Genomic DNA, 113222 nt, shown 5'->3' with positions numbered 1-113222 from the left:
GGCGCTTGCCACCAAGGCCGCGCGAGGGGCCGGCATGGACTGGGGGCAGGCCGAAGAGGCGGGTTTTGCCCTTGGCTGGCTGACGGCGCGTTGCCTCGGTTGCACCGCGCAACTGCTGGAACACCTGCGGGCCGCCGGGAACGGGATATGGTTCGAGCGCAGCCCGCTGGTTGCGCGCGGGCAGTGGCAGGCTGCGGGACGTAAAGCGCTATGCCCGGTCGCCCTCGGCGCAGCGCTCTGCGACCACGCCGGTCTGCCGGAGGGGCTGGGCGCAAAGGATCGGTTGACCGCCGGGCCGGTCAGCTGGCCGGTCCTGCTGCTGCCCTTTCTGGCGACGCTGGCAGGATCGGCCCGTGCAGATGCGCTGGCAGGCGGGGATGGTGCAGGCCGGCCCGGATGGCCGGATCAGCGGCGACATCGACGCCGTGACCGGGCTGGCGGAGGCAACGGTTCATCTCACCCTTGGCGGCGATGCGCAGCACGCCTCGGCCCGACGCGCGCCCGTGCCGGTCTGCCGCGACACCATGGCCGGGCTGACCGCGCTGGCGATGAAAACCACCGTTCCGGCCACCGCTGCATCGCGTGATGCTGCCGGCGCCGGAACCACCGACAATCACTGAAAGGCGAGAGACGACATGACCATGACCCATCTGAAACCCGGCAAGCGCATGAGCGAGGCCGTCTGCATCGGCGATATTGCCTTCCTTGCGGGTCAGATCCCCGAGGATCTGAGCGGCGATATCGAAGCCCAGACCCGCGAAGTCCTTGACGCCATCGACGGCGTGATGGCCGAACTGGGCGGCAGCAAGGCCGACATCGCCTCGGTTCAGGTCTGGCTGAGCGACATGGACGATTTCGCCGGCATGAACGCGGTCTGGGACGGCTGGGTCGATCCCTCGGCCCCGCCGGCCCGGGCCACCTGTGGCGTCAGGCTGGCGCGCCCCGGAATGCGGGTCGAGATGATTGCCGTTGCCCGGCTGGCGAATGCTGCCAGGGCAGCAAGTTAGACAGGCTTACTCGGTGCAAAACCTGCTTCGGCAGTGACAGGGTCGGTCAGGTTGCGCGGGCCACGGGCAGGTTTCCCTGCCCGTGGCCCGACGCGTATCCGGCTGTGGTGGGTTAAAGCCGGATGAGGGTGATCAGCCAGCCAGGATCGGCGCCAGATCGGCGAGCGATGTCAGGTAATGGTCTGGCGGCAGATCGAATTTCTCCTCGCGCATGCGCAGGATCTTGAACATCGTGGCCGGGCCGACCGTCCCGGCGCTGCGCACCTCACCGCGCAGCGCCGCGGCGGTCACCCGTTCGATCCAGGCCACGCGGAAGCCGTAATTCTTGGCCGCCGTGGCGTCGAACGAGTTCGAGGACACGAACAACACCTTGTTCGGTGACAGGTCCAGCCCGGTCCCGACAAGGTCATAGGCGCGCGGGTTCGGCTTGAAGACACCGGCATCCTCGACGCTGATCACCGCCTCGAGATGATCGGCCAGCCCGGTATTGGCCACCAGCGCGTCCAGCATCTGCTGGTTGCCGTTCGAGAGGATCGCCCGGCGGCGTCCCTTCAGGGCCTCGAGCGCAGGGATCGCCTCGGGGTAAGGGTCGAGATGCAGGTATTTGTCCATGATCCGCTCGAAGGCGGCGTTGTCATAGGGCAGCCCGACCGCGTCCAGCGTGAAGGCAAGCGATTCCCGCGACACCTCCCAGAAGCTGCGATAGCTGTTCATCTGCGACCGCAGCCAGGTGTATTCCAGCTGCTTGATCCGCCAGACCTGGGTGATGATGTCACCGTGGCCGGGAAATTCCTGCTCGGTCACGGCAGAGACGGACTGCACGTCGTAAAGCGTGCCGTAAGCGTCGAAGACAACGGCTTCGATGGCCATGTCGGTTTCCTCCATTCGGTTCGTTTCTCAGGCGGCGAGCGTGAAGATGCTTGCAACGAAGATGACGGCTGCCGCGACCGGCAGCGCCGCGCGCAGCCCGCCCCAGCCGGCCGCCAGCGACAGCTGCCGCACCAGAAGCGCAAAGAAGGCCAGCCCGGCCAGCATCGCAACGGCAGCGGCCGGCCCGGCCCTACCGGCGGGCGCGGTAAGCCACAGGGCCGCGGCAGGCAGGGCGACCCAAAGCGGCAGCGCCGCCCGCGACACCAGTTCCATCACCCGCAGCAGCGGCAGCCGGCCACCGGCAGCGCGGACCATGGCCCAGGTCACCGCCGAAAAGCAGGCCCAGAGCGCCACGGTCTGTGCAAGCCCACCTGCCGTGATCAGCGTGATCGAGCCGGGGCCATCCAGACCCTGCTGGGCAAGCAGCGGCTGCCGGGCGGTCCAGACCCCGAGGCTCCAGCACAGACCGGCGACGGGGATGCCGATCAGCGCCAGCAGGGATGAGCGCTGGTCCTCGATCACGGCGACCATGGCATCATCCCCCAGACCAGTACCGGCAACCACAGGGCGCAGAGGATCAGCAGCCAGCGGCTGCCGTCATAGCGCTGGCGCGTGACCGTCGCCCAGCCATGGATCCGCTCGACCAGTTCCTGCGCACGCGCGCGCTCGGGCGCGGCCAGATCGGGCAGCATCCGCTCGGCCAGCAGCGAGACCGCGATGGTCAGGATGAAGCCCACCGGAACCGAGATCAGCGCCACCGAATAGCCGAGGTTGGCGATGATGCCGCTGCCGATCGACAGGCCGGGGAAGACATAGGGCGACAGCAGGATATAAAGCAGGCCCGCAACGGCACTGCCCGTCATCGCGCCCCAGATGTTGATCCGCGTGGACCAGACACCCAGCACGATCATCGGCGTGACCGCCGTCGCGCAGAGACCGAAGGCCCAGAAGATCGAGGTGATCAGGAAGGCCGGCGGGTTCAGCGAAACCAGCAGCGACACGATCCCGGTCCCGGCAAGCGCCAGGTAGCCATAGCGCAGGCGCTTGATCTCGGACAGATCGGGGCGGAGCGAGCCGACGATGTCATGGCCCACGATGGTCGCCACCCCGATCATCAGCCCGGCGATGGTCGATACGCCCGCCGCCAGAACGCCCGCGATGACGAAGGCCGACACCCAGTCCGGGTTATAGGCCAGGTTCAGGAGCAGCGTGGTCTTGTCGGCGGCCTCGGGCGACAGGTCCTGCCCGATCAGCGCGAAGTGATAGACCCCCGCGACGCCCATCGCATAGGTGCCGAGGAACATCAGCCCGACCCAGAGGCAGAACCACGGCACCACCCGCCGGGCCGAACGGATGCTGTCCGAGGTCAGCACCCGCTGCGCCAGTTGCGGCAGCCCCAGCGTGCCGATGGTCAGGGCGACGAACAGCGCCAGGTAGAAGCGCGGCTCGAATTTCAGGTCGAAGAAGGTCGGGATGCGCTCCAGCAGGACATCGGTCAGATCGCCATAGCCGAGCGGCGGAAACCAGTAACCCGATGCCCCCATCGCCTTCAGGATCGCCGCCAGTGGCACCAGCAGGGCCAGCATCATGATCACCATCTGGATGGCGTCGTTATAGGTCGCGCCCTTCATGCCGCCGATGGTGATATAGCCGGTGATAACCAGTGCCGAGATGATCAGCGACGAGGTATAGGGCAGGCCCAGCAGCACCTCGAAGACCTTGGCGACGCCGATGAACTGGCCGACCATGTACATCAGCATGATCAGCAGCATCCAGCCCGCCGCGAGATAGCCGGCCCGCTGGCCATAGCGCTGCTGGACGAAATGCACCGAGGTGAACGCCCCCATGCGGTAAAGCGAGGCCCCGTAGAGCAGCACCAGAAGCGGCACCGACAGGATCAGTTGGATCCACATGTAGACGAAGGGAAGGTGCAGCTGCTGGATCAGCGCCACGACACCCAGGAAGGTCGCCACGCTCATCCAGGTCGAGGAAGCGGCCAGCGAATTGACCAGCGGGCCGACCGAACGCCCCGCGAGGTAGAGATCAGCCGAGTCATGGGTCTTTTGCCGCGAGAAAAGCGCAACGAGGTAGTAGAGCGCGAAGACCGCCAGCGTGATGCCAAGGCCCAGCCAGATGTTCTGGATCTGCCAGTCGGATTCGGTCATTTTGCGATGCTCCCGGCGGGCTGGGTGGCAAGGCGGTTCTCGGCCTCGATCTCGTCCTCGAGCCGGTCGGCGGACCTGTTCCAGAAGATCGACACGATCAGCACGCCAAGCGACCCCAGCACCAGCGCCACGGCATAGTGCAGCGGAAAGCCGAAGAGGCGCAGGTCGTTGTCGGTCCCGAGGAGCCAGGCGAAGAGGCCGGTATGGGCCATCAGCACGTAAAGCGCGCCATAAAGCAGCGTCTGGCGCCATTCCTTTTGGTAGGCAGACATTCAGTTTCCCTCCCTTGCGAGGGTCGGCCGACCCAGCTTGCCTGGGCAGGGCAACCCTAAACGACCGTTTTCCGGTGCTTATTCTTGAATATGAATTCAGAAATATTCTTGAATGTCAATTCAGGAATAATTCGGGTAGGACTTGATCAGGGATCGCACGGCGGGCAAGACAGGGATCGCAGCAAGGGAACGGTTTGGCGTCATGGCGAGGCATCGCGAGTTCGACGAGGAAAAGGCCCTGAAAGGCGCGATGAACGTCTTCTGGCAGCGTGGCTATGCGGGTGCGGGCATGCAGGAGCTATGCACCGCGATGGGCCTCAACCCCGGCAGCCTCTATGCCGCCTTCGGCAGCAAGCGCGAGCTGTTTTTCCTGGTGATGCGCCGCTATCTCGAAACGGTCACGCAAGAGGGCATCGCTCGCATCCAGGCCGCCGACAGCGGCAGTGCCGGCATCCGCGCCTATTTCGCCTATCTCGTCGACGGGATCGTCGATGGCCGCCGCCAATGGGGCTGTCTCGGGACCAATGCCTTTCTCGAGCTTGGCGATCGCGACGAAGAGGTCAACGCGATCATGACCGCGCATTACAAGCGGCTCGAGACGGCCTTCCTGACCGCGATCCAGCGCGATGCCCCCGACGCCGATGCGCATCGCGCCTCGGAGCGTGCGACCTACCTGGTCTGCGTGGCGCAAGGGCTGAACGTGCTTGCCCGCACCCGCCCCACTCGCGCGATGCTGAGTTCGATTGCCGAGCAGGCGACGGGCGATCTTGCGGACCGTGCGGCCTGACGAGGCCGGCTCGCGCCGTGCAGGGCCTGCGGATGGAACAAAGCCCGCGGTTTTTCTTCCGCGGGCCTGTTTGTGTCTTTTTTCTGTGGTCTGATCAGAACTTTGCGATGACGTTGAGGAAGAGGCCCTTGTCGTCGCGGGTGAGGTCGGCGAGGTCGTCGGAATAGTCTCCGAAGTTATAGCCGACCCCGACTTCCATATTGTTGCCAAAGTGGCGGTAGGCGGCGGCAAGGACGCCAAGCTCGGTGGTTTTCGCCTGTTCGAGATGCAGGGCGCGGGCTTCCAGCAGGATGTCCCAGTTGTGCACCAGGTGGTAGCGGGCATTGACCACCGCGAGCCAGGCGTCATTGTCATAGAAGCCCGAGGAACTGGTCGAGGCGCTTTCCGACAGCCGCCCGCCCAGTTTGCCACCGAGCGACCACTGCTGGTTCAGGTCATATTCGGCATCGACGGTGAAGATATGGCTCTTCTGGCGCGGGCCACGATTGTCGGTGCCGTCGACGGTCTGGCCATACATGTCGTAGTAGTAGCGATACTTGAACAGCATGTTGAAGCGGTCATTGGTCACCGGCCGCACCGCATAGCCCACGACCACATCGGTCAGCCGCCCATCGCGGATCGAGCTTTCGTCGGTATCGGTATCGGCGAGATCGACATAGCCCAAGAGCGTGCGGGACTCGTCGATCTTGTAGGTGGCGTTCGCGGTCAACAGGATGGTGTCGGCATCGCGGTCATCCACGCGGGGGGGGCACGATCTCGTCACCCCGCTCGCGGCGGAATTCGAGCCGGCCCGAGGCGGTCAGCTGTTCGTCCTCGTACTTCGCGCCGAGACTGATGGCATGGCGCTTGAAATCGCCGCTGCGATCATCGCGGATCTGGCCCACATCCAGCCCGAAGCTGTAGGTCAGGAACTGGTCGGGGCTGTAATCGACGCCATAGCTGCTGGTCAGCGAATCGCGGTCGCTCTCGATGTCATAGGTGTTCTCGCCATAGAAGGCGGTGGTGTCGTTCACCTGCCGGCGACCGCCGAAGACGAACTTGCCCTTGCTTTCGCTCAAGCTGTCGAAGGTGCCGGTGCGGTCGAAGTCATCCGGATCGAGCTCGTAGCCAAAGTAGAGGCTGCTGCCATCCTCGCGCTCGTATTCGGCGCGGATATCGGCACCGACGCCAAGCGTGCCGTCCGAGACCTCGCCGGCCACGGTCCAGCCATTGCCGAAGTCGCGCTCGACCCCGACGCCAAGGCGGTTGTTCCGCTCGAGCCCCTCATGGGCCAGGGTGGCTTGCGCCAGAAGCGACCAGCTGAAGCGCGGGGTGACCTGGCGGGTATAGCGCAGCGCCATGTCGGTGCGGTTGCCGGTCTCTTCGGGGCTGCGGCGGCGGACATGCTCGACGCCGAGCGCCAGCGTGTTCACGCTGTCCGGGCTCCACAGCACTTCCGCCCCGGCCTCGCTGTCGCGGCGGTCCTGATCGTTGCGGAAATCCTCGGCATAGACCCGCCAGGCCAGCCGCTCGGAAGCCTGGATATCGACGTCAAACCCCCAGAGCCGCTCGCCGGTGCCGACGGTATAGTCAAGCGAGGTGAAGCCCGCCTGCCGGTCCTCGAAATAGGCCGAGACCGTGCCTTCGGTTGTCAGCCCCAGTTCCTGCAGGTCCAGCTCGGTCTCCAGCCGGAAGGCCCGTCCGGTGCCGTCATCGGCATCGGTCGTGTCATAGATGAGCCCGCCATCGGTCGAGCTGCGGAAGCCATAGCCCGGCCCCTCGCTTTTGGCATACTCGGCCTCGACATAGCTGTTCTCGCCGAGGCGATAGTGCAGGTCGGCACCGAAAGCCTTCTGATCGGCGGTGCCGGTATCCTCTTTCTGGGCGGTGGCGCCGAGACGCAGCTCATCCGTCACCCAGCCCTCGACCCGCCCCCCCAGCGTGGCACCCTCGACCGAAAGCCCGACCGGGGTATATTCGTATTGAACCACAAGGTTCAGTTCGGCATCGCCGCCCGGATTGGTGACGACCACGCCACCGCCCGAGGAAGATTGCAGCGGTTGCGCCAGGCGTATGCTGCCCTGCAGGTAATTCACCTCGTAATCGGTGCCGGCCACCAGATAGCGGCGGTCGATCACCCGGCCGCTATCGGGATCACGCAGCTCGACGCTGACCACCTCCGAGCCGCGGGTGATGTCCTGCCGGCTGAGGAAATAGATCGAGCCGCCGGTGCCGCGCAGCACGTCGCGCTGCGGCAGGTTGTCGGGGCGCGCGGCATAGAACGTCGCCTGCGCACGGGGCTCGCCATGGCTGGTCTGGGCCTGCGATTCCCAATGCGCATTGGCACCATAGAGCACGCGTTCGTTGCGCAGGTATTCGGTATTCTTCAGCTCGGCCTGCGAATTGCCCCAGACGGCGTAATTCTTGTCCTTCTCGACCCGGACATAGATCTTGCCCTGGGTCGGGGCGTCCTCGACGATGGACGAACCGTCGCCATAGGTCGGGTAATATTCATTGGGATCGATCCGGCGCAGCAGGCTCGAGGGGTCCTTCTCGTCGAAGCTGGAGAAGAGATCGCGGATGTCATTGTCACGGGTATCGGCAGCGACGGTGAACTCGACCCCGTTGGCATTGTAGCCGTTCACATAGAAGGCCAGCCGCCCCTCGGTATAGGTGTCGCGGCTGCCGTCGATATCCTTCACCCCCACCGTGGCATCGGTCAGGGCGGTGTAGAACATGTCATAGCGCGGGATCTCGATATCGCGCGAGAAGCTCAGCTCCTGCACCGGATCGACGACCTTGACCTCGATGGCATGCTCGCCCACCGGCAGGATGCGCTGCAGGGCAAAGTTGCCTTTGGAGGCAGGGCGGATCGCCTCGCCCAGGGCATAGACGGTGCCGTCGGGATCGACATTCTCGCCCGAGACGGTGACCGCGCCGCCCTGCACCGGGATGGCGCGGCGGGCGGTGGCGTCGGTGCCTTCCTCGGCCAGTTCCGACAGCCCGCGATCATCGGCGATGGACAGCGGGATATCCACGGTCTCGTCATAGCGGCCACGTGCGTCATAGACGCGGTGGACGATGACGATGCGGTCGCCCTCGGGCATGGCGAAGCTGGCCTGGCCGTTCGGATCGATCGGCAGGATGGCCAGCGTGCGCCCGGACGAGCCGCGACCGGCGCGGTCGATGACCCGGATCTCGCCCTTGCTGACATAGGCGGGATAGTTCAGCCGGCTGGTAACGGTGACCGTCTCGCCCGGCTCCAGCGGGCGATCGGAATCGCTGCGCTGCACATCCAGCCGTTTCTTGGCGCCGAGGCTGTCGAAGCTGACCTTGATGTCGGCTGCGTCCAGCGCCAGGTCGGTCTGCCGGATGACGTCCTCGACATCGGGATCGCCCGAGACCGGGGCGCCATCGATGACGATCTGGAAGCCGGTGCCCCCCATCGAGGGCGGCGGGCCGGCGACCATCTCGGTATTCTCGCCCGCCGGCATGGTGACGGCGGTGCCGGCCTCCGGCCGCTCGCAGGCTTCGGGCAGCGTACCGCCCGCCAGTGAGCAGTCGGCATCGGGGATCGGCTGCGCCAGCACGCCGCTTGCCATCAGGGTCAGCAGGGCAGTGCCGCAGAGCAGGCGCGTGATCATTCTGGGGTTCAACATGTGCCGTGCCTCACTGAATCTGCTTCGAGGTGCGCTCGATATTCAACTTGTAGCGCCCGCGATCCCGCCACAGATCGGTCAGCAGCTGCTCGACCGCATCCAGTCGCGCATCGATCAGCCGCCGGTCCTCGCCCCGGTGGTAATAGGAGAGGCGGATCATTCCCGGTGTGCTGCGGATGCTCTCGACCAGTTGGGCGATGCCATCGCTGAGCGGTCGGGTCATCTCGGCCGAGCCGGGCTGGAAGGCGGCATCCATCAGGTCCACATCGGTAACCTTGCCGATCGAGACGCCGAAGTTGATGCGCACCATCTTGCCCGCCGTCGCCCGCACCACGCGCGGGTTTTCCGTGGTGACGCGATAGCCCGTCGGCAGCGAGCGGGTGTCGAGCTTCAGCGAGATGTTCTCGCCGGTGCCGCCCGGCAGCGCCGCGCAGGGCAGGCTGAAGCGGCCATGCTCGTCGGTGGTGATCAGCTCGCCCGCCAGCGTCACGACCCGGGCGCCGGCAATACCGGTCTCGCCCTCGTCCTGATAGCCGTCCATGTCGCGGTCGTCGAAGACCTTGCCGATCACATCGCTGCAATCGAACACATGTTCAGCGCGCCGGGTGATCTCGGCCTCGGCCACGTCCGAGATGGTATTGCCCTCGTCATCGGTGGCCCAGGTCCGGTTCACCGCCGTCTCGCCGGCCTCCATCGTGGTCACCCGCGCATCGAAGGTGATGACCAGGCTCTCGCCCAGGGCGATGTCCACGGGCGACCAGACCAGGCTGCGGCCAGCGACCACGGGATCGACCTCCTCGCCCGCGATCCGGGCGCTGTCGGGCACGTATTGCACCGCCGGCGGCAGCTCGTCGAGGATCCGGACGTCGATGGCATCGACCGTGCCGGTATTCTCGAAGGTCAGCGTATAGGTGATGATCTCGCCCATTTGCGGGTTCTGGTTGCTGACCGATTTCGAGGCATCAAGCTCGGGATCGTCGGTGATGAGCAGCATCACAGTCGGCCCGTCGGGGCCTGCATCCGGGTCGGTGGGGTCGTGGGACAGGTCGGTCACGCGTGCGCCCTGCGGATCGGTGCCCGAGGCGGTCGCGATGTTGTCGACACGGCCGCGATCGAGATCGGCCTGGGTCAGCGCATAGACAGCGGTGAAGGTGGTCTCGTCGCGGTCGCCCGGGGCCATGCTCGCGATCGGTCCGCCGGTGACGGCGACCAGATCGTCATCAATGCTGACATCGGTCAGGGTGACATTGCCGGTGTTGATGACGGTGAAGCTGTAGCTGATGGTATCGCCCAGCTCGGCAATGCCATCGCCGCCATCGTTCAGGGTCGCGCTTTTCTCGACCGACAGTTCGGGCATGGCGGGCAGCAGGACGATGGTCGGATCATCCGGGTTGCCATCGTCATCGGGGTCGGCATTTGTGGGGTTGGCCGGGTCGTCCGAGACATCGGTATAGGTCACGCCAAAGGGATCGATACCCGAGGCGCTGGCCGAGTTCTCGAACCGGCCGGCATCCAGGTCTTCCTGCGTCAGCACATGGACGGCACTGAAAGTGGTGCTATCCGTGGCCCCTGCCGCCAGGCTGGCGATCGGGCCGCCGCTGACCGTCACCAGCGGGTCACTGACGGTCACATCGGTCAGCGGCACGGTGCCAGTATTGCGGACGGTGAAGGCATAGGTGATGCGGTCGCCGACATTGGCCACCCCGTCCCCGCCATCATCCAGCGTCGCGATCTTGTCGAGCATGATCCCCGATTCGGTGACCAGGATGGTCGCCGTCGCGGTCGAACAGTTCTCGGGGTTCAGGTTCTCGCAGATCGTATACTCGTAAGTATAGGTGCCGGCGGTGGTCCCGGGGTCAATCGTGATGGTACCGTCCGGGTTCATGATGATCCTGCCGGCGGCCGGCGCCGGCGCGGTGCCCGGGGTCAGGGTGATCAGCGCCGGATCGACCGCCACGCCGTTCAGCGTGTCATTCAGCAGAACCGAGGGCAGGTCGCCGCCGCCCTCGCCCGCGACGGGCTGGTCGGACAGTTCGTCGTCCACCGCTTCGATGATCGACATGCCAACGGTTACGGTCGCCGTCGCGGTCGAGCAGTTATCGGGATTCAGGTTCTCGCAGATGGTATAGGGGTAGCTATAGGTGCCGGCGGTGGTGCCGGGGGCGACCGTGATGCTGCCGTCCGGGTTCATGGTGATCGAGCCGGCAGCCGGCGTGGGTGCCACGCCTGGGGTCAGGGTGATCAGTGTTGATTTCCACCCAGAACTGACCCGGGTTGGCGCGTAATTTCCATTGAGATTTGACCCATGTGACCCTTCCCCAACGCGATCAGCGGCGGGGAGCAACGGAGTGATCCACATGGGACTTTTGAATATCATCCGGCGGATGGCGCTGCGTGAGAAGCTGCCGATCCGCGAGATAGCCCGCCGGACCGGGCTATCTCGGAACACCATCAAGAAGTATCTGAACGCGGGCACGATCGAGCCGAAGTTCTCGGTGCCTGAGCGCCCGAGCAAGATCGATCCGTTCGCCGAGAAGCTCGCGGCTTGGCTGAAGACTGAGACGACGAAGTCGCGCAAGCAGCGCCGGACATTGAAGCAACTCTACGCCGATCTGGTCGCGCTCGGCTATACCGGTTCCTACAATCGCGTCGCCGCCTTTGCTCGTGACTGGCGCGCCGACCGGCAACGCGAGCAGCAGACCACGGGACGCGGTACCTTCGTGCCGCTGGCCTTCCGCCCGGGGGAGGCCTTCCAGTTCGACTGGAGCGAGGATTACGCGGTGTTGGGCGGAGAACGCACCAAGCTGCAAGTCGCCCATATCAAGCTGTCACACAGCCGGGCTTTCCTGGTTCGCGCCTATCTGCTGCAAACCCACGAGATGCTGTTCGACGCCCATTGGCATGGCTTTCGCGTCTTCGGCGGCGTTCCTGGGCGGGGAATCTACGACAACATGAGGACCGCTGTGGATCGCGTTGGCCGCGGCAAGGAGCGTCAGGTCAATATGCGCTTCCTCGCCATGGCCAATCACTATGTCTTCGAGCCGGAATTCTGCAATCCGGCGTCGGGCTGGGAGAAGGGACAGGTCGAGAAGAACGTCCAGGATGCGCGCCCGCGGCTGTGGCAGCCAATGCCCAACTTCCCGGACCTGGCAGCCCTGAACGCCTGGCTGGAGCAGCGCTGCATGGAACTGTGGCGGGAGATCCCACATGGAACCCGTGCCGGCAGCATCGCCGATGCCTGGACCGAGGAGCAGGCCGCGCTGATGGCCCTGCCGCCTGCCTTCGATGGCTTTGTCGAGCAAAGCAAGCGCGTCTCACCGACCTGCCTGATCAGCTTCGAGCGCAATCGCTACAGCGTGCCGGCGTCTTTTGCCAATCGCCCTGTGAGCCTCAGGATCTATCCCGAGCGCCTGGTCATTGCCGCCGAAGGGCAGATTTTGTGCGAGCATGAGCGGGTGATCGAGCGCTCGCACCACCTGCCGCCGCGCACCATCTACGACTGGCGGCATTACCTCGCCGTCATCCAGCGCAAACCCGGTGCCCTGCGCAACGGAGCCCCGTTTGCCGAGTTGCCCGCTGCCTTCAAACGGCTGCAGGAGCAGATGCTACGGCGGATTGGCGGTGATCGCGAGATGGTCGATATCCTGGCCTTGGTCCTGCATCACGACGAGCAAGCGGTGCTGACCGCGGTCGAACTTGCCCTGTCCGAGGGCGTCGCGACCAAGACCCATGTGCTGAACATTTTGCACCGCCTGATCGACGGAAAGACCGACGGACCACCCATCGACACGCCCCAGGCTCTGCATCTGCGCCGAGAGCCCAAGGCCAATGTCGAACGCTATGATGGCTTGCGCGCGCACATGACCGGAGGCCGCCATGCGTCATGATCCTGCCAGCGGCGCCATCGTGATCATGCTCCGCAGCCTCAAGATGCATGGCATGTCGCAAGCCGTCACCGATCTGATCGAGCAAGGCGCACCAGCCTTCGAAAGCGCCGTGCCGATCCTCACCCAACTGCTGAAGGCCGAAATGGCCGAGCGAGAAGTTCGCTCAGTCGCCTATCACATGAAGATCGCCCGCTTTCCCGCCTATAAGGACCTGTCAGGCTTCGACTTCTCGGCCAGCGAAGTCAATGAGGCGACTGTGCGCCAGCTGCATCGCTGCGAGTTCATGGGCGGCGCCGAGAACATTGTCCTGATCGGCGGCCCAGGCACCGGGAAGACCCATGTCGCAACCGCCATTGGCATTCAGGCCATCGAGCATCATCGCCGTAAGGTCCGGTTCTTCTCGACCATAGAACTGGTCAACACGCTCGAGCAGGAGAAAGCGAGAGGCAGGACCGGCCAACTGGCTGAAACCCTGATGCGGCTGGATCTCGTGATCCTGGACGAGTTGGGATACCTGCCGTTCAGCGCATCAGGCGGCGCATTGCTCTTTCACCTGCTGAGCAAGCTTTACGAACGCACAAGCGTCATCATCACCACCAATCTCAGCTTCAGCGAATGGGCGACGGTCTTTGGCGATGCCAAGATGACCACCGCGCTACTCGATCGCCTGACCCACCGCTGTCACATCCTGGAAACCGGCAATGACAGCTTCCGCTTCAAGGCAAGCTCGGCTGCTGCGACCAGAAAAAAGAAGGAGACCTCTGATGTCTTGACCCGGTCATGACCCGACCAACATAATCTCAAGGTGGGTCAATTCTCGATGGAAAACCCGGGTCAGTTCTGGGTGGAAATCAACAATCTGTGCCGAAGCCGTGTCCGCCGTTCCCGCGAGCCCCCCCACCGCAATCAGGGCGGCGGCGGCAGCGCGGCGCAGGGCCGAGGCGTGACGGCCAAGCGCGGCTGACCAGCCAGCGCGCTTCGTGGTGGGCTCGATCTCGGCGGGGCTGTCGGTGCGAGAGCTGGAACGCAAGAATTTACCGATGGACATGGCTCAGCTCTCCGACGCGGCCGGCGCGGTGCAGGGCACGGCCGGGTAGATCTTCTTGGACTCTATGGTGAACGTCTCGCCGAACTGGGTCTGGTGACGAGGCTGGCGAAGTTGGGGGTGACCCTCGGACAGGACAGGATGCCGCATGGCGATCCGGCAGCCCTGCGGATACAGGGTCAGCGCATCTGTGCCGGCGACTGCCGGTTCAAGCGCGGTCTCGCGCGGCCAGAACAAGGGCCGCTCCTGCTGCGTCGGCGAAGCGGCGCAACCTGAACGGGTATTATTCGGTCCGTCGAAGCCGCAGCTGACGCCAAGGTCAGTTGCTGCCAGCAAAATAGTTACCCCGTCCCCCGGTGTCCGCCGGCTCGCGGCGGACCAATCAACAAAAAGTTAACCATGTTGAGGTGCTTTGAGCAGGTGTTTGCCGAATTGCCTACTTGGCTAAATAGCCAGTGTTGCAGTCCTGCACCTCTGCACAGAGTGCAAATGGTTAATATTGCTTGATAAAAAATCGTTTCTTAACAAACGATTAAAATTTCCCTGGCGACTTGACCCTCGTTTCATGCCGTAACGTCACCTGCCCCTCGATACTGTTCCGAGGGTAGGAAACTGTCGGTCGCCGGTAACCTGCCTTGCCATGTAGCAGCCTGACCACAGTGCTTATTGCAACCAAAGGATGTATCGTTAGGCTGATTCGCACAGCCGAGAAATTGTTGCGCTGCTGGGCCATAAGTAGTCCTGGGCAGGTAATCGTGCAGCCCTGTTGGAGCACCCCCTGCGACATCGGACAGCGCGCCTACCCGGGGCGTTCTGTCTGGGTGTCTATGACCTCGCCTGCAAGAAAGGTCCTCATTCTAAACGCTCAGTAACTGGCAGGCAGCCCGCGTTGGCATAAGGGTTCGGACGGCAGCTGCGATAAGGGTGCGTGCGATGCCCGATCTCCTGCAGGCGCAACGCTACCTTGCCATGCGTCTTGCTGCCGCCCCTCCCCTGCCCCATGCCGGGACTTGCCGCAGCCCTCACCGCTCGGCGCGCTGGCTCAACCAGTTGCGATACTGGCGGTTGCGAAGCCGCGTGCGGATCTGGTCGCGGATCACCACGCCGGGTGCCCATGCACTGAAGGTCGGCGCGCGGCCCTTGCCCATGCGTTGCAATTGCAGCTTGGCCAGCGCCATGGTGGCAAGGCCGGCAAGCGGTTTGCTTTTCCAGCGCACCACCGGCACGTCCACCACGCGCTCGGCCCGGCGCCACTGCTTCGGCAGGTCGGGCGCATAGGCCATCGCCTGCGCGATACCGACCATCGCCACACCGGCGCGACCGTCCTCGGGCGCCAGCGCATCGTCGGCGGTGGCGAGGCGCCGGATGCCCCCGGTCACCATGATCGGCATTTGCGCAACCGTCACGATGTCGCGGGCGAAATCGACGAAATAGGCTTCGCGCGCCCGGGTGCTGGCGCTGGCGGGCCGGCCTTGCATGGCCGGGCTTTCGTAACTCCCTCCCGAGATTTCCACGAGGTCCACCGCCTCACCGTTCAGCAGCTGCACCACGGCCACGGCATCCGCCGCCTCGAACCCGCCCTTCTGGAAGTCGGCCGAGTTCAGCTTGACCCCCACCCCGAAGCCGGGGCTGACGCGGGCGCGGGTGGCGCGAACTATCTCGATCAGGATGCGGGCGCGGTTTTCAAGGCTGCCACCCCAGCGATCCTCGCGCTGGTTGGTCAGCGGCGACAGGAACTGGCTCAGCAGATAGCCATGGGCGGCATGGATCTGCACCCCGTCGAACCCGGCCTTTTCAGCCAGTGCCGCCGTCTCGGCAAACTGGCCAATGACGCGGGCTATATCGGCCTCGGTCATCGCGCGGGGCTTGGTGAAAAGCTTGGAATAGCCCGCGATCTCAACCGGAACGGCAGAAGGCGCGATGGCTTCCGGGTTGGTGGCGACATAGACCTGCCGGCCCGGATGGTTGATCTGCATCCACATCCGCGCGCCATGGGCCTTGCCCGCTTCGGCCCAGGCCCGGAACGGGTCCAGCGGCTGGCGCGCGTCGAGGATCACCCCGCCCGGCCCGGTAACGGCATCGGCGGCCACCATGACATTGCCGGTCATGATCATGCCCGCCCCGCCCTCGCCCCATTGCCGGTAAAGGCCCAGCAGGTCGGCGCCCGGCAGATGCCGGCGGTCGGCCATGTTTTCCTCCATCGCCGCCTTGGCGATGCGGTTGGGGATGACCTGGCCGTTGGGCAGGGTCAGCGGGTCGAAAAGCGTCGGGTTCTGCGAGAAATCCAGCATGGTTGCGATCCTTGATCTCGGTTCGCAGCCTATATAGGGTTTGAACCTAGGTTTAAGGTCAAGGGCCCTCGCCATGAAAATCGGAGAAATCGCGAAAGCCGCGGGCGTCACCACCTCGCGCATCAGGTTCTACGAGCGTGAAGGGATCATTCCGGCGGCAGAGCGCGGTCCGAATGGCTACCGCGACTATGACACGAGGCTGATCACCCTGCTGCAGTTCATCGAGCAGGCGCAGAGCCTTGGCTTCACCCTGCGCGAGATCTCCGATGTCGAGATCGGCACCGGTGAGCATATCGTCTCCTGTACCGACGCGCTGGCGCTTCTGGGCAAGAAGCGCGAGGCGATCATCGCGCTGATCGCCGAGGCTAGGGAGCGCAAGCGCCGGATCGAGGCGCTGATGGCCGAGTTGGAGGCCGGCCGGACAGTCCAGCCGGTGGGTTGAGCCGACGGGGGGAGAAACGATCCTGCGAGCCCATTGGAAATTTGCGGCTGGCCTGCCTACATATCCGGCAGCGAACAACAAGGGGACCAAAGATGAGCTACACGAAATCCGACGACGCCATTTCCCGCCTGACCCCGGAACAGTATCGCGTGACGCAGGAGAACGGCACCGAGCGCGCCTTTACCGGCGAGTATGACCATCACTTCGAGCCGGGCATCTATGTCGACATCGTCTCGGGCGAGCCGCTGTTTGCGTCCTCTGCCAAGTTCAACTCGGGCTGCGGCTGGCCGTCGTTCTCGAAGCCGATCGTCGAAGCCAACGTGAACGAGTTGCGCGACACCACCCATGGCATGATCCGCACCGAGGTCCGTTCGGCCCATGGAGACAGCCATCTGGGCCATGTCTTCCCCGATGGGCCGCGCGAGATGGGCGGACTGCGCTATTGCATCAACTCGGCCAGCCTTCGTTTCGTCCCGAAGGACGAAATGGTGGCCGAAGGTTACGGCGATTATCTCGATCAGGCGGAGGGCAAGTGATGAGCGAACGTGCTGTTCTGGCCGGGGGCTGCTTCTGGGGCATGCAGGATCTGATCCGGCGCCTGCCGGGCGTCACCGCGACTCGCGTCGGCTATACCGGCGGCGATGTGGCGAACGCGACCTATCGCAACCACGGCAGCCATGCCGAGGGGATCGAGATCCTGTTCGACCCCGCGAAGACCAGCTATCGCGCATTGCTGGAATTCTTCTTCCAGATCCACGATCCGACCACCCGCGACCGGCAGGGGAATGACCGCGGTACCAGCTATCGCTCGGCGATCTATTACACATCGGAAGACCAGCACCGGACGGCGCTGGACACGATCGCGGATGTCGATGCCTCGGGTCTCTGGCCGGGCAAGGTGGTGACCGAGGTCGAGCCGGTCGGCGCCTTCTGGGAAGCCGAGCCCGAGCATCAGGACTATCTCGAGCGCATCCCCAATGGCTATACCTGCCACTTCCCGCGCCCGAACTGGGTCCTGCCCAAACGCGCTGCGGAATAGGGCACCAAGACATGAAGACGCCGGGCGGAATGGCCCGGCGTCTGTTTATCCCGCGAGAAGAATCCCGGTGGCGATCCAGCCAGGGCGGCCCTAGGGAAAGAACGGGAACAGGATCGGCAGCAGGATCATGGCGACGACCGTCGAGACGAGGATCAGCGGCAGCCCGGCCTTGGTGTAGTCCATGAAGGTATACCTGCCCGGCCCCAGCACCATGACGTTGGCCGGCATCCCGATCGGCGTCGCATAGGCCAGCGATCCGCCGATCACCGTGGCCATCAGCACGGCGCGCGGGTCGGCACCGATCTGGGCCGAGATCGACAGGCTGATTGGCACCAGCAGCGCGGTCGTCGCGGTGTTCGACATGAAATTCGTCATCACCACGGCCAGGAGGAAGATGACAAGCAGGAAGACGAACATCGGCGTCTCCGGCCCGGTCACGCCCAGCACGGTTTCGGCAATGACCTGACCCGCCCCGGTCTTTTCCATCGCCGTCGCCAGCGACAAGATGCCGCCGAAGAGGAAGATGGTCTTGGCGTCGATCGAGCGATAGGCCTGTTCCTCGCTGATCACCCCCAGGAGGATCAGCACGATGGCCCCGATCGCGCCCGTGATATGCAGGCGAATGCCGATCTGCGCCTCGAAGATCATGCAGAGGATGGTGACCACCAACACGACCAGCGAGGCGGACTTCTTCCATTGCGGAACAGCGGCCGTCGCCGCGGTCTGACTGTCCACGGCCATCTCTTCGACCTTGTGATCGGGCAGCAGGCGGAAGCCGATGGTGGCGACGAACAGGATGCCCGCCAGCAGGATCGGCAGGCCGACAAGCCCATATTCGAAGAAGCCGAAGCTGAGCCCACTTTCCTGCAGCGCCGCCTGCGCGATCATGTTGCCGGGTGCGCCGATCAGGCTGAGATTGCCACCCATGGCCGCCGCGAAGACAATCGGCATCAAGAGGCGCGAGCGCGCGAAACCGGACCTCGCGGCAATGCCGATCACCACCGGGATCAGCACGGCGGCGGTGCCGGTATTCGACAGGAAGCCCGACATCAGCCCAGTGATCAGCATGATGGCCACGACCAGCTGCCGCTCGGTCCGGGCAAAGCGCGTGACCAGCCCGCCGATCTTGGCCGCCATGCCGGTCTGGAACAGCGCCCCGCCGATGATGAACATGTCCACGAACAGGATGACATTGCTGTTGACGAAGCCGTCAAAGGCCTCGCCCGCGTCCAAGACGCCTGTCAGCACGAGGGCGACGCAGACGATCATCGCTGTCAGGGCAAGGGGAATCCGCTCCCACACGAACATGATGATCGCGAAGAGCAAGAGCAGCAGGGTGATGGTTGCAGGGTCCAAGGTTTCCTCCCGAGTTCCGGTTCCGGCCCCCGCGACAGGGGATGGATCGTCACCGGCTTAGGCAGGCGGCTTCCGGCAGGGAATCTGCCAGAAATTATATTATTATCCGTGATAATTGCGGATCGCGCCGCGCCTCAGGCGGTCTCTTCGAGAGCCTGCAGGTTCTCGTCCAGCACCGCCAGCAGCGCATCGCGCTGCTCGTCGCGGGTGCCTCGCGCCCAGGCTGCGGCCAGGATCAGCTTGCCGCGCATCGTGCCCTCGGGCAGCAGCAGCGGCACGAAGCGGACCCCGGGCACGGCAATGCGCGAGGCCCATTTCGGCACGATGGCCAGCCCCGTTCCCGTCGCCACCAGATTGACAATGGTGTGCTTTTCCTCGGCGATCTGGGCGATCCGCGCGGTCAGCCCGGCATCGGTGAACAGCTTGATGGTGAGGTCGTGGGAATGCGGACGCGAGCGGCGATCGGGGACGATCAGCGGCACGTCGGCCAGATCCTCGACCGTCAGTTCGGCACGACCTGCCAGGGGATGCGTCTCGGGCAAGGCAACGACCGCCGTTTCAAAGAACAGCGTCTGGAAGTGGATCTTCGGGTCGCGGATATCGGGCGGGCGGCAGAAGGCGATATCCAGACTGCCGCTGAGGATGCGGGGCAGCAGGTGCATGGTCTTCTGCTCGACCAGCTGCACGTCGATCTCGGGACGGTGCGCGCGCAGCAGTTGCAGCAGTTGCGGCATCAACCCGGCGGCGGCGCTGTCTATGGCCCCAACCTTCAGCACGGCGGTTTCGCTGCGCCTGACCGCCCGGATGCGCTGCTCGAAGCGATCGGCCTGCGCGACAAGGGCGCGGGCATCGTCAAGGACGGCCATCCCGGCCTCGGTCAACGCGACGTTGCGGGTGGTGCGCTGGAACAGCCGGGTCTCGAACCGATCCTCGAGCAAGCGGATCTGCCGGCTGAGCGAGGCCGGCAACATGTCCATCGCCTGCGCCGCGCGCCCGAAATGCAATTCCTCGGCCACGGCGAGGAAACACCTGATCTGCTGGATATCCATGATCGCCTCCGCCGGCAGATTATCTCACTTCTGTATATAATTCCACGCAAATTGAGGAATCGCCGTGCCGGGCGCAGCTTCGTCTCATGAACCCGAATGAGGACAGAGAGATGAAGACCTACAAGATCGCCGCCATTCCCGCCGATGGCATCGGCCCCGAGGTCATCGCCGCCGGGCTGCAGGCGCTGGAGGCGCTGGCCCGCCGCGATGGCGGCTTCGACTTTGACGTGACCGAGTTCGACTGGAGCTCGGACCGCTACAAGAAGACCGGGGCGCTGATGCCCGAGGATGGGCCCGAGCAGCTGAAGGCCTTCGACGCGATCTTCTTCGGTGCAGTCGGCGCGCCGGATGTGCCGGACCATGTGACCCTCTGGGGGCTGCGCCTGCCGATCTGCCAGGGTTTCGACCAATACGCCAATGTGCGGCCAACGAAGATCCTGCCCGGCATCACCTCGCCGCTGGCCGGGGTCGGACCGGGCGATCTGGACTGGGTGATCGTGCGCGAAAACTCGGAAGGCGAATATTCCGGCCATGGCGGCCGCGCCCACAAGGGCCTGCCCGAAGAGGTCGGCACCGAGGTCGCCATCTTCACCCGCGCCGGCGTCACGCGGATCATGCGCTACGCCTTCAAGCTGGCGCAGTCGCGGCCCCGCAAGTTCCTGACCGTGGTGACCAAGTCCAATGCCCAACGCCATGGCATGGTGATGTGGGACGAAATCGCCGCCGAGGTGTCCAAGGAATTCCCCGATGTGACCTGGGACAAGATGCTGGTCGATGCGATGACGGTGCGGATGGTGAAGAACCCGGCCTCGCTCGACACCATCGTCGCCACCAACCTGCACGCGGATATCCTGTCGGATCTGGCCGGGGCGCTGGCCGGCAGCCTGGGCGTCGCGCCGACCGCCAATATCGACCCGGAAAAGCGCTTCCCCTCGATGTTCGAGCCGATCCACGGCTCGGCCTTCGACATCACCGGCAAGGGCATCGCCAACCCGGTCGCCACCTTCTGGACCGCCGCGCAGATGCTGGAGCACCTGGGCGAGCCGGCGGCTGCCGAACGGCTGATGCGGGCGGTGGAAAAGGTCTGCGCCGATGGCGTGCTGACCCCGGATGTCGGTGGCAGCGCCAATACCCAAGAGGTCACCGATGCGGTCTGCGAAGCCATTCGCCGCGAGAATGTCTGAGGTCGCCATGCGGGACGCGGAAGCACAGGCGCTGCTGCGGCAGATGCTGGATGCGGCGATCGCGGCGGCGGATCCCGCCACGGTCCTCGCCCGTCACCTGCCCGAAAAGCCCGCCGGTCGCTGCATCGTGGTGGGGGCCGGGAAAGCCGCCGCCGCCATGGCGCGGGCGGTGGAACGGGCCTGGCCGGATGTGGACCTGTCGGGCGTGGTCGTGACCCGCTATGGCCATGGGGTGCCGACCGAGCGGATCACGGTGCGCGAAGCCGCGCATCCTGTTCCGGACGAGGCCGGGCACAGGGCTGCCGTCGAGATCCTCGAGACCGCGCAACGGGCCGGGCGGGATGATCTGGTGCTTGCGCTGATCTCGGGCGGCGGCTCGGCGCTGATGACATTGCCCGAGCCGCCGTTGACGCTGGAGGACAAGCGCGCGGTCAACCGGCTGCTGCTGGCCTCGGGCCTGACCATCGAGGAGATGAACCGGGTGCGCCGCCGCCTGTCGCGGATCAAGGGCGGCAGGTTGGCGCAGGCGGCGGCACCGGCGCGGCTGGTGACGCTGGCGATCTCCGACGTGCCGGGGGACGACCCGGCGGCGATCGCCTCGGGTCCGACGGTGCCCGATCCTTCGGCGGGCGAGAACCTGTCGCCCCTGGTGGCACGGCTGGGGCCGAACCTGCCCCTTGCCGCGCGCGAGATCCTGCTGCGCCCTCCGGTGGCTCAGCCGGCGTTCACCCCCGATTGCCGCATGATCGCCACGCCGCAGATGTCGCTGGAGGCAGCGGCGGATGTCGCCCGCGCCGCCGGGATCACGCCCCTGCTGCTGGGTGACGCGCTGGAGGGCGAGGCGGCGCAACTGGGCATCGTCCTGGCCGGGATTGCCCGTGCCGGCGCCCTGCATGGCACGCCGGTCAAGGCGCCCGCCGTGCTGCTCTCGGGCGGTGAGGCGACCGTGACCATCGGCGACAGGACGCCCGGCCGGGGCGGACGGAATACCGAGTTCCTGCTGAGCCTCGCACTCGCGCTGAACGGTCATCCGGGCATTCATGCACTGGCCGCCGATACCGACGGCATCGACGGCACCGAGGACGCCGCCGGGGCGATGATCGGGCCGGATACGCTTGCCGCGGCGGGCAAGGCCGGGCTGAGCCCGCGCGATCATCTGGACGGCCATGACAGCTACAGCCTCTTCGACCGGCTCGGCACGCTGATCCGTACCGGACCGACGCTGACCAATGTGAATGATTTCAGGGCGATCCTGCTGGGCTGATCCGGACAAGGAAACCGAGATGCTGCGCCGCGATACCCACTTGCGTCTGGCGGTCCATCGACGATGGCGAACCGCAGCAGGGCGAAGGCACCCGCGCACACGGTAATTTCACGGGCCCCCTCGCCCTGCGGCAAACCCGGTGCCATGAGCCCTCTGCCTTGCAGTATCCAGCCTTTTCCGCGAACAAGGTCGCAGGGACAGGGCAGGCCGCAGGATGGACAGGCAGTGACCAGCTGGCGCGACAGGGGATGGATTCAGCGGCTGCGCGAGCAGCTGCGCAAGATGTGGGTGCGGGTCATCCTCTACAGCCTTGCCGGGGTGGTGCTGGCACTGGTCGCGCCCTTCATGGGCCGGGTCCTGCCCTATGTGCCGCAGATCGACCTGGCATCGGGGTCGGTCGACGAACTGCTGAACATCATTGCCACCTCGATGCTGGCAGTGACCACCTTCTCGATGTCGATCATCGTCGGCGCCTATGGCTCGGCCACCTCGAACGCCACGCCGCGCGCCACCCGCCTGCTCGAGGAGGATCGCACCGCGCAGACCGCCGTTTCGGTCTTCATCGGCTCGTTCCTGTTCAGCATCGTCGGAATCATCGGCCTGTCGGCGGGGCTTTATCCGGACAACTCGCGGGTGCTCCTGTTCGTGGCGACGCTGGCCGATATCGCGCTGATTGCCTGGGCGCTGGTGCGTTGGGTTACCCATCTGAACGATTTCGGCCGCATGAGCGACATCATCGCCCGGATCGAGGAAGCGGCGAAGCCCGCCGCACGGCTCTATCGCGACCACCCGGCCCTTGGTGCGATCCCGCGGGCGGATGCCCTGCCGGACGGGCTGCCGCTCGTCTCGTCGATCCTGTCGGGCCATGTCCGCCATGTTGACCTGCAGAAGTTGCAGGCCCGCGCCGGGCAGTGTGGCATCAAGGTCCAGATCCTGCGGATGCCCGGGAAATATGTCCACCGCGGCGAGGCCCTGCTGCGCCTGACCGGCCCGGTGGCCGAAGCGGATCACATCGCCCTCAGGCAGGCCTTCTCGCTTGGCGAGGCGCGCAGCTTCGACCAGGACCTGGGCTACGGGCTGACCGTTCTTGGCGAGGTTGCCAGCAAGGCGCTGTCGCCCGGCATCAACGACCCTGGCACCGCCATCGAGGTGCTGCGCGCCGGTACCCGTGTGCTGGAAGTCCTCCACGAGCAGCGCGCGACGCGGGATCAGGTCACGTTCGACCTGGTCTATGCGCCGCCGCTGGATCTCGAGCGGCTCTATGCGGTCTTCTATACCCCCATCGCCCGCGACGGTGCCGGCCTGCTGGAGGTGCAGGAAAGCCTGCAGGACTGCCTGGCCGCCGTGGCCCGCTTTGGCGACGCGCCCGCCGCCCGCCGCGAGGCCGAGCGGGCAAGGGCACGCGCAGAGGACGCGCTGACCGAGGATTGGGAACGCAAGGCGCTTGCGCAGGCCTGATCTGCACCGGCGCAGGCAACGATTGAGCCAATCGGTTGGTGGCGCTGTGCCGCAGGCGGTGCGAGTATCGCGTCTGACGTCTGAGGAAAAATATTGGCGCACCCGAGAGGATTCGAACCTCTGGCCTCTGCCTTCGGAGGGCAGCGCTCTATCCAGCTGAGCTACGGGTGCAGCGAAGGTGTCAATAACCGGGCTTGGCGGGCGGTGCAACGGGTAATGCGGCGATCAGACATGCAGATAGCGGTCCTTCACCGCATCCGAGGCCGCCATCTCGGCGTTGCTGCCGGTCCAGACCACGCGACCCTTCTCGATCACCACGTGGCGGTCAGCGAGGCGGGTCAGGGCATCGACGTTCTTGTCGACGATCAGGATCGCCTCGCCCTCGGCTTTCAGCGCGGCGAGGCAGGCCCAGATCTCGTCGCGGATCAAGGGCGCCAGCCCCTCGGTCGCCTCGTCCAGCACCACAAGGCGCGGGTTCGTCATCAGCGCCCGGCCGATGGCCAGCATCTGCTGTTCGCCGCCCGAAAGCTGGTGGCCCATATGCCCGGCACGCTCGCCAAGCCGGGGAAACAGCGCCAGAACCCGGTCCAGCGTCCAGGCACCCGGGCGCGCGGTGGCGACCAGGTTCTCGCGCACGTCGAGCCGGGGAAAGATCTGCCGTCCCTCGGGCACCAGCCCCAGCCCGGCCTGCGCGCGGCGATGCGGCGCGGCGCGGGTCAGATCGGTGCCGCCCACACTGACCCGGCCGGCGCGGGCCGGCAGCAGGCCGAAGATGGTGCTGATGGTGGTGGTCTTGCCCATGCCGTTGCGGCCCAGAAGCGTGACCACCTCGCCCGGATCGACATGCAGGTCGATGCCGTGCAGCACCAGGCTTTCGCCAAAGCCCGCCTGCAATCCCTCGACCCGCAGCATCAGGCGTCCTCTCCCAGGTAGGCGCTGCGCACCTGCCGGTCGGCGCGGATCGCCTCGCCGGTGCCGGTGGCGATGAGGCGGCCATAGACCAGCACACTGATGCGATCCGCAAGCGCAAAGACCGCGTCCATGTCATGCTCGATGAGCAGCACCGTCACCTCGCCCTTCAGGCTGCCGATGACCCGGATCAGCCGCTCGGCCTCGGGGCCCGACGTGCCGGCCAGCGGCTCGTCCAGCAGCAAGAGGCGCGGATTGGTGGCCAGCGCAATCGCCAGTTCCAGTTGCCGCTTCTCGCCATGGCTCAGCGATCCGGCGCGGACCTCGGCCCGGCCCTCCAGCCCGACGCGGGCCAGAGCGGCGCGGGCCTGATCGTTCAGCGCGGTCTCGGATGCCACCGGGGCGAAGAAGCGGAAGCTGCTGCCTTCGCGGGCCTGAACGGCGGTAGAAACATTTTCCAGAACCGAGAAGGCCGGCAGGATTGAGGTGATCTGGAAGCTGCGCGACAGTCCCCGCCGCACCCGTTGCGGCATGGCCAGCCGGGTGATGTCGGCGCCGTTGAAGCGGACTTTGCCGCTATTGCTGGGCAGTTGACCGGACAGCTGCGAGATCAGCGTGGTCTTGCCGGCGCCGTTCGGGCCGATGATGGCGTGCAACTCGCCCTCCTCGACCGAGAGGCAGACATCATCGGTGACGGTCAGCGCGCCATAGGATTTGCACAGGTTCTGCACTTCGAGCAGGCTCATTTCGCGCCTCCGATCCGGCGGATCAGCCCGCTAACGCCATCGCGCGAGGCCAGCACCACCCCGATCAGGATCAGCCCGAAGAACAGCGGCCAATGCTCGGAAAAGCGTGACAGAAATTCCTCGAGCAGCAGCGCGATCACCGCGCCGCCAACCGCACCGATCAGGTTGCCGATGCCGCCCAGCACCACCATCACGATCAGCTCGCCCGAGCGGTGCCAGTTCATCAGCGCAGGCGAGACGAACTCGGTCTGGTTGGCCAGCATCACCCCTGCCACCGCCGCCAAGCAGCCCGAGATGACATAGGCGGTCAGCTGGAAGCGGAAGGGTGAATAGCCGATGGCCTGCATCCTCACCGGGTTCTCACGCGTGCCGGTCAGCACCCGGCCAAAGCGCGACTGGGTGATCCTCAGCGCCAGCAGATAGATCGCGAGCAGCAGGCCGAGGGTGACGTAGAACAGCACCCGGTCATTTTCCAAGAGCGGCTCGCCCAGCAGCGTCGAGCGCGCGGCCAGCGTCACCCCGTCATCGCCGCCATAGGCCGAGAGCGAGACGAAGAAGAAATAGGCCATCTGAGCGAAGGCCAGCGTGATCATGATGAAGTAGACCCCGCGCGTCCTCAGCGAGATCGCCCCGGTGACGAGCGCGAAGGGTGCCGCCGCGACGATGGCGGCCAGCAGGTGCAGTCCCAAATCGGTGATGCCGGCGCGCTGCAGGATCGCCACCGCATAGGCTCCGATCCCCAGATAGGCGGCGTGGCCAAAGCTGACCATGCCGCCATAGCCAAGGATCAGGTCCAGCGCCAAGGCGGCAATGGCGAATGCCAGGATACGGGTCGCGATGACGATCAGGAAGCTTTCGCCCAGCATCCCGGCCAGCAGCGGCAGCAGGGCAAAGCCGCCAAAGATAACGATCGCGGCGATATTGCGCAGGCGCGGGCTCATGTCTTCTGCCCGAAAAGGCCTGCCGGCCGGATCGCGAGGATCAGCGCCATCAGGATATAGACCAGCATCGGCGCCAGCGTCCGCCCGGCCTGTGCGGCGGCGGACGGGTCCATCACCGCCTTCAGGAGGATCGGGCCGAAGACGCGGCCCACCGTGTCGACGACGCCGACCAGCAGCGCCCCGGCGAAGGCGCCCTTGATCGAGCCGATGCCGCCGATGACGATGACCACGAAGGCGAGGATCAGCACGCTTTCCCCCATGCCGGTATCGACGGCAAGGATCGGCGCGACCATCGCCCCGGCAAACCCGGCCAGCATCGCGCCAAAGGCGAAGATCACCGTGAACAGCCTGCGCACATCGACGCCAAGCGCCGACAGCATGGCCCGGTTCGAGGCCCCTGCCCTGAGCCGCATCCCGATCCGCGTTCGGGTGATCACCAGCCACAGGCCAAGCGCGGTCAATAGACCTGCCGCGATGATCGCCAGCCGGAACACCGGATAGCGCAGCGGCCCGATCAGCGGGACCGAGCCCGACAGCGCCTCGGGCATGGAAACGGTCAGCGGCGCCGCGCCCCAGATGATCTCGACCGCCTCGGTGATGACCATGACGAGGCCAAAGGTCGCCAGCACCTGATCGAGATGACTTCGGTCATAGAGATGGCGGAAGATCAGGAACTCCAGCACCAGCCCGATCAGCAGCGTTGCGGGCAGCGTCAGCAAGAGGCCAAGGCCGTAGCTGCCGGTCAAGCCCGCAAAGGTGACGACCAGATAGGCGCCGATCATGTAGATCACGCCATGGGCGAGGTTCACGAAATCCATGATCCCGAACACCAGCGTCAGTCCGGCGGCGATCAGGAACAGCAGCACGCCGAACTGCAGCCCGTTCAGCAATTGCAGGAGCAGAAGATTGGTCATGCGCGCCTGCTCGGCCGAAATGGCTGGGGTGCGGATCTTGCGCCCGCACCCCGCCTCTCCCTGATCACTTCATCTGGCACTGGGATGCATAGGTGTCGGCGTAGTCATCGAAGATCGCCTTCACGACAGAGGTGGCGAACTGGCCATCCTCGCGCTTCTTAACCTCGGCCAGGTAGAAGTCCTGCACCGGGAAATGGTTCGGGCCAAAGGCGAAATCACCGCGTACCGAGGGGAAGTCGGCGGTCTCCAGTGCCGCGATCAGCGCATCCTTGTCGGCGGTGCCGCCGGCCGCGCGAACGGCCGCGTCGATCAGCTTGGCCGCGTCATAGCCATGCGCGGCATAGCTGGCCGGCACCTTGCCGAATTTGGCCTCGAAACCCTCGACGAAGGCCTTGTTGGCCTCGTTGTCCAGGTCCGGGGTCCAGTTGGTGCCCGAGAAGAAGCCGACGGCAGCATCCTGCTGCGCCGGCAGGGTCGATTCGTCCACGGTGAAGGCCGAGAGGAAGGGGATCGTCTCCAGCCCCGCCTGCCGGTATTGCTTGACGAGGTTCACCCCCATGCCGCCGGGCATGAAGGCAAAGACCGCGTCGGGCTGGGCGGCGGCGATCTGCGCCAGTTCCGCCGAGAAATCGAGCTGCCCCAGCTGGGTGAAGACCTCGCCCGCCAACCCACCATCATAGCTGTGCTTGAAGCCCGCCAGGCTGTCCTGCCCGGCCTGATAGTTCGGCGCGATCAGAAAGACGTTCTTGAAGCCTTGCTCCTTGGCATAGGCGCCCATCACCTCGTGGTTCTGGTCGTTCTGGTAGGAGACCGAGAAGAAGGCCTTGTTGCACTCGGCCCCGGCCAGATTGGACGGACCGGCATTCGGGCTGATCACGATCGCGCCGGCATCGGTCACCGGCTTCACGATGGCACCGGCAATGTTCGAGAAGATCGGGCCGACAACGATATCGGCACCGTCGCGTTCCACGAGTTCGCGCGCCTTGTTGGCGGCGATATCCGGCTTTTGCTCGTCATCGACGATGATGATCTCGGTCTTCATGCCGCCGATCTCGCCGATCTCGTCGGCGGCCTGCTGAAAGCCGTCCCGCGCCATCTCGCCCAGCACGGCGGCGGGGCCGGAGAGGGTCAAGAGCACGCCGATCTTCAGCGTGTCATCCTCCTGCGCGGCGGCGGGGCCGGCAAGGCAGGTGGTGGCGGCAAGCAGCGTGAGGATCTTGCGGGTCATGGCAGGTCAACCTTCCTGTTGGGGGCGCCCGTTCGCGGGGCCTTCGCCGTTACTCGGCGATTGCCCCTAACACGCACCGATCAGGCGGCCCGAGTCAAGAAAATTGTTTCAGGCTTGAAATAAAATCGCGGGTGACCGGCGAAGCGCGCGGAAGATCCTCCGATGCGGTCAAAGCGACGAGAGGGAGAGCGCCGGACCGCGCATCGGGCGGGGTCAGCGGGTCCAGCCCTCAGCCGAACAGTTCCCGGCAGAAGCCCAGACCATCGATCAGCGCATCCACCTCGGCCTCGGTGTTGTACATGGCAAAGCTGGCGCGGGCGCTGGCGGTGATGCCATAGAAGTCCATCAGCGGCATGGCGCAATGGCTGCCCGCGCGCACCGCGATCCCCCGCTTGTCGAGGATGGTCGAGATGTCATGCGCATGCGCGCCCTCCATCGTCATCGAGAAGATCGCGCCCTTGCCCGGCGCGTCGCCCTGCACGTTCAGCCAGTTCAGCGCGCGCAGCTTGTCACGGGTGCGGTCGCGCAGCTTCTTCTCATGGGCGGCGATGTTCTCCATGCCGATATCCATCAGGTATTCCAGCGCCGCGCCCAGACCGATCTGGTTGACGATGCCGGGTGTGCCGGCCTCGAATTTCAGCGGCGGGTCGGCATAGGTGACTGCATCGCGCGTCACCGTCTTGATCATGTCTCCACCGCCCATGAAGGGGCGCATCTCGCTCTGGCGATCCCGCGCGATCCAGATCGCGCCCGACCCCGAGGGACCATAAAGCTTGTGCCCGGTGATGCAGTAGAAATCGACGCCAAGCGTCTTGAGATCGACCGGCATGTGAACCGAGGCCTGCGAGCCATCAACCAGCACGGGTACATCGGTGCCGCGCGCGATCGCCGCCACATCAACCACCGTGCCGGTCACGTTCGACATGTGGGTAACGGCGATCAGCTTGGTCTTCGGCCCCACCGCCGCCAGCACCTTTTCCGGCGGCAGGCTGCCATCGGGCTCGGGCTCGACCCATTTCAGCACCACGCCCTGCCGCTCGCGCAGGAAGTTCCAGGGCACAATATTGGCGTGATGTTCCAGCACCGACAGCACGATCTCGTCGCCCGCCTGCAGGTTCGGCGCGGCCCAGCCATAGCTGACCAGGTTGATCGCCTCGGTCGCGCCCGAGGTGAAGATGATCTCGTCCTCGCGCGGGGCGTTCAGGAATTTGGCGATGATCGCCCGCACCCGCTCGTAATTGTCGGTGGCGAGGTTCGAGAGGAAATGCAGCCCGCGATGGACATTGGCATATTCGCCCTCATAGGCGCGGGTGATGGCGTCGATCACCTGCCGGGGCTTCTGGGCGCTGGCGCCATTGTCCAGGTAGACCAGTGGCTTGCCGTTCACCTGCCGCGACAGGATGGGGAAATCGGCGCGGATGGTCTGAAGATCAAAGCTCATGGCTGCACCTCGGGCATCAGGCCGAAGGCGGCGGCGATGAAGGACAGCACGAAACCCAGCGCGAGCATCGTTGCCAGCATCACCAGAAGCACCTTCCAGCCACTACGGAAGCCGTGCAGCAGCTTGGTGAATTGCACGGTCAGATAGAAGAACATCCCCGCTGCGGCGATGCCCAGCATGGCTGCGAGATCCGAGGAAAACGGCATCAGAACGATCTGCAGCGCCTGCACCAGCAGCAGGATCGCCTCGAGCCAGACGGTCAGGATCAGCGCATCCTCGAACCGGCCCTCGCCACCGAACAGACGCCCGACCCCGGACATCAGCCCGGCAGTCACCGTCAGCGCGACCAGTTGGAAGCCGGCCAGCAACAACGGCTGGCGCCCGAACCAGGCGAAGGGCGAGGGCTCGCCCTCGGGTGCCGCCGGCAGCATCGCCGCCGTGACCCAGGCAAGGATCGCCGCCAGCGAGACGACCAGCACGGCCGAGGCCCAACGCGCCGCCATGGGCAGGTCGGCGGCCAGCACTTCGCGGCCTGCCGCCATGGGGCTGCGCAATGTCAGCCCGACCAATGCCCGAAAATCCAGCCCGTTCATGCCTTCACCGCCAGCGCGGCAATGCCCGCGCCCCAAATCATCAGAAAGCCGATCCCGGCCACGGTCTGCACCAGCGACAGCGCCGGCCCCGACCCGATCATCCCGCCAACCAGTCCGGCCAGCAGCATCGCCGGTGCGACGGCCAGAAGCGCCCAGAACAGCGCCAGCCGCGAATGGCTCGGCGCGATCCGCCAGCGCGTCAGCCGCATCATCCCACCCACCAGTGCCGCTACGCCATAGGCGATCAGCGGCATCAGGAACATCACCGCCATCAGCGCCCCGCCCATCCGCGCCTCGAGCGGCACCGACGGATCCAGCGCCGCCGCCCGTGCATGGCCGGGGGCCTGCGCCAGTAGAAAGATCAGCATCGCCGCCATCAGCACGACCAGTTGCGCCCGGTCGGGCATATCGGCCATCCCCCGCACCACCCGGCGCGGGGCCCACCAGCTTTGCAGCACGCGCGGCAGGATGCCGCGCGGCGCGGGGCCTATACCTTGGCGCGGCGCGTCAGCCATGCTTCCAACCGGCCATTGATCTGGCTGCGCAGGTCCTCGTCCTCGACCTCGGCCAAGGCGTCGGCCAGGAAGGACAGCACCAAGAGGACGATGGCGCGTTCCTTCGGAACCCCGCGCGAGCGCAGATAGAACAGCGCCGTTTCGTCCAGCGCGCCGGTGGTCGAGCCGTGGCTGCAAACCACGTCATCGGCATAGATTTCCAACTCGGGCTTGGCGAGGAACTGGCTGTCCTCGTCCAGAAGCAGCGCTTGGCTGATCTGGTAGCCGTCGGTCTTCTGCGCGCCGGGCTTGACCAGGATCTTGCCCTGGAACACGCCCTTGGCGCCGTTCTTCAGCACCTTCTTGAAGACCTGCCGGCTTTCGCAGCGTTCGGCCCCGTGGGTCACGAAAACCGTGTCGTCGTGGTGGAACGGGCCCTTGGCCCCGTCGCCCAGTACGGCGGCGGCGATATGGGCCACCGCGTCGTCGCCGACGAACTCGATCACGCCCTCGTGGCGCATCAGCGTGCCGTTGACCGAAAGGTTGAAGCTCTTGAATTGCGCCTCGGCGGCGACCCGCGCGAAGGTGGCCGAGAAGCCCAGCTTCTGATGCCCTGCCCGCTTGGCGGCGATGTGGTGCAGCTTGGCGCCCTTGGCCAGATCAGCCTCGATCATGCCATTGCTGCGCGCGCCGACCATGCCGGTTTCCAGCAGCGTCAACTCTGCCCCCTCTTCCAGTCGGATGACGTGATGCCATGTGACATCGGCCTCGGCACTGGCGCGGCGGTGCAGGATATGGACCGGCTTTGACGGCTTGCCGGTGACGCGGATCAACACGCCCTCGGCAGCGGCCAAGGTGTTCAGCGCCGCGAAGGGCCGCTTGACCGGAGTCTGGCCGGCGGTTTCCAGCACGCCGTAAAGATCGGCGGCCCAATGGCTACCCGACTGGTCGGCCTGCGACAGCAGGTCGATTTCCAGCCCCTCGCCCGAAAGATCCGAGCTTTCTGCCGCGTCGAATACGCCATCGACGAAGATCAGACGGATCGCGTCGAGATCGATGAACAGCGGCGAATCCGGTGCCTTGTCCTCGATCGGGATCGGTGCGGGAATGGGCGCGTTGAAGGCGCGCGGATCGGTATAGCGCCAGTATTCGTCGCGCGGGCCGGGCAGGCCCATCGCCTGCAGACGGGCCAGCGCATCGGCGCGCGCGGCGGCGGTAAAGCCGCCCTTGGGCAGGGTCAGCACATCCAGCCGCGCGGCCAGCGCATCGGCGGTCTTGCTCGCACCACCGGCAGGCGGCGCGGCATCCTTGGCCTTGACGGCGACGTCAGACATCAACCGGCCTCCGTCAAGAGATCGCCATAGCCGTTCTTCTCGACTTCCAGCGCCAGTTCCGGCCCGCCCGAGCGGATAATCCGGCCATCGGCCATGATGTGCACCACGTCGGGCTGGATATGGTCCAGCAGACGCTGGTAATGGGTGATGACAAGGAAGCTGCGATCCGGCGAGCGCAGCGCGTTCACGCCGTCTGCCACCAGCCGCATCGCATCGACATCAAGACCCGAGTCGGTCTCGTCCATGATGCACATGCGCGGCTCCAGCATGGCCATCTGCAGGATCTCGTTGCGCTTCTTCTCGCCGCCCGAGAAGCCCACGTTCACCGGACGCTTCAGCATCTCGGCGTCGATCTTCAGCGCCTTGGCCTTCTCGCGCACGACCTTGAGGAAATCGCCCGCCGACATTTCCTCTTCGCCACGGCGCTTGCGCTGCGCGTTCACCGCCGTGCGCAGGAAGGTCATATTGCCAACGCCCGGGATCTCGACCGGATACTGGAAGGCCAGGAACAGGCCGGCAGCAGCACGTTCCTCGGGCTCCATTTCCAGGAGGTCCTGCCCGTCGAGGCTGGCCGCACCCTCGGTCACTTCATAGCCATCGCGGCCCGACAGCACATAGGAGAGCGTCGACTTGCCCGAGCCGTTCGGCCCCATGATCGCATGGACCTGACCGGCCGGAACTTCCAGCGACAGACCCTTCAGGATCTGCTTGTCATGGTCTTCCAGCTTCACGTGCAGATTGTCGATTTTCAGCATCTTACATCCCATCATCTTCGGCGCAGCGGCCCTCGCCTGCGCATTGTTCCCTGCGCCGTCCGACCGGACAGCGCGCATCTTTTATCCGACCGAACCCTCAAGGCTGATCGCCACAAGGCTCTGCGCCTCCATGGCGAACTCCATCGGCAGCGCCTGCAGCACCTCGCGGACGAAGCCGTTGACGATCACCGCCACCGCCTCTTCCTCGTCCATCCCGCGCGAGCGGCAGTAGAACAGCTGGTCATCATCGACCTTCGAGGTGGTCGCCTCGTGCTCTACCCGGCTCGAGGTGTTCTTCACCTCGATATAGGGCACGGTATGCGCACCGCATTTGTCGCCGATCAGCAGGCTGTCGCACTGGGTATAGTTGCGGCTGTTCGTGGCCTTGGGGTGCATCGACACCAGACCGCGATAGGTGTTCTGCGCCTTGCCCGCCGAGATGCCCTTGGACACGATCCGCGAGCGCGAATTCTTGCCCAAATGGATCATCTTGGTGCCGGTATCGGCCTGCTGCATGTTATTGGCGATGGCGATCGAGTAGAATTCGCCGCTGCTTTCCTCGCCGCGCAGGATGCAGGAGGGGTATTTCCAGGTGATCGCCGATCCGGTCTCGACCTGCGTCCACATCACCTTCGCGCGGGCCTCGCGGCAATCGGCGCGTTTGGTGACGAAGTTGTAGATGCCGCCCTTGCCTTCCTCGTCGCCGGGGAACCAGTTCTGAACGGTCGAGTATTTCACCTCGGCATCTTCCAGAATGACGATCTCGACCACGGCGGCGTGCAGCTGCGCGGTGTCGCGCTTGGGCGCGGTGCAACCCTCCAGATAGCTGACATAGCTGCCCTTGTCGGCGATGATCAGCGTGCGCTCGAACTGGCCGGTGTTTTCCGCGTTCATGCGGAAATAGGTCGACAGCTCCATCGGGCAGCGGGTGTTCGGCGGCACATAGACGAAGGAGCCGTCGGAAAAGACTGCCGAGTTCAGCGTGGCGAAGAAGTTGTCCGATTGCGGCACGACCGAACCCAGGTATTTCTTCACCAGTTCGGGATGCTCGCGGATCGCCTCGGAGATCGAGCAGAAGATGACCCCGGCCTTGGCAAGTTCGTCCTTGAAGGTGGTGCCGACGCTGACAGAGTCAAAGACCGCATCCACGGCGACCTTGCGGCCCTCGGCGGGGGCATTCTCTGCACCCTCGACGCCTGCAAGGATCATCTGTTCCTTCAGCGGGATGCCCAGCTTTTCATAAGTCGCCAGCAGCTTGGGATCGACCTCGTCCAGCGACTTCGGCTTCACTTCCATGCTTTTCGGGCGGGCATAGTAGTGAATATCCTGATAATCGATCTCGGGATAGTTCAGCATCGCCCATTTCGGTTCGGTCATGGTCTGCCAGCGGCGGAAGGCCTGCAGCCGCCACTCGGTCATCCATTCCGGTTCTTCATTCTTCTGCGAGATCAGACGGACGATATCCTCGTTCACGCCCTTGGGGGCGTATTCCATCTCGATCTCGGTGTCCCAGCCATATTTATAGCTGCCCATGTTCTGCACGGTCTCGACGGTTTCCCGGTCGACGCCCTCGCGCACCTCAAGATCGGTCTCGCTCATCTTTCGCCCTTCCTCTGGCAACCTGTCCGGTCAGCCATGTCTGTCGCGCCACCGCGAATACGCTGATTCCCACGCATTCGCAAAGCGATTCACCTCATCCGCCGTTGTGGCGGGCCCAAGGGAAACGCGGATGGCCGAGGCGGCGTCGCTATCCGAATAACCCATCGCCTGCAAGACGCCGCTGGCCCGGACCTTGCCCGAGGAACAGGCCGAACCCGCCGAAATGGCAAAGCCCGCCAGATCCATCTGCATGACCTGCGTTTCACCCTTCCAACCGGATGTAAGAACGCAGGTGGTGTTGGGCAAGCGCCGCGCCCCTTTTCCGGCGATCATTGCGCCGGGGGAAGCCGCCAGTATCCGCGCCTCCAGCCCGTCGCGCAGCTCGGCCACGCGCTCCCATGTGCCATCCTCCAGCTCGCGCTGCGCCGCCGTGGCGGCGGCGGCAAAGCCGGCAATGCCGATCAGGTTCTCGGTTCCGGCCCGACGGCCCTGTTCCTGCCCGCCGCCGCGAATCAGCGCCTCGATCTCGGTGCCCTTCTTCAGGATCAATGCGCCGATGCCCTTGGGACCGCCCAGCTTGTGCGCGCTGACGAAACCGGCGGTGACGCCCAGCCAGTTGAAGGCGAAAGGCACCTTGCCGAAGGCCTGGGTCAGGTCGCTGGAGCCCAGCCCCTGCGGCAGATCCTGCATCACCCCGGTTTCGTTATTCGCCAGTTGCAGCGTCGCGCGGCCCGGATCGGGCACGGAGATGATGCCGTCCTGATCCACCGCCAGATCCTGCTCGCACCAGACCTTGATGGCGCTGTGCTCGGCCGGCGCGCAGTGGATCCCGCGCCCCGGCAGCACCATCGCCGCCGCCTCGGTCGTGCCGGAGGTGAAGATCACATCCGCCCCTTCGGCCCCCAGAGCCGTCGCCAAAGCCTCGCGCGAGCGTTCCAGCAGCATCTTGGCCGCCCGCCCCTCGCTATGGACCGATGACGGGTTACCCGCGATCTCCATCGCCTCGACCATCGCCGCCTTGACCTCGGGGCGCAGCGGCGTGGTGGCGTTCCAGTCGAGGTAGTGCCGGCTCATGCCAGCGCCTTGGCGATCTCGTCGGCCAGACGCCGCGCCACCGCATCCTTCGCCATGCGCGGCCATTCCGTCGCGCCATCGTCGCGGATCACCGTCACGGCGTTTTCCGTGCCACCCATGATCCCGGTCGCCGGGCTGACATCATTGGCGACGATCCAGTCGGCCTGCTTGCGCAGCCGCTTCGCGGTCGCGTGCGCAACCACGTCATCGGTCTCGGCGGCAAAGCCCACGACAAGCTGCGGCCGGCCCTCGGTCAACTGGCTGACCCAGGCGAGAATATCGGGATTCTCGGCAAAGCTCAGCACCGGGAAATTACCCATGCCGTCCTTCTTTATCTTCGACTGGCTGGCATTCTCGACCCGCCAGTCAGCCACCGCCGCCGCCATCACCGCCGCATCCGCCGGCAGCGCCGCCGCCACTGCATCGCGCATCGCCTGCGCTGTCTCAACGCCGATCACATCGACCCCCTCGGGCGGCGGCACCGTCGCCGGGCCGGTCACGAAACTGACCCGCGCGCCAAGATCCCTCAGTGCCGCCGCAATCGCCGTCCCCTGCGCCCCGGACGAGCGGTTGGCAATGTAGCGCACCGGGTCGATCGGCTCGTGGGTCGGCCCCGAGGTCACAATGACATGCTTGCCGCTCAGCGGGCCGGTCGCGACCCGGATCTCGGGCGTCAGCCGCAACAGCCCGGCGCTGCGCGGGGCCTCGCCCAAGAGACCCCGCGCCGCCTCCAGAATTTCCTCTGGCTCGGACATGCGGCCGGCGCCGAACTCGCCACAGGCCATCTCGCCCCGGTCCGGCCCGACGGTCAGGATGCCATCGGCCTTCAACTGCGCCAAATTGCGCTGCGTCGCCGGATGCAGCCACATACGCACATTCATCGCCGGCGCCACCAGCACCTTCTTGTTCGAGGCCAGAAGCAGGGTCGAAGCCAGGTCATCCGCCAGCCCGTTCGCCATCTTTGCCATCATGTCGGCGGTGGCCGGCGCAACGACGACCAGATCGGCATTGCGGGTCAGGGCGATATGGCCGATCTCGGCCTCGTTCGAGATGTCGAACAGATCCTCATGCACCGCCTCGCCGGCCAGAACCGAGACCGTCATCGGCGTCGTGAACTGTGCGCCGGCGCGGGTCAGCACCGGCGTCACCGCCGCGCCCTCGCGCTTGAACAGCCGGATCAGCGCCGGAATCTTGTAGGCCGCGATGCCGCCGCCGATGATCAGCAGGATGCGTTTTCCGTCCATTCCGGCCCCCTTTTTGCCTGCCCGACAGATAGACGCCCGCCCCCTCTGGCGCAAGGAAGCGGACCCGTTAACCGCATCTTAACGCGGCCCGGCTAGGGGTTTCCCCAAAGCAGGTGGGGGGCAGATGGTCGCGATCGCCTATTCGGTCGCCTTCGAGGGGGTCGAGGCCCGGCTGGTCGAGGTGCAATGCTCGGTCTCGCCGGGCTTGCCCGGCTTTTCCATCGTCGGCCTGCCCGACAAGGCGGTCAGCGAGGCGCGCGAACGGGTGCGGGCGGCCTTCGACGCGCTGTCGGTGGCGCTACCCAGCCGGCGGATCACGGTGAACCTCTCGCCCGCCGACCTGCCGAAAGAGGGTTCGCATTTCGACCTGCCGATCGCACTGGCGGTGCTGGCCGCGATCGAGGTGATTCCCCATGACGAGCTGGGCCGCTGCGTCGCGTTGGGCGAACTGGCGCTCGACGGTCGGCTGGTCGCCGTCTCGGGCGCGCTGCCCGCCGCCATGGCCGCAGCCGAAGAGGATCGCGCCCTGATCTGCCCCGCCCCCTGCGGTCCCGAGGCCGCATGGGTCGAGACGGTCCCGGTGTTGGCGCCTTCGACCCTGCGCGAAGCCGTCGACCACCTGACCGACCGGACCCCGCTGATCCCGGCCCGGCCCGGCACCGTCATCACCCCGGCGCTGAACCGCTGCATGTCCGAGGTGCGCGGCCAGGAACGCGCCAAGCGCGCCATCGAGATCGCCGCCGCCGGCCGCCATCACCTCTTGATGGTCGGCCCGCCCGGCGCCGGCAAATCCATGCTGGCCGCCCGCCTGCCGGGCCTCTTGCCGCCGCTGACCCCGGCCGAGGCGCTGGAAACTTCGATGATCCATTCGCTGGCCGGTACCCTCACGGATGGCGGCATCCCCCGCCACGCCCCGATGCGCGAACCCCATCACACCGCCTCGATGGCCGCCATCGTCGGCGGTGGCCGCAGCGCCAAGCCGGGCGAGATCAGCCTTGCCCATAACGGCGTGCTGTTTCTGGACGAGTTTCCCGAATTCTCGCGCCCGGTGCTGGAAACCCTGCGCCAGCCGATCGAGACCGGCGAGGTGGTGGTGGCCCGCGCCAATGCCCATATCCGCTATCCCTGCCGCTTCCAGCTGATCGCCGCCGCCAATCCCTGCCGCTGCGGCCACCTGGCCGACCCGGCCCGCGCCTGCGCCCGCGTTCCGGCCTGCGGCGCCGACTACATGGGCAAGATCTCCGGTCCGCTGATGGATCGCTTCGACCTCAGGATCGAGGTGCCGCAGGTCAGCTTCCTGGATCTCGATCTGCCGGCGGATGGCGAGACTTCGGCCACCATCGCCCTGCGCATCGCCGCCGCCCGCAGCGTCCAGACGCGCCGCTTCGAGGGCCGGTCGAGCGCAAGGGTGAATGCCGAGGCCTCGGGCGCGATTCTCGACGAGATCGCGGCCCCTGATGCCGAGGGCCGGGCGCTAATCCTGAAAGCCTCGGAACGCCTCGGCCTCTCGGCCCGCGGGTATCACCGCATCCTGCGCACCGCCCGCACCATCGCCGACCTGGACGCCAGCGAGGCCGTGCGGGTGAACCATCTGGCAGAGGCGATCAGCTATCGCCTGCCCTTCCTCGCCGGTGGCTGACCCGCCCCTCGCAATTCTGTGCTAGGCTCGCCGGGCGCGAAAGGGTCAAGCCATGACCGACCAGCTTAGGAAATTCCAGCAGTTCAAGGCGCTGCACGAAGGCGAGGCCGCCTTCGTCATCCCCAACCCCTGGGATGCCGGCACCGCCCGGCTGCTCGCCAGTCTCGGCTTCGCGGCGCTGGCAACGACCAGTGCCGGCTATGCCTTCGCCAAAGGCAAGCGCGATTCCGCGGCCAGCCTCAGCCGCGACGAAATCCTGGAAAATGCATCCGAAATTGTCGCCGCCACCGATCTTCCGGTCAGCGCGGATCTCGAGGACGGGTTTGGCACGGATCCCGAAACCTGCGCCGAGACCATTCGGCTCGCCGCCGGGATCGGCCTTGTCGGCGGCTCTATCGAGGATGCGACCGGCGATCCCGCCGCACCGATCCACGAGTTCGACATCGCGGTCGACCGCATCCGCGCCGCTGCCGAGGCCAGTCAGGGACAACCCTTCCTGCTGACTGCTCGGGCCGAGAATTTCCTCCGCGGCCGGTCCGACCTCGCCGATACCATCCGCCGCCTGCAGGCCTTTGCCGAGGCCGGCGCCGATGTGCTCTATGCGCCGGGCCTGCCCGATCTCGAGTCGATCCGCACGGTCTGTCGCTCGGTGGACCGGCCGGTGAATGTGGTCATATGCCTCTCCGGACCCAGCCATTCCGTGGACGATCTGTCCGAGGCCGGGGTGCGCAGGATCAGCGTCGGCGGCTCCTTCGCCCGCGCCGCGCTTGGCGCGCTGATGCGCGCGGCCGAGGAAGTCAGGACACGGGGCACCTTTACCTATGCTGCCTAAGCCATGCCCGGCACCGAGATCAGCCGGCTCATGTCAGCGCCGACGCCGGAAACACCGGTCTAACGCGCCGCCAGCCGCCCCTCGATGGCCTCCCAGATCAGCGCAGCGGCATTGACCCCGTCGAACCGCTCCAGCTCCTGGATGCCGGTGGGTGAGGTGACATTGATCTCGGTCAGCCAACCATCGATCACGTCGATGCCGGTGAAGATCAGCCCCTTTTCGTGCAGGACCGGGCCGATCACATTGCAGATCTCGCGCTCACGCTCGGTCAGCCCGACCTTCTCGGGCCGGCCACCCACATGCATGTTCGACCGCGCCTCGCCCGCCGCCGGCACCCGGTTGATCGCGCCCACCGGCTCGCCATCGACGAGGATGATCCGCTTGTCACCCTTGACCACCGCCGGCAGATACTTCTGCGCGATCATCGGCTCGCGATTGATCCCGGCAAAGGTCTCCAGCAGCGACGAGAGGTTCGGATCCTCGGGCCGCAGATGGAACACGCCCGCACCGCCATTGCCATAAAGCGGCTTGACGATGATGTCGCCATGTCGCGCCCGGAAGCGCCGGATGGCGGCCACGTCACGGGCGATCATGGTGGGCGGGGTCAGGTCGGGAAAATCCAGCACCATCAGCTTCTCGGGGCTGTTGCGCACCCAGAAGGGATCATTGACCACCAGCGTCTCGTGATGGATCCGGTCCAGAAGATGGGTCGAGGTCACATAGCCCATGTCGAAGGGCGGATCCTGCCGCAGCCAGACCACGTCGAAATCCGCCATATCGACCTCGGCCCAGTCGCCGAAGGTGACGTGATTGCCCTTCTCACGCCGCAGGGTGACGGGACGCCCGGTGGCCAGAACACGACCCTCGTCAAAGACCAGCCGGTCGACAGTGTATTGAAACAGCCGGTGCCCGCGCGCCTCGGCCTCGAGCCCGATGCGGAAGGTGCTGTCGGCATCGATCGACACCGCCTCGATCGGGTCCATCTGCAGGGCAACGGAAAGCGACATGCCGGGCCTCCTTGGTCAGCGCGCGCCACTTGTCGCAAGGCCCGGGGCCGGATTCAAGCCTTCCCAAACCGCGCCGATCCCCGATAGTCGACCATCAGTTCATGCCGAAGGCATTCTCGATCACCTCGATCCGACCGATCTCGTCGACCAGCGCCGCATCGAAGCGCATGGCGACAGGTCGACCGGCATCCACCCGGCCCGCATAATCCAGCGCCGACAGGCAGATCCTGTCCATCTGCCGTCGGTCCAGCCGCTGTGCCGCCAGATCATGGCTGGAGGACTTCTTCACCTCGACGAAAATCAGCCCCTCGCTGTCCCGAAAGATCAGGTCGATCTCGCCCGCCGGCCCGCGCCAGCGGCGCTCCAGAAGCGCGCAGCCCGCCGCCTCATAGTGCAGCGCCACCCCATCCTCGGCCATCCGCCCGGACAGGCAGGCGATCCGCCCGCGACTCTGCCGGGCATCATTCCCAATTTGCATCCCGGTCCGACCAGCCATTCAGTCCCCTTCCCCGGCCCCGGATGCCAGTCCAAGTGCCAGTTGATACACATCCCGCCGCGGCAGCCCCAGCCGCGCCGCCACATCGCGCGCGGCGTCCTTGACCGACATGCGCGTCATCGCCTGCCGCAATTCTTCGCGGATATCGCCGTCCTCGAGCACCACAGGCGCCGGTCGGTCCAGCACCAGAACCACCTCGCCCTTCAGCCCGTCTTCCGGCACACGTTCCGCCAGTTCCTGCGCCGTGCCCCGGATCACCTCTTCGAACTTCTTGGTCAGTTCCCTGCAGATCACGATAATCCGATTCGGTTCAATCTCGCACAGTTTTCCCAATGTTTCCCTAACGCGCCTCGGGCTTTCATAGAGGAGCAGCGTCGCATCGACCGAGGCCCATTGCCTCAGCCAGCTGTCGCGTGCGCCATCGGCACTGGGCGGGAAGCCCGCGAAGAGGAAGCGGTCGCTTGGCAGGCCGGCAACGGTCAGGGCCGCGAGCGCCGCCGAGGGGCCCGGCACGGCATGGAGCCGCGCGCCGGCCTCGGCGGCATCGCGGCTGAGCTTGAAGCCCGGATCGGCGACCATGGGCGTGCCCGCGTCCGAGGTATAGGCGACTGAGGCGCCGCCCTTCAGCGCCTCGATCAGCATTGGCCGCTGCCGGTCGGCATTATGGTCGTGATAGGCGACAATCCGCCGTCCGCGCAGCGGGATGCCGTGGATGTCCATCAGGTGCCGCAGGGTCCGCGTATCCTCGGCCGCCAGCATCTCCGCCGCGTTCAGGATATCCAATGCGCGGAGCGTGATGTCGCGCGCCGCGCCGATCGGCGTTGCCACCAGGTAAAGTCCGGGTTCGAGCCGCGGGGCCTCGATCCGGGCGCTGATCGGCGCGGCCTCGTCGCCGCCCGACCCTCTGATTTCCGGGCCTGCCTGTCGTGCCATGCCGGTTCCCCCGTGTTCGTCGCTGCGCCCGTCGCTGCGCCCGTCGCCGTGATTGCCAAACCCGGCTTAGGTGAATACGCTGCCGCCGATAAGACAAAACCGGACCAAACAGGGAATTTTATCATGTTCGCCCTTGCTCATCGCCGCAGCCCCGCGCTGCCCCGGTCGGTCCTGATGCGGGCCCGTATGACCGCCGCTGCACTCGTCTCGGCACTGCTGGTTGCAGCCTGCCAGCCGATCGGCATGGCCGGACCCGGGGGCAGCCAGACCGGCCAGATGGTCGACCCCAAGGCACCCGTGGCCGTCGCCCTGCTGGCCCCCGGAGGCACCGGCAGCGCCGACCTGGAATGGCTGTCGCGCAGCCTGAAGAACGCCGCGCGCATGGCCGCGGCCGATGCCCAGGGGGCGCAGATCGACCTCAGGATCTACGATTCCGGCGATGATGCCGGACGCGCCGTCGCCCGCGCCACCGAGGCCGCCGATGCCGGGGCCAAGGTCATTCTCGGCCCGCTTTTCGCCGATTCCGCCAATGCCGTCGGCAATGCCATGGCGAGCCGCGACATCAATGTCATCAGCTTCTCGAACAATGCCGACATTGCCGGCGGCAATGTCTTCATCATCGGCAACAGCTTCGCCAATGTCGCCGACCGGCTGGTCAGCTACGGCGTCCGGAACGGCAAGCGCCGGGTCCTGACCGTGGCCGAGGATGACGTGGCCGGCCAGGTCGGCGCCCGCGCCATCGAGACCGCCATCGCCCGGAACGGCGCCACGCTGGCGGGCCGGGTCACCCATCCGGTCTCGATCACCGGCATCGACGGGGTCACCCCGCAGATCGCCCAGGCCGCGCAGTCGGGCCAGATCGACGCGATTTTCATGACCGCCAACAATCAGGCGGTGCTACCCTATCTGACCGAGAAACTGGCCGCCGCCGGCGTCACCAGCCAGGTCACCCAGTTCATGGGCCTGACCCGTTGGGACGAGCCGGCCTCGCGCCTGCAACTGCCGCAGCTGCAGGGCGGCTGGTTCGCGATCCCTGACACCACTCGCAAGGCAGCCTTCGAGGCGCGGTACCGCGCCGCCTATGGCGAGGCGCCGCATGAACTGGCCGGCCTCGCCTATGACAGCGTCGCCGCGATTGCCGCCAACCTGCGCGCCGGCAAGCGCGACGCGGTGGCCAGCTCGGGCCTGACGCAGCGCGCCGGCTTCTCGGGCGTGAACGGCGCCTTCCGCTTCCGCCCCGACGGCACCAACCAGCGCGCGCTGGCGGTGGCGACGATCCGCGGCAACCAGCTGGTGATCCTCGATCCGGCACCGCGCGGCTTCGGTGGCTTCGGGTCCTGATCTTGCCGACCAGACGACCCTCACGCACGGGCGGCCTGCCCGTCCAGAGCGCCCCGGCCTTGCCCGGGGCGCATGCCATTTTCGATCCTGACAGCTTCTTGCCGACGCTCGATGCCGAACTGGCGCCGCTGACCACCCCGCGCGAGATCCGCTCGGCCGCCGTGCGCATCCTCGGCGAGGCGCGGAAATCGGCCATGGCCGATATCGTCACCGGTTTCGAAAGCCATCCCCGCGCCGCGCGCGAGACCGTGCGCGCCATTGCCAGCCTGACCGATGGCATCGTCACTGCCATCCACCACGTCGCCACCACCCGTCTGCACCCGCAGCCCAACCCGTCCGAATCCGAGCGTCTGGCCGTGCTGGCCGTCGGCGGCTATGGCCGGGCCGAGATGGCGCCGCAAAGCGATATCGACCTCTTGTTCCTGACCCCCTACAAGGTCACAGGCTGGGCGGAAAGCGTGGTCGAATCCATGCTCTACATGCTCTGGGACATGAAGCTGAAGATCGGCCATTCGATCCGCAGCGTCGATGACTGCCTGCGCCTTGGCGCCGGCGACATGACCATCCGCACCGCGCTGGTGGAACACCGTCTCGTCACCGGCCATGCGCCGCTGGCCGAGGATCTGCGCGAGCGGCTCTGGGCCGATCTCTTCTCCAAGACCGTGCCGGAATTCGTCGAGGCGAAGCTCGCTGAACGCGAGGCGCGGCACGAGCGGCAGGGCGGCCAGCGCTATGTACTGGAACCGAACGTCAAGGAGGGCAAGGGCGGGCTGCGCGACCTGCAGACGCTCTACTGGATCGGCAAGTATATCCACCGCGTCGACCGCGCGGTGGAACTGGTCGATCTCGGCTTCTTCACCCGCGAGGAGCACCTGAATTTCTGGCAGGCCGAGGATTTCCTCTGGGCCGTGCGCTGCCATATCCACCTGATCGCCGGGCGTCCGGTCGATCAGCTGACCTTCGACATGCAGGTCGAGGTCGCCCGCCGCATGGGCTATCGCGACGGCCAAGGCCGCCGCGATGTCGAGCATTTCATGCAGGACTATTTCCGCCACGCCACCAATGTGGGCGAGGTCACGCGGGTCTTCCTGACCGCGCTCGAGGCCCATCACGTCCGCAAGGCGCCCTTCCTCGGCCGCCTCTTCCGCCGCCGCCGCAAGCTGCGCCCGGGCTTTACCGAGGAGCTGGGCCGCCTCGCCATCGCCGATGACAAGGACTTCCTCAGCCAGCCGCTGAACATCCTGCGTCTGTTCGAAGAGGCTTTGCGCACCGGCCTACTGATCCATCCCGACGCCATGCGGCTGGTCACCTCGAACCTCGACCTGATCGACGATGCCATGCGCAGCGATCCCGAGGCCTCGCGGATCTTTGTCGATCTGCTGTTGAAGCACGGCAACCCGGAACGCGCGCTGCGCCGGATGAACGAACTGGGCGTCCTGTCGGCCTTCATCCCCGAATTCGAGCCGATCGTGGCGATGATGCAGTTCAACGTCTATCACCACTACACCGTGGACGAGCATTCCATCCAATGCGTCGCGGCCCTGGCCGAGATCGAGCGGGGCGAGCATCCCGATGATCTGCCGCTCAGCCACGAGATCATGCAGGAGGGGATCAACCGCCGGGTGCTCTATCTGGCGACGCTGCTCCATGACATCGGCAAGGGCCGGCCCGAGGATCACTCGATCCTTGGCGCGCGGCTGGCGCGGCGGGTGGTGGCCCGGCTCGGCTTTTCCGCCGAAGAGGTCGAGACGGTCGAATGGCTGGTGCGCAATCACCTGCTGATGTCGGACGTGGCGCAGAAGCGCGACATTGCCGACCCGCGCACGCTGAGGGATTTCGCCAAGGCGGTGAAGACCCGAAAGCGGCTGGACCTGCTTCTGGTGCTGACGGTCTGCGACATTCGCGGCGTCGGCCCGAATACCTGGAACAATTGGAAGGCGATGCTGCTGCGCAAGCTGCATCAGGAAACCGCCGCCGCGCTGGATGGCGGGCTGGAAGAGATCAACCGCGACAAGCGCCAGAACGAGGCCAAGCGCAGCTTGCGCCACCTTCTGGTCGCCAAGGGCTGGGACGCCAAGGCCATCCGCTCCGAGATCGCGCGGCACTACGACAGCTATTGGCCGGGCCTGCCGACCGAGACACAGGCGGTCTTTGCCGGGCTGCTGGACGGCATCGGCAGCGAAGAGATCCGCATCGACCTGAAGCCCGATACCGACCGCGACGCCACCCGCGCCACCTTCGTTCTGGCCGACCATCCTGGCATCTTCTCGCGGCTCTGCGGGGCGCTGTCGCTGATGGGGGCGAACGTGGTAGACGCGCGCACCTATACCACCAAGGACGGTTTTGCGACCGCAGTCTTCTGGGTGCAGGATGCCGACGGCCATCCCTATGCCGAGGATCGCCTGCCGCGTCTGCGCAAGATGATCGACCGCACGCTGAAGGGCGAAGTGGTGGCCCGCGACGCCTTTGCCGACCGCGACAAGATCAGGAAGCGCGAGCGCGAGTTCCGCTTCCCGACCCATATCACCTTCGACAACGAGGGCAGCGATATCTATACGATCATCGAGGTCGATACCCGCGACCGGCCGGGGCTGCTCTATGACCTGACGCGGACCTTGGCGGCAAACCATATCCAGATCGCCAGCGCCGTCATCGCCACCTTCGGGGCGCAGGTGGTGGACAGCTTCTATGTCAAGGACATGTTCGGGATGAAACTCTTCAGCGACGCCAAGCGCGACGCGCTGGAAAAGAAACTGCGCGCGGCGATCCAGCAAGGCGCGGACAGGGCAGGCACGACAGCATGAGCAGACCCGGACTGGTGCGCGGCTTCCTTTCGGTGGGAAGCTGGACGATGGTATCGCGGGTGTCGGGTTTCATCCGCGACATCCTGATGGCGGCCTGGCTCGGGACCGGGCCGGTGGCCGAAGCCTTCCTGATCGCGCTGTCGCTGCCCAACATGTTCCGCCGCTTCTTCGCGGAAGGCGCCTTCAACACCGCCTTCGTACCGATGTTCGCCAAGAAGCTCGAGGACCGGACCGAGGCGCAGCGTTTTGCCTCGGAAGCGTTTTCCGGCCTGTTCATGGTGGTGCTGGCGATCTCGGCCGTGGCGATGATCTTCATGCCGGGACTGGTCTGGCTGATGGCCTCGGGCTTTGCGGGCGACGAGCGGTTTGCGCTGGCGGTCGAGTATGGCCGCATCACCTTCCCCTATATCCTGCTGATCTCGATGGCCTCGATGGTCTCGGGGGTCTTGAACGCCAATGGCCGCTTCACCGCCGCCGCCGCCGCCCCGGTGCTGTTGAACCTTCTCTTCATCGCGGCGATGGGTCTGGCGCGCTATCGCGGTTGGGACATGGGCCTGACGCTGGCCTGGGCCACGCCCTTGACCGGCATTGCCCAGCTGGGGCTGGTCTGGTGGGATGCCCATCGCACTGGCTGGACCTTCCTGCCCCGCCGCCCGCGCCTCTCGCCCGACATGCGCCGGCTGCTGGCCGTGGCCCTGCCCGCCGCTTTCGCCGGCGGCGTGGTGCAGCTGAACCTGTTGATCGGCCGTCAGGTCGGCTCGCAATTCGAGGGCGCGATCGCCTGGCTCTCCTATTCCGACCGGCTCTACCAGCTGCCGCTCGGCGTCGTCGGCGCGGCCGTGGCCGTGGTGCTGCTGCCCGAGCTTGCCCGCAGGTTGCGCGCGGGTGACGAGGCCGGCGGCCAGTCGGCCTATAGCCGCGCGACCGAGTTTGGCCTGTTCCTCACCCTGCCCGCCGCCTTCGCCATCGCCGTCATCGCCGTGCCGATGGTCGCCACGCTGTTCGAGCGCGGCCAGTTCACCGCCGCGGATACGGTGCAGACCGCCCGCGCGCTGGTGGTCTATGCCCTCGGCCTGCCAGCCTTCGTGCTGCAGAAGATCCTGCAACCGCTCTATTTCGCGCGTGAGGACACCAAGACCCCGTTCCGCTATGCGCTCTATTCCATGGTGGTGAATGCCGCGGTGGCCTTCGGGCTAATGGGGCCGATGGGCTTTCTGGCCGCCGCGCTTGGCACCACGATCGCCGCATGGGTGATGGTCGGGCAGTTGTGGTGGGGCACGAGGTCCATGGGTCAGGCCGCCCGCGCCGATGACCGCCTGCGCCGCACCGCCCCCCGGATCGTGCTGGCCTCGGCGCTGATGGCGCTGGCGCTCTGGTTCATCGAGGGCTGGCTCGACGCCGCAGGCGTAGCCCGCATCCCCGGTCTGGCCGTGCTGGTCCTTGGCGGGGCGGCGATCTATTTCACCCTCGCCTTCCTGACCGGCGCCTACAAGCTCTCGGAACTGAAGGCGGCGGTGCGGCGGCGGCGATAGGCCTTTCCAACAAACCTACTCTCCTATAAGCAGAACCCACGCAGGGGAGTCCCGCCTAAGGGGACTGAGAGGCTGACGGGGCAATGCCCGGTGATGCGACCCTTTGAACCTGACCCAGTTGATACTGGCGTAGGAAGCTAGGCGAGCAGAGACCGGGGCGGCAAACCCGCCCACCTGCCTTGCCGACAGGGGGCCGCAAGGCCCCTGTTTCCCAGGCCGAACTCGATTGGTGTCCTTTTGAGTAAACGGCTTGAGGAGCACCGCGCATGAACATCCCTACCCCGAAGATCACCACCGACGAACTGCCCGCCTCGCGCAAGATCCACGTCCCCGGCCTGCTGCACCCGGACCTGCGCGTGCCGATGCGCGAGATCTCGGTTCATCCCACCGCCGGAGAGCCGCCTTTGCCGGTCTATGACAGCTCGGGTCCCTATACCGATCCGGCGATCACCGCCGACATCACCCGCGGCCTCGCCCCCCTGCGCCACAGCTGGATCGCGGCGCGCGGCGATGTCGAGGCCTATCATGGCCGCGCGGTCCAGCCCGAGGATAACGGCCATGTCACCGGCGACCGGCTGACCCCGGAATTCCCGGTCCGGCCGCGCGCGCTGCGCGCCATGGACGGCAAGGCCGTCACCCAGCTGGCCTATGCCCGCGCCGGCATCATCACCCCCGAGATGGAATTCGTCGCCATCCGTGAAAACCAGCTGCGCGACCCCGCCCCCTGCCCCCGCGACGGTCAGGACTGGGGCGCCAGCATCCCCGATTACGTCACCCCCGAATTTGTCCGCGCCGAGATCGCGGCGGGACGCGCCATCATCCCGGCCAATATCAACCACCCGGAATCCGAGCCGATGATCATCGGGCGCAACTTCCTCGTGAAGATCAACGCCAATATGGGCACCTCGGCCGTCACCTCCTCGATGGAGGAAGAGGTCGACAAGATGGTCTGGGCAATCCGCTGGGGCGCCGATACGGTCATGGACCTCTCGACCGGGCGCAATATCCACAACACCCGCGAGTGGATCATCCCAAACAGCCCGGTTCCGATCGGCACGGTGCCAATCTATCAGGCGCTGGAAAAGGTGAACGGCATCGCCGAGGACCTGACATGGGAGGTGTTCCGCGACACGCTGATCGAGCAGGCGGAACAGGGGGTCGACTATTTCACCATCCATGCCGGCTTACGGCTGCATATGGTGCCGATGACCGTCAACCGCGTGACCGGCATCGTCTCGCGCGGCGGCTCGATCATGGCGAAATGGTGCCTGCACCACCACCGTGAAAGCTTCCTCTACGAGCATTTCGACGAGATCTGCGACATCTGCCGCGCCTATGACGTGTCCTTCTCGCTTGGCGACGGCTTGCGCCCCGGCTCGATCGCCGATGCCAATGACGAGGCCCAGTTTGCCGAGCTGGAAACCCTGGGCGAGCTGACCAAGATCGCATGGGCCAAAGACTGTCAGGTGATGATCGAGGGGCCGGGCCATGTCGCCCTGCACAAGATCAAGGAGAACATGGAGAAGCAGCTGGACTGCTGCCACGAGGCGCCATTCTACACGCTCGGGCCGCTGACCACCGATATCGCGCCGGGTTATGACCACATCACCAGCGGCATCGGCGCGGCCATGATCGGCTGGTTCGGCTGCGCCATGCTCTGCTATGTCACCCCCAAGGAGCATCTGGGCCTGCCCGACCGCGACGATGTGAAAACCGGCGTCATCACCTACAAGATCGCCGCCCATGCCGCCGACCTCGCCAAGGGCCTGCCCGGCGCCCAGCGCCGCGACGACGCCCTGTCCCGCGCCCGGTTCGAATTCCGGTGGGAGGACCAGTTCAACCTGTCGCTCGACCCCGACACCGCCCGCAGCTTCCACGACCAGACCCTGCCGAAAGAGGCCCACAAGGTCGCACATTTCTGCTCGATGTGCGGGCCCAAGTTCTGCTCGATGCGGATATCGCATGACATTCGGGCGGAGGCGCAGAAGCAGGGGATGGAGGCGATGGCCGCGAAGTTTCGGGAGGGTGGGGAGGTTTATGTGAGGGTGGGGGAGGAGTGAGGGGAGGTGTCGGGCCCGTGCCGGCGGCGGAGGGCAGGTCCGGGTTCGGCCTGCCCGATGCAGCGCTGTCGTCCAATAGTCCTTGTCACCGGATCACGCTGTCAGGCTGACGGTAGACCGGGATCGGTTTCTTTGGTGCTTCTTCGCTCGGACGCATTCGCCCACCAGTCATGAAGTGCAGAATACTCGGCCAGTGCAGCTCGTCCCTCGGCAGCTTGGACGAAATACGCCATCATCGGCGCAAGGTGACAATCAGCCAGCGTGAGTGTCCGGCCGTTCAAGACATGCCCCTCTGATGCCAGCGTGTCTAATGCGCCCAGAACCGGCAGCGACGCTTCCAGACCTTTCCCGATCTCGGCTTCATCCGTCTCATCGCCAATGGCCGGACGAAAGACGCGATGTGCGAACACTTGCCGAACCATGGGATAATAGCCGTAACTATCCACAATCGAAATCACCTGCACCACACGCGCGACCGATGCGCTGTCGAGCGGCATCAGCCTGGGACCTTCGAAAGCGGCGTCGATATAGCGGGTGATTGCGGCGGTTTCGTAGACGTCGAAGGCGCCATGACTCAAGACCGGAACGCGCCCGAAAGGATGCCGCCTCAGGTAGTCTTCAGAAATTCCGGACGCAAAGGGATCGATCTCCTCTGTCCGAAAGGAGATACCTTTCTCGTGCATCGCGATGCGCACGATGCGGGTATAGGCGCTGAACTGGTAGCCGCGCAGGACGACAGGTTTTCTCATGCCTGAAAGACTAGCCGTCAGATGCCCGTGCAGAAAGTGAATCACGCAGCAAGTGTAGGGTGGGGTTTCACCCCACCATTGCGGCGGATCGTGGTGGGTTGAAAACCCACCCTACAACGGACCCGGATCAGCTTGTTCCCTCACCGCTGCCGCAATTGCCGCAACGCCCGCGACATGCCGCCATCGACCAGCAGGAAGCTGAGCCCGAAACCACAGGCAAAGCCCGCCAGTTCCGCGATCCAGCCATATCCGGCATTGCCGAAGAGAAGCCCGAAGACCAGCTGGAACAGAAGCAGCATCCCGATCAGCGTAAAGGCCCGCATTCGGTTGGCATGAACCGCCGCCAGCCGGGTCCACAAGAGGAAGGTAAAGGCCCCGACCAGCCCATAGACCGCCGGATAACCACCGATCAGCGGCCCGACGCGGCCTTCGTAGGCCATGGCAAAACCGGTATAAACCAGTGCCCCGCCAATGGCCGAGCCGAAGAACAGCGCCAGCACCGCGACGGGGCGGAAATTGGCGGCGACCATGTTCCCCAAGGCCAGCGTGAAGACCACCACGAACAGCGCATGGGTGAAGCTGTAATGGACGAAGGGATAGGTCACGATCCGGTAGAGATGGCCGAAATCCACCGCGCCGATGGCCAGCATCCGCTCGATGAACTCTGGCACGAAAGCCGACCACTCGATGGCGTTCATGCGCAGGGCAATCCCCTGCTGCCCGCCGATCAGCCCGTATTGGCCCAAGCCGAAGACCAGCTCGCCCGCGATCATCGGCAGGGCCAGCACCCAGACCACCCAGGGCAACTGGTTGATCGGCGATTCATTCAGCCCGTGGCGCATGGAACTCTCCCGTGGTTGCGAAGCCGGCGGGCAAGGGCTAAGCGAAAGCGAAGCGAATTCCAAGCAGGCTTGAGCCATGACCACGACCCATACGCCCCGCATCTTCTCCGGCATCCAGCCCTCGGGTGGTTTGACGCTGGGGAATTACCTCGGCGCGCTGAAGCGTTTCGTCTCGCTGCAGGAAACCGGGATCGAGACGATCTATTGCGTCGTCGACCTGCACGCGATCACCGTCTGGCAGGAACCTGAAACCCTGCGCCACCAGACCCGCGAGGCGGCGGCGGCCTTCATGGCGGCGGGCGTCGATCCCGCGCGCTCGATCCTCTTCAACCAGAGCCAGGTCTCGGCCCATGCGGAAATGGCGTGGCTGTTCAACACTGTGGCGCGGGTCGGCTGGATGTACCGGATGACCCAGTTCAAGGACAAGGCCGGCAAGAACAGCGAGAATGCCAGTCTTGGCCTTCTGGCCTATCCGGCGCTGATGGCCGCCGACATCCTGACCTATCACGCCACCGCGGTTCCAGTGGGCGATGACCAGAAGCAGCATCTGGAACTGACCCGCGACATCGCGGCCAAGTTCAACCACGACTACGGCAGCGACTTCTTTCCGATCACCGAACCGCTGATCGAGGGGGTGGCCACGCGCGTCATGTCGCTGCGCGATGGTTCGAAGAAGATGTCGAAATCCGACCCCTCGGATGCGAGCCGCATCAACCTGACCGACGATGCCGATGCCATCGCCCAGAAGATCCGCAAGGCCCGCACCGATGCCGAGCCGCTGCCGGGCAACATGGACGGGCTGAAGGACCGGCCCGAGGCGCGCAATCTGGTCAACATCTATGCCGCGCTGTCGGACGAGACGCCGGACCAGGTGCTGGCCCGGTTCGAGGGTCAGGGTTTTGGCGCGTTCAAGCCGGCGCTGGCCGAGGTCGCCGTGGCCGCCCTGTCGCCGATCACCACGCGGATGAACCAGTTCATGGCCGACCCCGCCGAGATCGACCGCATCCTGGGCGACGGGGCCAACCGCGCCGATGCCATCGCCACGCCGATCCTTGATGCGACCAAGTCGATCATGGGCTTGATCAGTTCACGCAGGTGAAATATTATTTCCCTTAAGTTCTGACAACCGGCCCCCGCCGATCCCCTGCCGCTTGCCGCCCGCAACGGTCGCATCTGAACGGTCCATTCCGCCGAGCGGGCCTGATGGTGATGCCGAACAAGCCCACGCGCGCCTTGCGGGCGTGGTTCTGCGAAAGGGTGTCCGCGATCACGGCTTCGGGTACCGCCCCGGGCTGGACGCGCGGCGGCCATGGTGATCAGATGCTCATATGCCAGCCGGCGCGGGAGGCGCTGGCCAGCGAGGGGGGAAGAATGGCTTTGGACCAACCGAAGGGCGTCTGGAAATCCGGTCGCGGCAAGGGGCGGCACACGCCGAAGGGCCGGCAGCTCGACGATCATGCCTTGGCCGAGGTGCGGGCGCTGCTGGGCGATGGCCCGCGCCGCCGCGACCTGCTGATCGAGTATCTGCACCGGGTTCAGGACAGCTACGGCTGCCTCTCCTCCGGCCACCTGCGCGCCTTGGCCGACGAGATGCGGCTGGCGATGGCCGAGGTCTACGAGGTCGCCACCTTCTATGCCCATTTCGACGTGGTGAAAGAGGGCGAGACCCCGCCGCCCGCCCTGACCATCCGCGTCTGCGACAGCCTCAGCTGCGAGTTGGCGGGGGCCGAGGCCCTGCGCGCGGCACTGGAGGGCGGGCTTGATCCGGCCGAGGTCCGCGTGTTGCGGGCGCCCTGCATGGGCCGCTGCGACACCGCGCCGGTGCTGGAACTGGGCCACAACCATATCGACCATGCCACGCCCGACAAGGTCCACGCCGCCATCGCGGCGGGTGACACCCATGCCCATATCCCGGATTACGAACCGCTCGACACCTATCGCGTCGGCGGCGGCTATACGGCGCTCGAGCGGTTGCGCAAGGGTGGAAACTGGGAAGAGGTGCAGCAGAGCCTGCTGGATGCCGGGCTGCGCGGCCTCGGTGGCGCGGGTTTCCCCTCGGGCAAGAAATGGGGCTTCGTCCGCGCCAATCCCGGCCCCCGGCTGATGGCGGTGAATGGCGACGAGGGTGAGCCGGGGACGATCAAGGACCGCCATTACCTTGAACGCACGCCGCATCTCTTCCTCGAAGGGATGCTGATCGCCGCTTGGGCGGTCGAGGCCGAGCGCGTCTATCTCTACATGCGCGACGAATACCCGGCGGTGCTGGAGATCCTGCGCCGCGAGATCGCTGCGCTGGAAGCTGCGGGTATCGCTGCGCCCGGCTATATCGACCTGCGCCGGGGCGCCGGCGCCTATATCTGCGGCGAGGAAAGCGCCATGATCGAATCGATCGAGGGCAAGCGCGGCATCCCCCGGAACCGCCCGCCCTTCGTCGCGCAGGTTGGCATCTTCGACCGGCCAACGCTGGTTCATAATGTCGAAACGCTCTACTGGATCGCCCGCATCTGCCGCGAGGGGCCGGAGGTGCTGAACGGCACCGAGAAGAACGGTCGCAAGGGGCTGCGCAGCTTTTCCGTCTCGGGCCGCGTGGCACAGCCCGGTGTCTACCTGCTGCCGGCAGGCTCGACCATCACCGACATCATCGCGGCAGCGGGCGGCATGGCCGAGGGGCATCGCTTCAAGGCCTATCAGCCGGGCGGGCCGTCTTCGGGGCTTCTGCCGGCCAGCATGGCGGATATCCCGATGGATTTCGACATGCTGCAACCGCATGGCAGCTTCATCGGCTCGGCCGCCGTGGTGGTTCTGTCCGACCAGGACAGCGCAAGGGCGGCGGCGCTGAACATGCTGCGCTTCTTCGAGGATGAAAGCTGCGGCCAATGCACCCCTTGCCGGGTCGGCTGCGAGAAGGCGGTGAAGCTGATGCAGGCCGATCACTGGGACCAGCCGCTGCTGAAGGAACTGGCGGCGGTGATGATCGATGCCAGCATCTGCGGGCTTGGGCAGGCGGCGCCGAACCCCTTCCTGCTGACGATGAAACATTTCCCGGACGAGGTGTGACATGACCGAAGCCATCCGTTTCACCCTCGACGGGCAGGACGTCACCGCCGAACCCGGCCAGACCATCTGGGAGGTCGCAAATGGCCGCGGGCTGAAGATCCCGCATCTCTGCCTGAAACCCGCCCCCGGCTATCGCCCCGACGGCAATTGCCGCGCCTGCATGGTCGAGATCGAGGGCGAGCGCACGCTGGCCGCCTCGTGCATCCGCACGCCGACCGCCGGCATGGTGGTCAAGACCGCCAGCGACCGGGCGCAAGCCTCGCGCCGGATGGTGATGGAGCTTCTGCTGACCGACCAGCCGCCGCATGACATCTCGCATGACAAGGCGGCGCCCTTCTGGGAGATGGCGGCGGAAAACGGCATCGAGACCAGCCGCTTTCCCAAGATGAACGCTGCTGCCGTGCCGCCCACCGATGCCAGCCACGTGGCGATGACGGTGAACCTCGACGCCTGCATCCAGTGCGGGCTTTGCGTCCGCGCCTGCCGCGAGGTGCAGGTGAATGACGTGATCGGCATGGCCTTCCGTGGCCACCATGCCTATCCGGTCTTCGACATGGACGACCCGATGGGGGATTCGACCTGCGTCGCCTGCGGCGAATGCGTGCAGGCCTGCCCCACCGGCGCGCTGATGCCGGCGAGCGTGCTGAACGCCGAACAGGTGGGCGACCGCGCCGATTTCGACAGCGAGACCGAAACCGTCTGCCCCTTCTGCGGCGTCGGCTGCAAGCTGAGCCTGAAGGTCAAGGATGGCGAGGTGAGATATGTGCAGGGCCTGAACGGCCCGGCCAACGAGAACCGGCTCTGCGTCAAGGGCCGCTTTGGCTATGACTATATCCACCACGGCCACCGGCTGACCAAGCCGCTGATCCGCCGCGCCGATGCGCCGGAAAAGGGGCTGAACGTCGACCCGCTGAACTGGCAGACGCATTTCCGCGAGGCGGACTGGGACGAGGCCATGGCCTTTGCCGCCGGCGGGCTGGCGAAGCTGCGTCAGGCCCATGGCGGGCGGGCGGTTGCTGGCTTTGGCAGCGCCAAGTGCACCAACGAGGAAGCCTATCTGTTTCAGAAGCTGATCCGGCAGGCCTTCCGTCACAACAATGTCGATCACTGCACCCGGCTGTGTCACGCCTCCTCGGTCGCGGCACTGATCGAGAATGTCGGCTCGGGCGCGGTCACGGCGACCTTCAACGAGATCGAGAATGCCGATGTCGCCATCGTCATCGGCGCGAACCCGGTCGAGAACCACCCCGTCGCCGCGACCTTCTTCAAGCAGTTCACCAAGCGCGGCGGCAAGCTGATCGTCATGGACCCGCGCGGCGTCGGGCTGCGACGCCATGCCAGCCACATGCTGCAATTCCGTCCCGGCGCCGACGTGTCGATGCTGAACGCGATCATGCATGTGATCGTCGAGGAGGGGCTGTATGACGAGCAGTATATCCAAGCCTATACCGAGAACTGGGAGGCCGAAAAGGAGCACCTGAAGGGCTTCTCGCCCGAGGCCATGGCCGAGATCTGCGGCATCGAACCCGAGGTACTGCGCGACGTGGCCCGCACCTTCGCCGGCGCCAAGGCGGCGATGATCTTCTGGGGGATGGGGGTTTCCCAGCATATCCACGGCACCGACAATTCCCGCTGCCTCATCAGCCTTGCGCTGATGTGCGGACAGGTCGGGCGGCCGGGGACCGGGCTGCACCCGCTGCGCGGCCAGAACAACGTGCAGGGCGCCTCGGATGCCGGGTTGATCCCGATGTTCCTGCCCGATTACCGCCCGGTCGAGAACACCACCTATCGCGACCATGTCATCGGCATCTGGGGCGATCAGGAGGGCTGGGCCGAGGACTGGTCGGACAAGCGCGGCCTGACCGTGACCGAGATCATCGATCAGGTCTACGAGCGCAACATCAAGGGCATGTATATCCAGGGCGAGAACCCGGCCATGTCCGACCCCGACCTCGACCATGCCCGCGCGGCACTGGCGCGGCTGGAACATCTGGTGGTGCAGGACATCTTCCTGACCGAGACGGCGAACTATGCCGATGTGATCCTGCCGGCCTCGGCGCTCTATGAAAAGAACGGCACGGTCAGCAACACCAACCGGCAGGTCCAGCGCGTCCGCCCGGCCCTTCCGCCGCCCGGCGAGGCGCGCGAGGATTGGCGCGTCACCGTCGAACTGGCGCAGCGGCTGGGGCTGAACTGGACCTATACCGATGTCTCGCAGGTCTATGACGAGATGGCGGCGACCATGCCGTCCCTCGACAACATCACCTGGGACCGACTGAAGACGCAGACCGTCACCTATCCCTCGCTCTCGCCCGAGGATCCGGGCCAGGCGGTGGTCTTTGGCGATGGCTTCCCGCGTGCCGGTGGCCGGGCCAAGTTCACCCCCGCCGCCGTGCTGCCGCCGGACGAGGTGCCGGATGCCGAGTTCCCGATGATCATGACCACGGGCCGGCAGCTCGAACATTGGCATACCGGCTCGATGACCCGGCGCTCCAAGGTTCTGGACGGGGTCGAACCCGAGGCCAATGCCTCGCTGCACCCGAAGACCCTGCGCCGGCTGGGGGTCGAGCCGGGCGAATTGATCCGCCTGACCACGCGCCGGGGCAGCATCACCATCATGGCCCGCGCCGACCGCGCGGTGGCCGAGGACATGGTCTTCGTTCCCTTCGCCTATGTCGAGGCGGCGGCGAACATCCTGACCAACCCGGCGGTCGATCCCTATGGCAAGATCCCCGAGTTCAAGTTCTCGGCCGTCCGGGTCGAACCCCTGCACCCGGCGGCGGCGGAATAGCCCACGGGGCCGCGCCGGATCGGCGCGGCCCGTTCCAACCCTGCCCGTTTTCCCGGCAAACGCGGCCGGAGACGAATGATTTTGCTGCATCGCCGCATCCTGCCCTGCAGTGATGCTTGACCTTGCAACCGCAAGGGACCGTTCTGGCGCCATGACCCAGCCGCTGCGCATACTTGTCATCCAGCACGACCCCGCCCGGGCCGACATGCTGACCGATGCCCTGCGCCAGGCCGGCGAGACCGAGGTGATGGTCCTGCCCTCGGATTCCCGCCTTGCCAGCCGGATCAAGGAGCTTGGCCCGGATCTGGTGCTGATCGACCTCGCCAACCCCTCGCGCGATGCGCTGGAAGAACTGACGCTGGCCTCCTCGCCCGCCGACCGGCCGGTCGCCATGTTCGTCGATCGCAGCGATCCGGCCCTGACCCGTGCCGCCGTCGAGGCCGGAGTTTCCGCCTATGTCGTCGATGGCATCCGGCCCGATCGCATCCGCGCCGTGCTGGACGCCGCGCTGGCGCGGTTCCACATGTTCCAGAAGCTGCGGACCGAGCTTGACGCAACCCGCGCCGCGCTGGAACAGCGCAAGATCATCGACCGCGCCAAGGGCGTCCTCATGCGCGCGCGCGGCATTTCCGAGGACGAGGCCTATGCGCTGATGCGCCGTGCGGCGATGGAGCGGGGCCGCAAGATCGCCGACGTGGCTGCCGCCATCGTCACCGCCTCGGAACTTTTGCAGTGACCCCGGCGCTGGAGATCGGCTTCATGCCGCTGGTCGATGCCGCGCCGCTGATCGTCGCCCGCGACATGGGCTTTGCCGCGCAGGAACGGCTGGACCTGGTGCTGCACCGCGCCGGCAACTGGTCGATGCTGCGCGACCTCCTGGATCTGGGCCGAGTGCAGGCCGCGCATATGCTGTCACCCATGCCGGTCGCCCGCGCGCTGGGGCTGGGCGGGGCCGGCCCGGGGGTCGAGACGCTGATGGTGCTATCGATGAACGGGCAAGTGGTGGGCGTTTCGCCCGACCTCGCCCGCGACATGCGCGCGGCGGGGCCCGATCTCGGCTTCGGCGATGCCGTTGCGACCAGTCAGGCCCTGCGCTCCGCCCGCCCCGACGGTCTGCGCCTTGGCGTCCCCTTCCCCTTCTCGATGCATGCCGAATTGCTGGGCTACTGGCTCGGCCCGCAGGTGACGCTGGCCACCGTCCCGCCCCCTGACATGGCCGCGGCCATCGGCGCGGGCGATATCGAGGCCTTCTGCGTGGGCGAGCCCTGGGGTTCGCAGGCGGTGGAGCTGGGTGCGGCGGAACTGATCCTGCCCGGTGCCGCGATCTGGTCGCAGGCGCCCGAAAAGGTGCTGGCCGTCCGTGCGGGCTGGGCCGAGGAGAACGCCGATCTTACTGGCCGGCTGATGCGGGCGGTCTGGCGGGCCGGGCAATGGCTGTCCCTGCCGCAGAACGCGCCGCTCGCCTCCGAAATTCTCTCCGAACCCGACCGCCTCGGCGTTGATCCCGAAATCATCGACCGGGCGCTGACCGGGCAATTGCTGACCCGGCGCGGTGGCGAGCTGATCCGCGCACCCGCGCTGCTCGAGTTTCATCACGGCGCGGCGAACTTCCCCTGGCGGTCGCAGGCGGCATGGATCGCGGGCCGCATGGCCCGGCGCTTTGGCCTCGACCTACGCCGCGCCGCCGAGGCGGCGCAGGCGATCTGGCGCAGCGATCTTTACCGCCAGCACCTCGCCGATCTGGCGATTCTGCCCGCCGCCTCGTCCAAACTGGAAGGCGCCTGCCCGGTACCGCAAGCCGTGGGTGCGACCCGCGCCTCACTGATTCTGTCCGAGAATCGGTTCTTCGACGGCCTGATTTTTGATCCTTCCGCCGATAACTGACCAGATTTCGGGCAATTCGCTGCACCGCAGCATTCACCCCTTGCCGGCCGCTTGGCGATTCGCGCTGCCGCCCGCACTGTCAGGGTAACGGAACAGCGCCGTTCCGCCCGACCCCATCGACCGGGGCCATAGGCAAAGCCGCCGATCCCTGACCGCGTTCCTCCCCCTTACGCGCGGCCAAAGGTTCGGCGGCTTCTTTTTTAGGCCCATCAGGATGGGAACAGACATGACACGCTTCGCCACGATCCTTCTCGCCAGCACTGCCCTTGCCAGCCCCGCGCTGGCCGAGATGCTGGAGGTCGAGAAGGACGAACTGACCCTCGGCTTCATCAAGCTGACCGACATGGCGCCCCTCGCCATCGCCTATGAGAAGCATTTCTTCGAGGACGAGGGGCTGTATGTGACGCTAGAGCCGCAGGCCAACTGGAAGGTGCTGCTGGACCGGGTAATCTCGGGCGAGCTTGACGGCGCGCATATGCTGGCCGGGCAGCCGCTGGCCGCGACCATCGGCTATGGCACCAAGGCGCATATCGTCACCCCCTTCTCGATGGACCTGAACGGCAATGCCATCACCGTCAGCAACGAGGTCTGGGCGGCGATGAAGCCGGCGATCCCGGTCGGTGCAGATGGCAAGCCCGAACACCCGGTCTCGGCCGCCGCGCTGAAGCCGGTGATCGAGGACTTCCGGGCGCGCGGCCAGATCTTCAACATGGGTATGGTCTTTCCGGTCTCGACCCATAATTACGAGCTGCGCTATTGGCTGGCGGCGGGCGGAATCAACCCGGGCTTCTACAGCCCAGAGGATGTCTCGGGCCAGATCAGCGCCGATGCCTTCCTGTCGGTCACACCGCCGCCACAGATGCCTGCCACGCTCGAGGCCGGCACGATCAACGGCTATTCCGTGGGCGAGCCGTGGAACCAGCAGGCGGTGCTGAAGGGGATCGGCGTTCCGGTCATCACCGATATCGAGATCTGGAAGAACAATCCCGAAAAGGTCTTTGGCCTGACGGCGGAATTCGTCGAGGCGAACCCCAACACCACGCTGGCGCTGACCAAGGCGCTCATCCGTGCCGCCGAATGGCTGGATGCCGAGGGCAACGCCAACCGCGCCGAGGCGGTCGAGATCCTGTCGCGGTCCGAATATGTCGGTGCCGATGCCGAGGTCATCGCCAATTCGATGACCGGCAGCTTTGAATACGAGCCGGGCGACAGGCGCGCGGTGCCCGATTTCAACGTCTTCTTCCGCTACAACGCCACCTATCCCTTCTATTCCGACGCCATCTGGACGCTGACCCAGATGCGCCGCTGGGGCCAGATCGAGGCCGCCCAGCCCGATGGCTGGTATGCCGAAACGGCGGCAGCGGTCTACAAGCCCGCGATCTACCTGGAAGCCGCGCGGATGCTGGTCGACGAGGGGCTGGCCGACGCAGCCGACTTCCCCTGGGACAGCGACGGCTACAAGCCCGCCACGGCCGAGTTCATCGACGGCATCTCCTATGACGGCCGCACGCCGAACGCCTACCTGGACAGCCTGCCCATCGGGCTGAAGGCCGACCAGCGCGTCATCGGCCGCGACGTTCAGGGTTGAGGGAGAAGAGAGCCATGACCGCCATCGATCCCACCCGTCTCGACAGCCCCCGCCGCGCCCGCGCGCTGAGCCGCATCAGCAAGGCCGATGGCTGGTTCAAGGTGCTGGGCCTGCCCTTCATGACGCCGCTTCTGCGCGCGATCATGGGCGACAGCCCGCGCGCGCAGATGAAACAGCTCTGGATCACGCTTTTCGTGCCGATCCTGTCGATCCTCGCCTTCCTGATCCTCTGGGCGACGCTCGCCCCGCAGGTGCAGACCTCGCTTGGCGCGGTACCGGGTCCGGTTCAGGTCTGGCAGCAGGCCGTGACCCTGCATCAGGACGCCCTTCGCGAAGGCGAGAAGGAAGCTGCCTTCAACGACCGTCAGGATCAGCGCAATGCCCAACTGGTCGCCGAGGGGCAGGCCGACAAGGTCAAGGAACGCGCCTATACCGGCAAGCCGACCTATTACCAGCAGATCGCCACCTCGATCAAAACCGTCTTCATGGGCTTCCTGATCGGCACGATGATCGCGGTTCCGCTTGGCATCGCCGCCGGGTTGTCGCCCACGGTCAATGCCGCGATCAACCCGCTGGTGCAGATCTTCAAGCCGGTCAGTCCGCTGGCCTGGCTGCCGATCGTGACCATGGTGGTCAGCGCGCTGTCCTCGGGCTCGGACGGGCTGTTCGCGAAAAGCTTCATCGTCTCGGCCATCACCGTCACGCTCTGCTCGCTCTGGCCGACGCTCATCAATACCTCGCTTGGCGTGGCCTCGATCGACCGCGATCTGGTGAATGTGGGGCGGGTGCTGAAGCTGTCGCCGCTGACCAAGGTGCGCCGGCTGGTGCTGCCCTCGGCCCTGCCACTGATCTTCACCGGGCTGCGCCTGTCGCTCGGGGTGGGCTGGATGGTGCTGATCGCCGCCGAGATGCTGGCGCAGAACCCCGGGCTCGGGAAGTTCGTCTGGGACGAGTTCCAGAACGGCTCCTCCGACAGCCTCGCCCGGATCATGGTCGCGGTGCTGACCATCGGCCTGATCGGCTTCCTGCTGGACCGGATGATGTTCGCCATCCAGCAACTCATTACCTTCTCGGACAAAAGGTAAGCCATGACCGTCCTTGACCTCAAAGCCCTCGGCAAGTCCTACGGCGATCAGCCGGTGCTGAGCGGCATCAACCTCAGCGTGGCAGAGGGCGAATTCGTCGCCATCCTCGGCTTCTCGGGCACCGGCAAGACCACGCTGATCAGCCTGATGGCCGGGCTGGAACTGCCCACGAGTGGCAGCGTCAGTTTTCGCGGCAAGCCGGTCACCGGGCCGGGGCCGGAGCGCGGGGTGGTGTTTCAAAGCTATTCGCTGATGCCCTGGCTGACCGTTGCCGGCAATATCGCGCTGGCCACCCGCGCCGCCCTGCCCCGGCTGACCAGGGCCGAGATCGACGCGCGCGTGGCGAAATACATCGCAATGGTCGGTCTGTCCCACGCCGCCAGCCGCCGCCCGGCGGAGCTGTCGGGCGGGATGCGCCAGCGGGTCGGCATCGCCCGCGCGCTGGCCATGGACCCGGATATCCTGCTGCTCGACGAACCCCTGTCGGCGCTGGACGCGCTGACCCGGGCCAATCTGGCCGACGAGATCGAGGCGATCTGGCAGGCCGACCGCAAGACCGTGGTGCTGATCACCAATGACGTGGACGAGGCCATCGTGCTGGCCGACCGCATCCTCTGCCTCGATCCCGACGGTCGCATCGGCGCCGAGTTCCGCACCAACCTGCCGCGCCCGCGCGACCGCACGGCGATGAACCACGACCCCGCCTTCAAAAGCCTGCGGTCCGAAATCACCAGCCACCTGATCCGCGCCGGCGCGCAGGTCACGGCCGAGCAGCGCCGCAACCTGCCCAATGTGACCCCGCTGCACGCCCTGCCGCGCGCCTATGCCAAGGCCGCCGCCGCGCGGGCGGACGAGCGATACCTGCAGTTTTCGAAGCTGCACAAGATCTATCCGACCCCCAAGGGCCCGCTGACCGTGGTCGAGGATGTGAACCTGACGCTGAAAAAGGGCGAGTTCGTCAGCCTCATCGGCCATTCCGGCTGCGGCAAGTCCACGGTGCTGACCATGGCGGCGGGGCTGAACCCGATCAGCAAGGGCGCGATCATCCTTGACGGCACCCATGTCGAGGGCGCCGACCCCGAGCGTGCGGTGGTTTTCCAGTCGCCCAGCCTCTTCCCCTGGCTGACCGCGCGGGAAAACGTCGCCATCGGCGTTGATCGCGTCTACCCGACCGCCAGCCGCGCCGAGCGGCAGGAGGTCGTGGAATATTACCTCGAGCGCGTGGGTCTGGGCGACGCGATGCACCGGCCCGCCTCGGAAATGTCGAACGGGATGCGCCAGCGCGTCGGCATCGCCCGCGCCTTCGCCCTTTCGCCGAAACTCCTGCTGCTCGATGAACCCTTCGGCATGCTCGACAGCCTGACCCGTTGGGAATTGCAGGAAGTGCTGATGGAGGTCTGGGACCGGACCAAGGTCACCGCCGTCTGCGTCACCCATGACGTGGACGAGGCGATCCTGCTGGCGGACCGGGTGGTGATGATGACCAACGGGCCAGAGGCCACCATCGGCAAGATCACCGAGGTGAGCCTGCCCCGCCCGCGCAGCCGCAAGGAGCTGCTGAAACACCCCGATTACTACGCCTATCGCGAGGAGATCATCGGTTTCCTCGAGGAATACGAACACGGTCACAAGAAGGAGGCCGCATGATGGAAAAGCTGGTCGTCATCGGCGCGGGCATGGCCTCGGGCCGGATGCTGGAGCATCTGACCGATGCGAATGCGCCCTATCAGATCACCCTCTTCAATGCCGAGCCACGCGGGAACTATAACCGCATCATGCTGTCGCCGGTACTGTCGGGCGAAAAGACCTACGAGGACATCGTCACCCATGACGCGGACTGGTATCAGTCGCGCGGCATCACCACCCGCTTTGGCGAGCATGTCACCGGCATCGACCGCAAGCGCAGGATCGTTCACGGCCAGAACGGCGCGGTGCCCTATGACAAGCTGGTCATCGCCACGGGTTCCGCGCCCTTCATGATCCCGGTGGTGGGCCGCGACCTGCCCGGCGTCATCGCCTATCGCGATCTCCATGACACCAACGCCATGATCGCCGCTGCCCAGCCTGGTGCGGAAGCCGTGGTGATCGGTGGCGGGCTACTTGGTCTCGAGGCCGCTGCGGGCCTGCAGATGCGCGGCATGAAGGTGACCGTCATCCACCTGATGGGCCACCTGATGGAACGCCAGTTGGACCCCTCGGCCGGTTACCTGCTGCAAAAGGCGCTGGAGGCACGCGGCATCAAGGTCCATTGCAAGGGCGCCACCAAGGCCATTCTCGGCGAGACCCATGCCGAGGCGGTGCTGCTGGAAGATGGCACCGTCTATGGCGCCGATCTGGTGGTGATGGCCGTGGGCATCCGCCCCGAGACCCGCCTTGCCGTCGATGCGCATCTGGAGGTCGAGCGCGGGATTACCGTCGATGACCAGTTGCGGACCTCGGACCCCTCGGTCTTTGCCCTTGGCGAATGCGTCGAGCATCGCCAGCAGCTTTTCGGCCTCGTCGCGCCGCTTTACGATCAGGCGAAGGTCCTGGCCGCGACACTGATGGGCGAGGCCTCGGCCTTCCAGCCGGTGCAGACCGCGACCAAGCTGAAGGTGACCGGCTGCGACCTCTTCAGCGCCGGCGATTTCGCCGATGGCCCGACCCGCGAGGATATCGTCTTCCGCGACCCCGGCCGCGGCATCTACAAACGGCTGGTGATCGAGGGCGACCGGCTGGTCGGCGCGGTCATGTATGGCGACACGGCGGATGGCAGCTGGTTCTTCGGTCTGATCAAGGACCAGACCGACATATCCCAGATGCGCGACACGCTGATCTTTGGCCCGGCCTTTCAGGGCGGGGGCTCCGTGGACCCTATGGCGGCCGTTGCAGCATTGCCGCCTGACGCAGAGATCTGCGGCTGCAACGGCGTCTGCAAGGGCAGGATCGTCGATGCCGTCCTTGGCGGTGCCGATACGCTGGACAAGCTGCGCGCCACCACCAAGGCCAGCGCCTCCTGCGGCACCTGCACCGGGCTGGTGCAGCAGGTCATGGCGCTGACCCTTGGCGGCGAGGTGGTCGACACCCCTGCCGGCATGTGCGGTTGCACCGAACTGGCACATGAGGACGTGCGCCGGCTGATCAAGGCCAAGGGGCTGAAATCCATGCCCGCCGTCATGCAGGAATGCGGCTGGACCACGCCGGATGGCTGCGCCAAATGCCGCCCGGCGCTGAACTTCTACCTGCTGGCCGACTGGCCTCTCGACTATCAGGACGACCGCCAGTCGCGCTTTGTCAACGAGCGCAACCACGCCAATATCCAAAAGGACGGAACCTATTCGGTGGTGCCGCGCATGTGGGGCGGCGTCACCACGCCGGCGGAACTGCGCGCCATTGCCGACGCCGCCGAGAAATACAACGTGCCGATGGTCAAGGTCACTGGCGGCCAGCGCATCGACCTGCTGGGCGTCCGGAAAGAGGACCTGCCCGCCATGTGGGCCGATCTGAACGATGCCGGCATGGTCTCGGGCCATGCCTATTCCAAGGGGTTGCGGACGGTGAAAACCTGCGTAGGCAGCGAGTTCTGCCGCTTCGGCACGCAGGATTCGACGGGCCTCGGCATCCGGCTGGAAAAGCTGCTCTGGGGCAGCTGGACCCCGCACAAGGTCAAGCTGGGCGTCTCGGGCTGCCCGCGCAACTGCGCCGAGGCGACCTGCAAGGATGTGGGCGTCGTCTGTGTCGATAGCGGCTATCAGGTCAGCGTCTCGGGCGCCGCCGGGATGGAGGTGAAGGAAACCGAACTTCTGGTCACCGTTCCGACCGAGGACGAGGCGGTCGAGATCATAACCGCCTTCATCCAGCTTTACCGCGAGAATGCCCGCTATCTCGATCGGGCGTGGAAATGGACCGCAAGGGTCGGACTCGACTGGGTCAAGGCGCAGGTCGTCGATGATCCGGATCAGCGCCGCGCGCTGGTTGAACGTTTCGAACTCAGCCAGTCGGTCTATCGCAAGGACCCCTGGGCCGAACATGCCAAACCCGGCGCGCGCGACGAATTTTCGCCGCTGGCCGATCTGCGACTGGAGGCAGCCGAATGATGGCGCAAGCAACCGAATGGCTGGACATCGCCGCGCTGAGTGACATTCCCCAACAGGGTGCGCGTCTCTTACGCACGGGCGCGGGCTGCATCGCGATCTTTCGCACCCATGACGACCGCGTCTTCGCGCTGGACGACCGCTGCCCGCACAAGGGCGGCCCGCTGTCCGAGGGTATCGTCGCCGGCCACACCATCACCTGCCCGCTGCACAACTGGGTCTTCGATCTGAACAGCGGTCAGGCGCAGGGCGCGGACGAGGGATCCGTGCGCAGCTATGCCGCAAGGGTCGAGGGCGGGCGGGTGCTAGTCAGCGCAGAGATGCTGACACGGCGCAGCGCCGCCTGAATAACATCGCAGGAAAGGAACCCCCATGTCCTACGTCACCCCCCAAGACTTCGCCAGGAAGATGATCGATGCGGGCGAGGCCAAGATCTTCATGTCCACCAAGGATACGCTGATCCGCGCCTACATGGCCGGCGCGATCCTCGCGCTGGCGGCGGCCTTCGCCGTGACCGTCACCGTCAACACCGGCAACCCGTTGATCGGGGCGCTGTTGTTCCCGGTCGGCTTTTGTATGCTGTACCTGCTGGGTTTCGATTTGCTGACCGGGGTTTTCACCCTCGTGCCGCTGGCCTTGCTGAACCGCCGGCCCGGCGTCACCCTGAACGGGATGCTGCGCAACTGGGGGCTCGTCTTTGCCGGAAATTTCCTTGGCGCGATGACCGTCGCCCTGTTCATGGCGATCATCGTCACCTTCGGCTTTTCCGAGGAACCGAATGCCGTCGGCCAGCAGATCGGCCATATCGGCGAAGGTCGGACGCTGGGTTACGCTGCCCATGGCGCGGCGGGGATGCTGACCCTCTTCATCCGCGCGGTGATGTGCAACTGGATGGTCTCGACCGGCGTGGTGGCGGCGATGATGTCGACCAGCGTTTCGGGCAAGGTCATCGCCATGTGGATGCCGATCCTCGTCTTCTTCTACATGGGATTCGAGCATTCCATCGTGAACATGTTCCTCTTCCCCTCCGGCCTGCTGCTGGGCGGCAATTTCACCATCGCCGATTACCTGATCTGGAACGAGATCCCGACTGTTCTGGGCAATCTGGTCGGCGGGCTGACCTTTGTCGGCGCGATGATCTATGCCACCCATCACAAGACCTCGCCCGCCCGCCCGGCGGAAGACCCGGTCACGCCAATCGCTGTCCCGGCGGAGTAACCCATGACCAGCCCCATCCGCACCACCTGTCCCTATTGCGGCGTCGGCTGCGGGGTGCTGGTCAACCGGACCGATCAGGGGATCACGGTCAGCGGCGATCCCGACCATCCGGCGAATTTCGGGCGGCTCTGTTCCAAGGGATCGGCACTGGCCGAGACCATCGGGCTCGAGGGCCGCTTGCTGACGCCCCGTATCGCCGGGCAGGAGGCCGGGTGGGACGAGGCACTGGACCTCGTCGCCCGCCGCTTTGCCGAAACCATCGCCCTTCACGGACCCGACAGCGTGGGTTTCTATGTCTCGGGGCAACTGCTGACCGAGGATTACTATGCCGCCAACAAGCTGATGAAAGGCTTCATCGGCAGCGCCAATATCGACACCAATTCGCGGCTCTGCATGGCCTCCTCGGTCGCTGGCCATCGCCGCGCCTTTGGCAGCGATACGGTGCCGGGCCTCTACGAGGATCTGGAACTGGCCGATCTGGTGGTGCTGACCGGCAGCAATCTCGCCTGGTGCCACCCGGTCCTCTATCAGCGACTGTTGGCCGCCCGGTCTGCGCGTCCCGAGATGCGCGTGGTGGTCATCGACCCCCGCCGCACCGCCACCTGCGAAATCGCCGACCTGCTTCTGCCCATTGCGCCGGGTTCGGATGCGGCGTTGTTCAACCTTGTCCTCGCGGCACTGGCCGAGCGCGGACTGACCGATACGGGCTTCCTGCAGCACGTCACCGGCGCAGCTGCCGCCATTGCCACGGCGTCGGCCAGCGATCCGGCGCTGACCGGGCTGGACCCCGCCCTGCTCGCGCAGTTCATCGACCTGTGGTGCGGGACCGAGAAGGTGGTGACGGTCTATTCGCAGGGCATCAACCAGTCCGCCACCGGCACCGACAAGGTGAACGCGATCCTCAACTGCCATCTGGCAACGGGCCGCATCGGTCGCCCCGGCATGGGACCGTTCAGCGTCACCGGCCAGCCCAATGCCATGGGCGGGCGCGAGGTCGGCGGATTGGCGAACATGCTGGCCTGCCATCTGGCGCTGGAGAACCCCGTCCATCGTGAGGCCGTTCAGGACTTCTGGCAAAGCCCGCGCATGGCCGATGCCCCGGGCCTCAAGGCCGTCGAGATGTTCGAGGCGGTGGAGGCCGGAAAGATCAAGGCGCTGTGGATCATGTCCACCAACCCCGCCATGTCGATGCCGCAGGCCGACCGCGTGGCCCGCGCCATTGCCGCTTGCGAGTTCACCGTGGTCAGCGACGTGATGGCCGAGACCGACACGACCCTTCTGGCCGATGTGCTGCTGCCCGCCGCCGCCTGGGGCGAGAAGGACGGAACCGTCACCAATTCCGAACGCCGGATCAGCCGTCAGCGGGCCTTTCGCGCAGCTCCGGGCGAGGCGCGGCCAGATTGGAAAATCATTTCACAGGTTGCCGAGCGCATGGGCTGGGGTGCGAGTTTCGCGTGGAATAGCCCCAGCGAGATCCATGCCGAATATGCGGCGCTGTCGGGTATGGCCGGGCAACTCGGTTCGGATTTCGACATCTCGGACGGTCCCGGCGACTACGAGACGATGCCCCCGACCCTCTGGCCCCAATCGCCCGCGCGGCGGGGTGGACGCTTCTTCACCGATGGCCGCTTCCACACCCCGGACGGAAAGGCGCGCATGGTCCCGGTAACGCCCGCCGCCCCTGCCCCTCACCGCCCCGGCACCCTGCGCCTGAATACCGGGCGCATCCGCGACCATTGGCATTCGATGACCCGCACCGGCCTGTCGCCGCGCCTCTCGGCCCATATCGCCGAGCCCTTCCTCGAGGTGCATCCCGATGATGCCACGCGGATCGGGTTAAACCCCGCCGGCCTGGCGCAACTGTCGAACGGTCATGGCAGCGCCATCCTGCGCGTGCTCATCACCGACCGGGTCACGCCGGGACAAGTCTTCGCACCGATCCACTGGTCAGGTCGCAACGCCGCCGCCGGACGCATCGACGCGCTGGTGACCGGGCCGACCGATCCGGTCTCTGGCCAGCCCGCGCTGAAGGAGGCGCTGGTTCATGTCGCCCCGTTCCGCGCGGCATGGTTCGGCTTTGCGGTTGCGGCGCAGAGTTTCCGCCCCGATTGCGATTATTGGGCCTTGGCGCGGACCGAGGCCGGGATGCGGGCCGAACTGGCCGGGGCCGCGCCGATCATCGATCCCGAGGCCTATGCCCGCGCCTTCTTCGATCTGCCCGAGGCGCAGCTGCAGATGGTCAGCGACCCGGCGCGCGGGCGGCACCACATCGCGCTGCTGCAGGACGGCATCACCCGCGCCGCGCTGTTCATCGCCCCCGAACCGGTGTCGCTGTCTCGCGATTTCGTCGCCCGCCGCATCGGCAGCGACGCGCCTGCGCTGGTCGCGGGGCGTCCCGGCGCGGATATGCCCGACCCCGGCGCGCTGGTCTGCGCCTGTTTCGATGTGGGCGTGAACACCATCACCGCCGCCATTCGCGAGGGCCGGGCGCAGAGCGTGGCCGAGATCGGTCAGGCGCTGCGGGCCGGCACGAATTGCGGCTCCTGCCGCGGGCAGATCGCGGCGATCCTGGCGCAGGAGCGGCCTCCGGCCATCGCGGCGGAGTAGTCAGGCGAATTCACGCAAGGGCGCGGCGGCACGCGCCATGTCCAGCACCTCGGCCAGAACCGAGACCGCCAGCGTCCGCGCGTCGCGGGCCGAGCGGATCAGTCCCACCGGCCCATGCAGCCGGTCCATCGCCGCCTCGGGCACGCCCAGTTCCGCCAATGCCAGCCGCCGCGTCGCCGCCGCGCGCTGGCTGCCCTGTGAGCCGATATAGAAGGCGGGCGTGTCGAGTGCGCCTTTCAGGATCACCGGCTCCCAGTCATGGTCGTGGAAGAACAGCAGGATCGCGGTCCAGCCATCCACCATCAGATCGGCGGGCCAGCCGGGGCGCACCAACTGCCGCGTGGGGCATCCCGCCGAGGCGGCGCTGTCCAGTGTCTCGGGATCGGGCGACAAGAGCAGGCTGGGATAGCCGACCGATTGCGTCAGCGCCGCGAAGGTAAAGGCCTCGGGCCCCTTGCCGAAGACGAGGAAGCGCAATTCCGGCTCGATCCGCAGGATGAAATCATTGCCGTCGAACCCGGTCTGGCCATCGTCCTGCAGGGTGATCGCGCCGGTTTCGGTGTCGATCCGCAGTACACAGACCTGCCGCGCGGCGCGGCGGCGGGTGATCTCGTGCAGCAGATCGCGGTCGGGTCGCGGCAGCAAAAGGATTTGCAAGCCGCCGCCGCAGGGCAATTGAATGTCGATGAAGGGCGAACCCCGGCCATAGCGGATGGACCGCGGCCGCCCCTCGGCCAGCGCCTGCCGGGCGTGATGGGCGATGTCGGCCTCGACGCAGCCCGAGGATAGCGTGCCGACCAGCCCGTGATCCTCGCCCTCGGGGATCACCGCCATGACCGCGCCAACCGGGCGATAGGACGGTCCTTCGACCCCGGTGATGATCGCCAGCGCCACATCGCCGGTCGCGGCTGCGGCCTCGGCCAGCGGATCGCGCGAGACGGCGGCCGATTGGTTCAGGATATCCATGCGTGTCACCTTCTCCCTTCCCCTTCAGGTAGGATGCCCGCCGGCCGAGGGCAATGCACCATTGGTCGAAGCCCTTCCCCCCGCCCGCCGCGCATGACAGAAAGACCCGAGCGACCGGATGGAGGCCCCGCATGACACCGCATATCGTCTTTGACCTCGGCAATGTGCTGATCGGCTGGCAGCCGGAACTGGCCTTCGCCGCGCATTTCGACGATCTGCAGCTGGCCCGCGACTGGCTGGAGCGGATCGATTTCCATGACTGGAACCGCACGCAGGACGGCGGCCGCTCGATTGCCGACGGGCTTGCGGTGATCCGCGACGCGCATGGCGAGACGGCGGCAGCGCCGCTGGAAGGGTACACGGCCGGCTTTCCGGTCACCATCCGCGAGCCGATCCCCGGCACATGGCAGATCGCCGAGGGCCTCAAGGCCTCGGGGCACCGGATGTTCGCCATCACCAACTGGTCCGCCGACAACTGGCCCGCCGCGCTTGCGACCTATCCGCAGCTGACCACGCTTTTCGAGGACATCGTCGTCTCGGGAATCGAGAAGATGCTGAAGCCCGATGCCGAGATCTACCTGGCCCTGACCGACCGCAATGGCATCGCGCCGGCAGACTGCCTCTTCATCGATGACAGCGCGGCGAATGTTAAGGGCGCGCGGGCGGTCGGTATGGACGCGATCCATTTCACCGACGCCCCGGCCCTTGCCGCCGAGTTGGCCAAGCGCGGGATCACGCTGCCCGGATAAGCTTGAACTGCCGCGCGGGGCCGCATATACCCCTTTCGACGCGGGTGTAGCTCAATGGTAGAGCAGCAGCCTTCCAAGCTGAATACGTGGGTTCGATTCCCATCACCCGCTCCACCTCCCCTTCCCGGCCTTTCTCGCCCCTTGCCCTTTCACCGGGGCGTGGCATTGCCTATGTTCCGGGGTGAAAACGCAACCGCGAAAGGGTTTCGATGTCCCGCAAGGCCACGCAACGGCTGTCCTTCACTTTGCTGGTGCTGCTGACGCTTTACGCGTCGCTGGCCGGCGCAGCCTGAGGACAAGGCATGGCACAGCGTTTCGGCGGCCGGTTTTCACCGGATGGCACCCGGCGCGATCATCGCGCCGCTGACCCAAGGCAGGCGCCGTTGAGCACAGGCCCGATGCGGCACGCGCTGGAAGGGCGGCCGAAATGGATCACCATCGCGGCGACGCCCTTTTTGCTGACGGCCTTCTCTCAGGCGCCGGTTGGCATGGTCACGGACCTTGCCGCCTTCGGCATGATGGCGGCGGCGGGGTGGATGACGCGCGAGGGGTTGCAGGCCGAAGCCGCCTATGACGCCCGCCGCGTCGCCAAACGCCCGGCTTTCCCGCGTAAGCTTTTCGGCGGCATCCTGACCGGGCTGGGGCTTGCTGTCGGCGCGGCCGAACCCTCGGCCATTGCCGGGGCGGGGCTCATTGGCGTGGCGGGCGCGGTGCTGCATTGGCTGTCCTTCGGTCCCGACCCCATGCGCGACAAGGGCATGGAGGGCATCGACACCTTCCAACAGGACCGCGTCGCCAAGATGGTCGACGAGGCGCAGCGCTATCTCGATGCGATGAAATCGGCGATCCTGCGCACCGGTGAACGCCGGCTCGAGGCCCGGGTGGCGATGTTCGAGGCCACCGTCCACGATCTTTTCCGTCAGGTCGAGCAGAACCCGAACGACCTGTCGGCGGCGCGGCGCTATCTGGGCGTCTACCTGATGGGCGCGCGCGACGCGACGCTGCGCTTTGCCGATCTTTATGCGCAGACCCATGACCCGCGTGCGCGGGGCGATTACGAGGCGCTGCTGACTGATCTGGAAAGCAACTTCACCGCCCGTACCAAGGCGCTGATCGAGGGCGGGCGCTCGGATCTCGACATCGAGATCCAGGTCCTGCGCGAACGGCTCGCGCGCGAGGGCGTGGCCAGCCCCGAACGCGCAACTGCCGCGCTGGAAAGCCAGGACGCGGTCAGCATGGACGAGTTGCTGCGGATGCCGGATCAGACCAAGGTCAAACACTGAATTGCCCCGTTACGCGCTGAAGATCGACTACGACGGCACGCCCTTCGCCGGCTGGCAGGCACAGGCCGACCAGCCCTCGGTTCAGGGCGCGGTCGAGGCTGCGCTGGCGCGGCTGGATCCGGGCTTTGCCGGCGGCGCGCGGATCGCGGCGGCGGGGCGCACGGATGCCGGCGTCCATGCCACCGGGCAGGTCGCCCATGCCGATCTGGAAAAGGATTGGGACCCGTTCCGTCTGTCCGAGGCGCTGAACTTTCACCTCAAGCCCGCGCCGGTCGCGGTGCTGGCCGCCGTGCCGGTCGGTGACGATTTCCACGCCCGCTTCTCGGCACTGGAACGGCGCTATACCTTCCGGCTGATCGCCCGGCGCGCGCCGGTGACGCATGACCGCGGGCGAGTCTGGCAGGTGCTGAACCCGCTTGATGCCGGGGCGATGCGGGCGGGCGCAGCGCATCTGATCGGGCGGCATGACTTTACCACCTTCCGCTCGTCCATCTGCCAGGCGCAGAGCCCGGTGAAGACACTGGACGAGATCACCATCGAGGAAATCCCCCTGCCGCAGGGCGCCGAATATCGCTTTCACCTGCGGGCGCGGTCCTTCCTGCATAACCAGGTGCGCTCGATCGTCGGCACGCTGGAGCGGGTGGGCGCGGGCGCATGGGCGCCGGATCGGGTGGCCGAGGTGCTGGAGGCGCGCAACCGCGCGGCCTGCGGACCGGTCTGTCCGCCGCAGGGTCTGTATCTGACAGGTGTGGGTTATCCCCGCGATCCTTTCGCAGGGGCCTGACGTTCAGCCCTGAACGCCGATCTTCGGTCGCCGCGCGCGACCCTTGCGCCGATCGATGCCGACGGTCACGATTCGCACCGTCTGCCACATGATCCACAGGTCCATCAGGATCGAGCGATGGCGTTGGTAGATCAGGTCCAGCCGCAGCTTGGCGGGCAGGCAGCGGCGGCGATAGACAGTTTCCGTCGCCTCGGGGCTGGTGCAGGCCGAGAGGATCTTACCCTCGTGCTGGTGATAGATCAGCGTGGCCATGCCGGTTACGCCCGGACGGCTTTTCAGCACCTGTGCATAGACGGTCGGGAACTGCTCGACATGCTCGCGGTTGGGCGGGCGCGGACCGACAAAGCTCATGTCGCCGCGCAGGATGTTGAACAGCTGCGGCAACTCGTCGATGCGGGTGCGGCGCAGGAAGTGACCGAAGGGCGTGATGCGACCGTTCTTGTGTGCGCCGGTCACGCCGTAGTCGCTCTGTTCGACGCTCATGGTGCGGAATTTCCACAGCGTGAAGGACTGGTTCAGCCCCGACATGCGCCGGGCGCTGTAGATGATCGGCCGACCCTGCACCAAGAGCAGTGCGCCCGCGATGAGCAGCATCAGCAGCAGCACGGGAATCAGCAGAACGATGGCGAAGGTGATATCGAAAATGCGTTTGGACAAAGGCATCGGGGTGATGCCGCGGACAGAATCCGCCGTAAACCATGCCATCTTCGGCATGTTCAGACCGGTGAGATGGGTCACCTCGGTCTTGTCCCAATCCTGGTGAATCGTCACTTGGCGACTGCCTTCACATGCCAATTACTTTGCTTTTTTTGCCGTAACACAGCGCAACCGTTAAGGAAACACTCCTAACATCATCCAGAGTGTTGAACTTGCGCCATGGTGTCGCATAGGTCACTCTATGCGCGATGAACGGCATGGGAGCCCGTGGAATGCGCAAATTTCTCGTCCTGCTGGACGACAGCCGAGAATGCCTGAATGCCATGCGCTTTGCCGCGATGCGGGCCGCCAGTACCGGTGGTGCGGTGGTGGTGCTTGCGGTCATATCGGCACAAGAAATCCAGTATGGCCTTGGGGTTGCGGATGTCATGCGCGCGGAAATACGCGAACGGATCGAAGCGCATTTCGAGGTTTTCGCCAAATGGATGCGTGACAGACCCAAGGTCGAGCCTGAACTGGTCATCCGCGAAGGCGATCCGGCGGAAGAGCTGATGGCCCAGATCGGCGAAGATCCGCTGATCGGCGTGGTCGTGCTGGGCATCTCCGCGGAAAAAGGCGCGAAAAACCCGGTCATCACCCGGCTGATGCGCGATGCCGGCGCGCTGGGTTGCCCGATCACGCTGGTTCCCGGTGACATGTCCAAGGAACGGCTCGAGGCCATCACCTGATCGCGCCGGGCACCGCCACAAAGGGTCTCGACCCAGCCTCGAATCCCCCGTAAATCCCCCGGCTTTCGCTTGACCAAAGGCGGTCCCGCGCCCATATCACTCACGACAAAGGAGCCGCGCCATGTTCATCCAGACCGAAACCACGCCGAACCCCGCCACGCTGAAATTTCTGCCGGGCGAAACCGTGCTGGCCAGCGGCACGGCTGACTTCCCCGATCGCGACACCGCAGGCACCTCGCCGCTGGCGTCCCGCGTCTTCGCCGTTCCCGGCGTCACCGGGGTGTTCCTCGGCAATGACTTCGTCACCGTCACCAAGTCCGACGAGACGCTGTGGGACCATCTGAAGCCCTCGGTGCTTGGCGCGATCATGGAGCATTTCCAGTCCGGCGCCCCGGCGCTGGAAGGCGACAAGCCCGCCGCCAGCGGCCACGCGAGCCATGACGGCCCGGATGGCGAGATCGTCAGCCAGATCAAGGAACTGCTGGATACCCGCGTGCGTCCGGCCGTGGCCCAGGATGGCGGCGACATCACCTTCCACGGCTTTGACCGGGGGATCGTCTACCTGCACATGCAGGGTGCCTGCGCCGGCTGCCCGTCATCCACGCTGACGCTGAAGATGGGGATCGAGAACCTGCTGCGCCATTACATCCCCGAGGTGATCGAGGTCCGGCCCGTTGCCTGACCCGATTGCCTTGGCATTCGACACATCGGCCGCGCATTGCGCGGCCGCTTTGCTGTCGGGCGACCGGGTTCTGGCCGAACGCGCCGAACCGATGACCAAGGGACAGGCCGAACGCCTGTTCCCGCTGCTGGAAGAGCTGATGACCGAGGCCCGGATCGAGTGGCGCGATCTGTCGGCCATCGGCGTCGGCATCGGCCCCGGCAATTTCACTGGCATCCGCATCGCCGTCGCGGCGGCGCGCGGGCTTTCTCTGTCGCTCAAGATCCCGGTGGTCGGCATCAGCGTGACCGAGGCCGCCGCACTCGACCTGCCCCGCCCCTGCCGGGTGGTGATCCCGGCGCGGAATGATCTGGTGATCTGGCAGGATTTCGGCACCGATGCCGAGGACAACCAGCCCCGGCAGTCCGAGGCGGGTTCGCTGCCGCCCGGGCCTGCCCCCTCCGAGTCGTTGATGCCGCTGGCCGTCGCCATGGCCCGCATCGCGCAGTCGCGCCGCGCCAATCCCGGCCCGCGCCCGGCGCCGCTCTACCTGCGCCCCGCCGATGCCGCCCCCGCGCGGGACAAGCCGCCGGTTCTGCTGCCGTGATCCCTGTTGAGATGGCGGCACTGCACGCCTGCTGCTTCGCCCATCCCCGCCCCTGGAGCGAGACCGAGTTCCGCGAGCTGCTTGACAGCCGGGGCGTCTTTGCCCTGACCCGGCCGCAGGGTTTCCTGCTGGGCCGGGTGATCCTCGACGAGGCCGAATTGCTGACGCTGGCCGTCGCCCCCGAAGCGCGCAGGCAAGGGTTTGGCGCGGCGCTGACAACCGAATTTGCCGCAGAGGCGCAGCGTCTCGGCGCGGCCACGGCCTTTCTCGAGGTCGCCTCGGACAATGCCCCGGCGCAGGCGCTTTACCAGCGGCAGGGATGGGTCGAGGCCGGTCGCCGGCGCAACTATTACGCGCCCGGCATCGATGGCCTGACCTTGCGGCTTGGGCTTTGAATTCACCAAGAATCCGGTTGACCCTTGCGGGGTGTTTGCGCCCTAATCGGGCATCTGGCGGGCAGAATCGTCCGCACAAGAAAACAACAGGATGAGGTGGAAGAATGACCCTGATGAAAACCCTCTGCGCGGGTGCGGCTACGCTGGCGTTAACCGCTGGCCTCGCTTCGGCCGAGCCGGCGCTGATCTTCGATCTCGGCGGCAAGTTCGACAAATCCTTCAACGAGGCGGCCTATAACGGCGCCAAGCGGTGGGCCGACGAGACCGGCGGCACCTACAAGGAACTGGAGATGCAGTCCGAGGCGCAGCGCGAGCAGGCCCTGCGCCGCCTCGCCGAGACCGGCGCCAATCCGATCATCATGACCGGCTTCGCCTTCGGTGACGTGCTGGGCAAGGTCGCCGGCGACTATCCCGACACCAAGTTCGGCATCATCGACATGGTGGTTGATCAGCCGAACGTGCAATCGGTGGTCTTCACCGAGGAGCAGGGCAGCTATCTCGCCGGCGTCATGGCGGCCATGGCGAGCCAGTCGGGCACCGTGGGCTTCATCGGCGGCATGGACATCCCGCTGATCCACAAGTTCGAATGCGGCTTCGCCCAGGGCTTCAAGGCAGCGAAACCCGACGGCAAGGTGCTGATCAACTATACCGGCACCACGCCTGCGGCGTGGAACGACCCGGTGAAAGGCGGCGAGCTGGCCAAGGCGCAGATCAGCCAGGGCGCGGACGTGGTCTACGCGGCGGCGGGCGGCACCGGCATCGGCGTGCTGCAGGCCGTGGCCGATGCGGGCAAGCTGGGCGTCGGCGTCGACAGCAACCAGAACCACCTGCATCCCTCGAACATGCTGACCTCGATGGTCAAGCGCGTCGACAATGCCGTCTATGACGCCTTTACCGCCGGCACCGATCTTGAGCCCGGCGTCAAGGTCATGGACCTGAAGGCCGAAGGTGTTGGCGTTGCCATCGACGACAACAACAAGGCGCTGGTCACCCCCGAGATGCAGGCCGCCATCGACGATGCCACGGCCAAGATCGGCTCGGGCGAGATCGCGGTCCATGACTACGCGACCGACAATACCTGCCCGGTCCAGTAAATGAGCGCCCAAGCGCAACAATCAGGGGGGCGGTCCGACGCGGCCGCCCCCGCTGCCATCGAACTGCGTAGCATCTCGAAGGCCTTCGGCCCGGTGCAGGCGAACAAGAACATCAACCTGCGGGTGGAAAAGGGCACGATCCACGGCATCATCGGCGAAAACGGAGCCGGGAAATCGACGCTGATGTCGATCCTCTACGGCTTCTACAAGCCCGATAGCGGCGAGATCCTGGTGAATGGCCAGCCGCTGACCATCACCGACAGCCAGACCGCCATCAAGGCCGGCATCGGCATGGTGTTCCAGCATTTCAAGCTAGTGCAGAATTTCACCGTGCTCGAGAACATCATCCTCGGCGTCGAGGATGGCCGGCTGCTGCGCCCGTCGCTGGCCAAGGCACGGGGCGTGCTGAAGCAACTGGCCGAAGAATACCAGCTGAACGTCGATCCCGACGAGACGATCGAGGAATTGTCGGTCGGCCACCAGCAGCGCGTGGAAATCCTCAAGGCGCTGTATCGTCAGGCCGATATCCTGATCCTCGACGAGCCGACCGGCGTGCTGACCCCGGCCGAGGCCGATCACCTGTTCCGCATCCTCGAAGGCCTCAGGGCCGAGGGCAAGACCATCATCCTGATCACCCACAAGCTGCGCGAGATCATGGAGATCACCGACAATGTCTCGGTCATGCGGCGCGGCGAGATGGTCGCCTCGGTGAAGACCGCCGAGACCAGCCCCGAGGAGCTGGCCGAGCTGATGGTCGGCCGCAAGGTGCTGCTGAACGTGGAAAAGACCCCGGCACAGCCCGGCGCGGCCATTCTGGAAGTGCGCGATCTGAAGCTGGTCGATGACGAGGGCGTGGAACGCCTGCGCGGCATCAGCTTTGACATTCGCGCCGGGGAGATCCTCGGCATCGCGGGCGTCAGCGGCAATGGCCAGACACAGCTTCTGGAGCTTCTGGGCGGCTATCCCGAGAAGGGCTCGAAGGTCAGCGGCTCGATCCGCATGAACGGCGAGGCGCTGGACCTGACCGGCACGAAATCCGACGCCGCCACCCGCCGTGCGCGGGGCATCGGCCATGTCCCCGAGGACCGGCAGGTCGAGGGGCTGATCATGGATTTCACCGCTTGGGAAAACGTCGCCTTCGGCTATCACCACGCACCGGAATTCAACAAGGGCTGGCTGATGGACAATGCCGCCATCCGCGAGGATGCCGAGGCCAAGATCAAGCGTTTCGACGTGCGCCCGCCCAACGCGAACCTCGCCGCGCGCAATTTCTCGGGCGGCAACCAGCAGAAGATCGTCGTTGCCCGCGAAATCGAGCGGAACCCTGACCTTCTGCTGATCGGCCAGCCGACGCGCGGGGTCGACATTGGCGCCATCGAGTTCATCCACAAGCGCATCGTGGAGCTGCGCGATGCCGGCAAGGCGGTGCTGCTGGTCAGCGTGGAGCTGGACGAGATCCTGTCGCTGTCGGACCGGATCGCCGTCATGTTCGACGGCCGCATCATGGGCGAACGCCTGCCCGCCGAGACCACGACCGGCGAGCTTGGCCTGTTGATGGCCGGGATCACCGATACCGAGAGCACTCCAGACAGCGCCGGCGTTCCGCCCGACCTGAAGCATGTCGAGGGCGTGCCGGGAGGTCAGCCATGAAACCGCTGGCCGCCCTGATCATCGCCCTGGGCCTTTCGGCCTGTACTTCAACCGATTCCGGCGGCCTTCTTCCCATGCCGTCGCTTTCTGCCCCGGAAAACCAGCTTCTGGCGCGCAATGCCGGCGGAGCCTGGGCTGACGCCGCGCCGCTGGCCGGGCTGCAGGGCTCGGGGGGCAATTGCGCCACCACCGACAAGGGCTCGGCCTGCCTGCTGCAAGGCGACGCCACAGCGCCCAATCGCAACCTCGCCACCGCGCGCGAGGGGCGTTGTCTGGCCCGCTGGACGGGTGGACCGGGCACGAGTGCCGCGACCGTCACGCTGCACCGCAATGCCTTCCCCAGCCAGCGCGCGCCCCTGTTCGAACGCCTCTATTACCTGCTGAACAGCGGCAGCCCGCTTGACGTGACCTCGCGGCTGACCGATCCGGCGGGTTTCACCCGGCTCTGCGACCAGCTGCTGCGGCGCGACCCGCTGACCACATGGGTATATGACTGATGGAAAAGATGCCGAAATGGGCGGATGTCATCCTGACACCGCTGATCTCGCTGCTGCTGGCCGCGGCGATCTCTGCGCTGGTGATCCTCGCCATCGGGGAAAGCCCCTGGCTGGCGCTGAAGACCATGATCGAGGGCTCGCTCGGCTCCAGCTATGGCTGGGGCTTCACCCTTTATTACACCACGAATTTCATCTTCACCGGCCTCGCGGTGATGGTCGCCTATCACGCCAGCCTGTTCAACATCGGCGGCGAGGGACAGGCGGCGATGGGTGGCCTCGGCGTGGCGCTGGTGCTCTTGTACCTGCCGTTGCCGCATTGGCTGATCGCCCTGCCGGTGGCGATGATCGGCGCGGCGGCCTTTGGCGCGGCCTGGGCCTTCATCCCGGCCTGGCTGCAGGCCAAGCGCGGCAGCCATATCGTCATCACCACGATCATGTTCAACTTCATCGCCGCGGCGGCTCTGAACTATGTGCTGGTGAACGTGCTGCGCCCGGTGGGCAGCATGGACCCTGCCTCGGCGCGCTTTCCCGAAAGCACGCACCTGCCCTCGCTCAGTGACATGGCGCTGGCCTTCGGCATGGAATGGGGCAAGAACACCCCGGTCAATGTCACCTTCTTCGTCGCCATCGGCGCCTGCCTGCTGGTCTGGCTGCTGATCTGGCGCACCCGTCTGGGGTACGAGATCCGCGCCTTCGGCAAGTCCGAGCCGGGCGCGCTTTATGCCGGCATCTCGCCCGTGCGCATCACCATCATCGCCATGCTGATCTCGGGCGGGCTGGCCGGGCTGATGGCCATCAACAACGTCATGGGCGAGGCCGAGCGGCTGGTCCTGAACGCGGTCGAGGGTGCCGGTTTCATCGGCATCGCCGTGGCGCTGATGGGGCGCAACCACCCCCTGGGCGTGTTCCTTGCCGCGCTTCTCTTCGGTTTCCTCTACCAGGGAGGCGGTGAACTGGCGCTGTGGACCTCGATCCCGCGCGAGCTGATCGTGGTCATCCAGGCGCTGGTGATCCTGTTCACCGGGGCGCTGGACAACATGGTGCGGATGCCGCTGGAACGGCTGTTCCTGTCGATGCGCAAGCGGGGAGGTGCGTGATGGATTTCGCGACCATCATCCAGATCCTCGATTCGGCCGTGCGGCTGATGACGCCCTTGCTGCTGGCCTGTCTGGCGGGGCTTTATTCGGAACGCTCGGGCGTCTTCGACATCGGGCTTGAGGGCAAGATGCTGATGGCGGCCTTCACCGCCGCCTCGGTCGCCTATGTGACCGGCAGCGCATGGCTGGGACTGATGGCGGGGATCATGGGCTCGCTCGCATTGTCGCTGATTCACGGCCTCGCCTCGATCACCTTCCGCGGCAACCAGCTGATTTCCGGCGTGGCGATCAACTTCCTTGCCTCGGGGCTGACGGTGCTGCTGGGCCAGAAGATCTTCGGCCTCGGGGGGCGCACACCCGCGCTGGAAGGCAATGCCCGCTTCGGCGAGATCACCCTGCCCTTCGCCGACGCGCTGCGCGACGTGCCGATCATCGGGCCGATCTATGCCGAGTTGATCTCGGGCCATACGATCCTTGTCTACCTCGCCTTCGCCATGGTGCCGCTGACCTGGTGGGTGCTGAACCGCACCCGCTTTGGCCTACGCTTGCGCGCGGTGGGCGAGAACCCGGCCTCGGTCGATACGGCGGGCGTCTCGGTCACGCGACTGCGCTATGCCGCCATCGCCATTTGCGGCATCCTCTGCGGCATTGCCGGGGCCTATCTGGCTACCGCGCTGTCCGCCGGTTTCGTCAAGGAAATGACCGCCGGTCGCGGCTTTATCGCCCTTGCCGCGCTGATCTTTGCCAAGTGGCGGCCGTGGAGCGCGCTTGGCGCGACCTTCCTCTTCGGTCTGCTCGAGGCGATCGCCAACCGCTATCCCAATCTGGATCTCGGGATCATCACCATCCCGTCCATGTTCATGAACGCACTGCCCTATATCCTGACCGTCATCATCCTGGCGGGATTTGTCGGCCGCGCCATCCCGCCGCGCGCGGGCGGAGAACCCTATGTCAAAGAGCGCTGAACTTGTTGCCCTCATCCGCGAGCGCGCGGGTGAGGAAGCCCCCGAATACGGTCTGATCCTCGGCTCGGGCCTCGGCCATATCTCGGGCACGGTGGACGGCGTTGCCATCCCCTATGACGAGCTGCCGGGCTTTCCCCATGCCGGGGTCTCGGGCCATGTGCCGCAACTGGTCATCGGCCAGCTGGAGGGGCGGCGCGTCGCCGTCTTCGGTGGCCGTTCGCATTACTATGAATCCGGCAACCCGGCCGCGATGCGCCTGCCGCTCGAGGTGCTGGCCGGGCTGGGGGCAAAGAACCTGCTGCTGACCAATGCCGCCGGCTCGGTGCGTGAAGAGATGCAGCCCGGCTCGCTGATGATGCTCTCGGACCATATCAACCTGTCCGGGGCCAACCCGCTGATCGGCGAAAAGACAGATGCGCGGTTCCAGCCGATGACGGATGCGCATGATGAGGGCCTGCGCCAGCGCCTCGCTGCCGCCGCGCTCGCCGAGGGGATCGATCTGCCCGAAGGGGTCTATTGCTGGTTCTCGGGCCCCAGTTTCGAGACGCCGGCCGAGATCCGCATGACGCAGATCATCGGCGGCGACGCGGTCGGCATGTCGACGGTGCCGGAAATCATCCTTGGCCGGTTCTTCGGCCTCAAATGCGCCGCCATCTCGGTCATCACCAATATGGGCGCTGGCATGTCGGATGAATCGTTGAGCCACGAGCATACCAAGGCCATGGCCCCCTTCGGTGCCGCCAAGCTGGAGAAGGTGCTGCGTCGGTTTTTGAGGGCCGGCTAGGATATCACCCGGCCGATGTGGATCTATGCGGTCATCTATCTGGCACAGTATGTTCTGCCGCTGCTCATCACGGCAGCGCTCGCCTGGCTGCTGTATCGGCTGGTCTTCCGGCGGCGGCGTTGGGGCATTCTGCCCAGCCTTGCCCTGGCCTTGGCCCTGTCCTGCATCCCCGCCCTGCTGGATCGCATGGCGCTGAGCCGGGACCTCGCGCAATACGCGGCAGACGAGATCAGGCCCGACCGGATCGCCCTGCCCCCCGGCCCGCTGCTGCATCTGCAGGAAAGCAACCATGCGGGCATCACCTGCGATTGGGATTGCCCCTTTGCCGACCTGCCGTTTGTCACCGAGATGACGACCGATGACCTGCTGCGATTCACCGACCTGCAGGGCGACCTGCTGGAGGCGCCGATTGACCTTTGGCGCGTGACAGAGAATCCCAACCGCAGCCAGCCTTTCCCCTATCGCTATGCCTTCATCTCGGTTCCGACCTATTGGTACGCAACAGCAATCGGTGTCGCGGACTACCGCAAACCGTATTGGCCCGAGGACGGCAAGGGCGTGCATATGCTGGTAGAATTGCCGCCCGATGGCATTCTGGACCTGCAAAGCGCAACGACCCATTACCGTCGCTTCAATATCCAGACCGATCTGGCGAGCTATTTCTTCTGGGGCATCAGCGGCGAGACCGTGCAAGACCCGCCGGTGTCCGAGATGTTTCAGGACATCGCCACGGCCTCGCGGGTCGAGTAGGCAGCCTAGACCAGATACCTGTTGAACCAATCAACCGTCCGCTGCCACGACAGATCGGCCGCCGCCTGATCGAAACGGGGCGTGGAATCATTGTGGAAACCGTGATTCACCCCCGGATAGATATGGCCCTCATAGGTCTTGCCGGCGGCTTTCAGCGCCTCCTCATAGGCCGGCCAGCCCTCGTTGATGCGCTCGTCGAGTTCCGCGTAATGCAAGAGCAATGGCGCCTCGATCTTCGCCACGTCCTCCACCGCCGCCTGCCGCCCGTAATAGGGAACCGAGGCGGCCAGCTCGGGATAGGCCACGGCCAGCGCGTTGCAGACGCCGCCGCCATAGCAGAAGCCCACCGCGCCGACCTTGCCGGTCGAATCCTCGCGGCCCATCAGATGCTCTGCCCCGGCGAAGAAATCGTTCATCAGTTTCTCGGGATCAACGGTCTGCTGCAACTCGCGCCCCTCGGCATCATTGCCGGGATAGCCGCCGACCGAGGTCAGCCCGTCGGGCGCGAGCGCCATGAACCCGGCCTTGGCCAGCCGCCGCGCCACGTCCTCGATATAGGGGTTCAGCCCGCGATTCTCGTGCACCACAAGCACCGCCGGCAGCGGTCCCTCGGCACCCGCAGGGCGCACCAGATAGCCGCGCACCGAACCATTCCCGTTCGGGCTGTCATAGGTGATGTATTCGGGCAGGATGGTCTCGTCGTTGAAATTCACCTGCTGGGCCATGGCGTAGTTCGGGCTCATCATCTGCAAGATGCCCACCGCCGTCACGCCACCCACGGCGAATTTCGCCGCCCGGTCCAGAAACTCGCGCTTGGTGATCATGCCATGCGCGTAATAGTCGTAAAGCTCCAGCAGTTCCTGGTCGAAATCCTTCGCCGTCATCCGGTTCATATCCACACCCTCCATCGCTTTTCCCGTGGAAAGTGTATGTCGGCTTGGCGTTCCGCCCATTCACAATCGGGCGACCTCGGCCTCAGATATGCGAAAGTGGCCCACCGAAGGCAGAAGGTTCAGACCGTCATCCCGGCCAACGCCGCCTCGACCCGGCTGGCCGCCGCCTCCAGGTCGTCGAGGCTGTCCAACGCCACCACGGCCTTCTCCCGCTCGGCATAGCGGCTGCGATGCTTCAGATAGCGCGGGTCGTAGTGGTCGCGCATCAGCCCCTCGGCCAGCGCCGCCCAAGCCCCGGCCTGCGCCTGCGACTGCCACAACTCGATCCGCTCTGCGGGGTGCAGCGGGGCCAGCGCGGCGAGGATGGTATCGAGCCGCGCCGGATCGGCCACCACATCGGCATAGTCGCGGGCGGAATAGGCTGCGCGGGCAGTCACCGGCACATCAAGGCGGATGCGCGGCGCGGCGCAGAGTGCCTGCCACATCATCTTGGGCAGGGTGATCTCGCCGATGCGGCTGCTTTCGGCCTCGACCAGAACCGGGCGGGCCGGGTCCAGCGCCTCGAGCGCCAAGGCCAACCGCCCCTCGAAAGCCTTCTGGCTGGGCTGACCGCCCTCCATCGCGCCGAAAAGGCTGCCCCGATGCCGGGCCAGCCCCTCGAGATCGATCACCTGATGGCCACGCGCGGCCAGCCGGCCCAGAATGGCGGTCTTGGCGCTGCCGGTATTGCCGTCGATCACGATGACCGGCGATGGCACGGGAATCTCTTGCACCCGCTCGACCACCAGCCGCCGCCAGCTTTTATAGCCACCCTCGACCAGTTCCACCCGCCAACCGATCTGCGACAGGATCGAGGCGAAGGATCCCGACCTCTGCCCGCCCCGCCAGCAATAGACCAGCGGTCGCCAGCCGCCGGGGCGATCCGCCAGCGGCCCGGTCAGGTGGCGAGCGGCATTGGCGGCAACCAGCGCCGCGCCCAGCTTGCGGGCGTCAAAGGGGGAAACCTGCTTGTAGATGGTGCCAACCCGCGCCCGCTCGGCATCATCCAGCACCGGCAGGTTGATCGCGCCGGGCAGGTGATCTTCGGCAAACTCGGCCGGGGCGCGCACGTCGATGATGTCGTCGAACCCCGCGCGGGCGGGGTGCGACACATCGCTGAGACGGAGGGGCAAGTCAGTAGACGTAGACGGGGGTGCCGATCGGGATCTGATCGTAAAGGCTCATCACCGCCTCGTTGCGCATGCGAAGGCAGCCATTGCTGACCGCGCGGCCGATCGAGCCGGGCTCGGTCGTGCCGTGGATGCGGATCGCCGTGTCCTGCCCATTGGCATTGTAGAGATAGAGCGCGCGCGCCCCCAGCGGGTTGCCGGGGCCACCGGGCATCCCGTTCTCGTATTTCTTGTAGGCGGCCGGGTTACGCTCGATCATGTCGGGCGTGGGCTTCCAGCTGGGCCATTCGGTCTTCCGCCCGACGGTGGCCCGGCCTTTCCAGACCAGCTCCGCCTTGCCGACGGCGACGCCATAGCGGACCGCGCGACCGGGGGCGATGACATGGTAGAGGAAGAAATCCTTGCTGACCACGACGATGCTGCCCACCTCGAACCCGTCGCGGATGGCGACCTCGGTCGGGGCATAGGGATCGCGGGTGGCGGTCTGGGTCACTTGCGGGGCGGCGGGCGCGGCCTGCGCCAGCACCAGCGAGGGCGCGGCGATCAGCGGCAGGGCCAGCGAAATCATCTGTCGGCGGTTCATGAGATGGGAATCCTGTAACTGCTCGGGTTGGCCTTTCTCTATATGTTCCATGGCCGGGATGGCAATTCAATCCGACGCGAGGCATTTGCATCACCTTGACGCAGCGGCCTCAAGGCCACATCTCTGGGACATGGACAGCGCCTTCGCCCCGGATCGCGGCCCCACGCCGCGCAAAGCCAGAACCCGTCCCGCGCATCTCTGCCGGGGTCGGGGCGGGCGGGGTTGTCGCTGTCACATGGCGGCGCGGCCGCAGATGTTCCGCGCAGCGCCTGCTGATGCCAATCTGCCGCCCCTGCGGCTGGTCCTGCCGCAACCTCTGGAGACTGCGGCGGTCCTGACACCGCGACGCCCGCAGGCACCCCCGATCCTGTTCGCTGAAACCCCTTTCAATGGATTCAGAACAGGACAACCCCATGTCATCCGCAACTGACGCCCACCGTCACCACGGCGACCACCCGCAGCGGTCCCTGACCGCGCACCACACCACGCTGAACATCGAAGGCATGAGCTGCGCCTCCTGCACCGGTCGGGTCGAGCGCGCCCTGATCGCCCTGCCCGGCGTGGAGGCGGCCTCGGTGAACCTCGCCACCGGGCGCGCCGAGGTGACCCACAGCGCCGCCGTCTCGGCCGAGGCTTTGGCGCAGACGGTCACCGCCAAGGGTTATCCGGCCGCGCCGCGCGCCGCCGATGCCGATCCCCATGCCGACCACATGCACCATGACGAGGATGCGGCCACTCTGCGCCGCAACTTCCTGATCGCGCTGGCGCTGACGCTACCCGTGTTCATCCTCGAGATGGGCGGCCATATTGTTCCGGCGCTGCATCACTGGCTTTACATGACCATCGGCACCCAGCCCGTGTGGCTGGCCGAGATGGTGCTGACCGCGATCGTCCTGGCCTTCCCGGGCCGGGTATTCTTCCGCATAGGTATCCCCGCGCTTCTGCGCGCCGCGCCCGAGATGAACAGCCTCGTCGCACTGGGGGCCGGGGCGGCCTTCCTCTATTCCTCGGTCGTCACGCTGGCCCCTGCCCTGCTGCCGGAAAGCGCCCGGCATGTCTATTTCGAGGCGGCGGCGGTCATCGTCACGCTGATCCTGCTGGGCCGCTGGCTCGAGGCGCGCGCCAAGGGTCAGGCCGGCGCGGCGATCCGGCGGCTGGTGGAACTGGCACCCGATCATGCCGTCGTCCTGCGTGATGGGGTCGAGGCGCGGATCGCCGTAGCCGATCTTCGCCCCGGCGACCTGGTGCGGCTGGCACCGGGCGAGCGGGTGGCGGTGGATGGCCAGATCACCGAGGGCCACGGGCTGATCGACGAATCCATGCTGACCGGCGAGCCGGTGCCGGTGGCGAAAACCGCCGGTGACCCGGTGACCGGCGGCACGGTCAATGGCAATGCGGCCCTGACCTATCGCGTCACCGCGACCGGGGCCGATACCGCCTTGGCGCGGATCGTGCGCATGGTCGAGGATGCGCAGGCGGCGAAGCTGCCGGTGCAGGCGCTGGTGGACCAGATCACCCGGGTCTTTGTCCCGGTAGTCATCGGCCTCGCGATCCTGACCTTCGCCCTGTGGCTGATCTTCGGCCCCGGCCTTGCCCCGGCCTTTGTCGCCGCCGTCGCGGTCCTCATCATCGCCTGCCCCTGTGCGATGGGGCTGGCCGTGCCGGTCTCGATCATGGTCGGCACCGGACGGGGAGCGGAACTGGGCGTCCTCTTCCGGCGCGGCGATGCGCTGCAACGGCTGGCCGAGGCACGGATCGTCGCCTTCGACAAGACCGGAACACTGACCCAAGGCGCACCCGCACTGACCGCAATGGCGACGGACGGCATGGCCGAGGACGAGGCGCTGCGCCTGACCGCAGCCGCCGAGGCGCGGTCGGAACACCCGCTGGCGGCGGCTCTGGTCAAGGCGGCGCGTGACCGCGGCCTGACCCTGCCCGAGGCCAGTGGCGTCACCGCCAATGCCGGGCGCGGGCTGTCCGCCGAGGTCGAGGGCCAACGCCTGCTGATCGGCAACCGCCGTGCGCTCGAGGAAACCGGTATCGACCTTGCCCCCGCGCTGATCGACCGGGCGAATGCATGGTCCGCGAACGGCGCAACCCCGGTGCATCTGGCCGTCGATGGCCGCCATGTTGCCGCCTTCGCACTGGCTGATCCGATCCGTGAGGGATCGGCATCGATCATCGCGGCGTTGCATGGGCTTGGAATCGAGACGGTGATGATCTCGGGCGACACGCAGGCCACGGCAGATGCGGTGGGTCGGCAACTGGGCATCGACCGGGTGATCGGCGGCGTGCTGCCCGACGGCAAGCTCAAGGCCGTGCGCGAGATGGGCAAGGGCTCGGTCTTCGTCGGCGACGGCATCAATGATGCGCCGGCGCTGGCAGCGGCCGATACCGGCATTGCCATCGGCACCGGCACCGATGTCGCCATCGAGTCGGCCGATGCGGTGCTGATCGGCGGCGATCCGGCGGGCGTTGCCACCGCCATCCGCCTCAGCCGGTCGGTGATGCGCAATATCCGCCAGAACCTGTTCTGGGCCTTCGCCTATAACGCCGCGCTGATCCCGGTGGCGATGGGGGCGCTGGTGCCCTTTGGCGGGCCGCAGCTGTCACCGATGCTGGGCGCGGGGGCGATGGCGCTGTCCTCGGTCTTCGTGGTCAGCAATGCCCTGCGGCTGACGCGCGCGCCGTGATCGGGCGAAGGGCAGTTCTGGCGGGGGCCGCGCTCTGGCCCCTTGCCGCGCGGGCCGAGACAGGGCCACGCATTGTTGCTTTCGGAGACAGCCTGACCGAGGGCTATGGCCTGCCAGCCAGCAAGGGGCTGGTGCCGGTGCTGCAGGACTGGCTGGCCGCCCGCAGCACGCCCGCCCGGATCGTCAATCGCGGCCTGTCGGGCGATACCACCTATGGCGGGCGCGTCCGCATCCACTGGGCGCTGCGCGACGGGGCCGATGCGGTGATCGTGCAGCTAGGCGGCAATGACATGCTGCTGGGCTGGTCATCAGTGCAGGCCGAGGCCAATCTGGATGCCATCCTGACCAGTGCCGGGGCGAAAGGCCGCCCGCTGTTGCTGGTCGGCATTCACGCACCGGGCAAGCGGGAGGACTGGCGGCGGGGCTGGGCCGAGATCTGGCCGCGACTGGCGCGGCGTCATGATGCCCTGCTGCTGCCCGATCTCTATGCGCCGCTGGCGGCAATCCCGGCGGGCGAGCGGAAGCCTTTCCTGCTGGCCGATGGCATCCACCCCTCGGCCAAAGGGGTGGAGTTGCTGGTGGGTCATCTGGGGCCAAGCGTGCAGGCCCTGATCACGCGGGTCGGCGCGGGTTAGTTGCCCGTATGGGCGCTGTGGTCCATCTTGCCATGGTCCATCTGGCTGTGATCCATGGCGCCCGCCGCTTTGGGCTGGCGGTCATTGTCCACCGGCACCTCGAGATCAAGGCCGCCGCAATCCCCGAAATCCAGCGCCAGCTTGACGGTCGCGCCGTTCTCCAGCGGCTCGGTCAACCCCATCAGCATGACATGATCGCCGCCCCGTTCGAGCGCGTGGCTGGCCCCCGGCGCGATCTCGATGCCGCCCTCGATCGGGCCCATCTTCATGACGCCATCGACCTCCTGATGGCTGTGAAGTTCGACCTTGGCGGCGGCATCCGAGGCGACCCCCTGCAGGGTGCAGGCGGTGGAGCCCTGGTTCTCGACCACCATGAAGGCGGCGCCGGATTTGGGGTTCGAGGCGCGGGCATAGGCGTCATGGGCGATCAGCCCGTCCTGGGCCATGGCAACCACGGGCAGCAATGCCGCAGCGGCGGCGAGAAGTGCGATTTTCATTCTGTCAGTCCTTGTCGTGCGTTTCCTCTCAGGTCGGGAAGATCAGACCGAAGGCGGATCGCGGGCCTGTGCCAAGACAGGCGCGACCGGTTGGCCGTGGAGGACAAGAGGATCAAAACGCGCCGACAGGATGCGCGGCGTAGGATCGGCGGCAGGGTCGGCATCGGACAACGCGGCCAGAAGTGCCAGCGCCATGTCGGGGCAGAAATAGGGGCTTTCGACTGGTGCGCCATCGGGGCCATAGACCACGACCACCGCATGACCGGTGCAGAGGACCAGCCGCTCGCCGATCTGCGCCTGCCCCCGCGCCGCAGCCAGCGCATGGCCGGTCAGCAGGAGCGAGAGGATCAGGATCAGGCGAATCAGGCGCATGGCCGGGACCCTAGCGCCTTCGCACCGAGGCTGCAGCAGGCTTCCTGTCGCAGCGGGGGATGCCACGATCACAAATGCAAAAGCCCCGCCGTCACGGGCGGGGCGCAATGCGCAGCTTCAGCCGGGGATCAGGCCAGTTCGGCCGGGCCGTCTTTCTTGGCGATCTCGCGCTTGATCTTGCGCGCACGATCCGACAGCTCGACATCCTTGGCTTTGGCCAGGAAGGCGTCCAGACCGCCGCGGTGATCCACCGAGCGCAGGGCCGCAGCCGAGATCCGCAGCGAATAGGTCTTGCCCATCTTTTCCGAGGTCAGCGAGACATCGTTCAGGTTGGGCAGAAACCGACGCCGGGTCTTGTTGTTGGCGTGGCTGACATTGTTGCCGGTCATCGGGCCTTTGCCGGTCAGTTCGCAGACGCGCGACATGGTCGTATTCCTTCGTTGCAGCTCGGGCGGCCCGGTCGGCGTGCCGCCCCAATGTGAAAGGGCGCCGCTAGGCAGCGCCCGAAATTCCGTTCGCGGGTGATTAGTCCCTTGCGCGGCGGGCGTCAACCCCCGTTCAGCACCTGATCCCGGTAGGAGGCCGCCAGCGCCGCCATGGCCTCGCGCCACGGGAAGGGGCCAAAGCTGATGCGGGCAACCCCCAGCGCCGCCAGTTCGGCGATCGCCGGCGCGGCGGGCGATTTCATGATGTTCACCGGCAAGGGGCTGGCCTTGCACAGCGCCCCGATCAGGCCCGGATCGACCAGCCCCGGTGCAAAGAAGCCACTCGCCCCGGCATCGGCATAAAGCCGCGCGCGCTCCAGCGCCTGATCCATCAGCCCGGCATGGGCCGCGGGCGGGTTCTGCAGAAACAGATCGGTGCGGGCGTTGATGAACAGGTCTGTGGCCCGCCTGATAGCGACGATCAGCCCCGCCATCTCGACCGCCGGGCGGATCCCCGATTCGGGCGGAATCCCGTCCTCCAGATTGATGCCTGCCACCCCAAGCCCGTGAAGCCGGAGGGCGTTGCGGGCGACATCCTCGGGATGATCGGCATATCCGGCCTCGAAATCCACCGTCAGCGGCAGGTCGCTGGCGGCGCGGATCCGGGCGGCCACTGCCAGAAGCTCGCCAAAGGGCATCTGCTGGCCATCGGCATAGCCGTTCGCCCCCGCAACCGAGGCGCTGCCGGTGGCCAGCGCCACCGCCCCGGCCCCCTCGACGGCACGGGCTGATCCGGCATCCCAGATATTGAACAGGATCAGCGGCTTGCCGGGCTGGTGCAGGGACGCGAAACTCATGCCGCCACCCCATAGCTGCGCTCGATCTCGATCAGCCGCTGCTTGCGCCACAGCCCGCCGGCATAGCCGGTCAGGGTGCCATCGGCGCCGATGACACGGTGGCAGGGGATGACGATGGCGATGCGGTTATTGGCGTTGGCATTGGCGACCGCGCGGGTGGCCGTGGGCTGGCCGATCTCGTGGGCCAGTTCGGCATAGCTGCGGGTTTCCCCCGCCGGAATACGGCGCAGGCCCTGCCAGACGCGCTGCTGGAACTCGGTGCCATGCAGTTGCAGGTCCAGTCCAAACAGCGGGCGATCCCCGGCGAAGAATTCCGAGAGCTGCGCCTCGGTCCGGTCGGTCACCGCGGTCCGGCCAAGGCCGATCCGGCCGCCGACATGCGCCGACAGGCGCTTCAATCCCTGCGGCAGCGCCTTGCGATCGGTGAATTCCAGAAGATGCAGGGCCTCATCATCGGCAATCGCGATCATCCCCCCGAGCGGCGTCTCGATCCAGTCGGCGCGCAAGTCCGAGGGCTGGCGCATCTCGTGCGGGGGATGGCCGAAGAGGCGGGTGAAGGCGGCGCGGAAGCCGCTGGCCGAGTCAAAGCCGGCATCAAGCTGCGCATCGATCATGGCATGGCCTTTCGTCATGGTTTTCAGCCCGTTGCGCAGCCGCGCCGCGCGGGCGATGTCAAGGAAGGTCTCGCCGAAATGGCGCTTGAAGGCGCGGCGGATGGTCGAGGGGTCATGCCCCAGCGCCATCAGGTCGGCTTCGCTCCAGCGGCGGTCGGGGTCGGCCTTCAGCGCCGCGATCAGGCTGGTGATGGCGGCATGACCCTCGGCCTCGGGACCGGTCGGATGGCAGCGCAGGCAGGGGCGGAAGCCGGCGGATGCAGCTTCGGACGGGCTGGCGAACCAGCGGCAGTTCTCCGGGCGCGGCTTTCGCGCCGGGCAGGTCAGGCGGCAGAAGATGCCGGTGGTGGTGACGCCGACATAGGCGCGGCCCTCGAAGGCGGGGTCGCGGGCGGACAGTGCGGCGTAAAGCGCGCCGGGCTCGGGCAGGTCAAACATGGTGCGGTCCTTGTTCATCTGCCTCCACCCTAGGTGATTCGGCCCGACGGCGGGCCGCGAAATCGGGCGTCTATTCTGCCAGAGGCAGCCCGGGCTTCAACCGTTCAGCCAATCCAGCATCTCGGCCGCCGCCACGCCCGGCGCGGCCTTGCCATGGGCGACGGCCTCGCCGAGTTCCGCCAGACGGGCGCGGGCCTCGGGCGTGTCGAGCCGCGACAGCAGACCGGCACGCACCTCGGCCTGGAACCAGTAGCGCGCCTGACGCGCGCGGGTGGCGTCGAAATGGCCATGGGCGCGGCGCCAGCCGGTCAGGTGGCGCATCTCGTCCCAGGCCTGTTCCAGCCCGTCCCCGGTCGCGGCGGAAACGGCATGGGCCAGCGGGAAATTCTCGGGGTCCTGCGGGCGCTTGCGCAGAAGCCTCAGCGCGCCGGCATAGTCGGCGACGGTGCGGCGGGCCGTGGGCAACAGGTCACCATCGGCCTTGTTCACGAGGATCAGGTCGGCCATCTCCATGATGCCGCGTTTGACCCCCTGCAATTCATCGCCGCCGGCGGGGGCGAGCAGCAGGATGAAGAGGTCGGACATTTCCGCCACCAGCGTTTCCGACTGGCCCACCCCCACGGTCTCGATCAGCACCACGTCGAAGCCTGCCGCCTCGCAAAGCCGGATTGCCTCGCGGGTGCGGCGGGCGACGCCGCCCAGTTCGGCGCGCGAGGGCGAGGGGCGGATGAAGGCGTTGGGGTTGCGCGACAGCTGCTCCATCCGGGTCTTGTCGCCGAGGATCGAGCCGCCCGAGCGCGCCGAGGAGGGATCGACCGCCAGAACCGCGACCTTGAGGCCCTTTTCGGTCAGAAGCGTGCCGAAGGCCTCGATGAAGGTGGATTTGCCTACCCCCGGCGTTCCCGACAGACCGATCCGCAGCGCCTGCCGGTCGGGCAGTTGCGACAAGAGCGTGATGGCGTCCTCGCGGTGGTCGGCGCGGGTGGATTCGATCAGCGTGATCGCGCGGGACAGGGCCCGGCGGTCGCCGTTCAGCAAGGGTGTCAGCAACTCGGTCATGCGGCCCCGTCTCTGGCGGGGGCTGACCGCCCCCACACCCCCGTGGATATTTGGACCAAGATGAAATGCCAAGGGGGCGGGTGCCGTGGCGTCACGCGATCAGGTGACCTCGATCTGCCGCCGTTCCTCGTAGACCGAGCCGTCATCATCGAACCAGCTGAACAGGAACTCGCCCGCTCCCGGCACCATGGCGTGGAAGGCGAAATAGGGATTGGCGCTGATCCCCGGGCCAAGATCGACATCGATCACCGGCTGGTCGTTGAAGGTCACCACCAGCCGGTTGATGATGCCGCGCGGAATGGTCCGGCCTTGGGCATCCTTGCGCAGCCCCGATTCCATCGGGTGCGAGATCAGCGTTCTGATCTCGATCACCTCGCCCTTAGCGGCGGTTTTCGGCAGACGCAGACGGGGGGTGACGTTGCTGGCCATGGCTCAGGCCCCGCAACCGCCAACGATCACCTCGACCCAGGTCGAGGTACGGGCGAGGTTGCCATCCGCCAGCCGTGCCAGCGCGATGACCTCTTGCGTGCGGGCAAGGCGAATGCGGGTCGAGACGGCTTGCCGGCCCGACAGCGGGCCGAAGCGGAAGCGCGCGAGTTGCGGCCAGGGGTTCTCGGGGGCGAGCAGCAGGATCTCGGTCGCGCCGGGGGCGGCGAGGGAGACTGGAACGCTGAAACCGTTCTCGGCAACCTCGGGCAGATCCAGGGTCACGCCGGTCCCGGCGGGCGTCACGCCGCCGGTGAAGGCAACGATCAGTTGATCCGCCGTCGGCTCGACCGCGCGCGCCGGCCAGGGCAGCGCGGTCAGCGCCAGCCCGGTCAGGCCGGCGGCAAGCATCTCCCGTCTGTCGATCATCCCTTACGCCCCCTCTCACGCGAAGGTTACGGCCAAGGGGCTCGTCAAGGCAAACGGAACCGGATTTCTGCTATAGGAGAGAGAGACGAGTGAAAACGGGTGACGGACGGGAATGGCGGGCAGGATCGGATCATGGCTGGCGGCGCTGGTGCTGGCGTTGTCGGGCGCGGCGGCGCTGGCCGAGACCGCGCCCGACTGGCAGGCCGCGCCGGTCCGGCTGATGATGGTCGATCAGCAAGGCTGCGTCTATTGCGCGGCCTGGGATGCCGAGATCGGGCCGGGTTTTGGCCGAAGTGCCGAGGGTCGAACCGCCCCCTTGCTGCGGGTGGATATCGACGGGCCTTGGCCTGACGGGATCGTGCTGGACCGCAGCCCGTCAATGACACCGACCTTCATCCTGCTGAAACGCGGGGTCGAGCTGGGCCGGGTCGAGGGCTATGTCGGGGATACCTACTTCTACCCGGTGCTGGCCGAGATGATGCGGGAGGCCGGGGTGCCGGTGCGGCAGGACCGCTAAGCCGAGATTTTTCGCCTGACAGACAAGGCCCGGGCTTTTGCCGGGGGCGGGCTTGGGCTATGTCCGGGGCCATTCTCAGGACGAGGGCAAGCCCATGCATGACATTCGCGCGATCCGTGACAATCCCGAAGCCTTTGACGCGGCGCTGTCGCGGCGCGGGCTGGCGGCGCTGTCGCCCGCGATCCTGAAGCTGGATGCCGACCGCCGCGCCCGGATCTCTGAGGCCGAGGCGGCACAAGCCGAGCAGAACAAGGCCAGCAAGGAAGTCGGCGCCGCCAAGGGCCGGGGCGACGAGGCCGAGTTCGAGCGCCTGCGCGCGCTGGTGGCCGACAAGAAGGCCGACGTGGCGCGGATGCAGGCCGAGGCTGCGGCGCTGGACGTGGAACTGCGCGACCTGTTGATGGGCATTCCCAATGCGCCGCTGGACAGCGTGCCGGATGGCGCGGATGAGAACGACAATGTCGAGATCCACCGCTGGGGCAGCCCGCGCAATTTCGACTTCACCCCGGTCGAGCATTTCGACATCCCCGGCGTGAAGCCCGGCATGGATTTCGAGACCGCCGCCAAGCTGTCGGGCAGCCGCTTCGTCGTGCTGAAGGGCGGCGTGGCGCGGCTGCACCGGGCCTTGGCGCAGTTCATGATCGACCTGCATGTGAACGCGCATGGGCTGGAAGAGACCTGGACCCCGGTGCTGGTCACCGAAGAGATGATGTATGGCACCAACCAGTTGCCGAAATTCGGCGAGGACAGCTACCAGACCCGCGAGGGTTACTGGCTGATCCCGACCTCGGAAGTGACGCTGACCAATACCGTGCATGGCGACCTGTTGGACCACGCCGAGCTGCCGCGCCGGATGACCGCGCACAGCCAGTGCTTCCGCTCGGAAGCGGGCAGCGCCGGGCGCGACACCTCGGGGATGCTGCGCCAGCACCAGTTCGAGAAGGTCGAGATGGTCTCGATCACCGATGCCGAAAATGGTCTGGCCGAACATGCGCGGATGACCCGCTGTGCCGAGGCGGTGCTGGAGGCGCTGAACCTTCCCTATCGCACCGTCGTCCTGTCGACCGGCGACATGGGCTTCGGCGCGCGCATCACCCATGACCTCGAGGTCTGGCTGCCCGGCCAGGACAAGTATCGCGAGATTTCCTCGGTCAGCTATTGCGGCGATTTTCAGGCGCGGCGGATGAACGCCCGCTATCGCCCTACGGGTGGCGGCAAGCCGGAGTTTGTCCACACGCTGAACGGCTCGGGCCTTGCCGTGGGCCGGGCGCTGATCGCTGTTCTGGAGAACGGCCAGCAGGCCGATGGCTCGGTCGAGTTGCCGGCGGCGCTGCACCCCTATCTGGGCGGGCGGACGCGGCTTGGCGCGGATGGCAAGCTGGCCTGAACGGTTCGGAAGAATCGTCACAACCCCGAGGCGAGGGGCGAAACCCGCGCCCTGTCTCGGGCGTTCCGGGTCATGTCCAGAGGTACTGCCTTTTCCGTGATCCTGGCGGTGGCGATCTTCATCGCCAGCGGGCTGGGCTTTGCGCTGACGCCCGCGCCGGTGGCGGTCGCGGGCTATCCCGAGACCGCCGCAGCCGCGGAAATGGCGGCGTTGACCAGCCTGTCGGCGCCGGGTCTGAACTCGGTCTCGGTTCCGGCGGATTATGGGGTTGATCTGGCTTCGCTGTTTCTGCGGCCGGAACATACCTTGCTGTGGCTCTTGCTGCTTGCCGTCTGGGGAGCGCTGATGCTGCATGGCTGGCAGGTGCTGGGCAGCGAGCTCAGGGCAAGGCGGGCGGTTGCCGCTGCAGGCGAAGTAGCCCCTGCCCCAACTCCGGCCGCGCGCCCCAGCGTGGTCGAGGGTCCGCCGACCCCCGGCGAGATCGCCCGGCAGGTCGAGCGCGAGAACAAGCCCGCCGAGCACGCGGCCCTGACGCTGGCGCTGATCCTTGGTGCGGCCTGGCCCTGGGTCAGCCGCGACTATCCTGTCACCGGCTTCATGCTGGCGGCGGCGATGTTTGCACTGTCTCTGACCGCCGCGCTGCGCGGGCAGCAGGTGGGCGGGGCGATCCGGAGGCTGCCGACGGTGGGATTGTTCGCGGGCTGGGCAACGGCGGTGACCTATGCCGCCTTCGCGACGCTGGTGAACGGCCATCTGGGCATCCCGCCGGTCGCCGCCACGGCCATCGCCATGCTGCTTTGCGCCGGCGCGGGGATCGTCGTTCAACTGCGGCTTGGCGGCAGTGTCAGCTATTCCATCGCCATCATCTGGTCGCTGGTCGGGCTGGCCACCGCCACCATGAGCAGCGATCCGACCATTGCCACGGTGGCCATCCTCGGCATTGCCGCGATGGCCATCGTGCTGGTGCGGGCGGCCAGCTAGCCCGGTCAGGTGCCCTTGGGCTTCTGCCGGTTCTTGTGCTTTGACAGCGCGCCGGACTGATTGATCTTCGCAGCCTTGAAGCGATAGGGGTTCTTGTCCCCCTGGTCGCGGAACATCAGCCGGATCGGCGTGCCCGGCATGTCGAAATCGGCGCGCAGACCATTGATCAGGTAACGCTGATAGCTGTCGGGCAGCTTGTCGGTATGGGTCGCCTTGACGATGAAGGCCGGCGGCCGGGTCCGCACCTGCGTCATGTAGCGCAGGCGGATGCGGCGGCCACCCGGCGCGGGGGGCGGATGTGCCTCCGTCATGGCGCCCAGCCACTGGTTCAACTTCGCGGTCGAGACGCGGCGATTCCACACCTCATGCGCCATCAGGATCGCGTTGTGCAGCCGATCGAGCCCCTTGCCGGTCTTGGCCGAGACGGTCACCAAAGGCGCGCCTTTCAACTGCGGCAACAGGCGTTCGAAGCTTTCGCGCAGCTCTTTCAGCTTCTCGGGCTTGTCCTCCTCGAGATCCCACTTGTTCGCCGCCACCACGACCGCGCGGCCCTCGGTCTCGGCATAGTCGGCGATGCGCAGGTCCTGCTGTTCGAAGGGAATGGCCACATCGAGCAGAACCACCACCACCTCGGCAAAGCGCACGGCGCGCAAGCCGTCGGCCACGGACAGCTTTTCCAGCTTGTCATTGACCTTGGCGCGCTTGCGCATCCCCGCCGTGTCGAAGATGCGCATGGGCGTGCCCATGAACTCGGTCGTGACCGAGATCGAATCGCGGGTGATGCCGGCCTCGGGCCCGGTCAGCAGCCGATCTTCGCCGATGATCTTGTTGATCAGCGTCGATTTGCCGGCATTGGGTCGGCCGATGACGGCGAGTTGCAGCGGCCGCGCCTCGGAGGGGCGCCAGTCCTCGGCTCCCTCGCCCGACTCGGCGTCTTCCTCGGACAGGTCCACGTCGAACTCGGGCTCGATCGGCGCCGGGCGCTCGGCCTCAACCTGGTCGGCCAGTGGCATGAGCGCGCGATAGAGGTCATCCATCCCCTCGCCATGCTCGGCCGAAATGCGCAGCGGCTCGCCCAGACCGAGGGCATAGGCTTCCATGGCACCGCTTTCGCCAGCCCGGCCCTCGGCCTTGTTCGCGGCGACGATGACATGGCGGGCGCGGCGGCGCAGGATCTCGGCGAAATATTCATCCGCGGCGGTCACGCCGACGCGGGCATCCACGACGAAGAGGCAGATATCCGCCTCGTCCACCGCCCGCTCTGTCAGGCGGCGCATCCGGCCTTGCAGGCTGTCATCCTCGGCAATCTCCAGACCGGCGCTGTCGATGACGATGAAGCGCAGGTCGCCCAAGCGCCCCTGCCCTTCGCGCAGGTCGCGGGTGACGCCGGGCTGGTCATCGACCAGCGCCAGCTTCTTGCCAACCAGACGGTTGAACAGGGTCGATTTGCCGACATTCGGACGGCCAACAATGGCGAGGGTAAAGCTCATCGGAATGCGTGCAGTTGGCCCGAACGGGACACGACGTAAAGGGTTTGCCCGGCCACAACCGGCGCGGCGGCGGCACCGCCAGGGATCTGGGCCTGTCCGACCAGCGCCCCGGTCGAGGGATCGAAAGCCCTGAGCACCCCGTCCGACGAGGCGACGAACAGCCGTCCGCCGGCCAGAACCGGGCCGTAATGGGCGTGGATGCTGTCCTGCTTCTTCACCTTGCTGTCGGTGTAATAGGGCAGCGCCACCTGCCAGACCTCGCCACCGCTGGCGGCGTCTAGGCGCACCAGCTTGGCCTCGTCATTCACCGCGAAGATCGAACCGCCGGCCGGTACCACGGGTGAGTTCGCACCCTCTCGCGCCGACCACAACTGCCCGCCGGTCGCCATCTCGAAGGCATCGATACGCCCCGATGAGGTGCCGGAATAGACCGTGCTGCCCGCGATCACCGGATCGCCGGTCACGTCGCGGATCGAGGCGATGGCGCGGCCGACGCGAATGCCCGCCACCTGCGCCGACCAGTTGGTCAGCCCGCTGGCGGTATCGACCGCCATCAGCTGGCCCGAGGGGAAGGGGAAAACGACCGTATTGCCCGAAACGGCGGGGGCCGAGACGCCCATGACACCCGAAGAGGACGTATTGCCCGAGGTCTGCCACAGCACCTTGCCATCCTCGGCCCGGACCGCCCAACCGGTGGAATCGCGCGCGGCGACATAGACCACGCCGTTCTGCACCGCCGGGGCGCCGCTGACCGCGACATTGACCCGCTGGCGCCAGAGGACGCCGCCCGAAGCCGCGTCCATGGCGACCAGTTCGCCATAGCCGGTGGTGACGAAGATCCGACCGCCCTCATAGGCGATACCACCGCCCGAGGCGCTGTCGCCATTCTCGCTCGGCGGCGTGATGTCGGTGGACCAGACCCGGCCGCCGCTGGTCGCCGTGGCGGTGACGCGGGCGCGGCTGTCCAGCGTGAAGATCATCCCGGCGGCCACGATCGGGTCGGCGGTGATGCGGTGACGGCGATCATCGCCCTGCCCGATCGGCGCGCTGAAGACCCGGCTGGTGCCGGCGGCCAGCGCGACATGGCCGGGCATATGCGCGGCATTGCCGGCGCGGTGGGTCCAGTCGGCATTGCTGCGCGCGGCGGGCAGGCCGACAGCCGTCGGCGCCACGGCCGTCGGGCCGACCACGGCGGGGCCGTCGGGCGAGTTCACCGCCATCGGGTCCAGCCGCTCGCCGGGCAGGATATATTCGCGGTTGCAGGCGCTCAGCAGCAGAACCGCCACCAGCGGCAGGGCCCAAGCGGCGGCATGTTTGCGCGACGTGATGCTCATCCTGGACTTCCCTCGTTCCCTGTTCGGCCGGATTTCACCGGTCCGGCATTTGTCAACTTCCAGCCGGCGTGACGCGGCAACCCCTTGGGATCACTCGACAGCCGGGGTGATATCGGTCGGCTCGGGCTCGACGCCCATGGCGATCATCATCTCGGAAAGGCGGCGACGCAAGCCTTCGCTGAGCCCGTCCTTCTGCTGGATCTGGCGGATCAGCGTCACCGCATCCTCGTTCCGGCCCGCGCCCATCAGCGCCACAACCTGCTGTTCCAGCGCGAGAAGCTCGAAGGGCGCGCCGGGCTGGGCCAACTGCGACAGGATCTGGTCGCGCTCGGCCGCATCCATGGCCTCGCCCTCGGCCAGCACCATCTTCAGCCGGGCGAGGTCGCGCATGGCGCGGTTTTCCTCGCCGGCGAAGCCCGCAACCGCCTCGAACCGCTCTCTGGCGGCAGCGGCATCGCCCTTTTCGACCAGCGCATTCCCCTGCATCATCCCGGCCAGCGCGGCTTGTTCGCCGTCTTGCGCAACATCGAGGGCGGCCAGCGCTGCCGCCGGGTCCTCGGCGCTCTCGGCCGCAAGGATGGCGTCGCCAAAGGCCTCGGCGGATTTCTGGGCGCTGGCGATGCTGTATTCACGCCAGGCGGCACCGGCGACGACGGCCAGGATCACTGCGACGGCGATCCAGCCATAGCGGCGGAACATGCCAAACAGCCGGTCACGGCGAAGATCCTCGGTCACCTCGTCGATGAAGCTGTCATTCTGGTTCGCCATGGGCCGTCTTCCATCATTCTCTTGACGGCTTCGCTCTTACACGCAGCGGGGCGGAATTGCCAATGGCAAGCTGTCGTGAGGGGTCTTGCGCCCATGACCGGCGCGGCGGCGCGGCATTCCGCTCAGCTTTCGGGGCCGGTCTCCATCTTACCCTGGTCGCGCAGATCGTCAAAGCGCTCATGCCCCGCTTCGGCCTCTTCGTCGCGCCCCGGGGTCGGCGTACCAAGATCGACCACGGTGATCTCGGGTGGGACGCCAAGGCGCATCGGCAGGACCGAGCAGCCGATCCCGCCCGAGACGACCAGCACCCGGCCTTCGTCATCGTCATAGCGTCCCCAGGACCATTTCTCGTTATCCGAGGCCATGATCAGCGGCGCGCCACCGGCCACCCGGATCTGCCCGCCATGGGTATGGCCCGACAGCGTCATTGAGACGCGTTTGCGGGCCTTGCCCAGATGGTCGAAAAGGTCGGGCTCATGCGCCATCAGCACGATTGGTGCATCGTCCCCGATGCCCTTCAGCGCGGCATCGAGATCATCCATGCCAACACCGTCAGGCCCCTCATCAAAGGGCCGCTGCTCGCCCACGCCAGCCAGCCAGAAGCCGTCGGCGCCACCGATGCGAACATGTTTGTTGTCGAGAACCGGGATGCCGGCACGTTCGAGTTCCCGTTCGGCCTCGATCGGGCCCGAGCGTCGCTCCTGCGCCTCGGGGTCCTGCCACCAGTCATGGTTGCCGACCACGGCATAGGTGCCGCCCGGCGCGGAGAAATCCTTGAGCCGGGCGATGATCTCGCGCTTGCCGGTGCCGCCAAGGGTGAAGGGATGGGCGGCGCTGAAATCGCCCAGCAGGATCGCCACATCGGGCTGAAGCGCATTGGCGCGGGCAACGATGCTGCTGACGCGGTTCAACCCTATATGCGGCCGGCCGGCGTGAAGGTCGCTGATGATCACCAGCCGTGCCGGCTTGCGGCCGCGCCATTCCGGCAGCTCGACCCGCCATCGCACCACGCGCAGCATCATCGCCGGCTCCCACCAGAGCGCATAGGCGGCAAGACCCGCCAGACCGGCCAAGGCAACCGAGCCGAGGCCGATGCCGCTGCGGCGCAGGGCGGACGGGCGTTTGCGGGCTATGGGCTGGGACATGCCTTCTCTCCTTCGACTGCGGCGTCGGGCCTGCGCCGCATGGCTTGCTGATTTCAGCCGATCAACCAGCGAGAGAGGGTCCCGGTTCCAGTCCGTCCGACAGCAAAACGGCCCGCCTTTCGGGGCGGGCCGTGATGATCTTACATCGGTTGTCGCGGCGATCAGAGGCGCGAGGCGACGTTTTCCCAGTTCACCAGTTTCTCGAGGAAGTTGGTCAGATAGGCCGGGCGCTTGTTGCGGAAGTCGATGTAATAGCTGTGCTCCCACACGTCGCAGCCCAGCAGCGCGGTCTGGCCATAGCAGAGCGGGTTCACGCCGTTCTCGGTCTTGGTGACCTTCAGGCTGCCATCCTTGTCCTTCACCAGCCAGGCCCAGCCCGAACCGAACTGGCCGGCACCAGCGGCGCTGAACTCTTCCTTGAACTTGTCGACCGAGCCAAAGCTTTCGGTGATGGCCTTTTCCAGCGCGCCCGGAATGGCGCCCGATTTCGGACCCATCATTTCCCAGAACTGGCTGTGGTTCCAATGCTGGCTGGCATTGTTGAAGATGCCATTCTGCGCGACAGCGCCATCCTTGAAGGTACCGGTGACGATGTCCTCAAGCGACTTGCCGGCCCATTCGGTGCCGTCGATCAGCTTGTTGAGGTTGTCGACATAGGCCTTGTGGTGGATGTCGTGGTGGTATTCCAGCGTCTCCTTGGACATGCCGGCCCCAGCCAAGGCGTCGTGAGCATAGGGAAGATCGGGAAGCGTGAAAGCCATTTTCCAGTCCTTTCTGAGGGGTGGCGCGGATTCGGGACGCAACGTCCCGCATTCCGGGGGTCAACGCAAGGGCGGAAAACCGGTTCCGCTGCAGATGCTGCAAGCGGTAAATCAGGCGCGATCCAGTACCTCGACGGCAAGGATGGTGGGCAGGTGGCGAGCGATTTCCTGCCAGTGATCGCCCTCATCCGTGCTGGCAAAGACCGAGCCGCTATTGGTGCCGAAATAGACGCCCGCCGGCTCGCGGCGGTCGCCGGCCATCGCCTGACGCAGCACGGTGAAGAAGCAGGCGGCCTGCGGCAGCCCGTCGCGCAGCGCCTGCCAGCTTTCCCCGCCATCGCGCGAGCGCCAGACGGCGGCGGCGGCGCCGGGGGGAAAGCGGCCGATGCTGTCGCCATTCAGCGGCAGGGTCCAGAGGGTATGGGCATCACGCGGATGGACATGGATCGGAAAGCCGAAGGTCGAGGGCAGGCCCTCGGTGATATCCTCCCAGCTGCGCCCGCCATCGGGGGATCGCCAGACGCCGTGATGGTTCTGCTGGTAGAGCAACTGCCCCTCGCCCGGCGCGCGCACGAGGTTATGGACGCAGTGCCCGACCTCGCCATCGCGCGGCGCGGCGGGGTGGTGGTGCTGGCCACAGGCCTCGGCATTGCTCAGCCGATTGCGCCGCTCCCAGCTGGCGCCGCCATCCTCGGTCTGGAACACGCCCGCCGCCGAGATGCCGACCCAAAGGCGCTTGGGATCGGTCGGATCGGCGACGATGGAATGCAGGACCAGCCCGGCCGCGCCGCCATTCCAGCTTTCCGCCGAGGGGTGGTCGCTCAGCCCGTCGAGACGCTGGAAGGTTTTTCCGTCATCCTCGCTGACCAGCAGGCTGGCGGGCTTGGTGCCAGCGTAAAGCTTGCCGTCCGCGAGGCCCAAAGACCAGATCTGGTGGAACTGGTCGGCGAAGGGCAGAGGCGCATCGGTCCAGCCGATCATCTCGGCGAAATCGGCATCATTCGCGGCCCAGTCATCCATCTGGCCCTTGGTCAGGCGGGTGAGGCTCCAGCTGGCCCCGCCATCCTCAGTCCGCCAGACGCCGGCGCCATGCCAGTCGCCGCCACCGCCCGCCCAGATCGTCCCGGTCGCCCGATCGCCGGCGAGATGGTTGATCGGCCAGCCATCGCAGAAGGGGCCTCTGACGGTCCAGCCGTCGCGGTTCGCACCGCCGTTGATCAGAAAGGCACCCTTGGTGGTGCCCACGAGGATCGTCACGTCGGCCATCTGCGTGCTCCGGTTCTGCCGCCGGCACTCTAGCACGGGGTCGGGCGGCGACCTAGCGGGTCAGGAGGGTCAGCAGGTCCGTGAGATCAGCGGCGCGGCTGCCGCAGTTCTCGGGCGCCAGCAGTTCCAGCCCCAGATGCGCGGCATAGATCAGGCGGGCATTGCGGCCGGCGTCAGCGCCCATCCCGGCCAGTTGATCGCGCAGATAGGCCAACCGCTGCTGATCGACCCGCGCGACTGCCTCGGCGGCCAGCGGATCATGGCGCGACCAGCCGCGGATGGCCTGTTCGGCGGCATGGTCGGGCGCGGGGTCAGCCGGATCGGGCAGCGCCGTCGCCAGCGCGATCAGCGCGGCCAGCCGCGATGGCGCATCGGGATGCGTCTCGGCCAGGGCGATGATCTCGTCGGTGCAATGGCGCTGCCAGCTGGCGAGGATCGCCGCCTTGTAGGCCGGCAGATCCTTGAAATGCCAGTAGAACGAGCCCTTGGTCGCGCCGATGTCGCGGGCGATCGCCTCGGCCCTGAGCGCAGCCGGGCCGCCCTGCGCCAGGGCGTCGAGCCCGGCCTTGATCCAGTCCTCGGGAGAGAGTGCGCGTTTTGTCATACCCCAAACATACGGTGGCGTATTGACTCGCGCAAGCTGACCGGACTAGCCATACGCAGCCGTATGGAGGGCATCATGAACAAGGAATTCATCGGACTCGCGCTGCTGATGGCCGGCACTGCCGCCGGGCATGTGGTTCTGGGCGGGCCGGATTATCCCGAGCAGTTCAGCGCGGTGCTGGAGTCTGACCGGCTGCGCGCCATGGCGCTGGCGCTGTGGCATGCGGCGACCGTCGCGCTGATCGCGTTTTCCGCCTGCTATCTGCTGTTGGCGCGCGGGCCGAACCCGGCGCTCTTGTGGGTGACATCACTGATCCAGCTGGGCTGGGTGGCGCTGTTCCTGTTCTATGGGCTGACCAATCTCGGCGAGATCTGGACGCTGTGGCAATGGGTGCTGTTTCTGGCCTTCCCGCTGCTGGCTTTCTGGGCCGAGCAGCGGCGCAGCGCCCGACCCGTTTAACGCGGGTCGAGATCGCTGCCGGGGATCGCCGCGTTCTGCAGGATCAGGCCAAGGTAATCCGCGGTCGAGCGCATGCCGATCACGCGGAACCCCTTGCCCTGCCGCCAGAAGGCCACGGCGGTCTGGGCGGCGCGGGTGCGGCGCAGCCCGTCCTTGGGAAAGGCCGCGAAATCGACCGGGCAGAGCTTTGACAGCACCTGATCAGCCTTGGCGCCGCCAAGGTCGAAAACCGCGCGCAGGTCCGATACATCGGCCACCAGCGCGTGCTCTCCCACCAGCGCTTGCTGCAAATCGGTCAGCGCAGCGGCGGTTTCGCCGGCGGGCAGGATCAGCAGCAGCTCGTCCGGCGACATCCAGCCGAGGCTGCGGCTGCCATCGGTGACGATGCGGGTCGGTTCGGGGATCGCCAGCCCTGCGGCTTCGGCGATGGCATCCCCGGCCCGCGCCAGATCGGCGCGGATCAGGATCATGCCCAGCCCGTCCACACGGGCGACGGTTGCCAGCGCCTCAGCCATTCAGACGCCCCCCTTCCTTGTCATAGAAGACCGGATCGACGATGCGCGCCCGGATGGTTTCGCCCGAGGGCGTCGGGAAATCGATCACCTGCCCCATGCGCTCGGGCCCGTGCCGCACCAGCCCCATGGCGATGGGGCGGTTCAGCGTCGGCGAATGATAGGTCGAGGTCACGCGGCCCTGCACCTTCTTCTGGCCATTGGCGTTCTCGCCCGCATCGACGGCATAGGCGCCATCGGGGATCATCCGACCGTCGAGGCTTTCCAGCCCCACCAGCCGCCAGCGATTGCCGTCGATCATATGGCTGCGGGCCTGCGCACGCTTGCCGATATAGTCGGGTTTCTTCTTCGAGATCGCCCAGCCCAGCCCCAGATCCTGCGGGATCACCGTGCCGTCGGATTCATCCCCGATCATGATATAGCCCTTCTCGGCGCGCAGGATATGCATCGCCTCGGTGCCATAGGCGGTCACGCCCAGATCGCGCCCGGCCTGATGCAGCGCCTCCCAAAGCTCGGCCCCGCGACCGGCGGGAACGGCGAGTTCGAAACTGAGCTCGCCCGAGAAGCTGATGCGATAGATGCGCGCTGGAATACCGGCCAGCTCGCCCTCGGCCCAGGCCATGAAGGGCAGCGCGGCGGGCGACAGGTCGACGGTGCCGGGCAGGCGCTGCAAGAGCTCGCGCGCCTTGGGACCGGCGACGGCGACCTGTGCATATTGCTCGGTGACATTGGCGGTATAGACCTGCCAGTCCCACCATTCGCATTGCAGCCAGTCCTCCATATGGGCGTGGATGCGATCCGCGCCGCCGGTGGTGGTGTGGCAAAGCCAAGTGTCATCCGAAAGCCTTGCGACCACGCCATCATCGCTGAGGAAGCCGTTTTCGCTGCAGACGAGACCATAGCGGCACTTGCCGACCGGCAGGGTCGACATCATCCCGGTATAAATCATGTCGAGGAAACGCCCGGCATCCGGGCCCTTGACCAGAATCTTGCCAAGGGTCGAGGCATCCAGCATCCCGACCGAATTCCTGACCGCCAGAACCTCGCGGGCGACGGCGGCATGAACATCCTCGCCGCCCTTCGGATAGGCATAGGCGCGGCGCCAGAGGCCCACCGGCTCCCAATGCGCACCATTCCTTGCGTGCCAGTCATGCATCGGCGTCTTGCGCAGCGGCTGAAAAGCCTCGCCCCGCGCATCGGCGGCGATGGTGCCAAGGGTCAGCGGCGTATAGGGCGGGCGGAAGGTGGTGGTGCCGGTGGCCGGGATCGGCTGGTCCAGCGCCTTGGACAGGATGGCGAGGCCGTTGATATTGCTGACCTTGCCCTGATCGGTCGCCATGCCGAGCGTGGTGTAACGCTTGGTATGCTCGACCGAGGCATAACCCTCGCGCGCGGCCAGTTCGACATCGGTGACCTTCACGTCGTTCTGATAGTCGAGCCACATCTTCGAGCGCAGCTTGTAGGGGGCCTGCGCCGGCATGACCCAGACGGGCTGGGTCTGACCCTCGTCACGCTCCAACTCGCCGGCCGCGCGCAGCTCACCCGCAGCCGCGCCAACGGCGGTGACATTGCCCTTGCCATCCGCACCGAGTGGCGGGCGCTCGGGGTCGGGGCGGAACATGGCCTGCGCCTCGTCCCAGATCAGCTTGCCACCGCAATGGCTCCACAGATGCACGACCGGGGACCAGCCGCCCGACATGGCGACCACGTCGCAATCGATGCCGCCGGTGACATGGCCGTCACCCGACTGGTCGCAGATCGCCACGCCCTCGACCTGACGGCTGCCCTTGACCTTGGCGATGGCCGTGTTGGTAAGGACCGGGATGTTGCGGGCACGGACGGCCTGCACCAGCTCGCCCTCGGCCTGCACCCTGGCATCCAGCACGGCGGCAACTTCGAGCCCCGCATCTGCGGCGATCAGCGCGGTGCGATAGGCGTCATCATTGTTCGCCACGACGACCACGCGCTGACCCGGCGCAACGCCGTAATCCACGATGAAATCGCGCACCGCCGAGGCCAGCATGACGCCGGGAACGTCATTGCCATAGAAGGCCAACGGCCGTTCCAGCGCCCCGGTTGCGGTGATGACCTGCCCGGCACGGATACGCCACAGCCGCTGGCGCGGGATGCCGGCATTCGGGTCGTGATCGGCCAGCGCCTCGCGCGCCATGAGATAGCCGTGATCGTAAAGCCCGGTCGCCATGGTGTTGCGGCGCAGGGTCACGGTCTTCTTGGCCCGCAACTCCTCGAGCAGCGCGTGGATCTCGGCCTCGCCGCCCTTGTGGTCGACCGGCGTGCGGCCACCCCAGTTCGGCGACTGTTCCAGCACCAGCACGCGCTTGCGCCCCTTGGCCGCCGCCAGCGCCGCCTTGAGGCCGGCGATGCCGCCACCCACCACCACAACATCGGCGAAGTCATAGGCCTGTTCGTAGCGGTCGGGATCAGGATCGGTCGGCGCGCGGCCAAGGCCGGCGCTACGGCGGATGATCGGCTCGAAGAGATGTTTCCAGAACGGCCGCGGATGGATGAAGGTCTTGTAATAGAACCCGGCCGGCAGCATCGGCGACAGCCAGTTGTTGATCTCGCCCACATCGGCATCCAGCGAGGGCCAGCAATTCTGGCTGCGCAGGATCATGCCCTGCACCAGCGCCGTCGTGGTGGCGCGCTGGTTCGGCTCGAACCGGCCGCCCTGCCCCAGCCCGAACAGCGCATTGGGTTCCTCGGCGCCCGAGGCGACCGGGCCGCGCGGGCGGTGATATTTGAACGAGCGGCCCATCATCAGCTGGCCATTGGCCAGAAGCGCCGAGGCCAGCGTATCGCCTTCAAGCCCGCGGAGGTGGCGGCCGTCGAAACGGAAGGGCAGTTGATAGGCGCGATCGATCAGGCGGCCACCCTTGGGCAGCCGGAAGGGGCGGGATTGGCTCATTTTGCGGGCGTCCAGTCGGGGCGGGCTGCGGTGATGGCGGCGATGACCTCGTCGGTCGGCGCGGGGGTCTGGGCCTTGTAGGTCGCATAGACCTGCAGCGTGGCGGTGTCGCGGGCGGCGAGGAACCATTTGCCGCAGCCATAGGCATGGCGCCAACGTTCGAAATGCACGCCCTTGGGATTGGCGCGGGCGAACATATAGGCCTCGAAATCCTCGTCCGATCCGGCGGGACCGATGCGCTTCAGATGCGCCTCGCCGCCGGGGGCCAGTTCGGTTTCCTCGGCGCGGATGCCGCAATAGGGGCAGGTCAGCGTCAGCATGCGGTCACTCCTTCGGCGGAAGTTCTGAGACGTTTTCGAGGGCGAGGGCAAGCAACCGCGCGCGGCTGTCATCATCGGCCTGCGCCTCGCCGGTCAGCATGACAAACCCGCCCATGACCCGGTCCGCCATTGCCATCACAGCGACGCCCGGCAGGGCCAGCGCCACGGCCTCGCGCGGCTTGCCCACGCGATAGAGCAGCGCCCCGGTCGACATGACACCGGTCAGCATGTGGCCGCCGCGCATGAAGCCCAGACCGCCAAACATCTTCTTTTCGGAAATGCCGTCCAGCGCGGAAAGATCATCGCGCATCATCTCGGCGGCGCCGGGGTCAATGGCCATGGCCGCCCCCCGGACAGAGGAAGGCCGGGGGCTGGCTGCCCCCGGACCCCCGTGGATATTTGGACCAAGGCGAAAGCCCGACGGCTTTCGCGCTCAGCGCCGGATCAGTTCGACGGAGCCGGAGCGGTCGCGTCCGTAGCTGCGTCGGCCGCATCGGCAGCTGCATCAGCGGTGGCATCGGCAGCGTCAGCAGCGGCATCGGCAGCGCCGGCAGCCGCATCAGCGGTTGCGTCGGCAGCACCGGCAGCAGCGTCGGTCGCGGCATCGGCAGCTTCGCCGGCAGCGTCGGCAGCGGCATCAGCCGCGCCAGCGGCGGCATCGGCGGCGCCGGCAGCCGCATCGGCAGCAGCGTCAGCGGCCGGTGCTTCGGTGGTTTCGACGGTGACCGTGGTGTCGCCAGCGTCGGTCGCTGCGGTTTCCTCGCCACCACCCATGAGCCAGAAGATGACCAGCACCGCGACGAGGATGCCGCCGACGATGAACCAGAGCGAGTTATTCTTTTGTTCAGCCATGATAATCCCTTTGTGGCTTTGGCAAGTCTGTGGCCGCTCAATTCGCGCGGTGGCACAAAGGTTCCCTGAAAACTGACAATCATCAACCTGCCCCGCTCAATGCGCCACGCCGGCGGCGACGGATTCGTCGATAAACCGCCCTTCGCGGAAGCGGTTCAGGCCGAATTCCGCCGATAGCGGGCCGGGTTGGCCCTTGGCGATCAGCTCGGCCATGGCCCAGCCGGACCCCGGAATCGCCTTGAACCCGCCGGTGCCCCAGCCGCAATTGACGAAGACCCCGCCGACCGGTGTGGTCGAGAGAATCGGCGAGCGGTCCCCGGTCATGTCGACGATGCCGCCCCATTGCCTCAGCATCTTCAGCCGCGACAGCATGGGGAAGGTTTCGACCAGCGCACGCACGGTTTCCTCGACATGGTGCCAGCTGCCGCGCTGCGTGTAATTGTTGAACCCGTCGGTGCCGCCGCCGATCACCATCTCGCCCTTGTCGGATTGCGACAGGTAGCCGTGAACGGTGTTGGCCATCACCACCACATCCATGCAGGGCTTGATCGGCTCGCTGACCAGCGCCTGCAAAGCGATGCTTTCGATGGGCAGACGGAAGCCGGCCATCTCGGCCAGCTGGCTGGAATGGCCGGCCACGACCAGCGCCAATTTGTCGCAGCCGATCCGACCCTTCGAGGTGTTCACCGCGCGGACCTGCCCGCCCTCTGTCTCGACGCCCGTGACCTCGCAATTCTGGATGATGTCCATGCCCATGTCGCTGCAGGCCCGGGCATAGCCCCAGGCCACCGCGTCATGCCGCGCCGTGCCGCCACGCGCCTGGTAAAGACCGCCCAGCACCGGATAGCGCGGGCCGTCGATGTTCATGATCGGTACCAACTCTTTCACCCGCTTGGCGTCGATCCACTCGGTCGAGACGCCTTGCAGCAGGTTGGCATGGACGGTGCGCTTGTAGCCGCGGGCTTCATGCTCGGTCTGGGCCAGCATGATCAGGCCGCGCGGGCTGAACATGACGTTGTAATTCAGATCCTGCGACAGGTTCTCGTAAAGCTTCAGCGCCTTGTCATAGATCGCGGCCGAAGGGTCCTGCAGGTAGTTCGAGCGGATGATGGTGGTGTTGCGGCCGGTATTGCCGCCGCCCAGCCAGCCCTTTTCGATCACCGCCACATCGGTGATGCCGAAATTCTTGCCAAGGTAATAGGCGGTGGCGAGGCCATGCCCGCCGGCGCCGACGATCACCACCTGGTACTTGTCGCGCGGCGTCGGGCTGGCCCAGGCCCGGTTCCAGCCGGAATGCTGGCGCATCGCCTCGCGTGCGATGGCAAAGACCGAATAGCGGCCGGAACGGGCGGGCGTGGGCATGGTGGATTCCCCGGCTTGATGTCGCGGCCACCATGGCCCGGCAGGGGGGCGACACTCAAGGCGTGAAGCGGCAGATCATGGCGAAATGCGACACGCCCTCGCGCGGTTTTGCGCAGCCGGGGCTTTTGCCAGGGCGTCAAAGCGGCTAGGTCGGCAGGGCAAGGGGGAAGCTGCCGATGATGTTCTGGTTTTTCTGCGCCGCTCTGGTGATCATCGTCGGTCTGGCGATCCTGACGCCGGTTTGGCGCACGCGCGGAGATAACGGGGCCGAGACGGCGGCGGGCTTCGACCTGCAGGTCTATCGTGACCAGCTGCGCGAGGTCGAGCGTGACCTGACCCGTGGCGTCATCAGCGCCGAGGAGGCCGAGCGGCTGCGCCGCGAGATCGGCCGCAAGGTGCTGGAGGCCGACCGCCGCGCCGGCGAGGAAAGCCCGGCCGCGCGCCGCAACAGCGCCGGCTGGATCGGCGCGGTGCTGGCGCTGGCGCTGCTCTTGGGCGGCGCGGTCTGGCTCTACGAGCGCGAGGGCGTGCCCGGCATGCCCGACCTGCCGCTGGCCGAGCGCATTGCCGCAGCCGAAGCGGCCTATGACAGCCGCCCGAGCCAGACCGAGGCCGAGGCCGCGGCGCCTGTGCCTGACCGGGGCGAGATCGATGCCGACTATGCCGCGCTGATCGAAGAATTGCGTGCCGCCGTGGCCAAGACGCCCGACGATCCGCAAGGGCTGGCGCTGCTCTCCATGCACGAGACCCGGCTTGGCAATCTCGAGGCGGCGATCACCGCGCAGCGCCACCTGATCGAGGTGAAGGGCCCCGACGCCACTGCCTATGACCATCTGATGCTGGTCTCGCAGCTGATCGAGGCGGCGGGCGGGTTGATCACCCCCGAGGCCGAGGATGAGCTGGCCCGTGCCCTGCAACTGGAACCGCAGAGTGCCCAGGGGCGCTATATGCTGGGGCTCCTGCAGGCGCAGAACGGCCGGCCCGACCGCGCCTTCCCGATCTGGCGCGACCTTCTGGAGGAGGGCCCGGCCGATGCACCGTGGATCGCCCCGATCCGCGCCGCCATTCCCGATCTTGCCTGGCTGGCCGGTCAGCCGGATTACACCCCGCCCAAAACCGCCATGCCCGCCCTGCCCGGCCCAGATGCCGATGCCGTGGCCGCCGCCGAAGGGATGAGCGAGGAGGAGCGGGAACAGATGATCTCTGGCATGGTCCAGCAACTCGAATCGCGGCTGGCGACCGAGGGCGGAAGCCCCGAGGAATGGGCGCGGCTGATCTCGGCGCTGGTGGTGCAGGGCAGAGCCGACCATGCCGGCGAGATCTGGGGCGAGGCACAGACGCGCTTTGCCGCCCAGCCCGAGGCGCTGGAGGTGGTACGCAAGGCCGCAACCGAGGCGGGGTTGGCCGAATGATCTTCGAGGACATCGCCGAATTCGCCGCCACCCTGCCCCGCGCCGGCGGGCTGGCGGGGCTTGATCTGGGCACCAAGACCATCGGCGTCGCGGTCAGCGACGGGCTGCGGCAGGTGGCGACCCCGCTGCTGACCATCAAGCGGCAGAAATTTACACTGGACGCCAAGGCGATGCTCGCCATCGTGGACGAGCGCGGCCTTGCCGGGATCGTCCTTGGCCTGCCGCGCAACATGGATGGCAGCGAGGGCCCGCGCGCCCAATCGACCCGCGCCTTTGCCCGGAACCTGACCGGGCTGACCGATCTGCCCATCAGCTATTGGGACGAACGCCTGTCGACTGTCGCCGCCGAACGCGCGCTCCTCGAGGGCGACACCTCGCGCAAGCGCCGCGCCGAGGTGATCGATCAGGTGGCCGCCGGTTACATCCTGCAGGGCGCGCTGGACCGGCTGCGCCATCTCTGAGGTCGAAACCGGGCGGCGACAGGGCGCTTTCGGCGCATCGCCCGCCCCGCTGACGTGAAAGCTAGGGGGATCGGTGGCTTGCATCCGCCGAGCCGCCGCCTAGAGTGCCGCCGATGAAGCTGGAACCACCCGTTTGGACCCGAATGGAACCGCAAAGCCCCTGCGTGAACATCTGTGTGATTCACCCGGAGGAGGGCATTTGCGTCGGTTGCTATCGCACCCTGTCCGAGATCGCTCAATGGGCCGGGATGAATGACGACATGCGCCGGGCGGTGCTGGCCGAACTGCCCGAGCGCAAACCCCGGTTGAAGAAGCGTCGCGGCGGGCGCGGCGGGCGGCGCGAC

General features: G+C 66.4%; 108 protein-coding genes, 2 tRNA genes, 1 pseudogene and 1 riboswitch (2 of these 112 running past the window's edge). Of the genes and pseudogenes, 54 read left to right on the top strand and 57 right to left on the bottom strand.

Features of this window, described 5'->3' with window-relative positions:
* From CX676_RS23340 to CX676_RS18950, 3 genes and pseudogenes are all read left to right on the top strand, one after another.
* A pseudogene (locus CX676_RS23340) lies at positions 1 to 142 on the top strand (DUF3726 domain-containing protein); its annotated part reaches 158 nt to the left of the window's first position; the annotation flags it as partial.
* 211 nt (positions 143 to 353) lie between these two features.
* Complete coding sequence (locus CX676_RS23065) at positions 354 to 620, top strand: hypothetical protein (protein ID WP_232816532.1); 267 nt, start codon at positions 354 to 356, stop codon at positions 618 to 620.
* Positions 621 to 635: 15 nt separating this feature from the next.
* The gene (locus CX676_RS18950; protein ID WP_101753957.1) at positions 636 to 1007 is read left to right on the top strand and encodes a RidA family protein; all 372 of its coding nucleotides are present in this window, start codon (positions 636 to 638) and stop codon (positions 1005 to 1007) included.
* Positions 1008 to 1139: 132 nt separating this feature from the next.
* Here CX676_RS18950 and CX676_RS18945 read toward each other — a convergent pair whose 3' ends face one another.
* From CX676_RS18945 to CX676_RS18930, 4 genes are read right to left on the bottom strand one after another with little or no spacing between them, the layout of a single operon-like run.
* Positions 1140 to 1877 carry a haloacid dehalogenase type II gene (locus CX676_RS18945; protein WP_101754447.1) on the bottom strand — a complete coding sequence of 246 codons (738 nt, stop codon included), beginning with the start codon at positions 1875 to 1877 and terminating at the stop codon, positions 1140 to 1142.
* Between the two features lie 27 nt (positions 1878 to 1904).
* Positions 1905 to 2408 (bottom strand): hypothetical protein, encoded by a 504-nt coding sequence (locus CX676_RS18940; protein WP_101753956.1) that lies wholly within the window; start codon positions 2406 to 2408, stop codon positions 1905 to 1907.
* On the bottom strand, positions 2396 to 4042 hold the full coding sequence (locus tag CX676_RS18935) for a sodium:solute symporter family protein (protein WP_101753955.1): 1647 nt from the start codon (positions 4040 to 4042) through the stop codon (positions 2396 to 2398). Before CX676_RS18935 ends, CX676_RS18940 begins: the two co-directional genes overlap by 13 nt.
* Positions 4039 to 4314, bottom strand: a complete 276-nt coding sequence (locus CX676_RS18930; protein ID WP_101753954.1) for a hypothetical protein — start codon at positions 4312 to 4314, stop codon at positions 4039 to 4041. Before CX676_RS18930 ends, CX676_RS18935 begins: the two co-directional genes overlap by 4 nt.
* Positions 4315 to 4516: 202 nt before the next feature.
* On the opposite strand from CX676_RS18930, the gene CX676_RS18925 reads away from it, so the two are divergent.
* Entirely contained in the window at positions 4517 to 5101 is a 585-nt protein-coding gene (locus tag CX676_RS18925; RefSeq protein WP_101753953.1) for a TetR/AcrR family transcriptional regulator, read from the top strand.
* 94 nt (positions 5102 to 5195) lie between these two features.
* On the opposite strand, the gene CX676_RS18920 is transcribed toward CX676_RS18925, so the two are convergent.
* Genes CX676_RS18920 through CX676_RS18910 form a run of 3 tightly spaced genes read right to left on the bottom strand, consistent with a single transcriptional unit; the run spans position 5196 to position 10963 of the window.
* Positions 5196 to 5840, bottom strand: a complete 645-nt coding sequence (locus tag CX676_RS18920) for a hypothetical protein (RefSeq protein ID WP_101753952.1) — start codon at positions 5838 to 5840, stop codon at positions 5196 to 5198.
* Entirely contained in the window at positions 5833 to 8739 is a 2907-nt protein-coding gene (locus tag CX676_RS18915) for a TonB-dependent receptor (RefSeq protein ID WP_232816531.1), read from the bottom strand. Before CX676_RS18915 ends, CX676_RS18920 begins: the two co-directional genes overlap by 8 nt.
* A 10-nt stretch (positions 8740 to 8749) precedes the next feature.
* Positions 8750 to 10963, bottom strand: coding sequence for a DUF11 domain-containing protein (locus CX676_RS18910; protein WP_198590243.1), 2214 nt, complete (start codon positions 10961 to 10963; stop codon positions 8750 to 8752).
* 133 nt (positions 10964 to 11096) lie between these two features.
* Between CX676_RS18910 and istA the strand changes: the two genes are divergently transcribed.
* A complete protein-coding gene (gene istA, locus CX676_RS18905; RefSeq protein WP_101752186.1) occupies positions 11097 to 12626 on the top strand; it encodes an IS21 family transposase in 1530 nt (509 codons plus the stop codon).
* Positions 12616 to 13410, top strand: coding sequence for an IS21-like element helper ATPase IstB (gene istB, locus CX676_RS18900; RefSeq protein ID WP_101751536.1), 795 nt, complete (start codon positions 12616 to 12618; stop codon positions 13408 to 13410). Before istA ends, istB begins: the two co-directional genes overlap by 11 nt.
* Here istB and CX676_RS18895 read toward each other — a convergent pair.
* The 3 genes from CX676_RS18895 to CX676_RS18885 form a co-directional block, all read right to left on the bottom strand.
* Positions 13405 to 13674 (bottom strand): hypothetical protein, encoded by a 270-nt coding sequence (locus tag CX676_RS18895; protein WP_101753949.1) that lies wholly within the window; start codon positions 13672 to 13674, stop codon positions 13405 to 13407. The two genes, istB and CX676_RS18895, sit on opposite strands and share 6 nt — an antisense overlap.
* Positions 13675 to 13677: 3 nt before the next feature.
* Complete coding sequence (locus CX676_RS18890) at positions 13678 to 13908, bottom strand: hypothetical protein (protein ID WP_101753948.1); 231 nt, start codon at positions 13906 to 13908, stop codon at positions 13678 to 13680.
* 785 nt (positions 13909 to 14693) lie between these two features.
* Positions 14694 to 15962 carry an NADH:flavin oxidoreductase/NADH oxidase family protein gene (locus CX676_RS18885; protein ID WP_101753947.1) on the bottom strand — a complete coding sequence of 423 codons (1269 nt, stop codon included), beginning with the start codon at positions 15960 to 15962 and terminating at the stop codon, positions 14694 to 14696.
* A 73-nt stretch (positions 15963 to 16035) separates the two neighbouring features.
* Here CX676_RS18885 and CX676_RS18880 point away from each other — a divergent pair, with 73 nt between their 5' ends.
* From CX676_RS18880 to msrA, 3 genes are all read left to right on the top strand, one after another.
* Entirely contained in the window at positions 16036 to 16404 is a 369-nt protein-coding gene (locus tag CX676_RS18880; RefSeq protein ID WP_101753946.1) for a MerR family transcriptional regulator, read from the top strand.
* 92 nt (positions 16405 to 16496) lie between these two features.
* Positions 16497 to 16940 (top strand): peptide-methionine (R)-S-oxide reductase MsrB, encoded by a 444-nt coding sequence (msrB, locus tag CX676_RS18875; protein WP_101753945.1) that lies wholly within the window; start codon positions 16497 to 16499, stop codon positions 16938 to 16940.
* On the top strand, positions 16940 to 17443 hold the full coding sequence (gene msrA / locus CX676_RS18870; protein ID WP_101753944.1) for a peptide-methionine (S)-S-oxide reductase MsrA: 504 nt from the start codon (positions 16940 to 16942) through the stop codon (positions 17441 to 17443). The genes msrB and msrA overlap by 1 nt, the downstream gene beginning before the upstream one ends.
* A gap of 90 nt (positions 17444 to 17533) precedes the next feature.
* Here the strand turns inward: msrA and CX676_RS18865 are convergent, their stop codons facing one another.
* Both CX676_RS18865 and CX676_RS18860 read right to left on the bottom strand, forming a co-directional pair.
* The gene (locus tag CX676_RS18865) at positions 17534 to 18799 is read right to left on the bottom strand and encodes an SLC13 family permease (RefSeq protein WP_101753943.1); all 1266 of its coding nucleotides are present in this window, start codon (positions 18797 to 18799) and stop codon (positions 17534 to 17536) included.
* Between the two features lie 134 nt (positions 18800 to 18933).
* Complete coding sequence (locus CX676_RS18860) at positions 18934 to 19848, bottom strand: LysR family transcriptional regulator (protein ID WP_101753942.1); 915 nt, start codon at positions 19846 to 19848, stop codon at positions 18934 to 18936.
* A 110-nt stretch (positions 19849 to 19958) separates the two neighbouring features.
* On the opposite strand from CX676_RS18860, the gene CX676_RS18855 reads away from it, so the two are divergent.
* The 3 genes from CX676_RS18855 (at position 19959) to CX676_RS18845 (ending at position 23754) form a co-directional block, all read left to right on the top strand.
* The gene (locus CX676_RS18855; RefSeq protein WP_101754446.1) at positions 19959 to 21032 is read left to right on the top strand and encodes a tartrate dehydrogenase; all 1074 of its coding nucleotides are present in this window, start codon (positions 19959 to 19961) and stop codon (positions 21030 to 21032) included.
* A gap of 7 nt (positions 21033 to 21039) precedes the next feature.
* Positions 21040 to 22296 carry a glycerate kinase type-2 family protein gene (locus CX676_RS18850; protein ID WP_198590242.1) on the top strand — a complete coding sequence of 419 codons (1257 nt, stop codon included), beginning with the start codon at positions 21040 to 21042 and terminating at the stop codon, positions 22294 to 22296.
* Between the two features lie 225 nt (positions 22297 to 22521).
* The gene (locus CX676_RS18845) at positions 22522 to 23754 is read left to right on the top strand and encodes a DUF2254 domain-containing protein (protein ID WP_157935992.1); all 1233 of its coding nucleotides are present in this window, start codon (positions 22522 to 22524) and stop codon (positions 23752 to 23754) included.
* Positions 23755 to 23848: 94 nt separating this feature from the next.
* On the opposite strand, the gene CX676_RS18840 is transcribed toward CX676_RS18845, so the two are convergent.
* From CX676_RS18840 to coaBC, 14 genes are all read right to left on the bottom strand, one after another.
* Positions 23849 to 23925, bottom strand: a tRNA-Arg gene (locus CX676_RS18840).
* A gap of 54 nt (positions 23926 to 23979) precedes the next feature.
* A complete protein-coding gene (locus tag CX676_RS18835; protein WP_101753939.1) occupies positions 23980 to 24666 on the bottom strand; it encodes an ABC transporter ATP-binding protein in 687 nt (228 codons plus the stop codon).
* Positions 24666 to 25409 (bottom strand): ABC transporter ATP-binding protein, encoded by a 744-nt coding sequence (locus tag CX676_RS18830; RefSeq protein ID WP_101753938.1) that lies wholly within the window; start codon positions 25407 to 25409, stop codon positions 24666 to 24668. Before CX676_RS18830 ends, CX676_RS18835 begins: the two co-directional genes overlap by 1 nt.
* Positions 25406 to 26350 carry a branched-chain amino acid ABC transporter permease gene (locus CX676_RS18825; RefSeq protein WP_101753937.1) on the bottom strand — a complete coding sequence of 315 codons (945 nt, stop codon included), beginning with the start codon at positions 26348 to 26350 and terminating at the stop codon, positions 25406 to 25408. The genes CX676_RS18830 and CX676_RS18825 overlap by 4 nt, the downstream gene beginning before the upstream one ends.
* Positions 26347 to 27264, bottom strand: a complete 918-nt coding sequence (locus tag CX676_RS18820) for a branched-chain amino acid ABC transporter permease (protein ID WP_101753936.1) — start codon at positions 27262 to 27264, stop codon at positions 26347 to 26349. The genes CX676_RS18825 and CX676_RS18820 overlap by 4 nt, the downstream gene beginning before the upstream one ends.
* A 64-nt stretch (positions 27265 to 27328) precedes the next feature.
* Positions 27329 to 28492, bottom strand: coding sequence for an ABC transporter substrate-binding protein (locus tag CX676_RS18815; RefSeq protein ID WP_101753935.1), 1164 nt, complete (start codon positions 28490 to 28492; stop codon positions 27329 to 27331).
* A 229-nt stretch (positions 28493 to 28721) separates the two neighbouring features.
* Positions 28722 to 29933 carry a cysteine desulfurase gene (locus tag CX676_RS18810; RefSeq protein ID WP_101753934.1) on the bottom strand — a complete coding sequence of 404 codons (1212 nt, stop codon included), beginning with the start codon at positions 29931 to 29933 and terminating at the stop codon, positions 28722 to 28724.
* Positions 29930 to 30526, bottom strand: a complete 597-nt coding sequence (locus CX676_RS18805) for a YIP1 family protein (RefSeq protein ID WP_101753933.1) — start codon at positions 30524 to 30526, stop codon at positions 29930 to 29932. The genes CX676_RS18810 and CX676_RS18805 overlap by 4 nt, the downstream gene beginning before the upstream one ends.
* Positions 30523 to 31041: a hypothetical protein gene (locus CX676_RS18800; protein ID WP_101754445.1), complete on the bottom strand. Its 519-nt coding sequence runs from the start codon at positions 31039 to 31041 to the stop codon at positions 30523 to 30525. Before CX676_RS18800 ends, CX676_RS18805 begins: the two co-directional genes overlap by 4 nt.
* Positions 31014 to 32354: a SufB/SufD family protein gene (locus CX676_RS18795; RefSeq protein WP_101753932.1), complete on the bottom strand. Its 1341-nt coding sequence runs from the start codon at positions 32352 to 32354 to the stop codon at positions 31014 to 31016. The genes CX676_RS18800 and CX676_RS18795 overlap by 28 nt, the downstream gene beginning before the upstream one ends.
* Positions 32354 to 33109 (bottom strand): Fe-S cluster assembly ATPase SufC, encoded by a 756-nt coding sequence (sufC, locus tag CX676_RS18790; RefSeq protein WP_101753931.1) that lies wholly within the window; start codon positions 33107 to 33109, stop codon positions 32354 to 32356. Before sufC ends, CX676_RS18795 begins: the two co-directional genes overlap by 1 nt.
* Positions 33110 to 33190: 81 nt before the next feature.
* Complete coding sequence (gene sufB / locus CX676_RS18785) at positions 33191 to 34708, bottom strand: Fe-S cluster assembly protein SufB (RefSeq protein ID WP_101753930.1); 1518 nt, start codon at positions 34706 to 34708, stop codon at positions 33191 to 33193.
* Between the two features lie 30 nt (positions 34709 to 34738).
* Positions 34739 to 35782, bottom strand: a complete 1044-nt coding sequence (locus tag CX676_RS18780; protein WP_101753929.1) for a cysteine desulfurase family protein — start codon at positions 35780 to 35782, stop codon at positions 34739 to 34741.
* Entirely contained in the window at positions 35779 to 37026 is a 1248-nt protein-coding gene (gene coaBC, locus CX676_RS18775) for a bifunctional phosphopantothenoylcysteine decarboxylase/phosphopantothenate--cysteine ligase CoaBC (protein WP_101753928.1), read from the bottom strand. Before coaBC ends, CX676_RS18780 begins: the two co-directional genes overlap by 4 nt.
* Positions 37027 to 37150: 124 nt before the next feature.
* Between coaBC and CX676_RS18770 the strand changes: the two genes are divergently transcribed.
* Both CX676_RS18770 and CX676_RS18765 read left to right on the top strand, forming a co-directional pair.
* Positions 37151 to 38665: a YifB family Mg chelatase-like AAA ATPase gene (locus tag CX676_RS18770; RefSeq protein WP_101753927.1), complete on the top strand. Its 1515-nt coding sequence runs from the start codon at positions 37151 to 37153 to the stop codon at positions 38663 to 38665.
* 52 nt (positions 38666 to 38717) lie between these two features.
* On the top strand, positions 38718 to 39497 hold the full coding sequence (locus CX676_RS18765; protein ID WP_101753926.1) for an isocitrate lyase/PEP mutase family protein: 780 nt from the start codon (positions 38718 to 38720) through the stop codon (positions 39495 to 39497).
* 59 nt (positions 39498 to 39556) lie between these two features.
* On the opposite strand, the gene gshB is transcribed toward CX676_RS18765, so the two are convergent.
* The 3 genes from gshB to rsmI all read right to left on the bottom strand — a co-directional run bounded on the left by gshB (position 39557) and on the right by rsmI (position 41933).
* A complete protein-coding gene (gene gshB / locus CX676_RS18760) occupies positions 39557 to 40504 on the bottom strand; it encodes a glutathione synthase (protein WP_101753925.1) in 948 nt (315 codons plus the stop codon).
* Positions 40505 to 40598: 94 nt separating this feature from the next.
* A complete protein-coding gene (locus CX676_RS18755) occupies positions 40599 to 40982 on the bottom strand; it encodes a YraN family protein (protein WP_101754444.1) in 384 nt (127 codons plus the stop codon).
* A gap of 18 nt (positions 40983 to 41000) precedes the next feature.
* The gene (gene rsmI / locus CX676_RS18750; protein WP_101753924.1) at positions 41001 to 41933 is read right to left on the bottom strand and encodes a 16S rRNA (cytidine(1402)-2'-O)-methyltransferase; all 933 of its coding nucleotides are present in this window, start codon (positions 41931 to 41933) and stop codon (positions 41001 to 41003) included.
* A gap of 174 nt (positions 41934 to 42107) precedes the next feature.
* Here rsmI and CX676_RS18745 point away from each other — a divergent pair, with 174 nt between their 5' ends.
* The 4 genes from CX676_RS18745 to thiC all read left to right on the top strand — a co-directional run bounded on the left by CX676_RS18745 (position 42108) and on the right by thiC (position 49670).
* Positions 42108 to 43274: a penicillin-binding protein activator gene (locus tag CX676_RS18745; RefSeq protein ID WP_101754443.1), complete on the top strand. Its 1167-nt coding sequence runs from the start codon at positions 42108 to 42110 to the stop codon at positions 43272 to 43274.
* Positions 43275 to 43276: 2 nt separating this feature from the next.
* Positions 43277 to 46078, top strand: a complete 2802-nt coding sequence (locus CX676_RS18740; RefSeq protein ID WP_408634467.1) for a [protein-PII] uridylyltransferase — start codon at positions 43277 to 43279, stop codon at positions 46076 to 46078.
* Positions 46075 to 47610 carry a murein biosynthesis integral membrane protein MurJ gene (murJ, locus tag CX676_RS18735; RefSeq protein ID WP_101753923.1) on the top strand — a complete coding sequence of 512 codons (1536 nt, stop codon included), beginning with the start codon at positions 46075 to 46077 and terminating at the stop codon, positions 47608 to 47610. Before CX676_RS18740 ends, murJ begins: the two co-directional genes overlap by 4 nt.
* Before the next feature lie 32 nt (positions 47611 to 47642).
* Positions 47643 to 47763, top strand: a riboswitch (TPP riboswitch).
* Positions 47764 to 47876: 113 nt separating this feature from the next.
* On the top strand, positions 47877 to 49670 hold the full coding sequence (thiC, locus tag CX676_RS18730; protein WP_101753922.1) for a phosphomethylpyrimidine synthase ThiC: 1794 nt from the start codon (positions 47877 to 47879) through the stop codon (positions 49668 to 49670).
* Between the two features lie 101 nt (positions 49671 to 49771).
* Here thiC and CX676_RS18725 read toward each other — a convergent pair whose 3' ends face one another.
* Positions 49772 to 50419, bottom strand: a complete 648-nt coding sequence (locus CX676_RS18725; protein ID WP_101753921.1) for a glutathione S-transferase family protein — start codon at positions 50417 to 50419, stop codon at positions 49772 to 49774.
* Between the two features lie 140 nt (positions 50420 to 50559).
* Positions 50560 to 51261: a rhomboid family intramembrane serine protease gene (locus tag CX676_RS18720; protein ID WP_101753920.1), complete on the bottom strand. Its 702-nt coding sequence runs from the start codon at positions 51259 to 51261 to the stop codon at positions 50560 to 50562.
* Between the two features lie 76 nt (positions 51262 to 51337).
* Here CX676_RS18720 and trpS point away from each other — a divergent pair, with 76 nt between their 5' ends.
* The 12 genes from trpS (at position 51338) to CX676_RS18660 (ending at position 69564) form a co-directional block, all read left to right on the top strand.
* Positions 51338 to 52360, top strand: coding sequence for a tryptophan--tRNA ligase (gene trpS / locus CX676_RS18715; RefSeq protein ID WP_101753919.1), 1023 nt, complete (start codon positions 51338 to 51340; stop codon positions 52358 to 52360).
* A 272-nt stretch (positions 52361 to 52632) separates the two neighbouring features.
* Entirely contained in the window at positions 52633 to 54318 is a 1686-nt protein-coding gene (locus CX676_RS18710; RefSeq protein ID WP_101754441.1) for an NAD(P)H-dependent oxidoreductase subunit E, read from the top strand.
* 1 nt (position 54319) lies between these two features.
* The gene (gene fdhF, locus CX676_RS18705; RefSeq protein WP_101753918.1) at positions 54320 to 57109 is read left to right on the top strand and encodes a formate dehydrogenase subunit alpha; all 2790 of its coding nucleotides are present in this window, start codon (positions 54320 to 54322) and stop codon (positions 57107 to 57109) included.
* Positions 57110 to 57260: 151 nt separating this feature from the next.
* Entirely contained in the window at positions 57261 to 57845 is a 585-nt protein-coding gene (locus CX676_RS18700; RefSeq protein WP_101753917.1) for an ANTAR domain-containing response regulator, read from the top strand.
* On the top strand, positions 57842 to 58993 hold the full coding sequence (locus CX676_RS18695; protein ID WP_232816530.1) for a CmpA/NrtA family ABC transporter substrate-binding protein: 1152 nt from the start codon (positions 57842 to 57844) through the stop codon (positions 58991 to 58993). Before CX676_RS18700 ends, CX676_RS18695 begins: the two co-directional genes overlap by 4 nt.
* Before the next feature lie 226 nt (positions 58994 to 59219).
* The gene (locus CX676_RS18690) at positions 59220 to 60581 is read left to right on the top strand and encodes a CmpA/NrtA family ABC transporter substrate-binding protein (protein WP_101753916.1); all 1362 of its coding nucleotides are present in this window, start codon (positions 59220 to 59222) and stop codon (positions 60579 to 60581) included.
* Between the two features lie 14 nt (positions 60582 to 60595).
* The gene (locus CX676_RS18685) at positions 60596 to 61666 is read left to right on the top strand and encodes an ABC transporter permease (protein WP_101753915.1); all 1071 of its coding nucleotides are present in this window, start codon (positions 60596 to 60598) and stop codon (positions 61664 to 61666) included.
* Positions 61667 to 61669: 3 nt separating this feature from the next.
* Complete coding sequence (locus CX676_RS18680; protein ID WP_101753914.1) at positions 61670 to 63313, top strand: ABC transporter ATP-binding protein; 1644 nt, start codon at positions 61670 to 61672, stop codon at positions 63311 to 63313.
* A complete protein-coding gene (gene nirB / locus CX676_RS18675) occupies positions 63310 to 65742 on the top strand; it encodes a nitrite reductase large subunit NirB (RefSeq protein ID WP_198590241.1) in 2433 nt (810 codons plus the stop codon). Before CX676_RS18680 ends, nirB begins: the two co-directional genes overlap by 4 nt.
* Positions 65739 to 66086, top strand: coding sequence for a nitrite reductase small subunit NirD (nirD, locus tag CX676_RS18670; protein WP_232816529.1), 348 nt, complete (start codon positions 65739 to 65741; stop codon positions 66084 to 66086). The genes nirB and nirD overlap by 4 nt, the downstream gene beginning before the upstream one ends.
* Before the next feature lie 25 nt (positions 66087 to 66111).
* Entirely contained in the window at positions 66112 to 66957 is an 846-nt protein-coding gene (locus CX676_RS18665) for a formate/nitrite transporter family protein (RefSeq protein WP_101753912.1), read from the top strand.
* Positions 66958 to 66960: 3 nt separating this feature from the next.
* Positions 66961 to 69564: a nitrate reductase gene (locus CX676_RS18660; protein WP_101753911.1), complete on the top strand. Its 2604-nt coding sequence runs from the start codon at positions 66961 to 66963 to the stop codon at positions 69562 to 69564.
* On the opposite strand, the gene CX676_RS18655 is transcribed toward CX676_RS18660, so the two are convergent.
* The gene (locus tag CX676_RS18655) at positions 69565 to 70530 is read right to left on the bottom strand and encodes an XdhC family protein (RefSeq protein WP_101753910.1); all 966 of its coding nucleotides are present in this window, start codon (positions 70528 to 70530) and stop codon (positions 69565 to 69567) included.
* A 131-nt stretch (positions 70531 to 70661) separates the two neighbouring features.
* Here CX676_RS18655 and CX676_RS18650 point away from each other — a divergent pair, with 131 nt between their 5' ends.
* From CX676_RS18650 to truA, 4 genes are all read left to right on the top strand, one after another.
* Positions 70662 to 71279 carry an HAD family hydrolase gene (locus CX676_RS18650; protein ID WP_101753909.1) on the top strand — a complete coding sequence of 206 codons (618 nt, stop codon included), beginning with the start codon at positions 70662 to 70664 and terminating at the stop codon, positions 71277 to 71279.
* Positions 71280 to 71319: 40 nt separating this feature from the next.
* Positions 71320 to 71393: transfer RNA gene (locus tag CX676_RS18645), tRNA-Gly, on the top strand.
* Positions 71394 to 71581: 188 nt separating this feature from the next.
* Positions 71582 to 72562: a 5-bromo-4-chloroindolyl phosphate hydrolysis family protein gene (locus CX676_RS18640; protein ID WP_101753908.1), complete on the top strand. Its 981-nt coding sequence runs from the start codon at positions 71582 to 71584 to the stop codon at positions 72560 to 72562.
* Position 72563: 1 nt separating this feature from the next.
* Positions 72564 to 73346 (top strand): tRNA pseudouridine(38-40) synthase TruA, encoded by a 783-nt coding sequence (truA, locus tag CX676_RS18635; protein WP_101753907.1) that lies wholly within the window; start codon positions 72564 to 72566, stop codon positions 73344 to 73346.
* Positions 73347 to 73349: 3 nt separating this feature from the next.
* Here truA and CX676_RS18630 read toward each other — a convergent pair whose 3' ends face one another.
* Positions 73350 to 74117: a sugar transferase gene (locus CX676_RS18630; protein WP_232816528.1), complete on the bottom strand. Its 768-nt coding sequence runs from the start codon at positions 74115 to 74117 to the stop codon at positions 73350 to 73352.
* Between the two features lie 158 nt (positions 74118 to 74275).
* Here CX676_RS18630 and CX676_RS18625 point away from each other — a divergent pair, with 158 nt between their 5' ends.
* The 11 genes from CX676_RS18625 (at position 74276) to CX676_RS18575 (ending at position 83231) form a co-directional block, all read left to right on the top strand.
* Positions 74276 to 74731: a universal stress protein gene (locus CX676_RS18625; protein WP_101753906.1), complete on the top strand. Its 456-nt coding sequence runs from the start codon at positions 74276 to 74278 to the stop codon at positions 74729 to 74731.
* Positions 74732 to 74852: 121 nt separating this feature from the next.
* Complete coding sequence (locus CX676_RS18620) at positions 74853 to 75413, top strand: NifU family protein (protein ID WP_101753905.1); 561 nt, start codon at positions 74853 to 74855, stop codon at positions 75411 to 75413.
* On the top strand, positions 75406 to 75999 hold the full coding sequence (tsaB, locus tag CX676_RS18615; RefSeq protein ID WP_101753904.1) for a tRNA (adenosine(37)-N6)-threonylcarbamoyltransferase complex dimerization subunit type 1 TsaB: 594 nt from the start codon (positions 75406 to 75408) through the stop codon (positions 75997 to 75999). The genes CX676_RS18620 and tsaB overlap by 8 nt, the downstream gene beginning before the upstream one ends.
* Positions 75996 to 76394, top strand: coding sequence for a GNAT family N-acetyltransferase (locus tag CX676_RS18610; protein ID WP_232816527.1), 399 nt, complete (start codon positions 75996 to 75998; stop codon positions 76392 to 76394). Before tsaB ends, CX676_RS18610 begins: the two co-directional genes overlap by 4 nt.
* A 104-nt stretch (positions 76395 to 76498) precedes the next feature.
* The gene (locus CX676_RS18605; RefSeq protein WP_101753902.1) at positions 76499 to 77488 is read left to right on the top strand and encodes a BMP family lipoprotein; all 990 of its coding nucleotides are present in this window, start codon (positions 76499 to 76501) and stop codon (positions 77486 to 77488) included.
* On the top strand, positions 77489 to 79138 hold the full coding sequence (locus CX676_RS18600; RefSeq protein ID WP_101753901.1) for an ABC transporter ATP-binding protein: 1650 nt from the start codon (positions 77489 to 77491) through the stop codon (positions 79136 to 79138).
* The gene (locus tag CX676_RS18595) at positions 79135 to 79635 is read left to right on the top strand and encodes a hypothetical protein (RefSeq protein ID WP_101753900.1); all 501 of its coding nucleotides are present in this window, start codon (positions 79135 to 79137) and stop codon (positions 79633 to 79635) included. The genes CX676_RS18600 and CX676_RS18595 overlap by 4 nt, the downstream gene beginning before the upstream one ends.
* On the top strand, positions 79635 to 80732 hold the full coding sequence (locus tag CX676_RS18590; RefSeq protein WP_101753899.1) for an ABC transporter permease: 1098 nt from the start codon (positions 79635 to 79637) through the stop codon (positions 80730 to 80732). Before CX676_RS18595 ends, CX676_RS18590 begins: the two co-directional genes overlap by 1 nt.
* Complete coding sequence (locus tag CX676_RS18585; RefSeq protein ID WP_101753898.1) at positions 80732 to 81697, top strand: ABC transporter permease; 966 nt, start codon at positions 80732 to 80734, stop codon at positions 81695 to 81697. Before CX676_RS18590 ends, CX676_RS18585 begins: the two co-directional genes overlap by 1 nt.
* Positions 81681 to 82481, top strand: a complete 801-nt coding sequence (locus CX676_RS18580; protein ID WP_101753897.1) for a purine-nucleoside phosphorylase — start codon at positions 81681 to 81683, stop codon at positions 82479 to 82481. Before CX676_RS18585 ends, CX676_RS18580 begins: the two co-directional genes overlap by 17 nt.
* A gap of 15 nt (positions 82482 to 82496) precedes the next feature.
* The gene (locus CX676_RS18575; RefSeq protein ID WP_101753896.1) at positions 82497 to 83231 is read left to right on the top strand and encodes a hypothetical protein; all 735 of its coding nucleotides are present in this window, start codon (positions 82497 to 82499) and stop codon (positions 83229 to 83231) included.
* Positions 83232 to 83236: 5 nt separating this feature from the next.
* Here CX676_RS18575 and yghX read toward each other — a convergent pair whose 3' ends face one another.
* The 3 genes from yghX to CX676_RS18560 form a co-directional block, all read right to left on the bottom strand.
* On the bottom strand, positions 83237 to 84139 hold the full coding sequence (gene yghX, locus CX676_RS18570; protein ID WP_269801961.1) for a YghX family hydrolase: 903 nt from the start codon (positions 84137 to 84139) through the stop codon (positions 83237 to 83239).
* Between the two features lie 104 nt (positions 84140 to 84243).
* Positions 84244 to 85296: a tRNA 2-selenouridine(34) synthase MnmH gene (mnmH, locus tag CX676_RS18565; RefSeq protein WP_101753895.1), complete on the bottom strand. Its 1053-nt coding sequence runs from the start codon at positions 85294 to 85296 to the stop codon at positions 84244 to 84246.
* Position 85297: 1 nt separating this feature from the next.
* Complete coding sequence (locus tag CX676_RS18560) at positions 85298 to 85876, bottom strand: L,D-transpeptidase (protein WP_101753894.1); 579 nt, start codon at positions 85874 to 85876, stop codon at positions 85298 to 85300.
* Positions 85877 to 86379: 503 nt separating this feature from the next.
* On the opposite strand from CX676_RS18560, the gene CX676_RS18555 reads away from it, so the two are divergent.
* Positions 86380 to 88569, top strand: coding sequence for a heavy metal translocating P-type ATPase (locus CX676_RS18555; RefSeq protein ID WP_232816673.1), 2190 nt, complete (start codon positions 86380 to 86382; stop codon positions 88567 to 88569).
* Positions 88566 to 89204: a GDSL-type esterase/lipase family protein gene (locus CX676_RS18550; RefSeq protein ID WP_232816526.1), complete on the top strand. Its 639-nt coding sequence runs from the start codon at positions 88566 to 88568 to the stop codon at positions 89202 to 89204. Before CX676_RS18555 ends, CX676_RS18550 begins: the two co-directional genes overlap by 4 nt.
* On the opposite strand, the gene CX676_RS18545 is transcribed toward CX676_RS18550, so the two are convergent.
* The 8 genes from CX676_RS18545 to CX676_RS18510 form a co-directional block, all read right to left on the bottom strand.
* Positions 89201 to 89701 carry a copper chaperone PCu(A)C gene (locus CX676_RS18545; protein WP_101753891.1) on the bottom strand — a complete coding sequence of 167 codons (501 nt, stop codon included), beginning with the start codon at positions 89699 to 89701 and terminating at the stop codon, positions 89201 to 89203. The two genes, CX676_RS18550 and CX676_RS18545, sit on opposite strands and share 4 nt — an antisense overlap.
* 42 nt (positions 89702 to 89743) lie before the next feature.
* A complete protein-coding gene (locus tag CX676_RS18540) occupies positions 89744 to 90073 on the bottom strand; it encodes a hypothetical protein (protein WP_101753890.1) in 330 nt (109 codons plus the stop codon).
* 128 nt (positions 90074 to 90201) lie between these two features.
* Positions 90202 to 90498 carry a 50S ribosomal protein L28 gene (gene rpmB, locus CX676_RS18535; protein ID WP_101753889.1) on the bottom strand — a complete coding sequence of 99 codons (297 nt, stop codon included), beginning with the start codon at positions 90496 to 90498 and terminating at the stop codon, positions 90202 to 90204.
* A gap of 122 nt (positions 90499 to 90620) precedes the next feature.
* A complete protein-coding gene (locus CX676_RS18530) occupies positions 90621 to 91355 on the bottom strand; it encodes an isocitrate lyase/PEP mutase family protein (RefSeq protein WP_101753888.1) in 735 nt (244 codons plus the stop codon).
* Complete coding sequence (locus CX676_RS18525; protein WP_232816525.1) at positions 91352 to 92425, bottom strand: bifunctional transcriptional activator/DNA repair enzyme AdaA; 1074 nt, start codon at positions 92423 to 92425, stop codon at positions 91352 to 91354. The genes CX676_RS18530 and CX676_RS18525 overlap by 4 nt, the downstream gene beginning before the upstream one ends.
* Before the next feature lie 78 nt (positions 92426 to 92503).
* A complete protein-coding gene (gene meaB, locus CX676_RS18520; protein ID WP_101753887.1) occupies positions 92504 to 93466 on the bottom strand; it encodes a methylmalonyl Co-A mutase-associated GTPase MeaB in 963 nt (320 codons plus the stop codon).
* 99 nt (positions 93467 to 93565) lie between these two features.
* Complete coding sequence (gene soxZ, locus CX676_RS18515) at positions 93566 to 93895, bottom strand: thiosulfate oxidation carrier complex protein SoxZ (RefSeq protein WP_101753886.1); 330 nt, start codon at positions 93893 to 93895, stop codon at positions 93566 to 93568.
* A 3-nt stretch (positions 93896 to 93898) separates the two neighbouring features.
* Positions 93899 to 94321, bottom strand: coding sequence for a thiosulfate oxidation carrier protein SoxY (locus CX676_RS18510; RefSeq protein ID WP_101753884.1), 423 nt, complete (start codon positions 94319 to 94321; stop codon positions 93899 to 93901).
* A gap of 112 nt (positions 94322 to 94433) precedes the next feature.
* Between CX676_RS18510 and CX676_RS18505 the strand changes: the two genes are divergently transcribed.
* The 3 genes from CX676_RS18505 (at position 94434) to CX676_RS18495 (ending at position 97206) form a co-directional block, all read left to right on the top strand.
* Entirely contained in the window at positions 94434 to 94838 is a 405-nt protein-coding gene (locus CX676_RS18505) for a SoxS protein (protein WP_101753883.1), read from the top strand.
* Between the two features lie 94 nt (positions 94839 to 94932).
* The gene (serS, locus tag CX676_RS18500; RefSeq protein ID WP_101753881.1) at positions 94933 to 96225 is read left to right on the top strand and encodes a serine--tRNA ligase; all 1293 of its coding nucleotides are present in this window, start codon (positions 94933 to 94935) and stop codon (positions 96223 to 96225) included.
* Positions 96226 to 96297: 72 nt separating this feature from the next.
* The gene (locus CX676_RS18495) at positions 96298 to 97206 is read left to right on the top strand and encodes a hypothetical protein (protein WP_157935990.1); all 909 of its coding nucleotides are present in this window, start codon (positions 96298 to 96300) and stop codon (positions 97204 to 97206) included.
* Positions 97207 to 97211: 5 nt separating this feature from the next.
* On the opposite strand, the gene der is transcribed toward CX676_RS18495, so the two are convergent.
* The 7 genes from der to CX676_RS18460 form a co-directional block, all read right to left on the bottom strand.
* Complete coding sequence (gene der / locus CX676_RS18490) at positions 97212 to 98696, bottom strand: ribosome biogenesis GTPase Der (RefSeq protein WP_101753878.1); 1485 nt, start codon at positions 98694 to 98696, stop codon at positions 97212 to 97214.
* Positions 98693 to 100030 carry an outer membrane protein assembly factor BamB family protein gene (locus CX676_RS18485; protein ID WP_101753877.1) on the bottom strand — a complete coding sequence of 446 codons (1338 nt, stop codon included), beginning with the start codon at positions 100028 to 100030 and terminating at the stop codon, positions 98693 to 98695. Before CX676_RS18485 ends, der begins: the two co-directional genes overlap by 4 nt.
* Positions 100031 to 100120: 90 nt before the next feature.
* On the bottom strand, positions 100121 to 100798 hold the full coding sequence (locus tag CX676_RS18480) for a tetratricopeptide repeat protein (RefSeq protein WP_101753876.1): 678 nt from the start codon (positions 100796 to 100798) through the stop codon (positions 100121 to 100123).
* 122 nt (positions 100799 to 100920) lie between these two features.
* Positions 100921 to 101943, bottom strand: a complete 1023-nt coding sequence (locus tag CX676_RS18475) for a metallophosphoesterase (protein WP_101753875.1) — start codon at positions 101941 to 101943, stop codon at positions 100921 to 100923.
* Between the two features lie 161 nt (positions 101944 to 102104).
* Positions 102105 to 102704: a superoxide dismutase gene (locus CX676_RS18470; RefSeq protein WP_101753874.1), complete on the bottom strand. Its 600-nt coding sequence runs from the start codon at positions 102702 to 102704 to the stop codon at positions 102105 to 102107.
* 111 nt (positions 102705 to 102815) lie between these two features.
* Positions 102816 to 103970, bottom strand: a complete 1155-nt coding sequence (locus CX676_RS18465; protein WP_101753873.1) for a WD40/YVTN/BNR-like repeat-containing protein — start codon at positions 103968 to 103970, stop codon at positions 102816 to 102818.
* Between the two features lie 52 nt (positions 103971 to 104022).
* A complete protein-coding gene (locus CX676_RS18460) occupies positions 104023 to 104574 on the bottom strand; it encodes a TetR/AcrR family transcriptional regulator (RefSeq protein ID WP_101753872.1) in 552 nt (183 codons plus the stop codon).
* Positions 104575 to 104649: 75 nt separating this feature from the next.
* Here CX676_RS18460 and CX676_RS18455 point away from each other — a divergent pair, with 75 nt between their 5' ends.
* Complete coding sequence (locus CX676_RS18455) at positions 104650 to 105033, top strand: hypothetical protein (protein WP_157935989.1); 384 nt, start codon at positions 104650 to 104652, stop codon at positions 105031 to 105033.
* On the opposite strand, the gene CX676_RS18450 is transcribed toward CX676_RS18455, so the two are convergent.
* From CX676_RS18450 to CX676_RS18425, 6 genes are all read right to left on the bottom strand, one after another.
* On the bottom strand, positions 105030 to 105548 hold the full coding sequence (locus CX676_RS18450; RefSeq protein ID WP_101753870.1) for a sarcosine oxidase subunit gamma: 519 nt from the start codon (positions 105546 to 105548) through the stop codon (positions 105030 to 105032). The genes CX676_RS18455 and CX676_RS18450 overlap by 4 nt on opposite strands.
* Positions 105541 to 108471 carry a sarcosine oxidase subunit alpha family protein gene (locus CX676_RS18445; RefSeq protein WP_101753869.1) on the bottom strand — a complete coding sequence of 977 codons (2931 nt, stop codon included), beginning with the start codon at positions 108469 to 108471 and terminating at the stop codon, positions 105541 to 105543. Before CX676_RS18445 ends, CX676_RS18450 begins: the two co-directional genes overlap by 8 nt.
* A complete protein-coding gene (locus CX676_RS18440) occupies positions 108468 to 108791 on the bottom strand; it encodes a sarcosine oxidase subunit delta (RefSeq protein WP_101753868.1) in 324 nt (107 codons plus the stop codon). Before CX676_RS18440 ends, CX676_RS18445 begins: the two co-directional genes overlap by 4 nt.
* Before the next feature lie 4 nt (positions 108792 to 108795).
* Positions 108796 to 109131 (bottom strand): TfoX/Sxy family protein, encoded by a 336-nt coding sequence (locus CX676_RS18435; RefSeq protein ID WP_101753867.1) that lies wholly within the window; start codon positions 109129 to 109131, stop codon positions 108796 to 108798.
* A 104-nt stretch (positions 109132 to 109235) separates the two neighbouring features.
* Positions 109236 to 109643, bottom strand: a complete 408-nt coding sequence (locus CX676_RS18430; protein ID WP_101753866.1) for a hypothetical protein — start codon at positions 109641 to 109643, stop codon at positions 109236 to 109238.
* A gap of 96 nt (positions 109644 to 109739) precedes the next feature.
* On the bottom strand, positions 109740 to 111005 hold the full coding sequence (locus CX676_RS18425; RefSeq protein ID WP_101753865.1) for a sarcosine oxidase subunit beta family protein: 1266 nt from the start codon (positions 111003 to 111005) through the stop codon (positions 109740 to 109742).
* 176 nt (positions 111006 to 111181) lie between these two features.
* On the opposite strand from CX676_RS18425, the gene ccmI reads away from it, so the two are divergent.
* From ccmI to CX676_RS18410, 3 genes are all read left to right on the top strand, one after another.
* A complete protein-coding gene (ccmI, locus tag CX676_RS18420; RefSeq protein WP_232816524.1) occupies positions 111182 to 112417 on the top strand; it encodes a c-type cytochrome biogenesis protein CcmI in 1236 nt (411 codons plus the stop codon).
* Positions 112414 to 112878, top strand: coding sequence for a Holliday junction resolvase RuvX (gene ruvX / locus CX676_RS18415; protein ID WP_101753863.1), 465 nt, complete (start codon positions 112414 to 112416; stop codon positions 112876 to 112878). The genes ccmI and ruvX overlap by 4 nt, the downstream gene beginning before the upstream one ends.
* A 113-nt stretch (positions 112879 to 112991) precedes the next feature.
* A protein-coding gene (locus CX676_RS18410) for a DUF1289 domain-containing protein (protein WP_408634466.1) crosses the window boundary here: on the top strand, positions 112992 to 113222 show its 5' portion. It continues 6 nt past the right edge of the window; the window shows 231 of its 237 coding nt (coding positions 1–231); the start codon lies at positions 112992 to 112994; the stop codon falls past the right edge of the window.

It is taken from the genome of Paracoccus zhejiangensis (assembly GCF_002847445.1).
GTDB classification, from domain to species: Bacteria; Pseudomonadota; Alphaproteobacteria; order Rhodobacterales; family Rhodobacteraceae; genus Paracoccus; species Paracoccus zhejiangensis.
The sequence above is the reverse complement of the archived record's forward strand: the minus strand, read 5'-3'. Positions and strand labels throughout refer to the sequence as shown.

Coding starts and splice junctions, on each gene's coding strand:
- CX676_RS18580 (WP_101753897.1), top strand. CDS start 81,681: ATGTCAAAGAGCGCTGAACTTGTTGCCCTCATCCGCGAGCGCGCGGGT.
- CX676_RS18640 (WP_101753908.1), top strand. CDS start 71,582: ATGGCACAGCGTTTCGGCGGCCGGTTTTCACCGGATGGCACCCGGCGC.
- CX676_RS18650 (WP_101753909.1), top strand. CDS start 70,662: ATGACACCGCATATCGTCTTTGACCTCGGCAATGTGCTGATCGGCTGG.
- CX676_RS18510 (WP_101753884.1), bottom strand. CDS start 94,321: ATGATCGACAGACGGGAGATGCTTGCCGCCGGCCTGACCGGGCTGGCG.
- yghX (WP_269801961.1), bottom strand. CDS start 84,139: ATGGAGGGTGTGGATATGAACCGGATGACGGCGAAGGATTTCGACCAG.
- serS (WP_101753881.1), top strand. CDS start 94,933: ATGCATGACATTCGCGCGATCCGTGACAATCCCGAAGCCTTTGACGCG.
- soxZ (WP_101753886.1), bottom strand. CDS start 93,895: ATGGCCAGCAACGTCACCCCCCGTCTGCGTCTGCCGAAAACCGCCGCT.
- CX676_RS18950 (WP_101753957.1), top strand. CDS start 636: ATGACCATGACCCATCTGAAACCCGGCAAGCGCATGAGCGAGGCCGTC.
- CX676_RS18465 (WP_101753873.1), bottom strand. CDS start 103,970: ATGGCCGACGTGACGATCCTCGTGGGCACCACCAAGGGTGCCTTTCTG.
- CX676_RS18560 (WP_101753894.1), bottom strand. CDS start 85,876: ATGAACCGCCGACAGATGATTTCGCTGGCCCTGCCGCTGATCGCCGCG.
- msrB (WP_101753945.1), top strand. CDS start 16,497: ATGAGCTACACGAAATCCGACGACGCCATTTCCCGCCTGACCCCGGAA.
- CX676_RS18625 (WP_101753906.1), top strand. CDS start 74,276: ATGCGCAAATTTCTCGTCCTGCTGGACGACAGCCGAGAATGCCTGAAT.
- meaB (WP_101753887.1), bottom strand. CDS start 93,466: ATGACCGAGTTGCTGACACCCTTGCTGAACGGCGACCGCCGGGCCCTG.
- CX676_RS18540 (WP_101753890.1), bottom strand. CDS start 90,073: ATGCGCCTGATTCGCCTGATCCTGATCCTCTCGCTCCTGCTGACCGGC.
- CX676_RS18605 (WP_101753902.1), top strand. CDS start 76,499: ATGACCCTGATGAAAACCCTCTGCGCGGGTGCGGCTACGCTGGCGTTA.
- CX676_RS18495 (WP_157935990.1), top strand. CDS start 96,298: ATGTCCAGAGGTACTGCCTTTTCCGTGATCCTGGCGGTGGCGATCTTC.
- CX676_RS18930 (WP_101753954.1), bottom strand. CDS start 4,314: ATGTCTGCCTACCAAAAGGAATGGCGCCAGACGCTGCTTTATGGCGCG.
- rpmB (WP_101753889.1), bottom strand. CDS start 90,498: ATGTCGCGCGTCTGCGAACTGACCGGCAAAGGCCCGATGACCGGCAAC.
- CX676_RS18680 (WP_101753914.1), top strand. CDS start 61,670: ATGACCGTCCTTGACCTCAAAGCCCTCGGCAAGTCCTACGGCGATCAG.
- CX676_RS18470 (WP_101753874.1), bottom strand. CDS start 102,704: ATGGCTTTCACGCTTCCCGATCTTCCCTATGCTCACGACGCCTTGGCT.
- CX676_RS18725 (WP_101753921.1), bottom strand. CDS start 50,419: ATGAGAAAACCTGTCGTCCTGCGCGGCTACCAGTTCAGCGCCTATACC.
- CX676_RS18665 (WP_101753912.1), top strand. CDS start 66,112: ATGTCCTACGTCACCCCCCAAGACTTCGCCAGGAAGATGATCGATGCG.
- CX676_RS18915 (WP_232816531.1), bottom strand. CDS start 8,739: ATGTTGAACCCCAGAATGATCACGCGCCTGCTCTGCGGCACTGCCCTG.
- msrA (WP_101753944.1), top strand. CDS start 16,940: ATGAGCGAACGTGCTGTTCTGGCCGGGGGCTGCTTCTGGGGCATGCAG.
- gshB (WP_101753925.1), bottom strand. CDS start 40,504: ATGTCGCTTTCCGTTGCCCTGCAGATGGACCCGATCGAGGCGGTGTCG.
- CX676_RS18475 (WP_101753875.1), bottom strand. CDS start 101,943: ATGTCCCAGCCCATAGCCCGCAAACGCCCGTCCGCCCTGCGCCGCAGC.
- CX676_RS18505 (WP_101753883.1), top strand. CDS start 94,434: ATGGCGGGCAGGATCGGATCATGGCTGGCGGCGCTGGTGCTGGCGTTG.
- CX676_RS18830 (WP_101753938.1), bottom strand. CDS start 25,409: ATGAGCCTGCTCGAAGTGCAGAACCTGTGCAAATCCTATGGCGCGCTG.
- nirD (WP_232816529.1), top strand. CDS start 65,739: ATGATGGCGCAAGCAACCGAATGGCTGGACATCGCCGCGCTGAGTGAC.
- CX676_RS18880 (WP_101753946.1), top strand. CDS start 16,036: ATGAAAATCGGAGAAATCGCGAAAGCCGCGGGCGTCACCACCTCGCGC.
- rsmI (WP_101753924.1), bottom strand. CDS start 41,933: ATGGCACGACAGGCAGGCCCGGAAATCAGAGGGTCGGGCGGCGACGAG.
- trpS (WP_101753919.1), top strand. CDS start 51,338: ATGACCACGACCCATACGCCCCGCATCTTCTCCGGCATCCAGCCCTCG.
- istB (WP_101751536.1), top strand. CDS start 12,616: ATGCGTCATGATCCTGCCAGCGGCGCCATCGTGATCATGCTCCGCAGC.
- CX676_RS18620 (WP_101753905.1), top strand. CDS start 74,853: ATGTTCATCCAGACCGAAACCACGCCGAACCCCGCCACGCTGAAATTT.
- CX676_RS18850 (WP_198590242.1), top strand. CDS start 21,040: ATGCGGGACGCGGAAGCACAGGCGCTGCTGCGGCAGATGCTGGATGCG.
- CX676_RS18770 (WP_101753927.1), top strand. CDS start 37,151: ATGGTCGCGATCGCCTATTCGGTCGCCTTCGAGGGGGTCGAGGCCCGG.
- CX676_RS18765 (WP_101753926.1), top strand. CDS start 38,718: ATGACCGACCAGCTTAGGAAATTCCAGCAGTTCAAGGCGCTGCACGAA.
- CX676_RS18445 (WP_101753869.1), bottom strand. CDS start 108,471: ATGAGCCAATCCCGCCCCTTCCGGCTGCCCAAGGGTGGCCGCCTGATC.
- CX676_RS18435 (WP_101753867.1), bottom strand. CDS start 109,131: ATGGCCATTGACCCCGGCGCCGCCGAGATGATGCGCGATGATCTTTCC.
- CX676_RS18600 (WP_101753901.1), top strand. CDS start 77,489: ATGAGCGCCCAAGCGCAACAATCAGGGGGGCGGTCCGACGCGGCCGCC.
- CX676_RS18480 (WP_101753876.1), bottom strand. CDS start 100,798: ATGGCGAACCAGAATGACAGCTTCATCGACGAGGTGACCGAGGATCTT.
- CX676_RS18940 (WP_101753956.1), bottom strand. CDS start 2,408: ATGGTCGCCGTGATCGAGGACCAGCGCTCATCCCTGCTGGCGCTGATC.
- CX676_RS18530 (WP_101753888.1), bottom strand. CDS start 91,355: ATGAGTTTCGCGTCCCTGCACCAGCCCGGCAAGCCGCTGATCCTGTTC.
- istA (WP_101752186.1), top strand. CDS start 11,097: ATGGGACTTTTGAATATCATCCGGCGGATGGCGCTGCGTGAGAAGCTG.
- CX676_RS18895 (WP_101753949.1), bottom strand. CDS start 13,674: ATGTCCATCGGTAAATTCTTGCGTTCCAGCTCTCGCACCGACAGCCCC.
- CX676_RS18690 (WP_101753916.1), top strand. CDS start 59,220: ATGACACGCTTCGCCACGATCCTTCTCGCCAGCACTGCCCTTGCCAGC.
- CX676_RS18710 (WP_101754441.1), top strand. CDS start 52,633: ATGGCTTTGGACCAACCGAAGGGCGTCTGGAAATCCGGTCGCGGCAAG.
- CX676_RS18555 (WP_232816673.1), top strand. CDS start 86,380: ATGAGCTGCGCCTCCTGCACCGGTCGGGTCGAGCGCGCCCTGATCGCC.
- murJ (WP_101753923.1), top strand. CDS start 46,075: ATGAGCAGACCCGGACTGGTGCGCGGCTTCCTTTCGGTGGGAAGCTGG.
- sufB (WP_101753930.1), bottom strand. CDS start 34,708: ATGAGCGAGACCGATCTTGAGGTGCGCGAGGGCGTCGACCGGGAAACC.
- CX676_RS18460 (WP_101753872.1), bottom strand. CDS start 104,574: ATGACAAAACGCGCACTCTCTCCCGAGGACTGGATCAAGGCCGGGCTC.
- CX676_RS18450 (WP_101753870.1), bottom strand. CDS start 105,548: ATGGCTGAGGCGCTGGCAACCGTCGCCCGTGTGGACGGGCTGGGCATG.
- CX676_RS18590 (WP_101753899.1), top strand. CDS start 79,635: ATGGAAAAGATGCCGAAATGGGCGGATGTCATCCTGACACCGCTGATC.
- CX676_RS18805 (WP_101753933.1), bottom strand. CDS start 30,526: ATGAACGGGCTGGATTTTCGGGCATTGGTCGGGCTGACATTGCGCAGC.
- CX676_RS18455 (WP_157935989.1), top strand. CDS start 104,650: ATGAACAAGGAATTCATCGGACTCGCGCTGCTGATGGCCGGCACTGCC.
- CX676_RS18525 (WP_232816525.1), bottom strand. CDS start 92,425: ATGAACAAGGACCGCACCATGTTTGACCTGCCCGAGCCCGGCGCGCTT.
- CX676_RS18430 (WP_101753866.1), bottom strand. CDS start 109,643: ATGGCTGAACAAAAGAATAACTCGCTCTGGTTCATCGTCGGCGGCATC.
- CX676_RS18720 (WP_101753920.1), bottom strand. CDS start 51,261: ATGCGCCACGGGCTGAATGAATCGCCGATCAACCAGTTGCCCTGGGTG.
- CX676_RS18925 (WP_101753953.1), top strand. CDS start 4,517: ATGGCGAGGCATCGCGAGTTCGACGAGGAAAAGGCCCTGAAAGGCGCG.
- CX676_RS18545 (WP_101753891.1), bottom strand. CDS start 89,701: ATGAAAATCGCACTTCTCGCCGCCGCTGCGGCATTGCTGCCCGTGGTT.
- CX676_RS18825 (WP_101753937.1), bottom strand. CDS start 26,350: ATGAGCCCGCGCCTGCGCAATATCGCCGCGATCGTTATCTTTGGCGGC.
- CX676_RS18885 (WP_101753947.1), bottom strand. CDS start 15,962: ATGCTGGATTTCTCGCAGAACCCGACGCTTTTCGACCCGCTGACCCTG.
- CX676_RS18755 (WP_101754444.1), bottom strand. CDS start 40,982: ATGCAAATTGGGAATGATGCCCGGCAGAGTCGCGGGCGGATCGCCTGC.
- CX676_RS18835 (WP_101753939.1), bottom strand. CDS start 24,666: ATGCTGCGGGTCGAGGGATTGCAGGCGGGCTTTGGCGAAAGCCTGGTG.
- nirB (WP_198590241.1), top strand. CDS start 63,310: ATGATGGAAAAGCTGGTCGTCATCGGCGCGGGCATGGCCTCGGGCCGG.
- CX676_RS18935 (WP_101753955.1), bottom strand. CDS start 4,042: ATGACCGAATCCGACTGGCAGATCCAGAACATCTGGCTGGGCCTTGGC.
- thiC (WP_101753922.1), top strand. CDS start 47,877: ATGAACATCCCTACCCCGAAGATCACCACCGACGAACTGCCCGCCTCG.
- CX676_RS18700 (WP_101753917.1), top strand. CDS start 57,261: ATGACCCAGCCGCTGCGCATACTTGTCATCCAGCACGACCCCGCCCGG.
- CX676_RS18795 (WP_101753932.1), bottom strand. CDS start 32,354: ATGTCTGACGTCGCCGTCAAGGCCAAGGATGCCGCGCCGCCTGCCGGT.
- CX676_RS18655 (WP_101753910.1), bottom strand. CDS start 70,530: ATGGATATCCTGAACCAATCGGCCGCCGTCTCGCGCGATCCGCTGGCC.
- CX676_RS18945 (WP_101754447.1), bottom strand. CDS start 1,877: ATGGCCATCGAAGCCGTTGTCTTCGACGCTTACGGCACGCTTTACGAC.
- ruvX (WP_101753863.1), top strand. CDS start 112,414: ATGATCTTCGAGGACATCGCCGAATTCGCCGCCACCCTGCCCCGCGCC.
- CX676_RS18800 (WP_101754445.1), bottom strand. CDS start 31,041: ATGGCTGACGCGCCGCGCCAAGGTATAGGCCCCGCGCCGCGCGGCATC.
- CX676_RS18685 (WP_101753915.1), top strand. CDS start 60,596: ATGACCGCCATCGATCCCACCCGTCTCGACAGCCCCCGCCGCGCCCGC.
- CX676_RS18425 (WP_101753865.1), bottom strand. CDS start 111,005: ATGCCCACGCCCGCCCGTTCCGGCCGCTATTCGGTCTTTGCCATCGCA.
- ccmI (WP_232816524.1), top strand. CDS start 111,182: ATGATGTTCTGGTTTTTCTGCGCCGCTCTGGTGATCATCGTCGGTCTG.
- der (WP_101753878.1), bottom strand. CDS start 98,696: ATGAGCTTTACCCTCGCCATTGTTGGCCGTCCGAATGTCGGCAAATCG.
- CX676_RS18745 (WP_101754443.1), top strand. CDS start 42,108: ATGCGGGCCCGTATGACCGCCGCTGCACTCGTCTCGGCACTGCTGGTT.
- CX676_RS18810 (WP_101753934.1), bottom strand. CDS start 29,933: ATGAGCTTTGATCTTCAGACCATCCGCGCCGATTTCCCCATCCTGTCG.
- CX676_RS18780 (WP_101753929.1), bottom strand. CDS start 35,782: ATGAGCCGGCACTACCTCGACTGGAACGCCACCACGCCGCTGCGCCCC.
- CX676_RS18595 (WP_101753900.1), top strand. CDS start 79,135: ATGAAACCGCTGGCCGCCCTGATCATCGCCCTGGGCCTTTCGGCCTGT.
- CX676_RS18585 (WP_101753898.1), top strand. CDS start 80,732: ATGGATTTCGCGACCATCATCCAGATCCTCGATTCGGCCGTGCGGCTG.
- CX676_RS18440 (WP_101753868.1), bottom strand. CDS start 108,791: ATGCTGACGCTGACCTGCCCCTATTGCGGCATCCGCGCCGAGGAAACC.
- sufC (WP_101753931.1), bottom strand. CDS start 33,109: ATGCTGAAAATCGACAATCTGCACGTGAAGCTGGAAGACCATGACAAG.
- CX676_RS18815 (WP_101753935.1), bottom strand. CDS start 28,492: ATGACCCGCAAGATCCTCACGCTGCTTGCCGCCACCACCTGCCTTGCC.
- CX676_RS18820 (WP_101753936.1), bottom strand. CDS start 27,264: ATGACCAATCTTCTGCTCCTGCAATTGCTGAACGGGCTGCAGTTCGGC.
- CX676_RS18855 (WP_101754446.1), top strand. CDS start 19,959: ATGAAGACCTACAAGATCGCCGCCATTCCCGCCGATGGCATCGGCCCC.
- fdhF (WP_101753918.1), top strand. CDS start 54,320: ATGACCGAAGCCATCCGTTTCACCCTCGACGGGCAGGACGTCACCGCC.
- CX676_RS18660 (WP_101753911.1), top strand. CDS start 66,961: ATGACCAGCCCCATCCGCACCACCTGTCCCTATTGCGGCGTCGGCTGC.
- CX676_RS18575 (WP_101753896.1), top strand. CDS start 82,497: ATGTGGATCTATGCGGTCATCTATCTGGCACAGTATGTTCTGCCGCTG.
- coaBC (WP_101753928.1), bottom strand. CDS start 37,026: ATGGACGGAAAACGCATCCTGCTGATCATCGGCGGCGGCATCGCGGCC.
- CX676_RS18860 (WP_101753942.1), bottom strand. CDS start 19,848: ATGGATATCCAGCAGATCAGGTGTTTCCTCGCCGTGGCCGAGGAATTG.
- CX676_RS18485 (WP_101753877.1), bottom strand. CDS start 100,030: ATGAGCATCACGTCGCGCAAACATGCCGCCGCTTGGGCCCTGCCGCTG.